This window comes from Nonomuraea sp. NPDC003754 (assembly GCF_053605785.1).
Window position 1 is genome coordinate 284166 of sequence record NZ_JBSGJX010000001.1, and the last position, 113564, is coordinate 397729.

The window sequence follows — 113564 nt, forward strand, 5'->3', positions numbered from 1 at the left end:
CGGGGCATGGCCGAGGACCTCGCCTACGACCTGACGCGCCTGCTGTTCAGCGACAGGGACGCGCTCGAGCGGGCACACCCGGAGGCGCGCAGGCTCAACGTCAGGTCCGCTTTCGCCACCCATCCCGTGCCGCTGCATCAGGGCGCGATCCGCTACTACCGGGAAAGCAGATCCTGACCTCCAGGCCCGTGGGCTCGCGGGCCAGCAGTTCGACGCAGCCACCCGAGGCACCGGCCAGCACGTTGACGATCGACAGGCCGAGGCCCGTGCCGTCCACGTTCTGGTGCCTGGCCGAGCGCCAGAACCGCTCCGTGGCCCGCGCGAGCTCCTCCTCCGGCAGTCCGGGCCCGTCGTCCATCACGCGGATCACGGCCTGTCCCGCCACCCGCTCCAGGTGGACGGTGACCGTGCGGGCGCCGAACTTGAGCGCGTTGTCGATCAACGCGTCGAGGATCTGGTCCAGCGCCTCGGGCAGCGCGAGGACCGGCGCGTCCAGCCCGCCCGTACGGCGCAGCACCGCGCCCTGGCCCTGCCATGCCGCCACACGCCCGTCCACGACCTCCTCCGCGTCGACCTCGACCTGCCCGGGGCCGTCGTGGCGCTCCGCCGTGGCCAGCGCCAGCAGCCCCTCCAGGATGCGGGTGAGGCGGTCGGTCTCCTCCACCGTGAGCGCGTGCTCGCGCAGCCCGCTCTCGTTCAGGTGGTCGGCCAGGTTCTCCACGCGCAGCCGCAGCACGCCCAGCGGGGTGCGCAGCTGGTGGCTGGCGTCCGAGACGAAGGCCTGCTGGCGTTCGAGCAGGTCCGTGACGGTGTCGGCCATGCGGTTGAACGAGCGTGCCAGGCGCCGCAGTTCCGGTGGTCCGTCCATCCTGGCGACCCTGGCGGTCAGCCGTCCGTGGATGATGTCGTGGGTGACGGCGTCGAGCTCGAGCACCGGGCGGAGCGTCCATCGGGCCAGCCGTCTGGCTGCCAGCCAGGTCAGCGCCAGGGCGAGCAGGTAGCCGGCGAACAGGACCACCCAGGTACCGGCGATCCGCGCGCGCAGCGTGCCGGTGGGCGCGATCGTCACCGCGGCGCCGACCACCTCGCCCTCCTGGATCACCGGAACCGCGACGACGAGGTCGGCGGCCTGCCACGGCCAGATCGTCTCGGGGGGCCGCTGATCGGCCGACAGGGCCCGCTCGACGGGCCTGCGCGCCGCGCCGAGCGACAGCGTCGGCGGGGCCACCGCGACGATCTTGCCCTCCGCGTCGAGGACGGCGGCGCCGATGCCGAACAGCTCGTGGTAGCGGATCAGCTCGGCCCGTAGCCCCACGTTCTTGGCCGGGCCGAGCGCCGGGTCGGCCTGCGAGGCGAAGCGCTGGGTGTCGCCCTGCTGCTCGATGAACGACTCGTGCGTCTCGCGCACGGCCAGGTTGACCGCCAGCGGCACCATGAGGACGGCCAGCGACAGCGCCAGCAGCGACATGTAGCTGATCAGCAGGCGGCGGCGCATGTCACAGCGTTCGCATGCGGTAGCCCATGCCGCGAACGGTCTCGATCAGGCCGGGGTCGCCGAGCTTGGCGCGCAGGCTGGCGATGTGGACCTCGAGCGTGCGCGCCCCGCCCTGCCAGGTGGTCTGCCAGACCTCGGCCAGCAGGCCGTCCCTGCCGATCACCGCGCCGTCGGCGCGGACCAGGGCGTTCAGCAGGTCGAACTCCTTGCGGGTGAGGCGGACGTCGACGCCGTTCACCCTGACCGCGCGGCCTACCTCGTCCACGTCGAGCGGGCCGTACGTGCTGGTGCCGCGCGCGGTGGGGCGGTGGCTGCGCACCCTGCGCATGACCGCCTCCATCCGCGCCTCCAGCTCGGCCACGCCGAACGGTTTGACGATGTAGTCGTCGGCCCCGGCGCGCAGGCCGCGCACCCGCTGCGCCTCCTCGCCCCGCGCCGTGACCACGATGATCCCGATCTGCGAGTCGGCGCGCAGGCGGCGCAGGAGGTCCACCCCGTCCAGATCGGGCAGTCCGAGGTCGAGCAGGACGAGCTCCCGCGCCGCGTCCTCCGCCGCGGCCTGCGCCTCGGCGGCCGAACGGGCCCGCTCGACATGGTGTCCGTGCCGCCGTAACGCGGTCGCGAGCGCGTCGGCGAACCTGTCGTCGTCCTCGACGAGCAGGATCCGCATGCTCAACAACTCCTCAAATCTGACACCGAATATTTCACCACCGTTAACTCGAGTTCCTATCCTCCCCCGTAAAACGGATAAGGAGTGTTTGTGGGGCAGGATTCACAAGGGTTCACCTACCTGCCGGATTCGCTCCGCAGGGCCATGCGGGTGTGTGCCGATCAGGTGGACGACGTCGCCGCGATGCGGCACGCCTTCGCACCGGCCGCGCTGACCCGGCAGGACTTCGGGCTCGCCCCGGGCGCCGAGAAGGTCGCCGACGCCTACGTCGGCGACCCGGGACGCTACGAGAGCGTGGACACCTACCTGTCCGACCTCCTTCAGGCGCTGCAGTTCATCGCCGTCGCGCTCGACCGGTCCGAGGACGCCTACGAGAAGGCGGCGCCCCGATGACGCGAGAGCCCAGCGTCAACCCGTTCACCTGGAACTGGAACCCCGCCTCGTGGGGCTGGGACTTCGATCCGGGCACGGTGCTCAATCCCGGGCCGCTGTTCAGCACGCTGGCCGCCATGTGGCACGCGCTGCCCCGGATGTTCGACGACCGCATCGAGGACCGCCTGATGGGGGCCGCCGGCGCCCACCGCCAGCTCGACCGCGACCTCGATCGCCTGCACCAGGCGATCGACCCGGCGGTGGCCAAGATCGTGCAGGAGTGGCAGGGCGGGGCCGCCGACCAGTTCAGAACGGCGTGGGGCAAGGTCGTCGACCCGAAGGCCCGCGCCGCCCTCAAGCAGAGCTGCGTCGGCGTCGCGGAGGTTCTCGAGGCCGTCCTCTCCGCCACCAAGATGACCAAGCAGGCCATCGTCGAGCTGGTCAGGACGGCCGTGCTCTGGGCGGCGCTGTTCTTCGCGCTGCGGCTGGCCGCCTCCCTCTGGGCCGCCTACCTGGCCTACCTCAGGACCACCAGGCTGGTCATGGCCGCGGTCGCGCTGTTGCAACGGCTCTCTGGGTTGCTCAAGGCCGCGGGAATGGTCCTGTCCAGGCTGCCGCTCGCCGGCCGGCTGACCGTCGTGCCGAAGATCGGGAACATGCTCAAGACGGCCGCTCTGCGCCCCTTCGACGTCAAGGTCATGACCAAGCTGGCCTCGGCGAGCTTCAGCTCCTACGCCAAGACCTCCGCCTGGGTCTACGGCGGCGTCATCGGCACCCAGATGGCCGCGCAGGGAATGAAGGGCGAGAGCATCTTCAACCTCTCCCCCCTCACGTTCGCGCAGGCAGGGCGCATCACCACGGCGGCCACCCTCGCGGGCGTCTTCCTGCCCATCGCAGGGCCGTTCAGCAAGGGCCTGTTCCAGGGCGGCTCGGCCGCCTCCTGGGCGGCCACGCTGACCAAGAGCGGTACGGCGGTCGCCGAGTCCGGCATGGCCTTCGGCAGCTTCGTCGCGGCGCGCAACTGGGCCACCTCGAAGCTTCCGTGGCTGGCCAAGCTGGGGCCCGACGCGCAGAAGCAGGCGCTCGGCTTCACGCCGACGGCCGTGTTCCGGGTGTGGCGGCCGCTGCACACGTCGGACGTGCCCGAGCAACTGCCGTCGTGGGAGCGGCCCACCGTCGACCGGTGGTCGGTGAACGAGGGCTCGCTGTGGGAGGTCGCCGACAAGGTGTGGGGCGACGGCTCCCGGTGGCGGGAGATCTACAACGCCAACCGCGACCTGATCGGCCCCGACCCGACGGTCCTGCGGGTGGGGCAGGTCCTCACCATTCCCGGCTGAGGCCCGCCCCGCCGTGCTCAGACCGGGAACGTGTCCGGCAGGCCCGTCGACCCCTGGGGCATCCCCGGCAAGGTCTGGTTGCCGACCGTCTTCGGCATGATGCGGCCCGAGGCCTTGTCGTACTGCAGGCCGAGGGCGTCGAAGGCGGGCATCGCCTTCATGTCCTGGAACTTCGCCGCCTGCTGCTGGCCGAGCTGCATGACGGCCATCACGATGGGGGTGATGGCGAGGCCGACGAGCGTCATCTTCTTGAGCGCCCCGGTGGAGATCCGGCCGATCTGCGGACCCACGGTGCTCGCGGCCGTCTCACCCGCCACCACTCCCGCGGGGCCTGCCGCCCACGTCCCCCGCATGAAGACGGCCAGAGACAGCATGGCCAGAGAGGTGACCTCGGCGAGGTAGGCGCCGGCCTCGATCAGCCCCTTGGGGGAGCCGACCGCCTCGCCCAAGGTGTTGCGATGTTCGCCCTTCTTGTTCCATTCATTCTTGAAGTCGTCGAGGTACGGCTTGAAGGAGGCCCAGGCCGGGCCCTCCCACTCGGCGCGTTCCTGCAGGTCCTTCTCGAACTTGGCCAGCGCGTCGCGCACGGCGGCGATCTCCGTCGTCTCGCCGCCGTTCTCCGTGGACTTGTACGCCCGCCCGCCACCATCGATGGGTTCGGTGTCCGCGGCGCACGCCGCGAACGCCAGGGGAACCGCGCCCGCCCACAGCCGCCTGATCCACAAGGCGGCGCCCGCCATGATGCTGATCGCGGTCACGTAGCGCGTCAAAGTGGGTCCCATGGTCACACCTCGTGAGTCAGCGTCTGGGGCGCGATACCGTCCTGGTCCATCCAGACACCCTCGTCCTCGCGAAGCTCGTAGGTGTCCCTTTCCCTTTCCTTGTTGTCGCCCTGGCCGCCGCCCGCGCCCATCGGCGGCATCATCGGCATCATCGGCGCGCCGCCCGCGCCGTTGAGGCCACGCGCGCCGCCCAGGCCGGCGCCCGCGCCACCGAGGCCGGAGCCGGGCCCCGTGCCGGTACCCGTGCCCGTCCCCATGCCCGTGCCTGTCCTGCCGTACGACGCGGTCGGGTCGCCCGTGTAGGTGGTCGGCGTGACTTCAGGGGTGCGCAGGTTCGGTGTCTGCAGGTTCGGCGGCTGGTAGTCCGCCAGGCCCGTCGACCGCGGGTCGTTCAGGTCCGGGGTCTTGAGGTTCGGGTTGTTCAGGTCCGGGGTCTTGAGGTCCGGCCGGTTGAGGTCGGGACTGTTGAGGTCCGGTGTCCTGAGATCCGGCGTCTTCAGATCCGGGTTGTTCAGGTCCGGAGTCTTGAGATCGGGGGTCTTGAGATCGGGAGTCTTGAGGTCAGGGGTCTTGAGATCGGGGGTCTTGAGGTTCGGGTCGTCGAGCGGCAGCTTGGGCGTGTGGAGGTCCGGCCGGTCGAGACCGGGGGTGTTGATGCCGCCCGGGTTCAGGCCGGCGCCGCCAAGGTTGCCCAGGCCGCCCAGATTCCCGAGACCGCCGAGGTCACCGAGCCCCGCCGGGGTGATGCCAGGCGGCTTGAACTGGCTGTCTTCATCCGACTTGCGGTAGTTGGCGTCGGCCATCGTGAGCGCGGTGCGCCACGTCTTGAGCGCCTCGCCGGCGACCCTGGCCGACTCGGCCTCCTGGTCGCGGGCCTGCTCATGGGCGCTCTTCACGCCCATGAGCGCCATGGGGTAGTAGATGCTGACGCTGCTCGTCCGCGTGGCCAGCGCGTCGGCCGTCTCCGCGTTGTCCTCCAGACCGGCCGACGTCGGCTTCAGCTGATCCTTGACGAAGCGGATGCCGGAGGACGGCGACTGGTTCACCGCGCCCACGGTCGTCATCTCCGGCCACTGGCCGGTGGGGGAAGCCATCAGGCCTCGCCCGTCCTGCCGAGGAGGTCCGTGGTCACGTCATGCGAGGAAGCCCACGGGTTGCGGTCCTCCCGCAGGTTCGTCGTGTGTGTGTTCTCCTCGTTCTCGCCACCGCCGCCGATGGTGCCCCCCAAGCCGCCCATCAGGTGCGGCATGCCCGTGCCGTAGCCGGCGCGGGCGGCCGCCGAGGTCACCGCGTTCTGCCCGCCGAGGGTCCCGCCGCCGATCACCGAGGGAACGCCGGGCGCGCCGTTCGTCGGCCCGACGACGGTGTTCGGCAGCCCCGGCGTGGTGGAGATGGTGGGCGGCGTGGTCGCCGGGATCTGGGTGTACGGCGTCGTCGGCGTGGTCAGCGTCGGTGTGGTCGTCGGCGTGGTCGACGGTGTGGTCGGGGGGGTCTGGAGCGGCCTGTAGGAGGCCGTCTCCGTCTGGCGGGAGCCGTCGTCCTGGCCGATCACCGGTGGCGTGGTGCCGTCGCCCCTGCCCGTGCCACCCGGGCCCGTCCCCGTGCCGGGGTCGCCGTTGCCGCCGGGAACGGTCGGGTCGCCTCCGGGCGGGGTGCCGGTGCCCGGCGGCGTGCCCGGCGGGGTACCCGGGGGCGTGCCCGGCTTCTCGGGGTTCGTCGGCGTGGATCCGTCACCGTCACTGTCACCGTCACCGGAGCCCGTGCCAGGGCCCTGCCCGGGTCCGCCGGTGCCGGGCCGGTCGACACCGCCACCCGTGCCGGGTCGCGTGTCGCCGTCCTCGAAGGCCGGCGCGTCGGGGGTGCCGCCCCTGAAGGCGGGCTGGTACCGGTCCCGGGAGGTGTAGCTGGTGGACTGGTATCCGTCGGTCGCGCTGGGCGGGGCCGGGATCTCCAGGTCGTAGGAGACCTCGTCCGGCACCTGGGCGTAGAGGGAGACGATCTGCTTGTTCAGATCCTCCAGGATCTGCCGCGCCTTCTCGTCCCGCCTGGCCTTGGCCTCCGCCACCGGGTCCGAGCCCGGCGGGAGCGGCGTCGGGCCCGGCGAGGGCTTGGGCGTGGCGGTCGCCGAGGGCTTCGACGTCGGACTGGGCGTGGTGGTGACCGTGGGCGTCGGCGCGGGCTCCGAGCTGCCCGAAGACGTGCCGGGCAGCGGCTCGATGGCGTTCACCTTGGTGACCGCGTCGGGAAGGTGCGTGCCGCCGTAGTCGCTGAGCGCCGTCGAGACCGCCTTCATCTTGGTGGCCAGCTCGTCGCCCGTGGTGTCGAGCTTGTGCAGCCCGGCCTGGAAGAGCGCGGCGGTGGGGCCGCCCCACATCTCGCTGAGCCCCTTGGCCGCGGCCATCAGCGACTCCCTCGCCAGCCCGATCATCGAGGCGGCGCTGGAGTAGGCGTCGGCGGCCCGGACCACGGCAGCGGAATCGGTGTTGTCCAGCCAGACCTTGATCTGGTCCGCGGACGCCGTCACCTGACCGGCTTCGGGAGCCTCGCCGGTCTTGATCGTGTAGGTGTTCGACTCGCTGGCCACCCTGCACCTTCCAATTGGCGGACGTCAGCCGCCGTTGAAGACGTTGCTCTTCTCGTACTCGACCGCGTGGTCCTCGAGCGCCTGCACGACCTTCTCGAACGTCGAGACGAACTTCGCGTAGACCGCTTCGAAGCCGCGCGAATTGCCTTCGAGACTGACCACGCCGCCGGGGTCCGGGTCGGTCGAGCCGACCGCGTGGGCGAACCTGCTCGCCGTGGACCAGCTGCCGATCTCGTTGTGGCTGATCCTGGCGTGCCCCTGAACGCTCTCCAGGGCGCCGGTCATGTACCGGTCGCCGGGGTTGGCCGGGCCGCCCATGCCCCTGCCGTTCATGACCGTGAGGATGCCGCGCATCTCCTTGGCGATCGCGCGCATCCGCTCGACGCTGAACTCGACGGTGTTCTCGTCACCCTTGAGACCCGGCCACCCGCCGTCAGGTCCTGCCATGATGCCCTTCCATCCTCATGACGACGACAAATCCGGCCACCACCCGAAAGCGGTGACCGGTGAGTCGACCGGCCTCAGTACTGCGACCACATGGCCTTGTTGTGGCGCTCGGCGATCTGGTAGTTCTCGCTGGCCTGGTTGACGTGGTTCTTGGCGGCGAGCAGTTCGTTGCGCATCTGCTCGGCCTGCTGGTTCCACTTGACCTTCTTCTCCTCGAAGAAGGTCTTCGCGCCACCGGACCAGGCGTTGACGTCGCCCTTCTCGTCCTGGCCGTCGCCGGTGCCGAGGACCAGCGCGAGATCGCGCAGCAGGTCGGTGGTGATCTGCTCGAACCTGTTCACCATCGCCGTGAGGTCACCGGTGACGACGTCCATCGTCCCGAAGTTGACCTTGACGCGGTCGCTTGCGCCGTGCGCGCCGACATCGTTGTGCTGAGGCATGATGATCTCCTAGCGGTTGATGAGACCCTGGACGAAGTTCGCGCCGTCGGCTTCGTCGTCCGCCTTCTGGTAGGTCTCGGCGTTCGCGCCGAGCCTCTCGGCGACGGTGAAGAGGTCGTCGCGGACGAGAATCATGTTGTCGTCCCAGCCGATCATGGCCTGGCCGAACGTCTGCGCCGCCTTGCCCGCCCAGCCGGTCGCGAGGTTCTCGCCCGTCATGATGACGGCCTGGCGCAGGCCCTCCATCTCCTCGTGCGCGGCGACCACGAGGTCCCTGGCCCGAACGAGCTGGCTTTTGCTCGCCTGATAGAAGTCGATGTCCGCCACTGGTACCTCCTGTGCCGTGTGGCCCTGTGCAAGAGCAGTGCCACCCCCCTTACGGCCTCAGCCGTCAAGAGACGGGGAGCGATCACCGCATCCAACATCAAAGGGCACATAGGACCCCCGTCGCAACATAACTAACAAGCATGCAGATCACAGCTCGATAACGACACGGCGGCTCGGCGGCAAACGCGCAGGTAGGTGGATTGCGGGCCATTGACCCCGGCTGTCGATTCGGAGTCAACGAAAAGGACGATCGGCCCCTCCGCCTGCCCGGAGTGCCCCGACTTGAGCTACTGTTTCGGATCACTGAAAGCCGGGGGACGGAGGCCGGGTGAGCGAACAACGCAGCATGGACAGCCTTCTGAACTGGGGGCTGGCCGCCGAGCCTGATCGCTTACGGGACATCGACGACGCGCGGGGCGCGAGCGGTGCAACCATAGCGTTCGGCGAACCGGCGCCCTCGTCGCCCGTCGACACGAGCGGCGCGCCCGTCACGGGGCCCGCCGCGCCGGCCGACCTGGAAGGGTCGAGCGCGGCCGAGACGGAACTGGCCTCCAGCGATCCCGCCCAGTCCGGCCCGTCCGGTCAGCCCGACGGCTCGGGCGAGGCCACCGACTCCGGCGCCGTCGACCCGGGCGAGCCGGAGGACACCGAGCCGGGGCTCGTCGAGCCCGAGGCGGCCGAGGGAGATCCCGCGTGGGACCCGGCCACCGACGACGCCGGCGCCGACCTGTCCGGGGACGACGGCTACGTCGAGGGCAGCGGCGACGCCGACCCTGCCGATCTCGAGGGCGGCCTGGACGACATCGACGACCCGGACACCGGCTCCGACGGCCAGGGCGACCAGGACGGCAACGACGGCGACGGCAACGGCGACGGCTCAGGACAGAACGACTCCGACCAGGGGAACTCCGGCGGCGACGGCTCGGACCAGCAGCCGGGCGAGACCCCCGGTGACAACGGGACCGGCGACCCGACCAACCCCGGCGGAGACCCCATGAACCCGGGCGGCGACAAGCCCGGCGACAACAAACCAGGCGAAGAGAAGCCGGGCGAAGAGAAGCCGGGCGAGGAAAAGCCGGGCGAGGAAAAGCCCGGTGAAGAGAAGCCCGGTGAAGAGAAGCCGGGCGAAGAGAAGCCGGGCGAAGAGAAGCCGGGCGAAGAGAAGCCCGGCGAAGAGAAGCCCGGCGAAGAGAAGCCCGGTGAGGAAAAGCCGGGCGAAGAGAAGCCCGGCGAGGAAAAGCCCGGGGAAGGCGACGGTACCGGGGACACCCCTGCCCCGGAGACGCCGAACATCCCGGGTGGCGGTGGCGGCGGCCCCAGCGGAGGCGGCGGAGGGCCCAGCGGTGGCGGAGGGCCCAGCGGCAACCCCCCAGGGACGGGAAACCCTGACGGAAAGAAGGACAACCCGAAGAACGGCAACCAGAACAAGGACGACGGCAAGAACAAGGACGACGGCAAGAACAAAGGGGGCTCGGACGGCCAGACCAAGGTCGTCTCCAAGGAGGACTACAACAATGTGGCCAACATCGTGATCAATGAAGCCGCTCCCCATATGAAGAAGGTCCACGACATGCTCAAGGGCAATCATGTCGACCTCATGACCTTCGGCCTCGCGGGCACACCCATGCGGATGCAGCACGACAGCTCGCGCGACGCGGCGGCTAAATACACGAACTCCGGCGTCGAGCTCCTTGGCCGTTGGAACACCGCGTTGAAGAAGTCCGGCCTGGTCTGGGAGGGCGCCGACAACGCCAGCGAGTACAAGAAGGGCTGAGCCAATGGGCTATCTCAGCGTCTATCACACAGCAGCGACACTCGCCACGTTCGCCGCCCTCATCAACATGAAATTCGGGCCGAACCCGAGATCCTCGGCAAACGCGGCGATCAAGATGAATCCGAAGGCCGCTTTCGGCCTTCCTGGCGCCATCGAGACATTGGCCTGCGAACCTGAAAAGCAGAAGGCGCTGACCGAGAAATGGGACGAGACCGTCAAGCTGCTGGACACGGCCACCGCGGCATTGACGAAGGCCCTGAACGCCAAGCCGCCTGCGGACTGGACCAGCGAGGACAAGGAAGAGTTCAAAAAGAACGTCGAGGCGTTTCTCAAGGACGCCGAAAGAGATAAGGCGATCTGCACGAGCAGGTCCGGCACTGTCGGTCAGACCAGCCTCGAGGGCAAGGTCATGGCCTACGCAGCGCTGACCCTCGCAACCACTGCCCTCACCATCGCCATGGTGTTGCTGGCCATCAAGGCGCTGCCCGGGGTCGGGACGGCGGCGGCCGGAATCAAGGGCTGGCTCGCCAACGCGACGCTGGAGCAAATCGCTCTCAACCTACTCAACAAAAGAGTGATTGTGATCTCCGCAGCCGCAGCGATCTTCGCCGCCGGTGAAGCGTGGCACATCGCGAATGCCGCACAGCTCGACACCAAGGTCAACGATCCCCACGGCGGCGGCGAGGCCACGTTCAATCTGCCTGAGGCGAACTGGGAGAAGAAGCTGAACGAGAAGGCACCGGCGCAGGCATAGCACCCCGCCGGCCCTCGGAACGCGGCGAGAAGGGTGTTGAGGTCCGCCTTCGCGAGCTGATCGTCAACACCCTGGTCGTTCCCCCATCCCGCACGGCTCTAGAGGTCGAGGCGGCGGCGGATCTTGTCGAGTTCGCCCATTACGTCTTCGAACGTCCTGTTGTAGGCGGCCTCGGCGTTCTTGACCTGCTCCAGGGCGGCGTCCGGGTTGTTGATGAACTTCATGGGGTTCTCGTCCTCGCCGAAGACCTCCCCCATCGTCTCGTTGACCTGACGCTGCAGGTCGGCCGTCGCGTCCTGGACGACGGCCTTGACCTTCTCCGCCAGTTCGCCCGAGCTCAGCCGCATGGCCTTGGGGTGCAGTTCGAGCCCGGTCAGGCCGGCGCTGGTGTACTCCGCGCTGACCAGGCCGTCCTCGTCCTGCGCCCGGCCCACGAGCTCGCCCATGGTCTTCTGCATCTCCTCGACGCGCGCGAACTGCTCGTCGGCGGTCTTGAGGAGCTTGTCGATGTCGAGGTTCGCGAAGTCCCCGAAGTCCTGCACTGGCTACTCCGTCCTGGAGGGGGAAACGTCCAGCAACGTATCGGTTGCCGGTTTACTCCGCAATCATGGAAACGCTCAGCCCGAGAGGCCGCGCACCCACGTGTAGACGTCGAGGACGCCGAGCGCGAGCGGGAACAGCGCCGCGATCAGCATGAGGTCCACGATGTCGCCCGCGCGGCCCCAGAACGGCGAGGGCTTGCCCGTGGGCAGCCAGGTCCCGAGTCCGGCCGCGACGAGCGCGACCCACAGCAGCCCGACGCCCACGGCGACGGCCGCGATGTCGCCCATGCCGGCGCTCACGGACAACCCCAGTGCCGCGAGCCCGGCCAGTCCTGACACGAGCAGCCAGATCCGCTGGCCCAGCCCGTGGAAGACCCGCGCCCGCATGATCAGGGTCAGCGCGAGCACCACGACCATGACCCTCGCGGCCCACCCGCCCTCCATGACCAGCAGGAACAGCGCGCCCATCGCCACCAGGCACGCCGCGGCGATCAGGCTGGTCACGAAGGACTGCGCCTTGGCGGTGCGCTCCTTGACCTGCGTGGCGTCGAGAAGCTGGTTGTCGTTGCGCAGTTCCTCCGCGGTCGTCGGCATGTTCGGCAGCGGCAGCTTCGCCATCCGGAAGGACAGCGTGGGGATGAGCGGGGTGAAGGCCAGCAGGACGGTCGCCGACACCGCCGCCACGCCCGCGGGCGAGGTGCCCCAGATCATGACGACCGCCGCGCCCGCCGCCCCGGTGACCGAGGCGATGGCCGTACCGAGGAATCCGGACTGGCCGTCGGCGGTCAGCGCGCCGCCGAAGGCGGCCACCAGCGCCGTGCAGGCGAAGGCGGCGAGCAGGTTGGGCGCGGAGAAGCCGGCGCCGCCGGGGGCCAGCAGGCCCGCCAGGAACCCGTACGGCAGCGCCGCCCATCCGATCGGCGCGCCCACCTTCGAGTCGCCGATCGCGCGCGACATGACCGCACCCGTCACCAGGAGCAGCAGCGCCAGCACGCCCGCGACGATCGCCCTGATCGTCCACGGCGGACCGGCCGCGTAGAGGGCGAGCGCCCCCATGACCAGCAGCCCGCACGCGGCGCTGGTGCCCGCCAGGCGGGTGTGGTCGGGCGTCCACTTGCCCGCCCCCTCCTTGACCCCGCCCGCGACCACGTCGGCGACGTCGTCGTAGAGGGCCGGCGGCAGGACGGCGTCGCGCGGCCTGAGGTAGAGCACCTCGCCGTCGAGGACGCCGAGGGCGCCGAGGCTCTGGCCGATGTCGAGCGGCGCGCCGCCGAGGCGCTGCAGCATCCATCCCGCGGCGGACGTGGCCTCGCCGCCCACTTCGTCCATCGCGCGGAGGAGGCCGGGCAGGACGTGCGGCAGCGGGATGTCCGCGGGCAGCGCGAGATCGGCTCTCTTGCGCGGGCCGACGATTGTGACGTGGCACAAGGCCGGCATCGGCGCGGGGATCTGCGCGAGAGCGCCCTGCTGCATCGGGCCTTGCGGGGATGGTCCATGAGCAAGCGACTTCACGGAAGGAAACATATCGGGCAAGCGGAAAGACCCGCATTGATGGTAAGAAATTGCCGTGTGAGCATCGTGATTGTGCGACGGCCCGAACGCCGTGCCAGCCCCAAGCCACCTCGTGGCGAGGTCCTGCTCGAAAGCCCACCCGAGATCCCCGAAGTCCAGGGTCAAGGCTTCATGGGGGTTCTGACCTACCTGCCGATGGTGGCCGGCGGGGCGGCGATGGGGTTGATGTTCACCGCGGGAGGAAATTCCAACCCGCTCATGTACGTGGCCAGCGGCCTGTTCGCCTTTTCCATGATGGGCATGACCATCGGGCAGCTCGGCAGGCAGTCGGGCGAGCGCAAGCACCGGCTCAACGGCCTGCGCCGCGACTACTTCCGTTACCTGTCACAGGTCCGCAGGAAGGCCCGCAGGGCCGCCAGGCAGCAGCGCGAGGCGCTGGAGTGGAGCGGCCCCGCGCCCGACTCGCTCTGGTGGATCGCCATGAGCCCACGCCTGTGGGAGCGCCGGCCGCGCGACCCCGACTTCGGCACCGTACGGCTCGGCACCGGCATGCAGAAGCTGGCCATCCAGCTCATCCCGCCGGACTCCAAGCCGGTCGAGGACCTCGACGCCCTGACGGCCGGCGCGCTGCGGCGGTTCGTCAGGGCGCATGCGACGGTCTCCGAGCTGCCCGTCTCCGTGGCGCTCGGCTCCTTCGCCCGCATCAAGCTGAGCGGTGACCAGCAGGCGATCCGCGGGCTGGTCAGGGCGATGATCGCGCAGATGGTCGTCTTCCACTCCCCCGACGACCTGCGGATCCTGGTCTGCGCGGGCAAGGAGTCGATGGCGCACTGGGACTGGGTCAAGTGGCTCCCGCACGCCCTGCATCCCGACCAGACCGACCTGGCGGGGCAGGTCAGGCTGATGGCCGAGAACCTCAGCGAGCTCGACCGGCTGGTCGGGGGCGAGCTGAAGGAGCGGGCCAGGTTCAAGCCGGGCGCGCCCGCCGACTCCCTGCCGTACCACGTGGTGATCGTGGACGGCGGGTACGTGCCGCACGACTCCCAGCTCGGCATGGACGCCATCCAGGGTGTGACGCTGATCGACCTGTCCGACGCCGCGGGGCTGGTGGAGGAGAAGGCGATGCTGCGGCTGGACATCCAGAGCGACGCCTTCCACATGATCAAGCTGGACCACGCAGGCAAGGCGACCAGCACCCGTCTCGGCGATCCCGACCAGCTCGACTACCTGATGTGCGAGGGGCTGGCCAGGCAGCTGGCACCGCTCAGGCTCTCGTCGGGGTCTGCAGGGGGCGAGTCGCAGGACGTGCTGTCGATCAACACCACGCTCACCGACCTGCTCGGGGTCGGCGATCCGACCAGGCTCGACACCGAGCACACCTGGCGGCCGCGGGCGGGCCGCAACCGGCTGCGCGTGCCGATCGGCCTCGGCGCCGACGGCCGCGTGGTGGAGCTCGACATCAAGGAGTCGGCGCAGGGCGGCATGGGCCCGCACGGCCTGGTCATCGGCGCCACCGGTTCCGGCAAGAGCGAGCTGCTGCGCACGCTGGTGCTCGGCCTGGCCGTCACGCACTCCTCCGAGATCCTCAACTTCGTCCTGGTCGACTTCAAGGGTGGCGCGACCTTCCTCGGCCTCGAGTCGCTCTCGCACGTCTCGGCGGTCATCACCAACCTGGAGGACGAGCTGCCGCTGGTCGACCGCATGCACGACGCGTTGCACGGCGAGATGGTCCGCCGCCAGGAACTGCTGCGCGCGGCCGGCAACTACGCCTCGCTGCGCGACTACGAGCGGGCCAGGGAGCAGGGCGCGGAGCTGGCGCCGATGCCCACGCTGTTCGTCGTGCTCGACGAGTTCAGCGAGCTGCTGTCGGCCAAGCCCGAGTTCATCGACCTGTTCGTGATGATCGGCCGGCTCGGCCGTTCGCTCGGCGTCCACCTGCTGCTCGCCTCCCAGCGGCTGGAGGAGGGCCGGCTGCGCGGCCTGGACACGCATCTGTCCTACCGGATCGGTCTGCGCACCTTCTCCGCCATGGAGAGCCGCGTCGTGCTCGGCGTCGCCGACGCCTACGAGCTGCCGTCCGCGCCCGGCAACGGCTACCTGAAGTTCGACACCACCGGCATGACGCGGTTCAAGGCCGCCTACGTCTCCGGTCCCTACCAGCCGGACCCCTACCAGTCGGCGGCCTCCGCCGCCGGCGGGCCCGTCCGCGAGGTCGTGGAGTACGGCCCGGCCTTCGTGCCTGTCCCCGTGGTGGAGACGCCCCCCAAGGAGCTGGCCGCGGCGGAGGAGAAGACGCCGCAGGTCAGCCTGCTCGACATCATGGTGGGACGGCTGCACGACCGGGGGCCCGCCGCGCACCGCATCTGGCTGCCGCCGCTCGGCCAGGCGCCGACCCTGGCGCAGCTGCTCCCGCCGCTGTCGGTCACGCCCGCCTACGGGCTGTCGACCACCGACTGGTCGGGCCGCGGCAGGCTCCACGCCGTGATCGGCATCATCGACAAGCCGTTCGAGCAGCGGCGCGACCCGTTCTGGCTGGACCTGTCGGGCGCGTCGGGACACGTCGGCGTCGCGGGCGGCACGCAGAGCGGCAAGAGCACGGTGCTGCGCACGCTCATCACCAGCATGGCGCTCACGCACACCCCCCGCGAGGTGCAGTTCTACTGCCTCGACTTCGGTGGCGGCTCGCTCGCGGGCCTCGACGGCCTGCCGCACATCGGCGGCGTGGCCAGCCGCCTGGACGCCGACCGCGTCCGCCGTACGGTCGCCGAGGTCGCCACCGTCCTCCAGCAGCGCGAGCGCATGTTCGCCGACCACGGCATCGACTCGATCGCCACCTATCGCCGGATGGTCGCCGAGGGCTCGTTCGAGGGCGACGGCTGGGGCGACATCTTCCTCGTCGTGGACGGCTGGCTGACCATCAGGCAGGAGTTCGACTCGCTGGAGCCGACGATCACCGACCTGGCGGGGCGCGGCCTCGGCTACGGCATCCACATCGTGGCCGCCACCAACAAGTGGTCGGAGTTCCGGCCGGGTATCCGCGACCTGTTCGGCACCAGGATCGAGCTCAAGCTGGGCGACGCCTACGAGTCGGAGATCAACCGCAAGACGGCGCTCGCCGTACCGGAGGGGACGCCAGGACGCGGGCTCACCAAGGAAGGCATGCACTTCCTGTCCGCGCTGCCGCGGATCGACGGCGTGCAGAGCGCCGAGGACCTGTCGGTGGGCGTGCGCGCGCTGGTGCAGACGGTCAGGGACGCCTGGCAGGGTCCCCCGGCGCCGGGCGTGCGGCTGCTGCCCTCGGTGCTGCCCGCCGAGATGCTGCCCGGGATCGAGGAGACGGGGCGCAAGCTCATCCCGATCGGCATCGACGAGGCCATGCTCGCGCCCGTCCTGCTCGACCTGGAGGCCGATCCGCACTTCATCGTGGTGGGCGACACCGAGAGCGGGAAGTCGAACCTGCTGCGGCTCATCGCCGAGAGCGTGGTGTCCAGGCAGACGCCGCGCGAGGCGATGATGATCGTGATCGACTACCGCAGGTCGCTGCTCGACTCGGCGGCCACCGAGCACCGGATCGGCTACGCCGCGTCGAGCGCCGCCGCCGCCGGCCTGATCAACGACGCCAGGCAGGCGCTGCTGAAGCGTCTGCCGCCCGCCGACCTGACGCCCGAGCAGCTGCGGTCCCGCAGCTGGTGGCAGGGTTCTGACCTGTACATCGTGGTCGACGACTACGACCTGGTCGCCACCTCGAACAACCCGCTGCAGCCGCTGGCCGACCTGCTCCCGCAGGCCCGCGACATCGGCCTGCACCTGATCATGTCGCGGCAGATGGGCGGCGTCGGCAGGGCGATGTTCGACCCGATCATCACCAAGATCAAGGACATGGCGAGCCCCGCGCTGGTCATGTCCGGCAACAAGGACGAGGGCTACGTCTTCGGCAACATCCGCCCGCAGCCGCTGCCGGTCGGCCGTGGCTACTTCGTCGACCGGAAGTCCGGCGCGCGGCTGATCCAGACCGCCTACCTCCCCTGACGCCGCCGCTCCATGAGCTCGCGGATGAACGGGCTGACGGCCGCGCGCAGCTCCCCGTCCTTCCTCGTCAGCGCCTCGACCAGGCGCGCGGGAAGCTCGGGGGGCTGCTCGTCGACCGGCTCCCACTCGGCGTGCGCCAGCGCGGAGGCCAGCGGCAGCACGTGCGTGCCGGGCGGCAGGATCACCGCCGCCTCGCCGAGCGCCACCAGGATCGCCCCGTCGGACCTGCGACCCACCGTTCTGATCATCGCGTACTCCCGGGATAGACGTAGTACCAGTCGATGCCCGCCGCCTCCAGCGCCGCCACCAGGCCGGCGTCGGGCCGGACGGTGAAGACGACATGGCTGATGTCGCTCACCCTCACGCCGCCGTGCATCTGCGCCTCGACGTAGGCGTTGTTCTGCCAGTCCAGACCCGCGTAGTCGCGCCGCACACCGCGTAGCGGTTCCTTCGCGGGGTCGAACCCGCGGAGGGGAGCCGCGGCGTACGACTCGGGGCGTGGGTCGTTGATCCTGCTGGGCACCGCGGTCTCGGTGACCTCGATGGAGTCGCCGACGCAGAAGGTCGACCTGTCCCTGACCTCGGGACGCAGGGTGACCTGGACCTCACCGTACTCGGACACCCGGTTCGTGGTGCCCATCCCGATCAGGGACGGGTCGGAGATCCGCTCGTACAGGTTGACGTAGCCGTAGACCGGCCGCAGTTCGGGGGTCAGGTCGGCGGGATAGCCGAACCAGCTCTCCTCGTAGGCGGAGCGCAGGACGTTGTCGTAGACCCCGCCCGAGCTCGCGACCTCGAACTGCGTCTTGAACCGCCCCTCTGCCAGTACGGCCCGCAGCGTCTCGGGGCTGACCCGCATCGAGATCGGCCGGTCCGCCAGCATGGTGACCAGCTCGTCGCGAAGGTGCGCGCGCAGCCGTTCGACGTCCATGCCCAGCTCGTCGGCCAGCGCCCTGGTCTCGAGGAGGATGGCGGCGTGCTGGTCGATGTAGGCGGCCTCGGCGCGATCCCTCATCCGTTCGGCCAGCCTGGCCTCCAGCCAGTCGCGTTCGGCGACCGCCCTGGCGTACTCGACGGTGTCGGTCCTGCCCTGGAAGTCGAGGTTGTAGGTTGTGCTGCTCAGCTCGCGAAGGCGGGCGAACTCCCTGACCGTCTGGAGGTCGGGTGCCGGCCGCACCGGAGCCGGTCCCTCCGGCCACTCCGCACCCAGCCCGCCGAGGGTGGGCGGGTCTCCCGCCGGGACCGGCTGGTGCGGGTGCGCGGGGGCCGGCTGGTCCGCCTCCGGAAGGAAGATCTTCGCGGCCCCGTCCATCGGCCACCGCCTGGTGGGGTCCTCGAAGGCGATCACGACGCGGCCCGTCAGGTCCGCCAGCTCCTGGATGAGCAGCTTGTCGTGGGCGGCGTGCGGCCCCCGCAGCACGATCGCGGCGCCGGGCTCGGCCACCAGCCGCGGGTCCAGCGCCAGCATGGTGGCCAGGTCCCTGACCGGGACCGGGACGTCGCCCACCCGGAAGGCGTGATAGTCCGACCTGATGCCGACCGTGACCGCGCCCTCGACCGGACGTGCCCCCGTCATCCTGTTGGTCACGGCCGCGTCCTCCAGGTCGCCGAAGACTCTGAAGCCGACGCCCACCGGCGACTCCGTCCGTGTCGCGGCGGTGAAGCGCTGCTGGTCCACGCTGAGCACCCGGTGGCTCAGGTCCGGCACGCGGGCCGGGGCGTTCCCCTCCGTCAGGTAGAGCCTGATCCCCCGCCTGCCGTCCGGCATGGTCGCGTCGCGCTCCACCGCGATCACCCGCAGCGCCGTGCCGGGCGGCAGCGTGTCACCCGAGGCGGTGCGGATGACGCTCTCGACCGGCACGCCCTCCTCCGGCAGCCGGCTGTTCCCGCGGACGAGCTCTCCGGAGACGCCCTCCTCGGCGAACCTGGCCAGGAGGGCGTCGACGTCGCCGGCCGGAAGTTCGTCGTGGCGGTAGAGGGTGCGCGACACGTCCCTGGGCGCGGCCGTGTCCCAGTCGATGGCCCGGTGGATCTCCGCCTGCACGTCCGGCCAGCTCTCGGCGAAGCCGGGATGCAGGTCGAGGGTGGTCAGCTCGTCGAGCCGTACCCACCGGATGCCCTGCGACTCCCACGAGGACGGCCTGATGTCCACCGGTTCGGGCAGGGTGGCGATGACCGTCTCGTAGGACCAGCCGCCGTGGTCGTTGACGTGGCGGCCGTGGATCCGCACCGTGGCGGGGTCCAGCGTGCTCTCCTCGGCGGCCTCCCGCAGCGCGGCGGCCACGGCGCCCTCGTTCAGGTCCCTGGCACCGCCGAGCAGCGACCAGGTGCCGCCGCCGTCGGAGGTGGCGGCGCGGTGCTGCATGAGCACGTACGTCTCGCCGTCGCCGCCCTTGCTGAGCAGCAGCAGCCCGGCGGCGCCGTTGGTGCCCCAGTGGGTGCCCTCCGCGCACGCGCAGGGCACCCAGCCGTCGCCCGACCTGGCCACCTCGCTGACGTAGACGGTGTCACCGTCGACCCGGTCCACGCGGAACTCGGTGTCCGGCCGGAAGATCAGCCTGCCTTCGGCGGGGTCGCCGGCGGCGACGCTGATGTCGTGGGCCGTCCTGGAGGTGATGACGAAGTCCACGCGGCCGGGCACCGCGACGGGCTCGCGCGGCTCGCGGTAGGCGGTGGTGAACCTGGGGTCGGAGACGACCGCCCCCTGCGTGTAGGCCGCTCTGTCGGCCTCGGACAGCACCACGCTGAGGTGGGCCTGCCCGGTGAACGGCGCCTGGTACTCCCCCAGCGTGTCGAGCGCGCCGAGGATGCCGCGCACGTGCTCCTCGTACGGCGGCAGCAGCCTCGGGTCGCCCATCGCCCTGTCGATGGGCGCGTCGAGCCCGTTGGCGTAGGTGTGCAGGGCCACCAGTTCCTCGATCGCCAGCCGCCGGAACGGCGAGCTCTCGGGAAGGTCGCGGACCATGGCCTCCACCCGGGCCGCGAACCTCTCGTAGCCCGCGATGCCGGCCCTGACGCCCTCCAGCGTCCGCGCGTACGGCTCGGCCGAACGCGTCACCGAGTCGTCGACGCCGAAGAACCCGCGCACCGCCGACTTGACCCGCTCCCAGGCGGTGGGCGGCACGACGTCGTCCGGCAGGAAGATCCGCAGGTTCCCGCGACCGCCCAGGGCGCCGTGCTCGGCGTCCATCGCGAACATGTCGCCGTAGGGGCCCACCCTGACCCGCGAGTCGGCCGCCACCACGACATGGCCGGTGAGCCTGGCCACCTCCTGCGCGTAGGTGTGGGCGCCCACGTTGCAGTTGGCGAGGATGACCAGATCGTCGTGTTGGAGAAAGGAATCGTTCAGGATGATCGCCGCCAGATCCTCGGCCCTGACGGTCCTGCCGCCGACCATCAGCCCGTCAGGGCCGCCGTGTCCGTCCACGTAGTAGGCACCGTCGATGGAGCGCACCTCTAGAGCGGACCGCTCGATCCCCATGTCGTGGGAGAAGGCCGGATCGCGCAGCCAGATACCCGCCCCCGTCTCCACCCGGTGGTGGTCGTAATGGTGCCGGGCGGCCGGGCTCAGTTCGGGCGTGGCCCGGTGGACCGGCTCGGCGAAGGCGGCGGTGCCCATCCCGTCGGGCGCCTGGACGAGGAAGTAGTGCCGCTCCCCGTGGGAGAACTCCTGCAACGCGAGCACCTTGAAGGGCGCGTCGACGCGGAACAGCGCGTGGTGGGGCCGGCCGGACAGCGCTTCCGCCGCCACGTAGTCGCCGGCCCGGATGGTCAGGCGCACGGTACGCGGCTCGTCGCCGAGGAAGCGGGGGTCGTCGACGCCCTCCAGGATGCCCTTGAAGGCGAACTCCGCGCCCGGCGCGAGGTTCGCGGGGACCCACTCCTCCGGCACCCTGACCGTTACGGTCCCCTCCTGTCGCGGCAGGAGGGCCAGCTCGGCACTGGCCTGGCGCAGCATCGCGTCGGCCAGCGGATCGCCGCCGTGCGCCAGCTCGTTGACCTGCCGCAGGTTGGTGCCCTCCAGCAGGTGCGGCAGGGCGGGGATCGGCTGGTCCGGCGGGCGCCACGGCGTACCGGAGTAGTCGGGCACCAGGCGGGGGCCGTGGTCCAGGGAACCCAGCGGGACGGGCGCGTCCTGCGCAGGCCGCGCGAGGCCGGCCCAGTTGTCGCTGATCCGCTCGTGCAGGTCGGCCAGGCCGCGCCGGGCGAACTCGGGGCCGAGCTCCTGAAGCTTCGTGGTGACCGCGTCGATGTCGCGCTGGGACCACAGCCCCTTGTCCCCGCTGATCCGCTCAAGCAGCGGATTGTCGGCCACCATCCGCTGGAACAGCTCGGCGGGAATGGGGCCGTCGGCCATCAGCAGCGTGTGGAGGCCGCGTCTGGCCAGCTCCCCCTGGTTCGCGCCCAGCCGGTGCTCGTACATGACGGTCGTGTCCGCCCGGTACACCCCCGACGTGCCGTCCTTCACCGCGCCGAGCTCGAGCGCGGCCAGTTCCGCCCGGTCGGCCGTCTCGATGTCGTCGAACTCGCGGCGGATGGCGAACGTGCCGTCGTTGAACTCGACGACCTCCTCGAGGCCCCGCATGGTGTCGATCACGAGGGAGTTCCGCACGCCCGACTGGACGGCGGCCCTGAGCCGGTCACTGCCGTATGCCTGGTGGACCGTGTCGTCGTCGATCCTGAGGACGGCGGGGCCGTCCAGGCCGAGGGCGTCGCGCAGCAGCGCCTCGGCCTCTGCGCGCCTCGCGGCTTCGTCACGGAGGACCAGCGCCTCCGAACCGTCGCGGTGGACGACCAGCTCCGCGAACCCCTCGTCGCCGTTGACGAACCGGTCCCCCACGCTCCCGCGCCCGGTCCTCGCGGCGAGCTGCTCGCGCGGGTCCACCAGGGGACGGCTCAGGTCCGTCGACAGGTCGGTGACCGCGCGATGGGCGCGCGCCCGCGCGGCGAGATCCTCGTCGGCCGCCCAGAAGAACGGCCTGTCCACCGGGGCCTTGAGCACCGAGTCGGCGCCGCCCGCGTGCTCGGCCACCTTGTCCAGGACGAACTGGACGTTGGCGAACCAGTCGCCCCTGCCCAGACGTTCGAACTCCGGCCGTAACCGTTCGACCGCGGCCTTGAGGGTGGCCATGTCCCGCACCGACATCGGGTTCGGTGCCCAGTCGAACCTGCCCGGTTCCACCTCCCGGAAGAACAGCCTCGTCAGCGGGCTGTTCGGATCGGGCATCATCGGCCGGAAGGTCTTGTCGTGGTCGAAGCCGCGGAGACGGCCGTCGTCGCCGACCCGCATGCCGTCGCCGTGCGCCCGGTCGTAGTTGCCGATGAGCGCGTCGCCCAGGCCCATGAGCACGGCGTCACGGCTGTGCATGACGTGCTCGGGCAGCTCCCAGCGGTCCCCGTGCCAGCGGAGTTCCGGCCGCTCGCCCTCGACCCAGCCGGTGATCAGCGTGTGCTCGTCGACGAGGTGGGTCGGGGGCACGTCCAGACCCAGCGAGCGCAGGAGCATCGAGGACAGGTGCTCGGCGTCGCGCATCTCGGTGGTGGCGGTCTCCTTCCTGGCCGCCGGTCCTCCGTCGGTCAGCGTGACCCGCTCGACCTTGACCGACTCCGTGCCGCTGGACAGCACGACGGGGTCGCCGACGGTGCCCTTGGCGGCCAGCGCGGCGAACTGCTCCTGCGTCATGCCGTGCCACGACGGTGGCGGCTCGGCGCGGGTGGTGCTCCAGTTGATCAGGCCCTCGATCCGGTTGGCCGGCTCGGGCCTGCGCTCCGCCATCGCGGAGGAGGTCTCGCCGGCTCGCGCCACCGGCCCGTCGGCGTGGGCGCCGGTGCTCTCGGCCACCCGGGTGACGGGCCCGTCCGCGCGGGCCCCGCCACCGCTCTCCGGCGTCCGCGGGCCCTCCCCCTCGCCCCGGCTCCCGGTCGACTCGGTACGGCCGGCGGACCCGTCGCCGCGGCTCACCGGCCCCCCGGTACGGTCGGCAGGCCCGTCACCGCGGCTCACCGTCCCCCCGCTACGGTCGGCGGGGGCGTCGCCGTGCGAGGCGGGGGCGTCGCCGTGCGCGGCGGGGCCGTCGCCCCGGTCCGTCGACCTGGCATGCGTGAAGGGCCGTTCGGGGTCGCCGGACGGCCTGCCCGTCCGCTCGGGGCGCGCGTCCGGCCTGCCGCCGGGATCCGGATCGGCGTCCGCGCGTCCGGCCCGTTCGTGGGTCACCTCGCCCCCGGCCCCACGCTCCGGCACGGCCGCCGGTCTCGACACCGTCCCGGCCTCGCCCCGGGCAGGCGTCTCCGCACGAGCCTCCGCACGCGCGGGGGCTTCCGCACGGGCAGCCGTCTCGGCGCGGGCGGGCGGGCGGACCTGGTCGCTCCTGACCGGGGGCACGGGCTGGGTCCCGTCGTCCGCGCGGTGCGGGCTCGTCCTGATCTCGTCGGGTACGGCTCGCGCGACGTCCGCCGCCTGCCCGCCCACGGCCCGCGCCCCGTCGGCCGCCCGGTCGGTCGTGGCACGCGCCAGGGTGGTCATGTCGCCATCGGCCACGCGGTCCGTCTCGTGCGCCGCCGTGCGCATGCCGTCCAGGAAGGGATCGGCGGCCGGCTTCGAGGTGGCCGGGCCGTCCTCGTCGAGGCGCTTGGTCGCCGCGGCGACGCCGTCGAGCGAGCTCGCGGCCGGCCCCGCCGTACCGTCGGGGGGAACGTCGGGGGGAAAGAGGTGGGCGCCGGTCTTGCCGGGGCCGGAGTGCGCGCCGCCGCCCGCGCCGGTGCGGTCGATGCCGCCGACGAAGCCGGAGGTCAGCCCCTCCGCCACCAGCTTCCAGTCCACGGGCCGGCCGCTGCCGACCGCGCTCCACACCTCCGTGACGAGCGCGGTGATGCCGCCGACCACGCCCGACTGGGCCATGAAGATCAGCATCGACCGGGTCGGCAGCAGCCCGGCGCCGAGGCCCATGAGCGCCCCGGACAGCGCCCCGGTGCCCGCGGACGTGAGGACCTGGCCGACGTCGACGTGGTCCCTGCGTGACTGGCTCGCCTGGATGGCGTAGTCCATCACGCCCATGATCGTGCCGAAGAGCCCGCAGCAAAACAGCAGCCGCTTGGCCAGTTGCGCGATCACGGCGCGGCTCAGCAGCGCCCGGAAGCCGATCCACTTGAACGTGGGCCCGGCCAGCGGGGTGCCGAGCAGCAGGATCACCGCGCCGATCTGCACGACCAGCAGCACGACGGTCAACTTGATCATGCGCTTGGTGTACTCGAGCTGGACCCCGAGATCGTTCAGGGCGAGCGCCATGGCGGCCAGGCGGTTGACGGCGTCGGCCTGGTGTCCCCGCGTCGTGGTCAGGACGTGCTTGACGAAGGCCTGCAGCGCGTCGCCGTCCCATTCGTCCGCGTCGGGCGGCCGTCTGCCCAGCAGGCTCCTCGACGGGTCACCGTCCGGGCCGCCGACCACCTCGTAGAGCGCCGCCACGAGCGCGTCGGCGAGCCGGAACAGGGCCTTCTCGTCGCCCTGGGGCCAGTCCATGCCGACCACCCAGCCGATCCACGGCCGCGCGAACCCCGGGATGGGCACACCGTCGAGCCACACCGGCGATCAGGCCTCGGGCCGCTCGGCCGTCTCGTAGGTGTGCGAGGTGCCCTTCAGCCCGTCGCCGGAGCGCTCCACCTCGTCGGCGTAGTTCTTGAGGGCGTCGAGGATGCCGTCGCGCATCGCGGGGTAGGCCTTCTCCACCTCGGCTCCGTACCGGTCGTGACCCATCGGACGGCCGGCCTCGGCGAAGGCGGCCAGCACCTTGTCCCTGACGTCCCTGATGAACGCGGCCTCCTCCCTCGCGTCGGAGCCGCGTCGCCTGACACTGTTCCAACGAACGGTGAAGCCTGTCACACCAGCCCCATCGACCACATAAGACTCATTAGCGGGCAATACTGCCAGACTCTCGACGAAGCCGGTCGAGAATTCCGCACAGGTCCTCGTCCCGCCGCGAGCTCGCCCGGTCAGGTGCGCACGACGATCGGCTCGGGCTCGTCCGCGGGGACGACCTCGGACAACGGCTTCTCTGCGCGAATGTTGACGAAACTCCCTGACCGCTATGCTCGATCTTGTCCAGATACGCATCTCGGGGAGGCGCAGCCGGTGGCGGGTCTCGATGTCTACTTCCAAGCCTTGGACGAATGCGCCGGTGTCGCGGCGAACGCGGCCAAGGTGCTCATTCCCGCCGACATTCTGCCCGACAAGACGCCGCCGCCCAGCAAGGTGACCGACGCCGACATCTTCGGCAAGTACGACAACTCGCAGAACCTGGCGGCGGACATCGACGCCATCTGGCGCGACCACATCACCGGCGAACTCGGCGAGGCGAGGGAGAAGCTGGGGGGCGTCGAGCGCGCCCTCGACAAGGTGCAGGCGAACATCCGCGCGGCCGACCAGCCATGAGCGACGAGAGCGTTCCCGGCCTGGCCAAGCTCGACGCGCTGGTGACCAAGGTCACCTGCGACCCAGGGGCGATCCGCACGATGGCCTCGCAATGGCGGACGATCGCCAGTGAGGCCCTGGACGAGACCGGCAAGCTCGGCAAGGCCGTCGTGGAAGTGGGCCGGGTGTGGCACGGCGATTCGGCGACCTCCTTCCAGTCGTACATGGAGGGCTACGGCAAGGCCGGCGACGGGATGCACGACGCGCTGGCGGGCTGCGCCAACGCCGTGGAGGCGGCGGCCGGTGTGCTCGAGACCGTGGAGGGCAAGGTCAGGTGGATCCGCGAGGACCTCGTCATCCGCGCGGGCGAGTACAGGCGCGACTGGGCCAAGCTGAACCCCGACGACCCGGACGGCGTGACCAAGGGGTTGACGGACATGGGAACCAAGGCGGTGGCCGATGCCGAGAGCGAGGTCACGAAGGCGAACACCGCCGTCAACGACGCCAGGACCGCCATCGGCAACGCCCTGAAGCTGCGCAAGGAGACGTTCAAGAACATCAAGAACCCGCTCGAGCGTGACTTCGTCCCCGGCAACGGGACCAAGACACAGTGGACGCGCACCGACCTGAGCCGGACCACCGACCTCGCGGGCGCCGGCACGACGGGCGGCGGGGGCGCGGGCGGCAGCGGTGGCGGTGGCGGCTACGGCGGAGGTGGCGTCTCCTCGGCGGGTGACGTGCCCGCGCCGCGCGCCCAGGTGGTCGAGTGGATCAAGGAGGCGTTGCGGGTCATCAGATCGGAGGAGATGGCCGGCATCATGCGCAGGCGCGGCATCGACGTGAGCGACCTCGACCCCAACGACCCCAAGGACATCGAGCGGATCTGGACGATCATCCACCACGAGTCCGGCGGCAACCCGAGCGCGATCAACAACTGGGACATCAACGCCCGCAACGGCGTGCCCTCACAGGGGCTCATGCAGACGATCCCGCCCACCTTCGACACCCACAGCCTGCCGGGCCACAAGCGGATCCTGGAGCCGGTCGACAACATCATCGCCGGCGTCCTCTACACCTACCAGCGCTACGGCGACCTGGCCCACCATCCGGGCATCGCGTCCCTGGAGCGGGGCGGCGGCTACCGGCCGTACTAGCGGCCGGGCAGCCAGCCGGGCGGGAAGATCAGCGCGCGCAGCCCGTGTCCCTCGATCTTGCCCGCCCACTCCTCGGGCGTGGTGGCGATCGGGCCGTCCGTGCCGTCGGACAGGTTGTAGGTGGGGGTGTAGCCGAGGCCGGAGCCGGCCAGCCTGGCGTACAACTCGGTGAGACGGCTGGACGGCAGGTTCCGCAGAGGGAACTTGGCGGCGTCGTAACCCAGGACATAACCAGTGTTGCCCGCCCAGATCCGCATGAACTCGGCGCCGTTCTCCTTCGCCGAGCCGACCGGCTGGCCGTGGGCGAGGTTGACCATGGCCTTGATGCCGACGGAACCACCGGCGTAGGCGATGCCGTCCACCGTCGCGTAGACGAGAGTGGTCAGCGCGTACGAGGGGAACCCCGCGCTGAAGATCTTGGCCGCGTTCGCCCCGAAGAGGGCCTTGAGCAGCCGCGCCGTCTTGATCAGCTTGACGATCCTGACGGTGGCCACGGCGTACAGCCACGTGGTCATCGGCTGGAACATGACCATCCACACCATCTGCAGCAGGTCGTTCTCGACCTCGGCGAAGCGGCGGCGCACATCGTCGACGATCTTGGCGTAGGCCGTGCAGACCATCGCCACGACCCGCAGGTCGGCCACGAAAGCGGCGGGCAGCGGCCTGATGTTGGTGTTGTAGACGGTGGAGAAAGAGTCGATCCCGGCGCCCGTGTTGTCCTTGACCACCGAGGCGTAGGCCTGGTCGGCCCGGTAGGCGAGCCCGCTCTTCGGGTCGTCGCCTCCGTCGATCGCGTCGGCGAGCTCGTCGAAGATCTGCGCGGCGCGGCGCAGCTTGTCCGGCGAGGCCTCGGGGGCGACGACTCCCGCCCACACGCGCAGGCCCACCAGCGTGCCTGCGGTGCCTGCCATGAACGTCATCATCAGGCGGTTGACGGGAAAGGCGGCGGCGATCACGGCATCGGGCCCTTCGGCATGAAGCCCTGCAGGTCCGGCAGCTCGTAGACGGGGACGTCCTGGACCGTCATGTCGTCGGCGCTGGCCCAGTCGGCCACCGCCACGTTGTCCCGCATGATGGACAGCTTGTCGCCGACGTCGCCGTAGGCCAGCCCGAACTGGCCGAGCAGCTTCATCATCTCCACGCGCTTGGGCGCGTACCACTCGGCGAACTTCCGATCCGACTCCTCCTCGATCGGCCAGTTGCCGAGCTCCTCCAGTTCCCTGACGGCGTGGTTCACGGCCGCGACGAAGTCGGCGCCGATGTCGCGGAAGGTGGTTGCGGCGACGGTGTGCTGGGATAAGTCCGCGTCCAGCTGTGGCGGCTCGCTCATAGGATCTCCCAGGAAATGAATCGGGCGGATCACGCCTTTCGGCCATGATCCGCCCGGTTCATTTCGCAGAAGTCGAGCTCTGGTTACTTACGTGTATCAGGCGGCTCACCCGCAGTTGGCGAAACCGGAGCTGGTGCTGCCCTGGTCCGTGCTGCCGGAGAACTTCACGCAGCTGCCCTTCCCGTACGCCTTGGCGACCGCGTAGTACTTGTACGAGCCGCTGTCGGTGACGGGAGACTTGCCCTGAACCTCCAGGGTCGCGCTGACGCTGGTCAGCTGACCGATCTTGGCGGTCTTCATGGTGACCACACAGTTGTAGCCGGTGCTGTCGCTGTACAGCTGGTAGGTCGTGCCACCGGCGAAGCTCGCCTGACGCTGGACGTAGAACCCGCCGCCGCCGCAGGCCTGGGCCGGCGTGTACGGGTTGGTCGTCTCGGCGGGTGGCTCCGAAGGCTTGGTCGGCGTCGGCTGGGGCTCGGCGGGCTTGGTCGGCGTCGCCGTGGGCTTGGGCTCCGCCGGCTTGGTCACCGTCACCGTGGGCTGGGGCTCCGCCGGCTTGGTCACGGTCACCGTCGGCCTCGGCTCGGTGGGCCTGGGGTCGGCCGTCCTCGTCTCCGTCGGCTTCGGCTCCGGCGTCCTGCTCGGCGGCTCCTCCGTGCGGGTCGGCGTCGGCGTCGGGTCCTGCTGCGGCGGCCGCCGGTCCTCGGTGGGTGTCGGCGTCGGACGCTCGTCCGCCGGCGGCTCGGGCTCGCCCTCCTTTGTCTTGGTGGGCTTGTGCTCGGGCTTGTCCTCCCGCTTGTCCTCGCGCTTGTCCTCGGCCTTGCGCGTGGGCTCGACCGTCACCGTCACCGCCGGGCTGGGCACGGGAGCGACCGTCTGGGGCGGCACGGCGATGTTCTGGGTCGGCACGGGCGCCGGCGAGCTGACCGAGGTCAGCTCCGGCTCGGGCAGCGGGCTGTTCGGGTCGTCGGTCGGCAGCTCGAACGGCATGACGTCCGTCGAGTCCGGCGCCGGCGTCTTGGCCCACGGCACCGCCACCTTGCCCTGGCCCTGACCCTGGCCCTGGCCCTGCTGCGTGCCCTGCGGCTGGGGCTGCGGCTGCCCGACCCCGTTACCGGAGGTGGTGACCGCGCTCTCGCCGTTCGGGCTCGGTACGGCGTCGGCGGGCTGCCTGCCCTCGGCCGCCACCGCGGTGATGGTCTGCGTGCCCGCGTACCGGTTGGCACCCCACAGCCCGACCGCGGAGATCGTCACGACCGCCGCCATCGCGGCGACCAGACCCACGGGGAACGGCCTGCGGTTCGGCGGCGGCGCCTGCGCCGGCACCGAGACGACAGGGTGCGGGCCCTGCGGCGGCGCGGGCTGCTCCGGCGCCTCGGCCGGCGGCGGGCCCCACGCCTGGGGCGCGGCCGGCACGGGCGGTGCCGCGGCGGGCTCGGGCTCGGGCGTCCGGTACATCGGCAGCCTGAGCGTGCCCTCCAGGGGCGGCGCGGGGTCGGGGACGACCACCGCGGGCAGGGGCGCGCCCGCCACGAGCTTGTCGGCGTTCTTGTCCCCCAGGAGCTGCAGCAGCGCGGTGTAGGTGGTCGGCCGCTTGGCGACCTCCTTCGACAGCGCCGACACCACGACCCTGCGCAGCGGCTGGGGCAGCGGGCCCACGTCGGGCTTCTCGTTCAGCACGGCCTGCGTCTCGTGCTCGAACGGCGCCCGCCCCGTGGCCGCGTACACCACGGTCGCCGCCCACGAGAAGACGTCGGACGGCGGGCCGTACCGCAGCTCCTTCAGCTGCTCGGGCGAGCGGTAACCGAGCTCGCCGGCGGGCTCGCCGATGGCCGCGTCGGTCACGCGCGGGCCGTCCGCGCTGAGGATGACGTTGTGCGGGGTGAGGCCCCTGTGGGTGACCCCCGCCAGATGCGCTGAGGTCAGCGCGGTGAGCACGCCGACGGCGACCCGCTCGAGCGCGTCATCCGTGAGCGGGCCTTCTTCTTCGACGGTCTCCGCCAGCGTGCGGCCCTCGATGTGCTCGCGCACCACGTACGGCGTGCCGTCCTCGACTCCCACGTCGAACACGCGGGCCACGTAGGCGCTGGAGATCCGCTTGACGCTGCGCAACCGGTCGAGGGTCTCGCTGTCTTCCGCGGACTCGCCGGTCAGCGGCTTGATGGCGCGCAGTTCTCCGTCATCGGACTCGCGCCCAAGGTAGACCACGCCGCGCGGGCCCTCGCCCAGCCGTCCGACGATGGCGTAGTCACCGAAGCGCTCCGGGTCTCCCAGCGACAAGGCGTCCATGATCCACCTTTCAACGACAAATCATGATCGGAGCACATTGAACCAAATTTGCCCCACCCGTAACGATAGTTTCGCCGCAGATCCTGACAGTTCACCGTCAAGTCGTAATCAATTCGGCCGGCCGGCTCGCCAGCGCCTGGCTCTGCCCAACGGCATGACCAGCCGCACGGCCATGATCGCGCCCGCGAGTGCCAGCGCCGACGCCGCCACGATCGCGGCCACCGTGATCACCCGTCCGTCGACCGGGGGCACCTTCGCCACGGCGTCCTTCGGCAGCGGCGGCGGCAGCGGAGGGGCCAGCTCCACCTGCTCGGCCGGCAGCACCGCCGTGACGGCCAGCAACGGGTTGACGATGCCCGCTCCCGTGCCGACGCCGAGCGCGCCGTCCGCGGTCACCTCGATGCGCCGCCGTACCTGCTCCTGGGTGAGGCCGGGGTAACGAGAGCGCACCAGCGCGGCCACCCCGGCCACGTACGGCGCGGCGAAACTGGTCCCGTCGAGCCCCTCCATCAGGAGCCCGTCGGGCCACGTACTGGTGACGTCCTGGCCCGGCGCCATGACATCGACCTTGGACTCGGTGTTGGAGAAGTCGGAACGCTGGCCCTGCGCCGACACCGAACCCACCGACAGCACACCCTCGTAGGCGGCGGGGTACTCCTTGCTGTCCTTCTCCTTGGGGTCGGAGTTGCCCGCGGCTGCCACGATCACGACGTCCTTGTCGAGGGCGTAGTAGACCGCCGCCCTCAGGTCCGGCTGGTCGGTGGTCTGAGTGGAGATGTTGATCACTTTGACGCCCATGTCGGCCGCGTCCTTGATGGTCCGGACGAGGACGCCGACGTCGCCGGTCTTCTTGTTGGTCTGCTTGAGCGACACGAGCCTGACGTCGGGGGCCACGCCGTAGAAGGGGAAGTCGCCGCGGTAGCGGCCGGCGATGATGCCCGCCACCGCGGTGCCGTGGCCCACGCAGTCGCCGTTGCCCGTGCCGCTGTAGTCGATCTCCTTGCGGAGCGGGATCAGCGGATGCCGCGCGACGCCGCTGTCGATCACCGCGACCGTGACGTTCGCGCCCCTGGTGAGATGCCAGACCCTTCGCGGGTCGAGGCGGGTCAGCGCCCACGGTGTGCCGATCTCGGTCAGGCCCTCGTCCAGCCTCTCCTCGCATCTGGCAGGGGCGGCCTGGGCGGCGACCGGCACGAGCGTGAACGTCATCGCCACGCTGAGCGCGAAAAGGACCCTTCCGATCACGGAGTCAGAGCCTAGCCTGCCCCTTTTGCCGCGCTGTAGCCGTTTCCGGCAGAACCGGCGAAGACCCTCCAGGAAAAACCGGAAAGACCCCCGCCCGCGCACAGGAACGCCCCTGAAAGCGCCCCTGAAAACGCTCCGCGAGAAGGCCCTGGAGAAGGCCCCGGCCCGGCAGTCACCTGTCCGCCGGGCCGGAGTGTCCGAGAGGGCAGCGGGGTCAGCGGGTGGCCGACTCGATGTTGCCGCGATAGGTGTTGATCATCCGAGCCGCCTCCTGCAGCTCCTCCGACATCCGCTGGAACGCGGCCCGGTAGTTCTGCCACGCCCCGCCGAACCGCTCGGCCCCCGGCCCCGTCCAGGCGGTGCCGACCTTGGCCGCCTCCCGGTCCAGCACCGCCATCGTGCTGCGCACCGCCTCGGCCTGCTGGGTGAACTGGGTGGCCATCTGCTGCATCTCCGCAGGGTTGCCACCGAGCAAGTTGTGCGTCATACGCTCCTCCAGGATCGACCGACGGGCGCCCTCACGATAGGCATCCGGCCCCGCCGTCGCCCTCCGTTATGCCGAGCGGCTATGGTCCTCCAGAGGATTGTTCGGATATAAGGGGGACAACCATGCGCGAGGTCGTGGTCACCGGCGGCGGAACCGGCATCGGCTACGCCATCGCGGCCGCGTTCGCCGCCCAGGGCGACAGGGTCACCATCACCGGTCGCCGTGAGCACGTGCTGAAGGAGGCCGCCGAGAGGCTCGGGGGCGGCGCCTCCTACGTCGCCTTCAACGCCGCCAGCCCCGTCGCCGTGCAGGAGGCGCTGCCGCACCTGCCCAGCACCGTCGACGTGCTGGTCAACAACGCGGGCGGCAACACCAACCTCGACAGGCAGAAGCGCGAGGACGACCTGATGGACCTGGCGGAGGCCTGGTGGGCCAACCTCAACGCCAACCTGCTGTCGGCGGTCCTGGTCACCACCGCCCTCCTGCCCCGCCTGGTCAAGGGCGGCAGGATCATCTCGCTCGGCTCCATCGCGGCGCGCGGCACCGGCTCAGGCTCGTACGGCGCGGCCAAGGCCGCCCTCGAGTCGTGGACCGCCGACCTGGCGGCGGAGCTGGGCTCCAGGGGCACCGCCAACGTCGTGGCCCCTGGGCTGGTCCTCGACACCGAGTTCTTCCGCGGCCGGCTGACCCCCGAGGGCGTCAGGCACCGGGTGGACAGCACCCGCAACGGCCGCGCGGGCACCCCTGACGACATCGCGCAGACGGTGCTCTTCCTCGCCTCCCCCGGCGCGGGCCACTTCACCGGGCAGGTCCTCCATGTGAACGGTGGCGCGTACCTGGGCAGGTGACCGCCCCTAGACTCCTTTGCAGGCCGGTGGAGAAAGGAAAGACGTCGGTGCGGAAAGTTCTGATCGCCAACCGTGGCGAGATCGCCGTCCGGATCGCCAGGGCGTGTGAGGACGCCGGCCTGGCCAGCGTCGCCGTCTACGCCGAGCAGGATCTCGACGCGCTCCACGTCAAGGTCGCCGGAGAGGCCCACGCGCTGGGCGGCCAGTCACCCGCCGAGACCTACCTCGACATCGACAAGCTGCTGCGCGTCGCCGCCGAGACCGGCGCGGACGCCGTCCATCCCGGCTACGGCTTCCTCGCCGAGAACGCCGCCTTCGCCCAGGCCGTCATCGACGCCGGGCTGGTCTGGATCGGCCCGCCGCCGGCCGCCATCGCCGCGCTCGGCGACAAGGTGCAGGCCAGGCACATCGCGCAGAAGGTCGGCGCGCCCCTGGTCGCGGGCACCAAGGACCCGGTCGCGGGCGTCGAGGAGGTCGTCGCGTTCGCCGAGGAGCACGGCCTGCCCATCGCGATCAAGGCCGCGTACGGCGGCGGCGGCCGCGGCCTCAAGGTCGCCAGGACCCTCGAGGAGATCCCCGACCTGTACGACTCGGCGGTCCGCGAGGCCGTCACGGCGTTCGGCCGCGGCGAGTGCTTCGTCGAGCGCTACCTCGACCGCCCGCGCCACGTCGAGACCCAGTGCCTGGCCGACTCCCACGGCAACGTCGTCGTGGTCAGCACCCGCGACTGCTCGCTGCAGCGGCGCCACCAGAAGCTCGTCGAGGAGGCGCCCGCGCCGTTCCTGTCCGAGGAGCAGGCCGAGCTGCTCTACAGCAGCTCCAAGGCGATCCTGCGCGAGGCCGGCTACGTCGGCGCCGGCACCTGCGAGTTCCTCGTCGGCCAGGACGGCACGATCTCCTTCCTCGAGGTCAACACCCGCCTCCAGGTCGAGCACCCGGTCACCGAGGAGGTCGCGGGCGTCGACCTGGTGCGCGAGATGTTCCGCGTCGCCGCCGGCGAGGCGATCGGCTACGACGACCCGGTCCTGCGCGGCCACTCGATCGAGTTCCGGATCAACGCCGAGGATCCGGGCAGGAACTTCCTGCCCGCGCCCGGCACGCTGACCGCCATGCGCGCCCCCGCCGGGCCCGGCGTGCGGCTCGACGCGGGCTACGAGGCCGGGATGACCGTTCCGCAGACGTTCGACTCGCTGATCGCCAAGCTGATCGTCACGGGCCGTACCCGCAAGGAGGCCCTCGAACGCTCGCGCCGCGCCCTCGCCGAGTTCGAGATCGACGGCATGCCGACCGTGCTGCCCTTCCACCGAGCGGTGGTGCACGACCCCGCCTTCACGGCCGAGCCGTTCTCCGTCCACACCCGGTGGATCGAGACCGAGTGGGCGGGCGGCATCCCGCCGTACGAGGGGGCCGCCGAGGTCGCCGAGCCGGCCGCCAGGGAGACGGTGACCGTGGAGGTCGGGGGCAAGCGCCTGGAGGTCGTACTGCCCGCCGGGTTGGCCTCAGGGAGCCGCGCGCCGGCCGCGAACAAGCCGGCGCGGCGTGCCGCCGGCGGCGCCAAGAAGGCGGCGGCGAGCGGCGACGCGCTGGTCAGCCCCATGCAGGGCACGATCGTCAAGATCGTGGCCGCCGACGGCGACAGCGTGGCGGAGGGCGACACGGTGGTGGTGCTCGAGGCGATGAAGATGGAGCAGCCGCTCGCCGCCCACAAGTCCGGCACGATCACCGGCCTGGCCGCCACCGTGGGGCAGACCGTCACCGCGGGCGCCACCATCTGCGAGATCAAGGACGCATAGCGGGTAGTTTCGCAGAAGAGGAACTTTGCCAACCGCTCATTCGTCCTGAAGGACGAAGGAGGCTTGCTGCCCATGACCCATCCGCTGCGCCGGACGACGGCCGCGATCGCGGCTCTGATCGCCGGTCTGTTCGCTGTCTTCGCGTTTTCGCCCGCCGCGCACGCCGCGGCTCCACCCGACGCCGACACGGTGGTTTCCTACTGGAAGAACCAGAAGGACCGGCTGTACGTCGGCTCCGGCGCCACCCTGACGTCGGACCAGCAGGCGGAGATCCGCTCCACGCTGAAGGACGCCGGCACGCCCGTCTACGTGGCCGCCTTCCCCGACGGCACCGTCACCGACCCCGCCGCCTACCTTCCCGCCCTCGGCAACGGGCTGAAGTCCGCGGGCAAGACGGGCAAGTACGCGGTCGCGGTGCTCGACGGCAACTCGCTGCTCGCCGCGGCCAACTTCGGTAAGCGCGGGCTGGCCGGCCAGCTCGCCAACCTCTCGACGAGCAGCAACGACGACGTCGTCACCGGCATGAGCGACTTCGTCAACCGCGTCAACGCGGCCGCTCAGGGCAAGTCCTCCGCTCTCGACTCGGGCAGCTCCGCCGGCTCCGGCGGTTCGGGCACGGGCGCGCTGATCGGCATCGGCGTGCTGGCTCTCGCCGGCGGTGGCGGCTACTTCCTGTACTCCAAGAACCGCAAGAAGAAGCTCGCCGCGCAGCGCGCCGCCGAGCTGGCCGCGGTCAAGACGACCGTCGAGGAGGACGTCACCAAGTTCGGTGAGGAGATCACCGTGCTCGACACCGACGTCAAGCTCGCCGGCCAGGGCGGCCAGAACATCACCGAGTGGCAGACCGCCCTCGACTCCTACGAGAAGGCCAAGACGCAGCTCGCCGCGGTGACGCAGGCCGAGCAGGTCCGCGACGTCACCACGACGCTCGAGGACGGCCGCTACGCGCTGGCCGTGGTGAAGGCCAAGGTCAACAACCAGCCCGTGCCCGAGCGGCGGGCGCCCTGTTTCTTCAACCCGCAGCACGGCCCCTCGGTGCGCGACGTGCGCTGGGCCCCGCCCGGCGGCGCCCCGCGCGACGTGCCCGCCTGCGCGGCCGACGCCATGGCGGTGGAGAGCGGCTACGACCCGCAGACCCGCCAGGTCATGGTCAACGGCCAGTACCGGCCGTACTACGACGCGGGTCCCGCCTACCAGCCCTACGCCTACGGCTACTACGGCGGTTTCGGCGACATCATGACCATGATGTTCGTCGGCACCATGATGGGCAGCCTGCTCGGCGGCGGCTGGGGTTACGGCGGCTACGGCGCCGGCTACGCCGAGGGCTACTCCGACGCGAGCGGCGGCGACTTCGGTGGCGGAGGTGACTTCGGCGGTGGCGGCGACTTCGGCGGTGGCGGCGGCTGGAGTGACTTCGGCGGCGGCGACTTCGGTGGTGGCGACTTCGGCGGCGGCGACTGGTGACAGGCTCCGCCTCCTGATCTGACAGCGAAGGCCCCCGGTGAACGTCACCGGGGGCTTTCGCGTGCACGGCCGGGCTCGCCGCGCGCGGACGGGGGTCCGCTTTGTAAAGTAGGGGCAAAACCACCCGCCTGGCAGACCTCGGGGCCAGTGTCTAGGAGGCCCTGTTGCGCCGTCTGATCGCCCTCGCCTTATGCGCCGCCGTGGCTCCGGTGCCCGTTCTCGCGCTGGCGCCGGCTGCTCCCGCGCTCGCCCAGGCGGGGCCGTGCCGTCCCGGCGACCGGGTGAACCTGCGCGGAGCCGACTTCACCAAGGGCCGCGCGCTGCCCTCGACGCTGCGCTGCGCCGACCTGACGCGCGCCAAGCTCGACGGCGTCGACCTCGCCCAGAAGGACCTGACGGGGGCGATCCTGCGGCGGGCCTCGCTGAAGCAGGCCGACTTCACCCAGGTCACCGCCAAGTACACCGACTTCAGGGAGGCCGACCTGAGCGAGGCCGACCTGGGTCAGATGCACGCCGACTACGCCGACCTGCGGAACGCGATCCTCGTGGACGTGGGCGCCACCCAGGCGCAGTTCCCGCGAGCGAACCTGAGCGGCGCCAGGCTCACCAGGGCCGTGCTCGGCCAGTCGAACCTCACGCTGGCCAAGCTGGTCGGCGCCGACCTCGCCGACGCCAAGCTCGGTCAGGCCAACGCCCGCAAGGCGGACTTCACGAAGGCGAAGCTGCACGAGGCCGAGCTCATCTCGATCGAGGCGCCGAACGCCGTCTTCCGCGACGCCGACCTGCGCGAGGCGCGTTTCAGCTCCGCCGAGATGGACGGGGCCGTCCTGCGCGGCGCCAACGTCCAGGACGCCGACTTCACCTTCGCCGACGACCTCGACCTGACAGGCGCCACCGGCAGGCCGAAGACGCTTCCCGAGGGCGTGAAGGGCTACTCCACGGCGGCGCCGTCGCCGACCCCCGAGGAGCAGAGCGCCATGCGCCTGGACGTCGAATCGCAGCCGCAGGCGGGGCCCAGGATCTCCGTCGGGCTCGTGCTGGTGGTCGTCGGCTCTCTCGGGCTGGCCGTCACCCTCACCCTCTGGGCGAGCGCCGCCCGGCGCCCGCGCGCCTACCGCGCCTGACCACACCCGCTCGCCGGACGCCCGCCGGACGGCCCGGGTGTCAGATGCCGATCGCGGCGGTCGGCTGCATCAGCCTGCGCGCCGCCTCGGTGATCGACCCGGACAGCGACGGGTAGACCGCGAAGGTGTGGGCGAGCTGGTCGACCGTGAGCCGCTGCTGCACCGCGACGGACACCGCGAGGATCAGCTCGGAGGCCCTGGGCGCCACCACGACGCCGCCGAGCACGATCCCGGTGTGCGGGCGGCAGAAGAGCTTGACGAAGCCGTCGTTGAAGCCCTGCATCTTCGCCCGGGCGTTGGTCGACAGCGGCAGCTTGACGACGTTGGCCTCGATCTCCCCCGCCTCGATCTGCTTCTGCGACACGCCGACGGAGGCGATCTCGGGATCGGTGAAGATGTTGGAGGCGACGGTCGCCAGCCGCAGCGGCTGCACCGCCTCGCCGAGCGCGTGCCAGACGGCGATGCGGCCCTGCATGGCCGCGACGGAGGCCAGCATGAGCACGCCCGTGCAGTCGCCCGCGGCGTACACGCCGGGAGCGGAGGTCCGCGACACCTTGTCGACCTGGATGAACCCGCCCCGGTCGAGGGTCACGCCCGCCTCCTCGAGCCCGAGTCCTGAGGTGTTGGGGACCATGCCGACCGTCATCAGAGCGTGGGTGCCCTCGGCGGTGCGCCCGTCCTCCAGCGTGACCACGACGCCGTCGGCGGTGCGCTTGACGGACGCGGCGCGGGAGCGGCCCATGACGTTCATGCCGCGCCGCCGGTAGACCTCTTCGAGGGCCTCGGCCGCGTCGGCGTCCTCGTTGGGCATCATGCGGTCGCGGGAGGAGACCAGCGTGACCTCGGAGCCGAGCGAGCGGTAGGCACCGGCGAACTCGGCCCCCGTGACACCGGAGCCGACCACGATGAGGTGCTCGGGCAGCTCGTCGAGGTCGTAGAGCTGCCGCCAGGTGAGGATGCGCTCGCCGTCGGGCTCGGCGCCCGGCAGGATGCGGGGGGTGGCGCCCGTCGCCACGATCACCACGTCGGCCCTGATCGTCCGGTCACCCGCGCGCACGACCTGCGGGTCGACCAGGCGCCCGCGAGCCTTGACGATCTCGACGCCCTCGGCGGCGACCCGTGTCCCGATGTCGGCCGACTGCGCCTGCGCCAGCTCCTTGACCCGCTTGTTGACCAGCGGCATGTCGACTTCGGCCGCCCCGACGTCACCGTCGGAGCCGCCGCTGTAGTGGACGCCCAGGGACGGCGCGTCGAGCAGCGCCTGCTTGCGGACCGAGGTCGCGATCAGGGTCTTGGACGGCACGCAGTCGGTCAGCACGCACGCGCCGCCGGGGCCGTCCTCTTCGACCATCGTGACTTGTGCGCCGAGTTGCGCGGCCACGAGGGCCGCTTCGTAGCCACCTGGTCCGCCACCGATGATCACGATCCTTGTCACGTGTCCTATTGTCCCGCATCTCGCAACCCGCCGACGAACGGGGCTACCCTTGGTGGCTGTGCCTGTCTACGCCGCCTATGGCTCCAACATGGACCCGAAGCAGATGGCCGTGCGCGCCCCCCACTCACCGATGCGCGGCGTCGGCTGGTTGCAGGGCTGGCGCCTGACGTTCGGCGGGGAGGACATCGGCTGGGAGGGCGCGCTCTCCACGATCGTGGAAGATCCCGAGGAGCACGTCTTCGTCGTCCTCTACGACGTGCCCGAGTGGGACGAGAACTCCCTCGACCAGTGGGAGGGCGCCGCCGGCGGCCTCTACCACAAGGTGCGGCTGCGGGTGCAGACGCTCGACGGTGAGGTCGTCGCCTGGTTCTACGTCCTCGACAGCTACGAGGGCGGCCTGCCCTCCGCCCGCTACCTCGGCATCCTGGCCGACGCGGCGGAGAAGGCAGGCGCCCCCGACGACTACGTGAAGGACCTGCGCGGCAGGCCCTGCACGTCGCTGGGCGGCTAGCTAGGACAGCGGCTGGTCCTTGGTCTCCTTCAGCGCGAAGACGTAGACCAGGGTCGACACCAACGCCAGGGCCGACATGTACCAGGGGAACAGTGCCGAGTTGCCGGCGTCCTTCAGCGCGGTGCCGATCAGCGGCGCCGTACCGCCGAAGATGGCGACGGTCAGCGAGTACGGGAAGCCCGCGCCCGAGGCCCGCACGCGTGTCGGGAAGAGCTCGGAGTTCACCGCGGCCGAGATCGAGGTGAAGCAGCCGAGGAAGACCATGCCGATGAGCTGGATGGTCAGCAGGCTGGCGAAGGAGTTCGACAGCGCGCTGAGCAGCGGCACCGGCAGCAGGGTGAAGGCCAGGCCGAAGGCGATGAGCATCGGCCTGCGGCCGATCCGGTCCGACAGCATGCCGAGCACGGGCTGCAGCACCATGAAGAACAGCAGCGAGATCGTGCCGACCTGCAGGGACATGGCCTTGTCGAAGCCGACGTTCTGCTGGGCGTAGGTGGGCAGGAAGGTGGTCCAGGTGTAGTAGGCGACGGTGCCGGCGACAGTGATGCCGACGATCAGGGCGGCCTTGCTCGGGTAGCGGGTCAGGAACTCGAAGAGCTTGGGCCGTTCGGCCCTGCCCTCCTGGATCTCCTGCGCCACGGCGGAGGTCTCGTCGGCGCCCTTGCGGATCCACAGGCCGACCAGGCTGATGACGGCGCCGATGAGGAACGGGATGCGCCAGCCGTAGGCGTCCATGTCCTCCTTGACCAGCATGGTCGCCAGCAGGGCGGCCAGGCCGGAGGCGAGGAGCTGGCCGATGGTGGTGCTGACGTACTGGAAGCTGGAGAACAGGCCTCTGCGGCCCGGAGGGGCCGACTCGACCAGGAACGTCGTGGCGGCGGCGAACTCGCCGCCGACCGACAGGCCCTGGATGAGCCTGGCGAGGGTCAGGATGATCGGCGCCAGCACGCCCGCGGCCGTGTAGGTCGGGGTGACGGCCAGCAGGAGCGAGCCGCCGCCCATGAGCACGATCGTGAACGTCATCGCGGCCTTGCGGCCGAACCTGTCAGCGAAGGAGCCGACCAGCAGGCCGCCGAGCGGTCGCATGAAGAAGCCCACAGCGAAGATCGCGAACGCGCTCAGCACGGGGACGAGAGGGTTGTCGTTCTTGGGGAAGACCTGCTCGGAGAAGTACACGGCCAGGAAGCTGTAGGCGTACCAGTCGTACCACTCGACCACGTTGCCGACGTTGGCCGCCAGGAGCTGGCGGCCGCGGCTTCGGGGGATGCCGAGTGGCGAATGCTCAAGGGAGGGGGTTGCCACTGGGGCTCCTTTGCTTCGCGTGCGGGGATGGCTTACTGTGCATCCGGACGACCGAAACAGTCAAATATCTCGCCACATATTTACAAACCCGACATGGAGACAGCCCGAGGTGGACGTTCTCGACCGGCGCCTGGTCGCCGCGCTGCAGGTCAGCCCTCGCGCGTCGTGGGGTGAGATCGGCAGGGCGGTGGGCGAACACGAGCGCACGGTCGCCCGGCGGCTCCAACGGCTGATCGCCGAGGGCGCGGTGCAAGTCACCGCGATCTACGACGACCTGCGCTCCGGCCACGGCCGTCCGGTCCACCTGCACGTCCAGGTACGGCCCGGCACCGCGGCCGCGGTCGCCGACGCCCTGGCGAGCAGGCCCGACACGCGTTCGGTCTACTCGGTGACCGGCGCGGCCGACATCGGCGCCGAGCTCGTCGCCCCCAGCAGGACCGCGCTGCACGAGATCCTCAACGTCGAGGTGCACGGCATCGACGGCGTCGCGGGCACCCAGACGCAGGTGGTGCTGCACACCTTCCGCACGGTGGCCGAGTGGCACGCGCCGTACCTCACCGAGCAGGAGGTGGCGCTGCTGCGTCCCCCGTCGCCGCCGGTGGAGCTGCCCGACCACGACGGGCTGTCCCCGCTGGAGAGCGAGGTGGCCGAGCTGCTGGTCAGCGACGGCCGGATCGGGTTCACCGCGATCGCCGACGAGCTGGGCGTCTCGGTGCCGACCGCCCGGCGCCGGGTCGCCTCGCTGCTGGAGCGGCGGCTGCTGATGCTGCGAGCGGAGGTCGAGCCCTCGCTGCTGGGCCTGGACGTCGAGGCGCAGCTGTGGCTGCGGGTCCGCCCGCACGGCCTCGACCAGGTCGGTGAGCGGCTCACCGGCGACCCCGGGGTCCGTTACTGCGCGGCCACCTCGGGCACCTACACCATGCTCGTCCAGGTGGCGGTCGCTCACGAGGCCGACCTCTACCGGTTCCTGACGGAGGTCGTCGGCCCGCTGGACGACGTCACCGACGTCAACGTCACCCTCATCACCCGCGCCTACAAGCGCGGATTCCTGCGCAAGAGCCTGGAGTACTCATGACCCCCGCCGAACTGGAAGTCGCCGAGCTGACCGCCGAGCTGATCCGCGTGGACAGCAGCAACTACGGCGACGGGAGCGGACCCGGCGAGCGCGCCGCCGCCGAGGTCGTCATGGCCCGGCTGGCCGAGGTCGGCGTCGAGGCCCACTACAGCGAGAGCGCTCCCGGCCGGGGCAACGTGGTCACCAGGATCGAGGGCACCGACCCGTCCCTGCCCGCCCTGCTGGTCCACGGGCACCTGGACGTGGTGCCGGCCAACGCCGCCGACTGGAGCGTCGACCCGTTCGCCGGCGAGGTCCGCGACGGCTACATCTGGGGCCGCGGCGCGGTCGACATGAAGGACATGGACGCGATGATGCTGGCCGTCCTGCGCCAGATGGTCCGCGAGGGCCGGCGGCCCAGGCGTGACCTGGTCTTCGCGTGGGTGGCCGACGAGGAGGCGGGCGGTGTCTACGGCGCCAAGTACCTCACCGCCAACCACCGGGACCTGTTCGACGGCGTGACCGAGTCGATCAGCGAGGTGGGCGGCTACTCGCTGGAGGTCGACCCGTCGCTGCGGCTCTACCTCATCGAGACGGCGCAGAAGGGCCTGGCCTGGATGCGGCTGGTCGCCGACGGCACGGCCGGCCACGGCTCCATGCTCAACGCCGACAACGCGGTGACCGAGGTGGCCAAGGCGGTGGCGCGGCTGGGCGGCCACGAGTGGCCGATCACGCTCACTCCGACCGTGCGGCGGTTCCTGACCGAGGTGTCCGAGGCGTTCGGCCTGCCGTTCGACCCCGAGGACCCGGGTCCCGTCCTGGACAGGCTGGGCCCGCTGGTCCGCTTCGTCGGCGCGACACTGCACCACACGACCAACCCGACGATGCTGGGGGCGGGCTACAAGGCCAACGTCATCCCCGGCCAGGCGAGCGCGGTCGTGGACGGTCGCTTCCTGCCCGGCTACGAGGACGACTTCTTCAAGACCGTCGACGAGCTGCTCGGCCCGAACGTGCGCCGCGAGTTCGTGCAGCACGACATCGCGTTGGAGACGACGTTCGACGGCGCGCTGGTCGAGGCGATGATCGCGGCGCTGAAGGCGGAGGACCCGACCGCGCGGGCGGTGCCGTACTGCATGTCGGGCGGCACCGACAACAAGACCTTCTTCGCCGACCTGGGGGTGCGCGGGTTCGGGTTCGTTCCGCTGCGTCTGCCGAAGGACATGGACTTCGCGGCGATGTTCCACGGTGTGGATGAGCGTGTCCCGGTTGAGTCGCTCCAGTTCGGAGTGCGGGTGCTTGACCGGCTCCTCCTAAACTACTGAGATGACCTATGTGCACGCCCAGGAGGCCGCCGCCGCGCTGAGGAAGGCCACCGGGCTCGACGTTTTCGACGTGGCGCTCGTGATGGGATCGGGCTGGGTGCCCGCCGCGGACGCGATCGGCGACACGCTCGTCGAGCTGCCGGTGACCGACCTGCCGGGCTTCGCCCCGCCCGCCGTGGCCGGCCACGCCGGGAAGATCCGCGTCGTGCGCACCCCCTCCGGGCGCCACGCGCTGATCTTCCTCGGCCGCACCCACCTGTACGAGGGCCTCGGCGTCGAGCCGGTCGTCCACGGCGTGCGCACGGCATTGGCGGCCGGGGTGCGCACGGTGGTGCTCACCAACGCGGCCGGCGGGCTGCGGCCCGAGACCCAGAACGTCGGCGACCCGGTTCTGATCAGCGACCACATCAACCTGACCGGTGCCAACCCGCTGACCGGCGCCACCTTCATCGACCTCACCGAGGTCTACTCCGTGCGGCTGCGTACGCTGGCCCGGGAGGTCGACCCGTCGTTGGCGGAGGGCGTCTACGTCGCCTTCCGCGGCCCGACCTACGAGACGCCGGCCGAGATCAGGATGCTGCGCACGCTCGGCGGCGACATGGTCGGCATGTCCACGGTCCTGGAGGCCATCGCGGCGCGCGAGGGCGGCGCGGAGGTGCTGGGCATCTCGCTGGTCACCAACCCCGGCGCCGGCCTGGTCGGCGAGCCGCTCAACCACGAGGAGGTCCTCGAGGTCGGCCGCGCCACGGCGGCGCGGATGGGCGTGCTGCTGGCCAAGGTGGTCGACAAACTGTGAAGCTGAGGGACCAGGCGCTGGCCTGGCTCGCCCAGGATCCTGACCCCGAGACCAGGGCGGAGCTGGAGAGCCTGCTCGACGATCCCGCGGCGCTCACCGACCGTTTCGGCGCCAAGCTCGAGTTCGGTACGGCCGGCCTGCGCGGCGAGCTCGGCGCCGGCCCGAACCGGATGAACCGCGTCACCGTGATGCGCGCCGCGGCCGGCCTGGCCGCCGTGCTCGGCCCCGGCAAGCACGTGGTCATCGGCTACGACGCCCGCCACAAGTCCGACGTCTTCGCCAGGGACACCGCTGCCGTGCTGGCGGGCGCCGGGCTGCGCGCCTCGCTGCTGCCCGAGCCGCTGCCCACGCCCGTGCTCGCCTTCGCCGTACGGCATCTGGGCGCCGACGCGGGTGTGACGGTCACGGCGAGCCACAACCCGCCCCGCGACAACGGCTACAAGGTCTACTGGGGTGACGGGTCGCAGATCGTCCCGCCGGTGGACGGCTGGATCTCGGCCGCGATCGACGCGGCCGCCCCCGTCGGCTCCTTGCCGCTCGGCGAGGGCGAGGTGCTCGACGCGACCGTCGTCGAGGCCTATCTGGCGGCGCTCGCCGAGCTGCCGCTGGGCGAGGCGCGTGACCTGCGCGTCGCGTACACGCCGATGCACGGGGTGGGCCACCGGACGCTTGTCAGCGCCTTCCGCGGGACCGGCTTCGACGAGCCTGCGACGGTCGCCGAGCAGCGCGACCCCGACCCTGACTTCCCCACCGTGGCCTTCCCCAACCCGGAGGAGCCCGGCGCGATGGACCTCGCGCTGGATCTGGCCGCGAAGATCGAGGCCGACCTGGTGCTGGCCAACGACCCCGACGCCGACCGCTGCGCGGTGGGCGTGCCGCTCGCCGGCGGCGGGTTCAGGATGCTGACGGGCGACGAGGTGGGCGCGCTGCTCGGCGAGCACGTGATCACGCACACCCGCGGCGACCGGCTGGTGGCCACCACGATCGTGTCCTCGACGCTGCTCGGCAAGATCGCCGAGGCGCACGGCGTGCGGTACGCCGAGACGCTCACCGGGTTCAAGTGGATCATGCGGGCTGGTGAGGGGCTGGTCTACGGCTACGAGGAGGCGCTCGGCCACAGCGTCGGCGGCGAGCACGGCCTGCCCGTCCACGACAAGGACGGGATCGGCGCCGCGCTCACGGTCGCCGGCATCGCCGCCACGGCCAAGCGCGCCGGGCGCACGCTGCTCGACCTGCTCGACGAGCAGGCCAGACGGTACGGCCTGCACGCCACGTCGCAGCTGTCCTTCCGCGTGGCGGACCTGGCGCTCATCGGCGGCGCCATGGCACGGTTGCGCGCGACACCGCCGGCGACGCTGGGCGGCAGGACCGTGGAGTCGTGGGACGACCTGGCGGCGGGCGAGGGCGGGCTGCCGCCGACCGACGGCCTGCGTTACCACCTGGCGGGGGGCGCCCGGGTGGTCGTGCGGCCCTCGGGCACCGAGCCGAAGCTCAAGTGCTACCTGGAGGTCGTCGTCCCCGTGACGGGCGAGGTCGCCGACGCCCGCGCCGAGGCGGCGGCGGACCTGGAGACGCTCAAGGCGGACCTGCGCTCGGTCCTGGCGCTGTGAGGCGTCAGGTCTTCGCGATCTCCATCTGCAGCTCGTGCACCCACTCGTCCATGTCGGGCGGGCAGTGCAGGGAGACCTCGCGGGCCAGGCCGAGCGCCTGGTAGCCGTTCTCCTCGACCCAGTGGGCGAGCGTCTGGAAGGTCGGGCCGACGTTCTCCATCGGCCCCCGGTGGATGATGGTCGCGACCGTCTCGATGCCGGGCAGGTCCACGACCTCGAAGTCGTGGACCTCGCCCGCGTCGAGGTTGACGGGGAACGTCGCGTGCACCGTCACCGAGCCGTCCTCCTCGGCCAGGTAGTAGGCGATGCCGGGCCCCTGCATCGGCACGCCGGCCGCACCGAGGCGTTCGCGGATCTGCCGGTAGAGCGGCTTGATGACGGGGCCGATGTCCTCGGTGTCGTAACTGGCCGCCCGCGCGCTGAGCTGCGCCACCCTGACCGGCGCCACCTTCTTGACCACGACGTCGTCGGCGCTCATGGCGCCCTCCTTCTCGATGGCGCGGAGCCTCGCCTCCACCCCGCGCAGCCTGGCCAGGTCGGCGCTGATCTGCGCCGCCAGCTGGGCGCGGCGCAGCCGTACCATGCCGTGCAGTTCCTCGGTGCTCACCCTGTCGTCGAGGATCGAGCCCACCTGCTCCAGGGTGAAGCCGAGATCCTTGAGCGCGACGACGCGGTTGAGCCTGGCCAGCTGCCCGGCCTGGTAGGAGCGGTAGCCGGTGACCGGGTCGACGTGCGCGGGGCGTAGCAGGCCGATGGCGTCGTAGTGGCGCAGCATCCGCACCGACACGAGGCCGAGCCTGGCGAAGTCTCCGATGCTGAACATGGCTGCTCCAGGTGTAGGGCCTCACACCGTGTCAGGGTCAACCCGCGACGTCCGGTCAGCCCGCGACGTCAGGTCAACCCGCGGCGGTCAGAGCAGGATGGCGACCACGACCAGGACCAGCGCGGCCGCGCAGGCCGCGAGCGCGTCGGGCGCCCAGACCGCGCGGACCTGGCCGGGCGCCGCGCCGCGCCGCTTGGCGCTCTCGGCGCGCTCGGTGATCTGCTCGGCCACCCAGTCGGCGTGCGTCCGGCCCGCCATGGCCTGCTGGGCGGCCTGCTCCCCCTTGGACAGGACGGGCTCGGTCTGGAAGCGCCCGCGCTGCCGGCGGGGGGCGCCGCGGCGACCGGCCTTGGCCCGCTCCCTCGCCGAGGCCTGCGGTGTCCACGCGCGCAGCACGTCGTCGCCGTGGGTGATGCTGATGGTGTGGGAGACGTGCACGTCGTCGATCGCCGGCCACGGCAGGAACGTGGTGCGCAGCGGGTTGCGCACCCGCAGCCCGTCCTCCACGAGGATCGTGGCGGGACGCAACGCCGTGACGTAGACGACGGCGGTCAGCACGCCCAGCACCGCCGCCGCCACGAGTGACGACTTGCCGCTGTAGCGGACGATCAGGTCGACGGCGTTGAACGCCACGAACGCCAGCCAGATCCAGCTGAGGACGAAGGCGGTCGCCGAGCGGTAGGTCTGTTTCATGCCTGCCACTTGAGCTGCGCGAACCCCGGCTTGATGACGCCGTTGATGAGCGAGAGCCGCTCGTCGAAGGGCAGGAAGGCCGACTTCATCGCGTTGACCGTGAACCACTGCAGGTCGTCCCAGCCGTAGCCGAACGCCTCGACCAGCTTGGCGAACTCCTGGGAGACCGTGGTGGAGCTCATCAGCCGGTTGTCGGTGTTGACCGTCACCCGGAAGTGGAGGCTGCGCAGCAGCCCGATCGGGTGCTCGGCGATCGAGGCGGCGGCCCCCGTCTGCAGGTTGGAGGTCGGGCACATCTCCAGCGGGATGCGCTTGTCGCGGACGTAGGCGGCCAGCCGGCCGAGCTTGGCGGTGCCGTCGCCGGCCACCGAGATGTCGTCGATGATCCGCACGCCGTGGCCGAGCCGGTCAGCGCCGCACCACTGGATGGCCTGCCAGATCGACGGCAGGCCGAACGCCTCGCCGGCGTGAATGGTGAAGTGAGCGTTCTCCCGCTGGAGGTATTCGAACGCGTCGAGGTGCCGGGTGGGCGGGTAGCCGGCCTCGGCGCCGGCGATGTCGAAGCCCACCACGCCGACGTCGCGGTAGCGGACGGCGAGCTCGGCGATCTCCATCGAGCGCGCCTGGTGGCGCATCGCGGTCAGCAGGGTGCCGACCTTGATGCCGGGCACCTGCCGGAAGCCTTCGAGCACCGCCTCCACGACCTGGTCGAGACTGAGCCCCGTGGTGGTGTGCTGCTCGGGCGCGTAGCGCACCTCGGCGTAGACGACGCCGTCGGCCGCCAGGTCCTCGGCGCACTCGGCGGCCACCCTGACCAGCGACTCGCGGGTCTGCATGACCCCGACCGTGTGGTCGAAGGTCTCCAGGTAGCGCACCAGCGAACCGGAGTCGGCGGCCTCCTCGAACCACTGCCTGAGGTTGTCAGGGTCGGTGGTGGGCAGCCGGTCGTAGCCCGACTCGCGGGCCAGATCGACGATGGTCTCCGCCCGCAGGCCACCGTCGAGGTGGTCGTGCAGGAGCACCTTCGGGGCCCGGCGGATCTCGGCAAGGCTGGGTCGCTGGCTCATCTCGTCATCCTATCGCTCCCCATCCGGCATTTGACGGCCACACTTCCACATGTCAGTCTTTTCTTACAGGTGAAAGGAGATGGCGCTGACCAGTGAAGAGCTGCTGGCGGTGCTGGCCGCCGTGGGCCACCCGCTGCGCCTGCGGGTCGTGGCCGAGCTGGCAGAGGGCAGGGTGCATGTCAGCGAGCTGGCCAGGCGCCTGGGCATCTCGCGCCCGCTGCTCTACATGCACCTGGAACGCATGGAGAAGGCCGGGCTGGTCGCAGGGGAACTGGAGCTGTCCCTGGACGGCAAGGCCATGAAGCTTTACCGGCTGCTCCCCTTCGACATCCACCTGACGGCGGGGACGATCCTCGACGTGCTGCAAGCCGATGACCAGGAAGGACCGACCGCTTGAAGGAAATCATCATCCCCGGCATGGTCATGGTGACCCTCGGCGCGGTCGCCCTGGGCAGCCTGGGGTTCTACTTCAGGCTCGTACGGCAGCGCGCCGAGACGGCCGCCGAACAGCGCTACCGGGAGCTGGCCGACCAGACCAACGCCAGACTGGCCGAGCTGACCGACCGGGTGGCCGCCGTGGAACAGCTCCTGCGCAGCGTCGACTGACGCAGGACAAGCCCGGGGCGGCGAGTTGCCGCTCGCCGCCCCGGTTCAGGAAGTCGCGCGACCCACGCCGCTACGGCGTGCCTTCAACGCGCACGAACCTCCAAGGAAAGGAGAGCAGCTCATGCTGCTCGAACGCAAACCGCCGACCGTCAGAGCGGCGATGTGGAGCGCCACGCATCCGTGGCGGGCGATCGGCTGCTGGTTCCTGTTCGTGGCGCTCTGCCTGGCCCTCGGCTCGGCCGTCGGCACGAGGACCGCCACGAGCGCCGACTACCGCGTCGGCGAGGCAGGCCGTGCCGAGTCGATCGCCGAGGCCGCGGGCCTGGAGAACAGACCCGTCGAGCGGGTGCTGATCTCCGGCCCCGCCAAGGAGGCGGACGCGGCCGCCCGCGAGCTCACCGCCAGGATGGCGGCGCTGCCCGAGGTCGAGGACGTCGCCAGGCCGGTCAGGTCGGCGGACGGCGCGGCGCTCCTGGTCTCGGTCGCCATGAAGGGCGCCGAGCTGGACGGCAAGGCCAAGGTCGCCGCCCTCATCGCCCAGACAGAGGCGGTGCGCCAGGCCCATCCGGCGCTGCGCGTCGAGCAGACCGGCACGGCCTCCATCGGCAAGGGCGTGGATCAGCAGCGCGGCGCGGACCTGGCGCTGTCGGAGGCGATCACCTTCCCCGTCACGCTGGTCACGCTGCTGGTGGTGTTCGGCTCGGTGGTCATGGCGGGGGTGCCGCTCCTGCTGGCGCTCTCGTCGATCGCCGCAGCCGTCGGCCTGTCGATGCTGGTCTCGCACCTCTCGCCGGACGCGGGTGTGGGCACCAACGTCATCCTGCTGATCGGCATGGCCGTCGGCGTCGACTACACCCTGTTCTACCTCAAGCGCGAGCGCGAGGAGCGGGCGAAGGCGGGCGGCAGCCTCAGTTCGGAGGCGCTGGTCGAGCTGGCCGCCGCCACCTCGGGCAGGATGATCGTCGTCTCGGGCATCGCGGTGATCGTCTCGAGCGCGACCCTCTACCTCGCCGCCGACGTGGTCTTCTCCTCGCTGGCCACCGGCACGATCGTGGTCGTCCTCGCCGCCGTGGTCAGCTCGCTGACCGCGCTGCCCGCCCTGCTGGTGCTCATCGGGCGGCGGAGCGGGGCGCGGACGAGGAAGGTGCGTGAAGGGCGGTTGTGGAACGCCCTCCTCACACCCGCCGCCAGGCGTCCAGGGATCACGCTGGCCGTATCCACGCTGGTCATGGTGGTGCTGTCCCTGCCGCTGCTCGGCATGGAGCAGCGGGTGCTCAACAAGGACAGCCACTCGCGCGAGATCCCCGCCCTGCAGACCTACGACCGGCTGACGACGGCCTTCCCCGACCTGCGGATCCGCCACCAGGTCGTGGCCAAGGCGGCACCCGACCGGCGGGAGGAGATGGCGGCCGCCCTTCGCGAGCTGGGACGGCGGGCGCAGCACGATCCGCTGTTCACCGGGAAGCCCGTGCTCCGCGCGTCGGAGGACGGCACGGTCGCGGTGCTCGACCTGGCCGCGCCGTACCGGCTCAGTTCGGCCGAGGCGACGCGCTCGCTCGACCGCCTCAGGAGCGTCCACGTGCCCGCGACGCTCGGCGGCGTCCAGGGCGTCGAGGCGCACGTGTCAGGGGACATCGCCCGCGACGTCGACTACCTCGCCCACCAGGACGCCAAGCTGCCGCTGGTCGGCGGGGCGCTGCTGGTGGTGACCTTCGTGATGACGGTGGCGGTGTTCCGCTCGGTGGTCATCGGGGCGATCGGGATCGTGCTGAACGTGCTGTCGGCGTCCGCCTCCATGGGCGTGCTCGCGCTGGTCTTCCACACCGTCGGCTCGCGGGTGCCGCTGTTCCTGCTGGTCATCCTGTTCGGGTTGTCGATGGACTACCAGGTGTTCGTCGTCAGCAGGATCAAGGAGGCGGTCGAGCGGGGCCTGACGACCAGGGAGGCGGTCATCGACGGCGTCGCCCGCTCGGCGAGCGTCGTGACGAGCGCGGCGGTCGTGATGGTGACGGTGTTCGCCAGCTTCGTCTTCCTGCACCTGGCCGAGATGAAACAGATCGGCTTCAGCCTGGCTGTCGCCGTCCTGCTGGACGCGGTCGTGGTGCGCGTGCTGATCCTGCCCGCGGCGCTGCTGCTGCTGGGCAGGAGGAGCTGGTGGCCGGGGCCCTACTCGTCGCGGTTGGCGGTGTCGGGCGAGAACGCCGGCAGGCAGACCGCGACGTACTCGGCGCCGTCGGGCCCCACGCTGTAACGGATCTTCTCCCCCGGCTCGGACACGAACGACTGGCCCGCCGACACCTCCGTGACACCTTCGGCGTGCTCGATCACGACGGTCCCGCGCAGCACGACCGTGTACTCGGTGAACTCGGGCGTCTGCGCGGGCTCCTCCCATCCTGGCGGCGCCGTCATGTGCGCGATGGAGACGGCCTCGTCGCCGCTGTTGACGCGGCCGATGTGCTCGTCGATGACCTTGCCACCGGGAACGGGGATGCGGGTCGCCCCTTCGATCTTTCTCACCACATCTGTCAGTGTGCCACGTCTATCACCAGGCGATCGGGGCCGGTCAGCTTCGCCACCGAGAACGGGGCCCGGTGGTCGAGCACCAGGCCCACGCCGACCACGCCCTCGAAGTCGCCGGTCTTGACGACGTTCTGCACGTTGCCGAGCCCGACCTGGAAGACGGGCCCGCCGGTCCAGGTCGGCGCGCCCTTGTCGGTGTGGGCGCGGGCGGGCTTGAGCGTCACCTGGAGGTAGGCGCCGCCCTTCACGTCGATCGGCTCGCCCGAGCCGTCCTGGACCAGTTCGTCGACCCAGCTGACGCTGTAGTTGGCGACGTCGCCGTCGAGGTCGATGACGACCCTGTCGAGGGATCCGTGGTCGGCGAACCTGACCGCCTTGACCTGGACAGCCTCGCCGGGATCGCCCTCCACCTCGACGTCGGCGGTGCCGGTGGGCACGGGCATGGCCGCGCTCGGAGCCGACGTGGCGGAGGACGTGTCACCGGCGGCGGCGGTGGAGGCCGAAGGGCCGGCGCTGGGCGCCACCGAGGCGGTGGGCGGCGCGCCCGTGCCACATCCGGCCAGAACGGCCAGCCCGACCACGAGGACGCCAACGCGCGAAGACCGCATACCTCCTAGATGCCCTGGCTCACTCCGCGGTAAGCCCGGCCAGATCGGACAGGTACGCGGCGGCCTTGCGCCTCCTGACGAGAGGCGCGGCCTGTCCCGACCACAGGTTGGCGTGCTCGGCGCCGCCCGCCCTGCGGATCGGCAGCATGAGCTGGTTCTGCGCGGGATAGGGCGGCACCACGTCCTCGAAGGCGGCCATCTCCCTGACGAACGTGTTGGGGATGGTGCGTGCCGTACGGCCGGAGAAGAGTCTGGTCAGGACGGTCACCCTGGCCTCGTCGCCGAGCAGCGCCCGCAGGTGCGCCTCCCCCACCGCCGACTCCTCGGTGACGAGGAAGCCGGTGCCGACCTGGACGGCGTCGGCGCCGAGGGCCAGCGCCGCCACGACGCCCCGCCGGTCGGCGATCCCGCCCGCGGCGATGACCGGGACCGAGACCTTGTCGGCCACCTGCGGGATCAGGGAGAAGGTGCCGACCAGCGACTCGCGCACCGGCCGCAGGAACGCTCCCCTGTGGCCGCCCGCGTCGCTGCCGGAGGCGACGATCGCGTCGAGCCCGGCCTCGTGCAGCGCGATCGCCTCGTCGACGGTCGTGGCGGTGCCGATGGTGACGATGCTCCTGCGCCTGGCCTCGGCCAGCACCTCGGCGGGCGGGACGCCCATCACGAAGCTGATCGCGGGTGGGGCGGCGTCCAGCAGGGCGGCGGCCTGCTCGGTGAAGTCGGGGGCGGGCGACGGGGTGGGCGGGGTGAGGCCGAGCGCGTCGTAGTAGGGCCGCAGCCGCTCCACGTCGGCCTCGGTCGCGACCGCGCCCTCCTCCTCGGGGTGCGGGACCCAGAGGTTGACGGCGAAGGACCGGTCCGTCGCCGCCTTCAGTTCGGCGACGAGGGCGGTGAGCCGGTCGGGGGGCAGGATGTGCCCGCCGTACGAGCCGAGGCCTCCGGCGTTGGAGACGGCGGCCGCCAGCGCCACCGACGACAGGCCGCCGCCGAACGGGCCCTGGACGACGGGGTGGTCGAGGCCGAGTAGCTCTTCCAACCGTCCCATGGTCACGCCACCGCCTGAACGCGCCGGCCGTGGGCGAGCTGGAGGGCCGTGGTGGCCACCCTGCGGCCGAGGTGCTCGGCGGTGCGCAGGTCGGACTCCAGCGGGGCCGCGTCGGGGCCGAGGTCGGAGGGGGACTGGGCCATCGCGCCGATGAAGGCGCCGAGGCGGTTGAGGTCCTCGGGGGAACCGGCCGAGCTGTAGAGCCAGCCGGGCGGCAGCCCGAGCGTCACCCAGTGCATGCCGTGCTGGGCGGCCAGGAGCGCCATCGACGTCAGGGTGTGCAGCTTGTCGCCGTTGACGCCGGCGGAGTTGGTGAACGCCGCGCCGACCTTGTCCCGCCAGCCCATCTCGGCCCAGACCTTGGAGCTGGCCTCCGCGAAGGCCTGGAAGGCCGCCGACTGGCTGCCCATGTAGGTGGGCGAGCCGAACACGATGGCGTCGGCCTCGGCCAGTGCCTGCCACAAGGCGTCGTCCATGGCGGCCACCTCCAGGAGGTCGGCCGTGGCGCCGGGAACGGAGCCGACGCCCGCCGCCACTGCGCGGGCCTGGCGGGCGGTGTGGCCGGAGCCACTGTGATACGCGATCGCAACCTTGATCATGCGGTCACAGTAGACGACCGGTCAACTATTTTTCAAGTATGCTCCTCGCATGGGACGACAGAGCAACGCCCGCGAGCGCCTTCTCGACGCCGCCTGCGAGCTGATCCACAGCCGTGGCTACGGCAGCATCGGCGTCGCGGAGATCTGCGCGAAGGCCGACGTCAGGAAGGGCAGCTTCTACCACTTCTTCGAGTCGAAGCAGGCGCTCACGCTCGAGGTGATCGACGAGCACTGGCGCAGGCAGCGGGCCGACTGGGTGGACACGCTCGCCGGCGCGGGGCTGGAACAGCTCTTCCGCGACCAGACCGAGGCCCAGCGACGCTCCAAGGAGACCAGCGGCGTCATCAACGGCTGCCTGCTGGCCAACCTGGCGCTGGAGCTGAGCAACCAGGACGAGGTCGTCAGGGCCAGGCTCGAGCAGATCTTCGACGAGCAGGTCGACCTGGTGCACGGCGCGCTCGGGCCGGGCGCCGAGCGCGCCACGGCCAGGGCGCTGGTCGCCCAGCTGGAGGGCATGGTGCTCTTCGCCAAGATCTCCAACGACCCCGCGGTCCTGGACGACCTGTGGCGGCAGGCGCGCCTGCTCATGACATGACGAGAACGGCCTCCCCGCGCGGCGGGGAGGCCGTTCTCAGCCGGGACGGGCGGACCGTCTCAGACCGTCTCGTAGACCTTGACCTCGTCGGCCTCGACGGCGGGCGCCCGGCGGAAGCTCAGCCCCGTGGCCGAGATCAGCAGGCCCACCACCGCCAGGATCAGCGGCACGATGATCGAGGTCTTGAGCGACTCGATGGTGATGCCGCCGGCTGAGCCGGAGGTCAGCACCGCCGTGACCACGGCCAGCACGACCGCGCCGCCGACCTGGCCCGAGGTGTTGAGCAGGCCGGAGGCAAGGCCCTGCTCGTCGTCGTGCACGCCGTTGGTCGCCTGGATGTTGAGCGACGGGAAGGACAGCGCGAAGGCGATGCCCAGCAGCACCATGCCGGGGATGACCAGGCCGCCCAGGCTCGGGCTCTCGTCGATCCCGAGGAAGACGGCGTAGCCGCCGGCCAGCGCGGCCGAGCCGATGACGATGAGCTTGGCCGTGCCGAACCTGTCGGCGAAGTCACCCATCTTGGTGGAGGTCAGCGCCACGAGCAGACCGGCGGGCAGGAACGCGAGCGCGGTCTGCATCGCCGACCAGTGCAGCAGGTTCTGGAAGTACTGCATGGCCACGAACTGGAAGCCGACGTAGGAGCCGAACAGGATGACCAGGCCCAGGTTGGCCCGCACGATCGGAGCCGAGCGCAGCAGGCCGAGCCGCACCAGCGGGTGCTTGACCCTCAGCTCGGCGAAGACGAACAGGCCGAGCAGGACGAAGGAGGCCAGCAGCGAGCCGATGGTGCGGACCGACAGCCAGCCCGCCTCCGGAGCCTGGACCACCGTGAACACCAGCAGCAGCATCGAGGCCGTGATCAGGACCGCGCCGATCAGGTCGTAGCCGCCCTCGGCCCGCTCCTCGTGGCCCTTGGGCAGCACCTTGAGCGCGGCGACCAGGGCGAGGATCGCGACCGGCACGGGCATCAGGAACGTCGCCCGCCAGTCGAGCTCGGTGAGCAGGCCGGACAGCACCAGGCCGAGGGAGAACCCGCTGGCCCCCGAGGCGGTGAAGACGCTCAGTGCCCTGTTGCGCTCGGGCCCCTCGGGAAAGGACGTCGTGATGATCGACAACGCCGCCGGCGCGGTGAACGCCGCGCTCATGCCCTTGATGAAGCGGGCGACGATCAGCAACGTGCCGTCGTCGACGATGCCACCGAGCAGCGAGGCCACGGCGAAGACGCCCAGCGCGACCAGGAACACCCTGCGCCGCCCGAGCAGGTCGGCGGTCCTGCCCCCGAGAAGCAGAAGACCGCCGTATCCCAGCACGTAGCCGCTGACCACCCATTGCAACGACGAAGGAGAGAGCCCCAGATCCGTCTGGATGGCCGGCAGGGCGACACCGACCATCGACACATCAAGAGCGTCAAGGAAGATCACAGCGCAGAGCACGGCGAGCGCGCCCCACCCAGCAGTACGAGCAGAAGTGGAGGACATGGACACCGAGACTACATGCACCTGCATTAGATGCAACCGAATTTAATGTGGTTGCATAGATATTTACCTGGTGGTATTCTCCGCGTCATGAACGAGGAGGCCGTGGTCAGGGCCTGGCACGATGTGCTGGCCAAGCACGCGAAGGCGCAGTGCGCGCTCGAGCGCGAGCTCGGCGAGAAGCACGATCTCGGCGCCAGCGAGTTCGAGGTGCTCGATCGCATCGTCTCCTCCGACTGCCGGAAGTTCCGCGTGCAGGAGCTCGCCGACGAGGTGCACCTGAGCCAGAGCGCCCTGTCCCGCGTCGTGGCCCGCCTGGAGAAGGCCGGCCTGGTCAGCCGCGGGGTCTGCGACATGGACCGGCGCGGCGTCTTCGTCTGGATCACCGACGAGGGCCTCGGCCGCCACGCCGCCGCCCGCCCGACCCACCGCGCGGTCCTCTGCGACGTCTTCGCGAACGCCTAACGCATCGGCTCCCTATTGCGGAACCTTCCTTTCCGCGATGGTTCCTACTGTTGTTCCTGACACCGCAACCGAAGCGTCAGGGAGCACGCGATGACCATTCTCGTGACCGGAGCCACCGGCACCGTCGGCCGCCACATCGTCAGCCACCTCGTCGAGGCCGGCCATGCCGTACGCGCCCTGACCAGGAACCCGGGCAAGGCCTCCTTCCCCGAGGACGTCGAGGTGGTGGGCGGCGACCTGGCCGCCACCGACACGCTGCAGGCCGCCTTCGAGGGCGTGACGGCCGTCCATCTGATCAACTTCGGCGGTGACGACTACGCGCCGCTGCCGAACGGCAAGGAGATCGTCGACCTGGCCAGCAAGGCCGGCGTGCGCAGGGTGACCGTGCTCGGCGGCTGGGACGAGAGCACGCTGGAGCCCGCCCTCAGGGAGAGCGACCTGGCCTGGACGCACATCCGGCCGACCGAGTTCATGTCGAACCTGCTGAAGTGGACCGACGACGTACGCGCCGAGGGCGTGGTGCGGGAGCCGTTCGGCGAGGCCACCACGGCGCTGGTGCACGAGGCCGACATCGCCGCCGTGGCGGCCACCGCCCTGGTCGAGGACGGCCACGGGGGCAAGGTCTACCCCCTCACCGGGCCCGAGCGGCTGACCACGCGCGACAAGGTCCGCATCATCGGCGCGGCGATCGGCAAGGAGATCGAGTTCGTCGAGCTGACACCGGAGCAGGCCAGGGAGCGGATGGCCGCGCAGGGGACGCCGCAGGAGTTGATCGACTTCATGATCGAGGTCTTCGGCAACGTCCCGGAGGAGGCCAACCGCGTCAACTCCGTGGTGCTCGACGTCACGGGCCGCGCCCCGCGGACGTTCGCGCAGTGGGCCGCGGAGAACGCCGACAACTTCCGCTGAGCCCTGAGGGAAGGGGCGGGGCTCCTCCCGTCATGACTAATGGCACAATACAGGATTGTGGAATTAGGCACGATCGAACGGATGCGCCGCCATCCCGTCAAAGGCCTGCTCGGCGAGGACGTCGCCGAGGCCGCCCTCACCTCGCTCGGGCTCGACGGCGACCGGCGCCTGGCCCTTCTCGACCGTGAGACGGGAAAGGTCGCCAGCCCCAAGAACCCCCGCCTGTGGCGGAGCATGCTCACACTGTCGGCGGTCACGGATGGTGACCGTACCAGGATCACCCTGCCCGACGGCACGATCGTGCACAGCGACGACCCCGACGTCGACGAGGTGCTGTCGCTGGCCGTCGGCAGAAAGGTGACACTCACCGGCACACCGCCCGAGGGCGCCGCCCTGGAACGGGCCGTCCCCGAGGAGGTGCTGGCCGCGGGCGTCACCGCCGAGGTCGCCGTCGAACCGGGCAGGCTCGGCGGCGGGGCGCCCGGCACCTTCTTCGACTACGCGCCCGTCCACCTGCTCGCCACCTCCACCCTCGCGGCCGTCGGCGCCGCAGGACCGACCGGCGCGCCCGCCGACGCCGTCCGCTACCGGCCCAACCTGGTCATCCGTACGGCAGGCGAGGGCGGCGAGGGCTACGTGGAGAACGGCTGGCTCGGCAGGCAGGTGGCCGTCGGCGACGAGGTCGTCCTGCGGGTCACCGTCCCGACGCCACGGTGCGCGGTCCCCACGCTCGAACACGGGCCGCTTCCCCGCGACACCTCCGCGCTCCAGGTGCCCGCCGTCCACAACAGGGTCGAGCCGCTGCCGGGCATGGGGCCGCGGCCGTGCGTGGGCGCGTACGCCGAGGTGCTCCGCCCCGGCCGGGTCCGCGTCGGCGACCGGATCCGGCTGCTCTGACCCCTCCCCGGTGCCGTGCCGGGGAGGGGCAGCGGGATCAGGCGGTGATGCGGTCGATGACCAGGGGCAGCAGCTCCGGGCTGGAGGCCGGGCCGACCTCGTAGGCGCCCTCCAGCGCCTCCAGCGCCCGCGCGAACCTGGCCGTCTCGTCCGTGTGCAGCGTCAGCAGCGGCTGGCCCTCCCTGACCAGGTCGCCCGGCTTGGCGTGCAGCGTGATGCCCGCGCCGAACGAGACCGGGTCCTCCTTGCGGGCCCGGCCCGCCCCCAGGCGCCAGGCGGCGAGCCCGACCCCGTAGGCGTCCAGCCGGGTCAGCACGCCCGAGGCGGGACACTGCACGGTCATCGTCTCGGCCGCCCTGGGCAGCACCCCGTCAGGGTCGCCGCCCTGAGCGGTGATCATGCGGCGCCAGGCGTCCATCGCCGAGCCGTCCTTCAACGCCTCGGCGGGGTCCTTGCCGGACACGCCCGCCGCCTCCAGCATCTCCCTGGCCAGCCGTACCGTCAGCTCCACCACGTCGGCGGGCCCGCCGCCGGCGAGGACCTCGACCGACTCGGCGACCTCCAGGGCGTTGCCGACGGCCAGGCCGAGCGGCCGGTCCATCGCGGTCAGCAGCGCGACGGTGCGCACACCCGCGTCGGCGCCGAGCGACACCATGGTGGCGGCGAGCTCGCGCGCCGAGTCGACGTCCTTCATGAACGCGCCGGAGCCCACCTTGACGTCGAGGACCAACGAGCCGGTCCCCTCGGCGATCTTCTTCGACATGATCGAGGAAGCGATCAGCGGGATCGACTCGACGGTTCCCGTCACGTCGCGCAGGGCGTACAGCTTCTTGTCGGCCGGGGCGAGCCCCGCGCCGGCCGCGCAGATGACCGCGCCCGCCTCGCGCAGGACGGCAAGCATCTCGCCGTTGGACAGCGAGGCCCGCCAGCCGGGGATCGACTCCAGCTTGTCCAGGGTGCCGCCGGTGTGGCCGAGGCCGCGGCCCGACAGCTGCGGGACGTAGGCGCCGCATGCCGCCACGAGCGGCGCGAGCGGCAGAGTGATCTTGTCGCCGACGCCGCCGGTGGAGTGCTTGTCCGCGGTCGGGCGGTCGAGCACCGACCAGTCCATGCGCTCGCCGGTGCGGATCATCGCCTGGGTCCAGTCGGCGATCTCGCGCCGGTCCATGCCGTTGAGCAGGATCGCCATCGCGAGAGCCGACATCTGCTCGTCGGCCACGTCGCCGCGGGTGTAGGCGTCGACGACCCAGTCGATCTGCGCGGTGGTCAGCGCGCCGCGGCCCCGCTTGGTGACGATGACGTCGATGACGTCCATGCTCATGCCCCCCTGGACAGGTCGTCGGGTCCGAAGGCGTAGAGCAGGATGTCGCCCATCCGCCGGGGCCCGTCGGGCGTCTCCACCAGCAGTTCCTCGCCACCGAACTCGTAGAGCAGCTGGCGGCAGCGCCCGCACGGCATGAGCAGCTCGCCGTGGCCGTCGACGCAGGTGAAGGCGACCAGCCTGCCGCCGCCGGTGGCGTGCAGCGCCGAGACGAGGCCGCACTCGGCGCACAGGCCGAGCCCGTAGGAGGCGTTCTCGACGTTGCAGCCGGTGACGACACGCCCGTCGTCGACCACGGCGGCGGCGCCCACCGGGAACTTGGAGTAGGGCGCGTAGGCGTTCTGCATCGCCTGCGTGGCCTCGTCCCTGAGCGCGTCCCAGTCGATGCTCAATGCTGCTCCCCGCGGCGGTAGCGCACGCCGTCCGCCTTGGGCATCCGCAGGCGCTGGGAGGCGACCAGGAGGACCAGCAGCGTCAGGACGTGCGGGGTGATGAAGACGAACTCGTTCGGCAGGCGGTCGACGGTGATCCACAGCCAGATGAGCACGACCGCGCCGCCCGCGGCGAACGCCATGAGGGTGTAGTCCTTGGCCCCCGCGACGGCCGCGGCCGGCGTCTCGCGGCCGGTCAGGAACAGCTGCCTGATCCGGTAGGCGACGTAGATGAACAGCAGGATCGCGCCGAACAGGAAGAACCCGGTCACCGCCGCCGAGCTGCGCAGCTGCAGGCCGTTGGCGTAGCCGAACAGCGAGGCGCCCGCCGCGAGCCCGCCGGGCCGCCAGTTGCCGAAGATCATGGCGGCCAGGCCGATGAAGCCGCGGCCCTGCGTCTGGCCCTCGACGTACTTGGAGGTGAAGAAGACCAGGAACACGCCGCCGAGCCCGGCCATCGCGCCGGAGATGACGGTCGCGACGTACTTGGTGCGGTAGACGTTCACGCCCAGCGACTCGGCCGCCCACGGGTTCTCGCCCGCCGAGCGCAGCCGGAGGCCGAAGGCCGTGTGCCAGAGCACGAGATAGGTCAGCGGGATCAGCGCGACGGCCACGATGACCAGGAGGCCCACGTCGTGGGTGAGCCCGCGCAGGATGCCGGCGATGTCCGAGATGAGAAACCAGTGCGTGTTCTCCAGCGCGCCGAGCCAGTCGGGCCCCGAGGAGAGCAGGGGCAGGCTCACCTCGGGCGGCTCGGAGGACAGCGCGGGCGAGGTGGTGATGCCCGCTCCCGCCGCGGCGGCGGCCGTGCCCTCGGCGTACAGGACCTCGGACAGGAACCGGGTGATGCCCGGGCCCAGCAGGTTGATCGCGACGCCGCTGATGATGTGGTCGACGCCGAAGCCGACCGTGGCGATCGCGTGCAGCAGGCCGCCGACCGCTCCCGCCGCCAGGCCCGCGAGCAGGGCCGCGGGCCAGCCCCACTGGTAGCCGGCCCAGCCGGCGAACCAGGTGCCGAGCACCATCATGCCCTCGAGACCGATGTTGACCACACCGGCCCGCTCCGCCCACAGCCCGCCCAGACCGGCCAGTCCGATGGGTACGGCCAGCACCAGCGCCGCCTGGAAGGTGCCGGACGAGGTGATGTCGACCTTGCCGCTGATGACTCTCACCAGGGACAGCAGCAGGATGAGCACCGCCACGCCGATCAGCGTGAGGTGGTACTTCCTGACCTTGCGTGCCTCGACGGCGCTCATGCGGCCACCTCTACGCGGTTCGTCGTGGCGAGCTGGCGGGCGGCCCGCCGTTCCTCCTGGCGGAGCGCCATCCTGCTGGTGATCTCGTTGGCGATGACCACCAGCAGCACGATGGTGCCCTGCATGATCATGATGACCGACGGCGGCACGTCCGCGAACTGCAGCGGACCCTGCGCCCGGTCGAGGAAGCCGAACAGCAGGGCGGCGAACGCGATGCCGACCGGCCTGTTCCGGCCGAGCAGGGCGACCGCGATGCCGAGGAAGCCGAGACCGGCGGTGAAGCTGGTGCCGTAGTTGTGGGTGCGGCCGAGGATCTCGGGAAGGCCGATGAGCCCCGCGATGGCGCCGGAGAGCACCATCGCCGAGATGACCATCTTCTTCGGCTTGACGCCCGACGCGAGGGCGGCGATCGAGTTCAGGCCGCTGGCCTTGACGTCGAAGCCGAAGCGGGTGCGTTCGAGCACCACCCACAGCACGATGCCGAGCACGACCGCCACGCCGAGGAAGCCCCACAGGCCCGCGCCACGAGGCGCGGGCAGCCCGAACATCGTGAACAGGAAGTTGACGTCCGGGAACCAGCCGGACTGCGGGATGTCGGCCGTCTGCACCGTCAGCTGGCCCTCGGCCCGCGGCCCCTGGAAGGGCCCGCGCACCAGGAAGGCGGCCAGGCTGATCGCGATGTAGTTGAGCATGATGGTCGAGATGACCTCGTTGACGCCCCTGCCGACCTTCATCAGGGCCGGGATCAGCGCGTAGAGGCCGCCGACGGCCGCGGCGACCACCATGATGACCACGATCTGGATCGGCGCGGGCGCGCTGAAGGTCGCACCGACGTAGGCGGCGCAGACGGCCGCGAGGCGGTACTGCCCCTCCACACCGATGTTGAAGAGGTTCATCCGGAAGCCCACGGCGACCGCGAGACCGGCGATGTACAGCGGGACCGCTCGGTTGATCACCGTGGTGATGCCGTTGACCACGCTGTTCTCGGTCTGCCCGAAGTCGACCAGCGCGGCGAACGCGGCCAGCGGGTCGGCCCCCGCCACCAGGACGGCCACGCTCGAGATCAGCATGGCCAGGACGATGGCGGCGACGGCGCCGCCCACCGTCAGCAGCACGCGATAGAGCCCTGCGGGCATCATGCCCCTTCCTCGGTGATGGCGCCTGTCATGTAGCCGCCGAGCTGCTCAGGCGTCACCTGGGTGGGGTCGAGCCTGGCCACCAGCCGGCCCCGGTAGATCACGTACAGCGTGTCGGACAGGCCGATCAGCTCGTCGAGGTCGGCCGAGATCAGCAGGACGGCCAGCCCCGCGGCTCTGGCGTGGCGCAGGTGGTCCCAGATGGAGGCCTGGGCGCCGACGTCCACGCCTCTGGTCGGGTGGGCCGCGATGAGGAACGACGGCTCGCCGCTCATCTCCCTGCCGACGATCAGCTTCTGCTGGTTGCCGCCGGACAGGGCCAGCGCGAGGGTGTCGACGCTGGGGGTGCGCACGTCGTAGTCCTTGACGATGCGCTCGGTGTCGGCCTTGGCGGCCTTCCTGTCGATCCAGATGCCCTTGCGGACGGGCTTGCGCGTCTGGTGGCCGAGCACCCGGTTCTCCCAGAGCGAGGCCTCGAGCAGCAGGCCCTGGCGGTGGCGGTCCTCGGGGATGTAGCCGATGCCCGCCTCGCGGCGCTTGAGCGTGGTCCACTCGCTGATGTCGTCGGCGCCGAGGCTGATCTGGCCGTGCGCCTGGCGCATGCCCATGATCGCCTCGATCAGCTCGGACTGGCCGTTGCCCTCGACGCCGGCGATGCCGACGATCTCACCCTTGCGGATCTCGAAGGACACGTCGTCGAGCAGCAGCCGCCTGCCCCGCGTGAACTCCTGGAGGGACACGCCCTTGGGCAGCGGACGGAAGCCTTCGGCCTCCATGGTCAGGTTGGAGATCGCCAGCTCGACGGTGTCGGTGACGGTGGACTCGCGGGTCTCGGGGGTGGGCAGCTCGCTGCCGACCATCAGCTCGGCGAGCTGGCGGGCGCTGGTGACCTGGCTGCGCGGCATGCTCGCGACGGTGGTGCCGCGACGGATCACGGTGATCTCGTCGGCGATGCTGAGCACCTCGTCGAGCTTGTGCGAGATGAAGATGACCGTGAGGCCGTCGGCCTTGAGCTCGCGCAGGTTGTCGAACAGCTCCTCGACCTCCTGCGGCACGAGGACCGCGGTGGGCTCGTCGAGGATGAGGACGCGGGCGCCCCGGTAGAGGACCTTCAGGATCTCCACCCGCTGGCGGTCGCCGACGCCGAGGTCCTCGACCAGGCGGTCGGGGTCGACCCGCAGGCCGTGGGCCGCGGCCAGTTCCTGGATGCGGTGGCGCGCGCCGGACGCGTCGAGGAAGCCGGCGCTCTTCGGCTCCGCGCCGAGGACGATGTTCTCCAGCACGGTCAGGTTGTCGGCCAGCATGAAGTGCTGGTGGACCATGCCGATGCCGGCCGCGATCGCGTCGCTCGGCGTCCGGAAGCTGACATCCTGGCCGTTCACCCTGATCTGGCCCTCGTCCGGCTTCTGCATGCCGTACAGGATCTTCATCAGAGTGGACTTGCCCGCGCCGTTCTCTCCGCAGATGGCGTGGACGCTGCCCGCCTCGATGGTGATGCGGATGTCATGGTTGGCGACGACGCCGGGAAAACGCTTGGTGATGCCCTCCAGCTCAACGGCGGGTTTCGCCGGGGCGAGGGTGTCCGAGCTCATACGGTCTCCTGGAGAGCCGGGATAGAGCGAAGGCCCGGGACGCGCCCGGGCCTTCCATGGCCTCTTGGGTGTCTACCCAGATTACGGCTTGCTCGGAACGGTGATTTCGCCGTCCACGATCTTCTTCTTGGCGGCGTCGATCTGCTCCTGGATGTCGTCGATCTCGCCACCGGTGGTGGACAGGCCCACGCCGTCGACCTTCAGGTCGTAGACGTCGTTCTTGCCGCCCTTCGCGCCGCCCTGGAACGCCTTGATGAACTCGAACACGCCGACGTCGACGCGCTTGATCATCGAGGTCATGATGACGGGCTGGAGCGCGGCGTCCACGGTCTGCCGCTGGTCGGAGTCGACGCCGATGGCCAGCTTCTTGGCCTCGCCGGCGGCCTGGAAGACGCCGGTGCCGGAGTCGCCGGAGGCGTGGTAGACGATGTCCGCGCCGTCCTGGTACATCTTCTCGGCGGCGATCTTGCCCTTGTCGGGGGCCTTGAAGCCGCTGAAGTCACCGTCGGGCGTCAGGTACTTCACGTCGACCTTGGTGTCGGGCTTGGTGGCCTTGACACCGGCGCTGAAGCCCGCCTCGAACTTCTTGATCAGGTCGTTCTCGACGCCGCCGACGAAGCCGACGTGGTTGGTCTTGCTCTTCAGCGCGGCTGCGACGCCCGCCAGGTAGGAGCCCTGCTCCTCGGCGAACAGCAGACCGGTCACGTTCGGGGCGTTGGAGGCCGAGTCGACGACCGCGAACTGGACGTCGGTGTACTCCTGCGCCGCCTTCTTGATGTCCTCGCCGTAGGCGAAGCCGACACCGATGATCGGGTTGTAGCCGGCCTCGGCCAGCTGGCGCAGCAGCTCGCCACGGTTGGAGCCGTCAGCGGCCGGGCTGAGCTCCTTGATGTCGGCGCCGAGCTCCTTCGCGGCCCGCTCGAGGCCCGCGTAGGCGGCGTCGTTGAACGACTTGTCACCACGGCCGCCGACGTCGAAGGCGAGACCCACCTTCAGACCGCTGGCCTTCGCGGGCTCGCTGGCCGCCCCGCTCGGAGCCGCGGAGCTGGTCGCGCCCGTGCTCCCGCCGCCACCACACGCCGCGGCCGCCATGAGCATGGCACCAGCGACGGTGCCGACCGCAATCCTGCCGAATCGCTTGCTGAGCAAGGCGACTCCTTCCATTTCCCCGCCGTCCAACTTTCATCGCACGCGCGAAGAAACGCACGGCAACCCTGCACGGAAGATAGTTGTTCGGCCATGACAGTCCAAACCAGCACACAGGTCCGCAACCGCTCCGTTATCGACATCAGGCGCGTCTGTGACCTGGATGCCGGCGCTGTGCGCCTGACCTGCAGCTTATGGGCCGGCCACGGCTCCACTACACGCCGTTCACCCAACCTTGCCGGAAGTCAAGATCTTGCTGTCAAGCGGGAGATTCCGTTGGATGGCTAGAAATCTCCTATACCACCTGGAGCACCCCCCATGCGCACCCGGAGGACGATCGCGGTCCCGCTGGCCGCCGTGCTGATCGCGGCGGCGGGCGTGAATCCCGCTTTATCCGACACAGGACCGACGCAGCCCATCTACTCCAGGGCTGACGCCGTCAAGCAGACCGTCTTCGTCGAGGTGGAAGGCGTCGACAGCGACCGCGACGGCCGCAACGACAGGGTGGCGGCCGACTTCCTGCGGCCCAAGGAGACCGAGACCGGGCTCAAGGTTCCGATCATCATGGAGTCCAGCCCGTACTACGCGGGCATCGACGGCACCGTGCCCAACCACAAGGTGGACGTCGACGAGAACGGCAACCCGCTCCCCGGCCTGCGCTCCGCCGACACCAAGGCCGCGGTCGAGACCTTCCCGGGCTACTACGACAACTACTTCGTCCCCCGCGGTTACGCCGTGGCCCGCGTCGAAAGCCTCGGCAGCGGCAGGTCCACCGGCTGCCCCACCACGGGCGACGCGCAGGAGAGCGCCGGCCCCAAGGCCGTCATCGACTGGCTGAACGGCAGGGCCAAGGGCTTCGACGCGGCCGGCAACCCCGTGACCGCCTCCTGGTCCACCGGCAACGTCGGCATGATCGGCGTCTCCTACAACGGCACGCTGCCCAACCAGGTGGCCGCCACCGGCGTCGAGGGGCTCAAGACGATCGTGCCGATCGCCGCCATCTCCTCCTGGTACGACTACTACCGCGCCAACGGCGGCGTCCTCGCGCCGGGCGGCTACCAGGGCGAGGACGCCGACGTCATGGCGAAGGCCGTCCTCACCAGGGCGGGCAAGGAGATCTGCGCCCCGGTGATGGACGAGTTCACCGCCGCCCAGGACCGGATCACCGGCGACTACAGCGACTTCTGGGCCGCCCGCGACTTCCTCGTCGACGTGGACAAGGTCAAGGCCAGCGTCTTCCTCGTCCACGGGCTCAACGACTGGAACGTCAAGACCAAGCAGGCCGCGCAGTGGTGGCAGGCGCTGGCCAAGCGGGACGTGCCCCGCAAGATCTGGCTGCACCAGGGCGCCCACGCCGACCCGTTCAACGTCAGGACCGTCGAGTGGCTGCGGCAGCTCCACCTGTGGTTCGACCACTGGCTGTACGGGATCGACACGGGCATCATGTCCGAGCCGCAGGCCGACGTCGAGATCGCGCCCGGCCAGTGGGGTCAGCACGCCAGGTGGCCGCTGCCCGGCACGCTTCCCGTCCGCCTGTGGCTGGGCTCCTCCGCCACGCTGGGCCCGCTGCCCAGGCCGCTGTCGGCGCGCGAGTCCTACGTCGACCAGAACACCCGCAAGGCCGAACAGCTCGTCGAGACCGCTCCCGCCGCCGACCCCAACAGGCTCGCCTACCTGACCGATCCGCTGCCGACCGACGTCCGGATCTCCGGCACGCCGACGGTCACGGTGCGGGCCTCGCTCAAGGACGGCGCCTCGCCGTACCTGACCGCGTTGCTGGTGGACTACGGCACCGACACCAGGGCCAACGGGCGCCTGGTGAACACCGGCGAGCAGTACTGCTACGGCGAGGCGGTGCCCGGCGAGAGCGGGTGCACGTTCATCTACCGGCACGGGACCGTCTCGGCCCCCTACAAGATCGTCTCTCGCGGGTGGCTCGACGTGCGCAACCGGCACCGCGCCGACCGGACCGAGCCCGTCAGGGCGGGCAAGGCCTACACCTTCCGCTGGGACTTCCAGCCGCAGGACTACCTGTTCAAGAAGGGGCACAAGATCGGGCTCGTGCTGACCTCGACGGACTACGACTTCACGCTGCGGTACCCGGCGGGGACGAAGGTGGAGATCTCCCCCGGACTGTCGTCGCTCGAACTGCCGGTGGTCTTCGGCCGCCTGTCCTGAGGCCCTCCCGTACGGCGGGCGGTCCGCCGCCGCCCGCCGTGCCGGACACCGCCGCGCGTCGCGGAGCCCATGTCCACCGACCCTCCGGTCCGCGCCGCCGTCCGGGCGAGGTCAGATGTACTCGGCCACCGTCTGCTCGCTCACCTGTCCGGGACGGTGACCGTCCCAGAGGGCGGTCAGCGCGGTGGCCGCCATGAAGCGCACGCCGCTGCCGATGGCGCTCTCGTCGACGTCGAAGGTGCCCTGGTGGATGTCGTAGTCGAGCCCACCCGGCGAGCGCGTGCCGAGCCGGGCGAACGCCCCGGGGATCGACTCGAGGTACCAGGCGAAGTCCTCGCCGCCCAGCGACTGCTGGGTGGGGACGACCGAGCCGTGCCCGAGCACGCGCTCGGCGGCCTCGGCGAGCATCTGGACGCTCTCCTCGTCGTTGACGACGGGCGGGACGCCGCGGGAGTAGTCCATGGTGGCCTCGACGCCGTACGCGCCGGCGACCGACTCCAGCAGTGCCTTGATGAGGTCGGGGGCGGCGTGCCACGCGGACTCGTCCAGGCAGCGGACGGTGCCCTCGGCGATGCCGTCGTCGGGGATGGCGTTGGCGGCCGAGCCCGACTCGACGCGGCCCCACACCAGCGACAGCGACGAGCGGGGGTCGACCCGGCGGGAGAGCGCGGCGGGCAGCTCGGTGAGGATCTTGGCGAGGGCGAAGACGAGGTCGGCGGTCAGGTGGGGCCTGGCGGTGTGGCCGCCGGGTCCGCTGACCCGGATGGCGAGCTTGTCGCAGGCGGAGGTGATGGGACCGGCCTTGAGGCCGACCTGTCCGACGTCGACGCGGGGGTCGCAGTGGAGGCCGAAGATGCGCTCGACGCCGCTGATGCCGCCGTGCGCCATGACCTCGAGCGCGCCGCCGGGCAGCTCCTCGGCGGGCTGGAACAGCAGGCGGACCCGGCCTGGCAGCAGGCCGTCGGCGGCCTGGCGGGCGAGGAACAGGCCGGTGCCGAGCAGGATCGTGGTGTGCACGTCGTGGCCGCAGGCGTGGCAGATGCCCTGGACGGTCGACCGGTACGGCACGTCCTTCTCGTCGGGCAGGGCGAGCGCGTCGATGTCGGCGCGGAGCGCGATGGTGGGCCCGTCGCCGCTGCCGACCTCGCAGATCAGGCCGGTGCCTCGGGGGAGCACGGACGGGTTGAGGCCCGCGGCGTCGAGCCGGTCGGCGATCTTCTGGGTCGTGCGGTACTCGGCGAAGGCGAGCTCCGGGTGCATGTGCAGGTCGCGGCGGAAGGCCACCAGATCCTGCTCGTTCTCCACCAGGAACGCGTCGAGTTCCCCCCGCAGCTCACGTCCCTGCATCAGTCACCGTCCCGTCACGTGCGACAGCGCCGTCGCACGGCTCATTGCGCCGTATTCTCGTGCGATCACACGATTCAGCCGTCCGGTCGGGGCAGCTGCCCGGTGAAGCGAATGCCACACACCCGAACGATGAGCGGGGTTAGGCGGTCAGCCTGATGGCGATGCCATCGACTTTATCCCCCCTGCCGCCCCTCCCGCGGACAACTACACCAAAAGTTGGGCCGGGGCATGTCCGTAACCGCAGGTCGTCACGTTGCGTGAGCCTTTATCTGGTCCGGAAATAGTCACATCGGATCATTAGTTTGTCACCCGTTGTGCCCGCGGCCAAACGTTGACCATGTCCCAAATCCTGTCACCTTCTGTCCTGGTGATCATACTGCGACGATGCATGTAAATGAGAAGAATGCGTGTTTCACTCGCAATATGATCACTAAAATCCCGTTCGGGGAGAAGCATGCACGGTTGAGCATCTTCGAGCCGAGCGAGGGGACCCTGGTGGTCGTACCCTCGCTCTCCCTGCCGCAGGATGAGCTCCGCCGCATCAAGGCAGCAAGGTGTTACGAGGAGCGTCTGCTCTTCCTCCTGCTGACCCTGCGCGAGCCGGGGATCTCGGTGGTCTACCTCTCCTCGATGCCGATCCATCAGGAGATCGTCGACTACTACTTCGGCTTCCTTCCCGATCCGGACGACGCGGCCAGGCGGCTGCATCTGATCACGGTGAACGACCCGGCCAGCCAGCCGCTGACCAGGACGGTGCTCGACCGACCCGAGGTGATCGACCGGGTACGGAGCGTCATCGGGGACGACGCGTGGCTGGTGCCGTTCGTCATGAGCGACCTGGAGGAGCAGCTCGCCGCGTCACTCAACGTCCCCATCTACGGACCGGCCATGTCGCTGGCCTACTACGGCTCCAAGAGCGGGGCCCGCGAGATCGGCACCGCGGCGGGTGTGCCGATGGCGCGCGGCTTCGGCGACCTGTACACGATGCCGCAGATCGAGCAGGCCGTGCTGTCACTGCCGGGCGAGCGCGTCATGGTGAAGCTGAACGACGGCTACTCGGGTCTCGGCAACGCGATCGTGCCCAAGGACGACTGGAACGCCACGGAGTTCTCCGCCGGCGCGGACGAGACCTGGGCCGGGTTCGCGGCCAAGCTGTCCGAACGGGGCGGGGTGGTCGAGGAGTTCATCGAGCACCGGCCGCTCTACTACCCCAGCGCGCTGGCCAGGATCACCCCCGGCGGCCACTACGACGTCGTCGCCACCCACGACCAGGTGCTCGACGGCCCCGTCTACCAGGGCTGCACCTTCCCCGCTCGGTCGGAGTACCGGCAGGAGGTCAGCGCCTCGGCCGCGAAGATCGCCAAGCTGCTGGCGGAGCGCGGCGTGGTCGGCCTGTTCGGCATGGACTTCTTCGCGATGAAGACCGACGCCGGCTACGCGGCGCTGCTGTGCGAGGTGAACCTGCGCATCGGCGGCACCACCCACCCGTTCGGCGCCGCGCTGCTGACCACGGACGCCGGCTACGACCCGGCCACCGGGCTGCTGATGAGCGAGGGCCGGCCGAAGTACTACACCGCGACCGACAACTGCTCGGCGGGCTGCCTGCGCGGCCACACGCCCGGCCAGGTGGTACGGATGATCGAGCGGCTCGGGCTCGGCTTCGACCGGCGGCGCCGTACGGGGAACGTGCTGCACCTGCTGGGCGCCATCCCCGAGCACGGCAAGCTGGGCTTCACGAGCATCGGGGACTCGCGGGAGGAGGCCGATGAACTGCACAGGATCACCCACCTGGCGCTCTGCGAGGGCTGACCGGGCCGCCGGTCAGTGATCAACCCTTCTGCCGCGGGGCGCGCATGTAGCCGCGCCATCCGATCAGGGCCAGCACGACGCCCAGCACCACGTTGACGGCGATGAGTATGCCGTGGACCACGTAGAAGCTGGTCGGGTGCCCGTCGGCGAGGTTGAATCCAAGGTTGATCCATTCGAAGACCATGAACGCGCCAATGATGATCAGGAATCCGGCGATCTTTCGTGACATGCCCATCTCTCTGCTGCTTCGCGGGTAGTGACGCCTCATGCGCTATGTGACGAAGCTACGCTGAGGACGCTATGGGGACGAAACTGGTGCCGGTCGCGGCACTTCTCGCCGCGGTCGCTCTGGCAGGTCCTGCCCTGGCCGACCCGCCTGCCGCCGAAGGTCCGCTCGGCGGCGACCAGCTGGCGGGCAAGGGCCTGGTCGTGCCCGCAGGAGTGAAGGCGCCGCCGAAGACGAAGGCCACCTCCTTCGTGATCGCCGACGCAGAGACAGGGCAGGTGCTGGCCGCCAAGAACCCCCATGGCCGCTTGCTGCCGGCCAGCACGCTCAAGACCCTCACCGCCGTGGCGCTCATTCCCAAGCTCGACCGGAACCTCAAGGTCAAGCCCAGCAGGAACGCCGTCAACCAGGAGGGCAGCGCGGTCGGCCTGTCCACCAAGCCCATCTACAAGGTTGACGACCTGTTCAAGGCGCTCATGCTCAGCTCGGGCAACGACGCGGCGATGGCGCTCGCCGAGGCGAACGGGGGTCTCGCCGCCACTCTCGCCGACATGAACGCCGAGGCCAAGCGCCTTCAGGCCAACGACACGGTCGCCAAGACGCCCAGCGGCCTGGACAAGCCGGGGCAGAGCAGCTCGGCCTACGACCTGGCGCTGATCGCCCGCGCGGGCCTGGCCAACGCCGAGTTCCGCAGGTACGTGAGCCTCAAGTCCTCGCGCTTCCCCGCGCCCAAGGGCTACTACGAGATCGGCAACCACAACAAGCTGCTGTGGCGCTACAAGGGCATGGTCGGCATCAAGAACGGCTGGACCTCCAAGGCGCTGGGCAGCTTCGTCGGCGCCGCCACCCGCAACGGCCACACGATCATCGTGACGATCATGCGTCATGAGGGCTACTTCTGGGACGAGGTCGAGAAGCTGCTCGACTGGGGCTTCGCCGCCCGCGGCAAGGTCGTTCCGGTGGGCGTGCTGGTGGATCCGCTACCCGCCCAGCCGGCGGTGGACCAGGTGACGGTGCGCGCCAAGCCGTCCGCTCCGGCCGTCGCGCCGTCGCCGGCCCCGCGACCCGGCGCGAGCGGCCCCGTCAGCGCCCTGATCATCGGCGCGGGCGTGCTCGGTGGCGCGGGCTGGCTGCTCTACGGCATCCGCAGGCGCCGGACGGCGCGCTAGCCGGCCCGAGTGTGGCGCGGCCGTCCATGTGGCGGCAGGGCGGCGGCGCCGGTACGGGTCCGGTCGTTCAGCAGTCCGTCGTGTAGCCGCTGGACGGCAGCGGCGTGGGGTCGGGCGGCGGGTACAGGCCCGCCGTGACGGTCCACGCGGCCACGTACATCGTCAGCCGCGCCGAGAAGTTGATCCACAGGAGCAAGCCGACCGTCACGGCGAACGTCCCGTACACGGGATTGCTCAGCGTGCCCGCCAGCAGCAGCGTCGCCACCTGCTTCAGCACGCCGAACCCGATCGCCCCCAGCAGCGCCCCCTGGGCCAGCACCTTGAACGGCTGGCCCGGCCGGCCCACCCAGCCCAGGACGATGAGGAACAGCACCCAGTCGGCGCCCACGCTGGCCGCGAGCCCGACCCCGGTCAGCGCGGCCCCGGCGAGCGCCGAGGTCTCCACGCCGAGGAAGGTCGCCACGGTCGTCGTCGCCTGCGTGGCGAAGCCGCCGAGCAGGGTGGAGACGATGAGCGCGACACCGATCATGATCAGGGTGACCAGGTCGCGGGCCTTGCCGACGACGAAGTTCAGCGGCGGGCTGGCCGTCATCGAGATCTCGTGCAGGGCCCCGCGCAGGGCGTTGATGGACCCGAGCCCCGCATACAGCAGACCGAGCAGGCCGATCACCCCGGCGCTCACGCGTGCCTGGGCGATGCCCTGGAGGTCGATGAGGCCGGCCAGGCCCGGCAGCTGCTCCTCGATGGCCTTCTGCAGCGCTTCGCGGATCTGGGTCCGCTCCTCGAGGACGAAGCCGAACACCGCGAACGCCAGCGCGGTGATCGGGAAGAGCGACAGGAACACGAAGTAGGTGATGGCGCCGGCCAGCCGGTCACCGTTCTGCAGCTGGTAGCGCTGCACGGTCCTGAGGAGATGGTCGACGGGATGCCAGCGCACCCGTGTCCGTTCGGTCGTCCGGCGCCCCCACTCCTTGACCGCGAGGATCCGGTCGGCCCAGGTGCTCATGAGGCGCTTCTACCCGATCCGGCACGGATCCTGCCAGCACCCGGGCGGATCCCGGCGCGGCGGCGGGCCTCATCCCGTGACCGGCCGTCCCGCCCGCTTCACCGCCCGTCCGGCCACCAGCACCGTGTCGACGGCGGCGGTGTCCGCGTTGAGCACCACCGCGCCGATCGGGTCGCGCATGCCCGACATGGACGGCGTGCCGGTCCGCAGGAGCTGCAGGTCGGCCTGCTTGCCCACCTTCAGGGACCCGGTGACGTCGGCCGGCCCCACCACCTCGGCCCCCTCGATCGTCGCCATGCGCGGCGCGTCGCGGGTGGTGAAGCCCAGCCCCGCCCCGTCCGGCCGGCCGCGCTCCATGGCGTGGCCCGCCCGCATCATCGCTCCGGCAGGCGGCCGCCGCCCTGCGCGAGCTCACCCTCGCGCTGGGCCGCCGCGCCCGCTGAGCCGTACTAGAACGCGCGAGGCAGGAACCCCACGCGGTCGCGCACCCGCGCCATGGTCTCCCGCGCCACCGCGCCCGCGCGCTCGGCCCCGATGGCCAGCAGCCGGTCGAGCTCGGCCTCGTCGGCCAGCAGCTTCTCCGTACGCTCGCGGATCGGCGCGAACGTCTCGACCACGACCTCGGCGACGTCCTTCTTGAACGTGCCGTAGCCCTGGCCCTCGTAGCGCTTCACCAGCTCGGGGATCGGCGTGCCCGACAGCGCGGACTGGATGCGCAGCAGGTTGGAGATGCCCGGCTTGTTCTCCTCGTCGAAGAGCACCTCGGAGCCGGTGTCGGTGACCGCGCGCATGACCTTCTTGCGCAGCGGCCCTGGCTGCTCCAGCACGTCGAGGATGCCCGCGGGAGACGAGGAGGACTTCGACATCTTGGCGGACGGGTCCTGGAGGTCGGTGATCTTCTCGACCTCCTTGAGGATGTGCGGCTCGGGCAGGGTGAAGGTGTCGCCGAAGCGGTGGTTGAAGCGCTGCGCGAGGTCGCGGGTCAGCTCCAGGTGCTGCTTCTGGTCGGCGCCCACCGGCACGCTGTTGGCCTGGTAGAGCAGGATGTCGGCGGCCTGCAGGATCGGGTAGGTGAACAGCCCGACGCTGGCGGCGCTCTCGCCGAACTTGGCCGCCTTGTCCTTGAACTGCGTCATGCGCGCCGCCTCGCCCATACCGGTGAGGCAGATCAGCACCCAGGCGAGCTCGCTGTGCTCGCGCACGTGGGACTGGACGAAGACGGTGGAACGCTCGGGGTCGAGGCCGGCGGCGAACAGCTGCGCGGCGGCCACGCGGGAGCGGCGGCGCAGGTCGGCCGGGTCGGTGGGCACGGTGATCGCGTGCAGGTCGACCACGCAGTAGAACGCGTCGTGCGTCTCCTGCAGCGTGACCCACTGGCGAACCGCACCGAGGTAGTTGCCCAGGTGGAAGGAGTCCGCGGTGGGCTGGATGCCGGAGAGTACGCGAGGTCTGGCCATAGCCCGCAATTGTGTCAGGAATCCGGCTCGGGCGGCGACTCGACCAGCGCGCGGCGCTTCACCCTGATGCGAGCGATCCGCCGGCCGTCCAGCTCGGTGACCGTGAACTCGAAGCCCGGGATCTCCACCTGTTCGCCCGTCGTGGCCAGGTGGCCGAGGCGGGCCAGCATGAAGCCGCCGAGCGTCTCGTACGGGCCGTCCGGGAGCCTGATGCCGGTCTGGGCGGCGAAGTCGTTGAGGTTGGTCAGCCCGTCGACCTCGATCTCGCCCGCGGGCAGCAGGACGGTCTCCTCCTCGAGGTCGTACTCGTCCCTGATGTCGCCGATGAGCTCCTCGACCAGGTCCTCCATGGTGACGATGCCGGCCGTCCCGCCGTACTCGTCGACCACGATGGCGAGGTGATGTCCTTCGTCGCGCATCTCCGACAGAGTGGTGAGCACCCGCTTGGAGGCGGGCACGTGCTTGATGGGCCGGATCGGCACCAGTTGGCTGATCGGCTCGATACGGCCGGTCAGCACCGGGTCGAGCAGGTCCCTGACGTGCACGAACCCGAGGATCTCGTCGTAGGAGGAGCGGTAGACGGGAAAGCGGGAGTGCGGCATCGCGGCGGCCAGCACCGCGGCCTCGGCCAGCGGCGTGTCGGCCTCCATGAACTCCACCTCGGTGCGCGGCAGCATCACCTCGCGCAGTTGCCGCTTGCCCGCCGAGAACACCTCGCCGATCAGGTGCCGCTCGTCGGCGGTCAGGTCGGTGTGGCCGACCACCATGTCGCGCAGTTCTTCGGTGGTCATCTCCTCGCGGTCGGCCTCGGGGTTGCCGCCGAGCAGCCTGACCACGCCGTCGGTGGACTTCGACAGCGCCCAGATGACCGGCCGGGACAGACTGGCCAGCCGGTCGAGGAAGGGGGCGACGACGAGCGACAGTCCCTCGGCGCGCTGCCTGGCCAGGCGCTTGGGGGCGAGCTCGCCCAGCACGAGGGAGACGTAGGAGATCGCGAGCGTGACCAGGACCAGCGCGGCAGGCTCGGCGACGCCCGGCAGCAGGCCCCAGGCCTCCAGGGCGGGTTCGAGCTCGACGGCCAGGCGGTCGGCGCCGAAGGCGGCCGAGAGCATGGTGGCGACCGTGACACCGATCTGGACGGCCGACAGGAACCGGTTCGGGTCCTGGGCCAGCTTCGCGACTCTCGCGCCTCTGCGTCCCCGCTGCTCGAGCTTGCGGATCTGGCTCTCCCGCAGCGAGACCATGGCCATCTCCGCTGCCGCGAAGAAGCCGCCGATCAGGATGAAGAGCAGGACGATGGCGATATTGGCCGCAACGCTGTTCAACGCAGGTGCTTTCGACGTAGTGGTTTGCCAGCGTACCCGGCGAGGTCCAGGGGGCCGAGTATGCTGGGGCCGTACAAAATTCAACACGAATCAACAGAGGTGCACATGAAGGTGCTCGTCACGGGCGGTGCCGGATACATCGGCAGCGTCGTCGCCGCCCAGCTCGTCGAGGCGGGCCACGAGGTGACGGTGCTCGACGACCTGTCGACCGGCCACGCCGACGCCGTCCCCGAGGGCGCGAGGTTCGTCCACCGGCCCGTCACCGAGCCCGGCGACGCGCTCGACGGGGTCGACGGCGTGCTCCACTTCGCGGCGAGGTCGCTGGTCGGCGAGTCGGTGGAGAAGCCGGGAGAGTACTGGGCCGCCAACCTCGGCGGCACCCTCGCGCTGCTGGAGGCCATGCGCGTCGCCGGCGTGCGCAGGATCGTCTTCTCCTCCACCGCCGCCACGTACGGCGAGCCCGAGCGCTCCCCCATCACCGAGACCGACCCGACCCGCCCGACCAACCCCTACGGCGCCTCCAAGCTGGCCGTCGACACGACGCTCACCGCCTTCGCGGGCCTGCACGGCCTCGGCGCGGTCAGCCTGCGCTACTTCAACGTGGCGGGCGCCTACACCGCCCCCGACGGCCGCGTCTACCGCGAGCGCCACACCGTCGAGACGCACCTCATCCCCAACGTCCTCAAGGTCGCCACCGGCGAGCGCGAGTCGGTCAGCGTGTTCGGCACCGACTACCCCACGCCCGACGGCACCTGCGTGCGCGACTACATCCACGTCGCCGACCTGGCCCGCGCCCACCTGCTCGCCCTCGACGCGACCACGCCGGGCCGCCACACGATCTACAACCTGGGCAACGGCGCGGGCTTCTCGGTCCAGGAGGTGATCGAGGTCTGCCGCGAGGTGACCGGCCACCCGATCCCCGCCGTCGTCGGGCCGCGCCGGGCCGGCGACCCCGCCGTCCTCGTCGCCTCATCCGACAAGATCCGACACGAACTGGGCTGGAAGGCCGAGCGCGCCGCGATCCGCGACATCGTGGCGGATGCCTGGAATGCCATCACTCGGTAAAGAAAAATATGCTGAGATAGCGAAATGTGAGGACCTTTTCACAGAAGGTGCTGTTCGCGCTCGCGATCGTGCTCGGCAGCACCGTGACCGCCGCCGGGGTGGTGTTCGCCACGACGGAGCCCACCTCGGCGACACAGCAGCCGCACAGCTGCATGCCCTGAGAAGCCGGAAAGGGCCGACCGACAACCGGTCGGCCGTGCTCGTCCCCGCCCGCGGTCCCGCCCTCGCCTTCTCCGTCCTGCTACGCGCCACGGGCCGCGGCCTGTCCATCACCGTCTTATGCCTCAGCTCGGTGGGCCTGCGTGCTGATCGCCCACGCGGCCGTGGCGCCCGCCCGCGCAGGGCGACCTCACTGTCGCCAGGACCAGGTCAGCGTACGGAGACGCACAGGGCGGCCTCGCTGTCGCCAGGACCAGGTCAGCGTGAGGCGACGCGCAGGGCGGCCTCGTTGTCGTCAGGGCGGCGGTCACCGAGGCGTGACGAGCGGACCTCCCCCCTGACGCGCACCGGCCCGCGCGAGGCCAGATACGGCAGCTCGAAGCGCACCGTGCCGCCCGAGGGCACCGTGACGGGCTCGCACACCGTCTCACCCGCCCTACGCCGGCACGACTGGCCCGCGGCGGGTCCGGCCGGGCGCGCGCCCTCGGCCCGTACCGCGACACGCGCGTCAAGCACCGCGCGCGGCCCCCTGTTGTGCACGGTGGCGACGACGGTGAAGGCGCCATCGCGCTCCTGTCTCGCCTTCAGCCGCACCCCGAGGTCCGCGCCCTGATCGACGCCGGTGACGAGCGTCGCGCCGTTGCCGGCGTCGGCGTCGGTGCCTTGGGCCGCCATGCGCGCCACCAGCCGGAGCGGCCCGACGGCGTCGCGCCGTACGGTGCCGGTGATCGTGACCCCGCCCGTGCCGCCCGCGGCGACGTTCTCCGGCGAAGGGCAGACCACTTCGCCGAGCGTACGGCCGGGCCGGCAGCTGACCACGTCCACGCTGCTGATGTCGACCGCGTCGGGGACGACCACGGTCAGGACCGGCCGGACGGCCTCGCCGGGGCCGGCGTTGCGGACGTCGACCCGGTAGGTGATCGGCCGGCCAGGCTGGGCGGTCGAAGGGCTGGCCGACACGCGTACCGACAGGTTCGCCGGCTCCGGCGCCGCCGCCCGCGCGGGTATCGAACCGCTCACCACTGCCGCAGCCACCGCACCGGCGACCATCTTCACCGCAACGCGCACTCCGCCCCCTTCACCGGCCCCCCATTCTGCCCTGATGACCTGCGAGAACCCCCCGACCGACACGCGCACCTCGCCCGCGTGCAGGACCCGGGACACCGCACCACGACAGCCGCTGCCACACATGGGTCGCGGTGCGGCACCCAAGCCGTGCCGTGCCCACGGGTCCGAGGGGTGACGGGAACCCAAGGGATCGAGGGGCCGAGGGAGCTGAGGAAGCCAGGGGGGCCGAGGGATCGAGGGGAAGGCCGACCGGACCGCTGCGGGGAGGGTCGGGTGGGGCCGATCGGGTGGGAGGAAGACGAACGGCCACCGGGATGTCCCGGTGGCCGTGATCGTGGCGTGTCGCGGTGGGTCAGATGAGACCCAGCTCGCGCACCGCGTCGCGCTCCTCGACGAGCTCGGCGACGGAGGCGTCGATGCGCTCGCGGGAGAACGCGTCGATGTCCAGCCCCTGGATGATCTCCCAGCGACCGCCCACCGAGCGGACGGGGAACGACGAGATGAGCCCCTCCGGCACCCCGTACGAGCCGTCCGACGGGATCGCGGCGGAGGTCCACTCGGTGCCGTTGACCCAGTCGTAGACGTGGTCGATGGCGGCGTTGGCCGCGGAGGCGGCGGAGGAGGCGCCGCGGGCGTCGATGATGGCCGCGCCGCGCTTGGCGACGGTCGGGATGAAGGTCTCGCGCAGCCACTCGGAGTCGACCTGCTCGGCGGCGATCTTCCCGCCGACCTCGGCGTGGAACAGGTCGGGGTACTGCGTCGCGGAGTGGTTGCCCCAGATGGTCATCTTCTGGATGTCGGTGACCGGCACCTGCAGCTTGGCGGCCAGCTGCGACAGCGCGCGGTTGTGGTCGAGGCGGGTCATCGCGGTGAAGCGCTCGGCGGGCACGTCGGGCGCGTTCTGCTGGGCGATGAGCGCGTTGGTGTTGGCCGGGTTGCCGACCACCAGGACCCTGATGTCGTCGGCGGCGTGGTCGTTGATCGCCTTGCCCTGCGGGCCGAAGATGCCGCCGTTGGCGCCGAGCAGGTCGCCGCGCTCCATGCCGGCCTTGCGCGGCATGGCGCCGACCAGCAGGGCGACGTTGGCGCCGTTGAAGGCGACGTTGGGGTCGTCGGTGATCTCGATGCCGGACAGCAGCGGGAAGGCGCAGTCGTCGAGCTCCATGGCGGTGCCCTCGGCCGCCTTCACCGCCTGGGGGATCTCCAGCAGGCTCAGCTTGACCGGGACGTCGGCGCCCAGCAGCTGACCCGAGGCGATGCGGAACAGCAGGGCATAACCGATCTGTCCGGCGGCTCCGGTGACGGTTACCTTGACGGGCGCGGCCATGGCCTTCCCCTAACTCAGAAGAATCTAATCGTGACTTCTGGATGCTACTCGCTCGTCATCCGCAGGACTCCATCACGGGTACCTTCAGATCGGCCTTGAACTCCACGTGGGGGAAATGGGTGGCCACGAGCTGCCCGATGGTGTTCCGCGCGATCATGTCGGAGATGGCGCCCTTGATCGCCTCACAGGTGCGCGCGTCGCCCTTCTTGATGCCCACGGCGTAGCGCTCGTCGCTCAGCGTCGCGCCGAGGATCCGGTAGCGGGCGTTCTCCCGGTTGGCGAACCCGGCGAGGATGAGGTCGTCACCGGCCACCGCGTCGACCTGGCCCGCGGCCAGCATCCTGATGCAGTCGGCGTAGTTGCCGGCGCTGACGGTCACCATGTCGACCATCTTCTGCACCTTGCGCACGGCCGTGCTGCGCTGGTCGCACAGCTTCTTGCCCTTGAGGTCGGCCGGCTTGGCGATCTCCCTGTCCCCGTCGCGCACCAGCAGTGCCTGGTGGGCCATGATGTACGGCCCGGCGAACTCCACGTCGCTGTCGTCGATCGAGTAGGTGGCCACGACGATGTCGACGTCGCCGTCGGCCAGGGCCTCGGCCCGCCTCGGCGCGGGAACGGCGACGAAGGTGATGCCGCTCTCCGCGACGCGCAGCTCCTTGGCGATGTGCTTGGCGACGTCGACGTCGAAGCCGGAGAACCCGCCGTCGCGGTCGCGGTAGCCGACGCCGGGCACGTCGGCCCTGACCCCGATGGTGAGCTTTCCCGTGGCCGCCGCCCGGTCGACGACCGAGTCGCCCCCCGGTGTGGGCTGCGGGGACCGGTCGCTGACCAGCGCCAGCGGCCAGCCGTACTGGAGCGCGGCGAAGGCGAGCGCGGCGACCAGCAGCACGGCCGCCAGCAGCGCCACCCATGGAGTCAGGGACCTGCGCCGCTTCGCCGGCGGCACCGGGGCGGGCCCGCCGTACGGGGCGGGCTGGTCGGTCGGCGGGGTCGGCCCGTGCCCGGGCGGCTGGGTCGGCGGCCGGCCGCCGGGAAGCGCGGGGAAGGCGGTGACGGGCAGGCTCGCGGACACCGTCGAAGGGCCGGACGCCGAAGCGCCGTGGGCGGTCACGGGACCGGGGGAACTCCCGGAGCCCTGGGAACTCACCGAGCCGTGGGAAGCCGAAGAGCCAGGGGAAGCGGCAGAACCCTGGGAGGCCCCGGAACCGTGGGAGGTCGGGGAGCCGTGGGAGGCCGCCGAACCATGGGAGGGCACGGGGCCGTGGGGAGCCGCGGAACCCCGGGAACCCACGGAACTGTGGGAAGCGGCGGAGCCGTGGGAAGCCGCGGCGCCTCCGGAGGCGGTGGTGCCGGCGGGGGTGGCGTGCGTGGCCGGGGAGAGCCGCGCCATCGGCGTCGTGTCGTCGCTGGCGATCTTGACGCCCTGGCTGAGCACCGCCGTGGACGCGCCCGCCGTACGCGGGGGATGCCCGAGCAGGCGCAGCAGGATCTCGTCGGCGGAGGGCCGCTCCCGCGGGTCCTTGGTCAGCGCCGCGGCGGCCACCCCGCGCAACGGCTCGGGCAGCATGGAGACGTCGACGACGTGGTTGAGGATGCGGTTGAGCACGACCGCGATGGAGTTGCCCTCGAAGACGGTCACGCCGGTCGCCGCGTAGGCGATGGTGGCGCCCCAGGCGAACACGTCGGTGTAGGGCCCGATGTCGTCGCCGGCGATCTGCTCGGGCGCCATGTACGCGGGGGTGCCGATCGCCCGGCTGGTGATCGTTCCGGTCGAGTCGATGATGCGCGCGATGCCGAAGTCGACCACTCTCGGCCCGTCGGCCGCGATGAGCACGTTGTCGGGCTTGAAGTCGCGGTGGATGATCGACGCCTGGTGTATGGCGGTCAGCGCGGTCGCGGTGCCGATCGCCAGCCGTTCCAGCGCCTGACCGGTCAGCGGCCCGTCGTCCTCCACGATGTCCCTGAGGGAGCGCCCGTCGATGTACTCGCTGGCGATGTAGGGCGTGTTGCCCTCGAGGTCGGCCTCGATCACCCGCGCCGTGCAGAAGGAGGCCACGCGCTGGGCGGCCTTGAGCTCCCTGGCGAAGCGCGACCTGGCGATCGTGTCGCCGCTGAACTTCACGTGCAGCAGCTTGATCGCCGCGCGCTCGCCATGGTTGTCGGCCCCCAGGTAGACGATCCCCTGACCGCCTTCCCCGATCCGCCCGGACAGCGTGAACGAGCCCAGGTGGCTGGGGTCGCCCGCCATCAACGGCGCGATCTGCGGCATTCGTCTTCCCCACGTTGGCTTCGGCCTGACGACGCAAACTTTACGACGCCAAGGAACCTCCCAGGGAACCGTTAACCGTTCGTGACGTCACAGTTGGTGCCCGGGGGACGGTCTCGCGACACCGCCTGACCCGCGCGGTCAGCGGAGGTGTCAGCGGTCGCAGGACCGTTCCTGAGTCTCTCGTCACCACGTCCACAGAATGACATTCTGGCTCTCATGTACGACATCGTGCTGCTCGGCGCGACCGGATTCACCGGCGCCCTCACGGCGGACCACCTCTCCAGGGCCGTCCCTCCGGGATGCCGGTGGGCGCTGGCCGGGCGCGACCGGGCGAAGCTGGAGGCGCTGGGCCTGGACGTCCCCCTCCTGCACGCCGACGTCACCGACACCGCCTCCCTGGACGCGCTCGCCGCCGGGGCTCGCGTGGTCGCCACCACCGTCGGCCCCTATCTGCGGTACGGCGAGCCGCTGGTCGCCGCGTGCGCGCGGGCGGGCACCCATTACGTCGACCTCACCGGAGAGCCGGAGTTCGTCGACAGGATGTACGTCCGCCACGACGGCCCGGCCCGCGAGACGGGAGCGAAGATCGTGCACGCGTGCGGCTTCGACTCCATCCCCTACGACCTCGGCGTCCTCTTCACGGTGGGCCTGCTGCCGCCGGACGTGCCGATCAGGGTCAGCGGGTTCCTGCGGGGCGACGGCAGGCCCTCGGGCGGCACCCTGCACTCGGCGGTGACCGCGATGTCGAGGCCACGGCGGATGGCCGAGGCCGCGGCGCGGCGCCGTGCCGTCGAGCCGCGGCCGAAGGGCCGCAGGGTGAGCGCGCTGCCGGGCGGCGTGCGCTACGTCGGCGGCTGGGCGCTGCCCATGCCCACGATCGACCACCAGATCGTCGGCCGCTCCGCCCGCGCCCTCGACCGCTACGGTCCCGACTTCGCCTACCGCCAGTACTTCGCCGTCCGGCACCTGCCCTCGGCGCTGGCGGTGGCGGCGGGGGCCGGGGCGATGGCGGCACTCGCGCAGCTCCCGGCGGGCCGCGACTGGCTGCTCAGGAAGATCGCCGCTGGTGACGGGCCTTCGGCGGAGCGGCGGGCGCGCAGCTGGTTCAGGCTCACCCTGCTCGGCGAGGGCGGGGGCGAGCGCGTCGTCACCGAGGTCTCGGGCGGCGACCCCGGCTACGCGGAGACCGCGAAGATGCTGGCCGAGTCGGCGCTGTGCCTGGCCTTCGACGACGTGCCCGAGGTGGCGGGCCAGCTCACCACCGCCGTCGCCATGGGGCGGCCGCTCATCGACCGTCTGCGCGCCGCGGGGATCGGCTTCACGATCCTGGAGGGTTGAACCCAGGACCGCGTCGCGCACGTCCTATGCATGTGCTGAACGTACGAATGTGGCTCACCGCGGGTGTCCTGGCGACGACGGCGGCGTGCGGCGCCCCTGAGGCCGCGCCCGGCGGCCTGGAGTGGAAGCACGGGGCGGTGCCCGTGGCGGTTCGCTACGCCGTACCGGACGAGTGTCCCGAGACCGACGGCCCGCCCGAGTGCAGGTCGTGGTGGATCCACGCGTTCAGCGGCAGGAAGGAGACGCTCGTCACCGACTACGACGAGACGCGCGACGCCGACGGCGGCTACGCCTACCGGATCAGGGTGACCGACGCGGCGGTGTGGGTGCCGACCAAGGGCGGCGCGTCGGTCATGCCGGGGTTCCGGCTGAGCGCGGACGGGCACCGGCTCGCCTACTTCAGCGTGGCGCGGCAGCGGTTCGTGGCGCACGACCTGCCCAGCGGCGCGGTGCGCGAACTGTCGCCGGAGATCGACACGGCCAACCTGCGCTCCGACGCCATCGCGGTCTCGGCCGACGGCACGGCGTTCGCGGTGAGCGACGGCGAGCAGGTGCTCGTCACGGAGTTCGACAGCGGCAAGGTCACGACCCTGCCGCTGGTCGACGGCGTGATCGGGATCACTCCTGACACCGTCTTCGCCAGCAAGGACGACACCGTGGTCGGTGTCGTCCGCTCCAGCGGGGCGCGGACGAGCACCGTCGAGGTCCCCTCGACGGCACGGCTGTCTCCCGACGGGCGCTGGCTCGCGCTGGTCGGCGACGAGCCCGCCGACACGATCGAGCTGGTCGTCCCTGCGACGGGCAGGCGGCGGGAGCCGTTGCGGCCGAACCCGCTGCGCGAGCCGACCGTCTCGTCCGCCGAGACCTGGCTGAGCCGCGACAAGCTGCTGATCAGGACGTTCACGGCCGACACCCAGGAGTTCGTCGGCTTCTTCTCCCTCGACCTCACCACCGGACGGACCGCGAGGGTCAAGCGGCTGCCGCTCGCCCCCGAGGCCGTCGCGTTCGGCGCCGTCTCCTAGAACGGCGCCCTTCCAGTGCCGTCTCCTGGAACGACGGCCCTCTAGTACGGCAGCGCGCGCTGCGCGAAGGCCTTGCGCAGGAACGGCGCCTTGAACTTCGGGAAGGCCACCGTCTGCGGGTCGCCGTCCGAGGTGTAGCGCTGGTCGGGGTTGGACTTCAGCCAGTCGAGCCACGCGGTGGAGCAGAACTGCGAGCAGTCGCCCTTCTTGTCCATGGCCCTGATGCGCGGGATGCCGAGCGGGTCGAAGTTCTTGTTGAACGGCGCCGCCGCCGGCGTGTACCCGGCCAGGAACACGCCCGCGTGCTTGTAGGAGGTCGGCCCGCTCTTGCCCGTCGCCGCCCACTCCTTCTTGCGCGGCTGGTTCCCGTACGGCAGCGCCAGCGTGATCGGCGCCGCCCCCTCCAGGTCGGTGACCAGGCGCTGGCCGGCGGCGATCTCGCCCATGACCTGCTTCTGCGACTTGCCCAGGAGGTTGAGGTGGTCGCGGGTGTGGTTGCCGATGTCGAAGCCGTTCTGCTTCAGCCACAGCAGCATCTGCGACTTCTCCTCCGGCGTGGTCTTGCCGAACATGTCGCGCGTCACGAAGAAGGTGGCGACGGGGCGGAAGCCGGGGTTGTTCCTGGCGACGTCCTGCAGGATGGCGACGGCGGTGTCCGGCTTCACCTGGCCGAGCTCGTCCATGGCGAGCTGCGAGGGCGAGGAGTCGTCGAAGGTGAGGACGACGGGGTGCCGGCCCGCCGGGATGTCGATCCTGCCGGTGACGAGTTCGGCGGCGGTGATCGGCACGTAGCCGTCCTTGGCCAGACGCTCGAGGTCGGCGCGGAACTGCTGGGGGGTGCGGTCGTCGTGGGTGGCCGGCTTCTCGATGACCCGATGGAACATGATCACTGGGATCTGCCCCAGCTCGTTGGCCCTGACCTTGGCGGCGGCCGCCGCCTTGGCGGCCTTGGCGGCCTGCGCCTGCCGCTGCAGGGCGGCCTGGTCGAGCTGCGGCTTGGCGAGGTTAGCCCCTGTGTTCGCACCGCCGCAGCCCGCGGTCAACACGCCTATCACTATCAGCCCTGCACCCAGCATCCGCATGGGAACCCCCCGGTAGATCGACTACAGGGTGCTCTTACCCACTCACGGTATGTGAATGGACCGGGTGTAGGTATGGAATCGGCCAGGAGAGCCTTCGCATGCGGCCACGTGTCGCCCTCCCGCCATGTCCGTGTGGGAGGAACGCGAAAGGGCCGCCCACCGGGCGGCCCTCAGGCAGGGTGAGGCGGAGGAAGAAGGTCAGGCCATCTTCTTCTTGAGGTTCTCGTCCAGCGCCGCCAGGAAGTCCTGGGTGGTCAGCCACTTGGCGTCGCCGCCGACCAGCAGCGCGAGGTCCTTGGTCATCTGGCCGCTCTCGACGGTCTCGATGCAGACCTGCTCGAGCTTCTCGGCGAAGCCGATCACCTCGGGGGTGTTGTCGAGCTTGCCGCGGTGCTGCAGGCCACGCGTCCACGCGAAGATCGAGGCGATCGGGTTCGTGGAGGTCGGGTTGCCCTTCTGGTGCTCGCGGTAGTGACGGGTCACCGTGCCGTGCGCCGCCTCGGCCTCGACGGTCCGGCCGTCGGGGGTCATGAGGACGGAGGTCATCAGGCCGAGCGAGCCGAAGCCCTGCGCGACGGTGTCGGACTGGACGTCGCCGTCGTAGTTCTTGGCCGCCCAGACGTAGCCGCCCTCCCACTTCAGGGCCGCGGCCACCATGTCGTCGATGAGGCGGTGCTCGTAGGTGAGCCCGGCCTTCTCGAAGTCGGCCTTGAACTCGGCCTCGTACACCTCGGCGAAGATGTCCTTGAAGCGGCCGTCGTAGGCCTTCAGGATCGTGTTCTTCGTGGAGAGGTAGACCGGGTAGTTGCGGGCCAGGCCGTAGCGCATGGAGGCGCGGGCGAAGTCGCGGATCGACTCGTCCAGGTTGTACATGGCCAGCGCCACGCCGCTGCCGGGGAAGTCGTACACGTCGAGCTCGATCGGCTCGGTGCCGTCCTTCGGGGTGAAGGTCAGGGTCAGCGTGCCCTCGCCGGGAATCTTCAGGTCCGTGGCGCGGTACTGGTCGCCGAAGGCGTGACGGCCGACCACGATCGGCTTGGTCCAGCCCGGCACCAGGCGCGGCACGTTGGACATGATGATCGGCTCGCGGAAGATGACGCCGCCGAGGATGTTACGGATGGTCCCGTTCGGGGACTTCCACATCTTCTTGAGGCCGAACTCCTCGACCCGGGCCTCGTCGGGGGTGATGGTGGCGCACTTGACGCCCACGCCGTACTTGTTGATGGCGTTGGCGGCGTCGATGGTGACCTGGTCGTCGGTGGCGTCGCGGTGCTCGATGCCGAGGTCGTAGTACTTCAGGTCGACGTCGAGGTAGGGAAGGATCAGCTGGTCCTTGATGAACTGCCAGATGATCCGGGTCATCTCGTCGCCGTCAAGCTCGACGACGGGGCCCTCTACCTTGATCTTGGGCATGCGTATGGTTCCCCTTCGTGACAAATGATGATTGAGGTTATCGGAGGCGGCGTCACCGGCCGAAAAGGGCCAGAAGCTGCGCCTTCAGGTCGGGGTACTCCAGGAACAGCGCGGTGACCACCAGCGCGGCTCCGAGCACCACCATGGTGGAGACATCGGCGTTCTTCGCTCGTACGGCAAGCGCCCCGCCGTACCCGGCGAAACGGACGGCGGCGGCGACCAGGATCACGGCGCCGAGCGCGAAGCCGCCCCATTCGGCGTCCACCAGGAAGATCGCGAGCACGCCGAGAGCCGCACCCGCCAGAATCGGCGGGTACGGTCCCCATCTCTCGTCGCTCGGGCGCCCGTCGAGGCGGGCGCCCTCGCTCTCTTCTGCCTGGCTCATCGCTCGTGCCTATGGTCGCATCCGCGGAGGGCCGTGCCGACCCCGACGCCCGGATTCGGGCCCAAGACCCGGCTCATCGCTCGTGTCCATGGTCGCATTCGCGCGGGCCTGCGTTGGCATCGACGGCCTCGCTCTCTCCGGCCCGGCTCATCGCTCGTCGATGGGCTTCCACTTCTGGTCACGCTCACCGATGTACTCACTGTCGGGCCTGATCAGCCGGTTGTCGGCGTGCTGCTCGATGACGTGCGCCGTCCAGCCGGACATGCGGCTGACCGAGAAGACCGGGGTGAACAGATCGGTGGGGATGCCCAGGTAGTGGTAGACCGTGGCGGCGTAGAAGTCGACGTTGGGATACAGGCCCTTGGACTCGAAGACGACCTCCTCCATCTCCTTCGACATCCGGTAGTAGGTGTCGTCGCCCGACGCGGTGGCCAGTTCCTCCGACATCCTGCGCAGGTGCGTCGCGCGCGGGTCCTCGGTCTTGTAGACGCGGTGCCCGAAGCCCATGATCTTCTCGTGCGCGGCCAGCTTGTCGCGTACCGACTGCGCCACCTGCGACGGGTCCAGCGACTCCAGCGTCTTCATGACCTGCTCGTTCGCGCCGCCGTGCAGCGGGCCCTTCAGCGTGCCGATGGCGGCGACGATGGCCGAGTGCATGTCGGACAGCGTCGCGGCGCACACGCGGGCGGCGAACGTGGAGGCGTTCATCGTGTGGTCGGCGTGCAGGACCAGGCAGGTGTCGAAGATCTCGACCTCGCGCGGGCTCGGCGTGCGGCCGGTGACCTGGAGGAGGAAGTTGCCCGCGATGCTGAGGGAGTCGTCGGGTTCGGGCAGGTCCTTGCCGGTGCGGGCGGCGTGGTAGTACGCGACGAGCACCGGCTGCTGGGCCGTCAGACGGGCGGCCTTGCGCAGGTTGGCGTCGGCGGCGATGGAGTCCTTGTCGGGATCGTCGGCGCCGGACAGGGAGACCAGCGAGCGCAGCGCCTCCATCGGCTTCTGCTTCTCCGCGATCTCGGCGATGTTGGCCGACACCAGCGCGCCCAGCTCGCGTCCCCTGACGAGCTCGTCGCCGTACGCGCCCAGTTCCTGACGTGTGGGCAGCTTGCCGCGCTGCAGCAGGTGGGCGGTTTCTTCGAACGTCGCGTGGCCGGCCAGGTCATGGATGTCGTATCCACGGTAGAAGAGGCGACCGGCCTTCCCGTCGATGTCACTCAGCGCTGTGGACGCGGCGACGACATCGGCCAGGCCTTTTGTGGGCTTGTCCGCCATGTGTGTTTCCTCCGCTTGTCTCCGCCGAAAGTCTACCCGTGAGCAGGCAAAACCGGCCGCAGAGGTCCAGACCAATTTCACGCCGGATTCTCCTTATGGCAAAGGCGATTCCCCATCCCTTCGTTTGGGTAAGCCGGAGCTGTAGTAACAGTAACGGCGGGCTACCTGGGGAGGAACTGCCGTGGAGGGGCCCTTCATACGCATCGAGGACACCGGCGAGGTCGTCCCGTTGCGTCCCGAGATCACGACAGTGGGAAGGGGCCGGGGCGTCGACATCCGGCTGACCGACCCGAGCGTGTCTCGGCTCCACGCTGAGTTCGTTCGGCGCGGACCCTACCTGTATGTCGTTGACCTGGGCCTGTCCCGCAACGGCACGCGGGTGAACGGGAGGCCGATCGCCCGGAGGGTCCTTGACGACGGCGACGTCGTCTCCTTCGGCGCGGCGCGCGGACGCATCGGTGGCGTGCCGCGCGAGGACTTCACGCCCGAGGTCGAGCTCCGCAGGGCCGCCGCGCCCGAGCTCACCAGGCGCGAGGTCGACGTGCTCACATCGCTGTGCAGGCCCGCCCTGTCGGACGAGGCGTTCGTCGCCCCGGCCACGGCGCGCGAGATCGCCGACGATCTCGTGGTGACCGAGGCGGCGGTCAAGCAGCACCTGCTCAGGCTCTACCAGAAGTTCCGGATCCCCGAGGGCACCAACAGGCGCACCAGGCTGGCCAACGAGGTGGTGGCGCTCGGCCTGGTCAGGCCGACGCCGGTGGTGCCGCCACAGCGCACCGGAACGTCCCAGGAGAGCCAGCCGGCCGGCCGCCGCGCCAGTTAACCGACCCGCAGGGCGACCGGTGCTTCGGCGAGGGGTTCCGGCAGCCTGAGAGGTCCGGATCCCGGGGTGATCGTGCCGAGTATGCGCGGGCCTGCCGCGCCCGTGCATGCCGGCACGGTGGCGGGCAGGCCGTGCGCGGTCAGCCAGCCGAACAGCGAGAAGGCGATCGCCTCTTTCGCGTCGGAAGGGATGCCGAGCTCGTCGCTCGGGACGAGCCGGGCAGGCGTGAGCGCGGCGAGCATCCCCATGAGCGTCGGGTTGCGCGTGCCGCCGCCGGAGACGATCACGGTGTCGAGCCGGTGCCTGCCGATCTCGTCGGCGACCGTCCTGGCCGTCAGCGCGGTCAGCGTCGCCACGAGGTCGGCCTGCGGCAGGTCCGAGGTGACGTAGCCGGGCGTGAACAGCTCCTTGCCGGTCGTCTTGGGCGGGTCCAGCCGGTAGTACGGCTCGTCCAGCAGGTCGGCCAGCAGCTTCTCGTCGACCGTGCCCGCCGCCCCGAGCGCCCCGTCCCTGTCGTACGGCGGCGCGGCCGCGTCGATGAGCGCGCAGGCGGGTCCGGTGTCGTAGGCGTACTCGGCGGTCGTGAGGTTGGCGATGCCGCCCAGGTTGAGCGCCCCCGCCCGGCCGGGCAGCCCGCTGATGAGCAGCCGGTCGAGGTAGGAGACCAGGGGCGCGCCCTGCCCTCCGGCCGCCACGTCGCGCACGCGCAGGTCGGAGACGACGGGCAGGCCGGTGCGTTCGGCGATCCACGCCGGCTGGCCGAGCTGGAGCGTGCCGTGCACCCGGCCGTCGGACACCCAGTGGTAGAGCGTCTGGCCGTGGGAGCAGACCAGGTCGGCCTCGCCCGCGGCGAGCGCGGCGTCGGCGAAGGCCTGTCCGATGAGCGTGTCGAGCGCGCACACCTCGGCCATCGTGACGGGAGAGGGCGGCAGGGCGGCCAGGAGGCGGGCTCTCAGCTCGGCAGGATAGGGACGTTCGCCGGTGTGGGTGATCACACCGGTGAGGACGTCGCCCTCCATCGACCAGTCGACGATCGCGCTGTCGATCCCGTCGTGGGAGGTGCCGGACATCAAGCCGAGAACCCGCATGTCTCCTACCAGACTTTTCGGCCGCGGCTGGGCCGGCTGGTCCTGCTGACCCGGTCGACGGCCATGACGTAGTAGTGGTCGCCGTTCTTGCCCTCGGCGTCCACCCAGCGTACGAGCCGGTCGCCGGGGACGACCGCCACCAGGTTGCGGGCGTCGTCGAAGGTGTCGATCTCCTCGGCCGCCCGGAAGATCGCGAACTGGAACGGCTCCTGACCGCCGGTCGCGACGATGTTCAGCTCGACGCCGCCGGACACCTTGCGCACGTGGGCGAGGACGGGACGCTTCGGCTTCTCGCCGTCGGCGAGCCTGGGCAGCAGCGGCGGCAGCGCGGGCCGCTGGTAGTGGTCGCGGACCGCCGTGGTGACCGAGCCGATCCGGTCGACGCGCAGGTCGTTGGCGTTGTACCAGATGTCGCCGCCGACCTGCGGGTGCGCCCGGTTGAGCGTCAGGTGCTTCGACAGCTCGGCGGGGTCCTGCCACTGCGGAACCTGGGCGGGGTCGCCGGCCTTGTAGGCGGCCTGGCCGATCCACAGCATGGTGCCCGTGCCGTTCGCCACGTCGGACCACCACGGCACCAGCTTGCTGTAGTCGGCGGGCGGCTGGCCGATGTACCAGTAGAGCTGGGGCGCGATGTAGTCGAGCCATCCCTTCTTGACCCAGCCACGGGTGTCGGCGTGCAGGTTGTCGTAGGACTGGCCGCCGTTGGTGTCGGAGCCGAGGGGGTCGGTGCCCTTGTTGCGCCAGATGCCCGACGGGCTGATGCCCCAGGCCACCTCCGGCTTGGCCTCCCGGACCCGCTGCTGCATCTCCGAGACCATCAGGTCCACGTTGTGGCGCCGCCACGAGGCCAGGTCGGGGAAGCCCGCGCCGTGCGTGGCGAAGGTGTCGGCGTCGTTGAAGGCCGTGGTGTTGGTCGGGTAGAAGTAGTCGTCGAAGTGCAGGCCGTCGATGTCGTAGCGGACCAGCGCGTCGAGCATCGCGTCCTGGCAGAACTTCCGCACTTCCGGGATGCCCGGGTTGTAGTAGAGCTTGCCGCCGAAGGGCAGGATCCACTCGGGGTGGACCCGTCCGGGGTGCGAGGGGTGCAGCTTGGTCGGGTCGGCCTGCATCGAGACGCGGTAGGGGTTGAACCACGCGTGGAAGGTCAGGCCGCGCTTGTGGGTCTCCTCGACGGCGAAGCCCAGCGGGTCGTAGCCGGGGTCCTGTCCCTGCACGCCGGTCAGCCAGTGCGACCACGGCTCGAACTGCGACGGCCAGAAGGCGTCGGCGGTCGGCCTGATCTGCACGAAGACCGAGTTGAGCCGGCGCTCGACCGCCAGGTCGAGCCAGGCGATGAACTCGGCCTTCTGCTCGTCCGCGGTCAGCCCCTGCTTCGACGGCCAGTTGATGTTGACGACGGAAGCGATCCACATGCCGCGCATCTGGCGCAGCGGAGGCACGTAGTCGGGCTCGGCGAAGGCGGGGAGCGGCACGACGGAAGCGGCTGCCGCGAGGGCCAGACCCTTCAGAACGGTCCTTCTAGTGGGCATGGGGGGTGCCTCTCGGGGGAGGTGGTTGTGTTCCAGGGCGACGATGGCAGAAAATTACCTTCAGATCAACAATTGTGAAAGAAAATGCCGCGCGGGCCGGTCACCCGGTCACGACGCGAACCGAGGAGGTTCTGTGCCCGCTGACCTGCACCGACTCGCCCTGGCGGTCCTCCAGCCCGGGTTCGAGGGCGTCACCGCCCCCGACTGGCTGCGGAAGGCGCTGGGCGAGGGGCTCGGCGGCGCCGTGCTCTTCGCGCGCAACGTCTCGCCCGCCACGGCGGACCTGGTCGCCGCCCTCCGCGCGGAGAACCCCGGCGTGGTCGTCGCCATCGACGAGGAGGGCGGCGTCGTCACCCGCCTCGAGACCGGCGAGGGCAGCTCCTTCCCCGGCAACCGGGCGCTCGGCGTGGTCGACGACGAGGAGCTGACCGAGCGGGTGGGCCGCCAGATCGGGCGGATGCTCGCCGAACTGGACATCACCCTCAACTACGCCCCCTCCGTCGACGTCAACGCCAACCCGGCCAACCCGGTGATCGGGGTCCGCTCGTTCGGGCCGACCGCCGACCTGGTCGCGCGCCACTCCGCCGCCTACGTCAGGGGCGTGCAGGGGGCGGGTGTGGCCGCCTGCGCCAAGCACTTCCCGGGCCACGGCGACACCGTCACCGACTCCCACCTGGCGCTGCCGACCGTCCACGCCTCCCTCGCCGAGCTGCGCGACCGCGACCTGCCGCCGTTCAGGGCGGCCATCGAGGCGGGCGTGCGGTCCATCATGTGCGGGCACCTGCTGGTCCCCGCACTCGATCCCGCGATGCCCGCCACGCTGAGCCGTACGATCCTGACCGGGTTGCTCAGGGAGGAGCTCGGCTTCGACGGGATGCTGGTCACCGACGCGATCGAGATGAAGGCGGTCGCGGCGATGTACTCGCCGGGCGAGATCGCGGTCCGGGCGCTCAGGGCGGGCGCGGACGCGATCTGCGCGGGCCTGGTCACCGCCGAGGGTCTGGCCGAGATCCGCGACGCCATCGTGGCCGCCGTGCGCGACGGGTCGCTCCCCGAGGAGCGCCTGGCCGAGGCGGCGGGGCGGGTGCGGGCCCTGTCCGACTGGTACGGCAGGCAGCCGCGCGACGCCGCGCCCGACGCCGAGGCCGGCATGGAGGCGGCGGTCAGGGCGCTCACCGTCACGGGCTCGGCCCGGCTGACCACCGCTCCGCTGGTCGTCGAGGTCAACACCCGCCACAACCAGGCCGTCGACCCGAACACCCCGACAGGCCTGGCCGCGGCGCTCGGCGAGGTGCTGCCGGGGACCGAACGGACCTCCTCCCCCGAGCTCTCCTCGGTGCCCGGCGAGCGGCCGGTGGTGCTGGTCGTCCACGACGCGGCCCGGCACGCGTGGGTGCGGGACACGGTGGCGCAGGCCGTACGGCAGCGCCCCGATGTGATCGTCGTCGAGACGGGCATCCCCGCCGAGCCCGCGGGTGCGGCCCACATCGCCACGCACGGCATCTCCAAGGTCTCGGCGAAGGCGGTGGCACGATGGCTGACCAGATGAACGAGCCGGTCAACCCGGTCTCGGCGGTGCGGGCGGTGCTGCCGTCGCTCACGCCCGCGGCGCAGGCCATCGCCAGGATCATCCTGGACGATCCGGGCCTGGTGGTGCGCAGCACGATCACCGAGTTCAGCGCGGTGTCGGGCACCAGCGAGGCGACCATCGTGCGGACGGCGCGCGCCCTCGGCTACTCCGGCTACTCCCAGCTCCGCTTCGCGCTGGCGGGCGCCGTCGCGCGGGACACCCCCGAGCGGCTGGTGCCGGGCGACCTCGGACCCGACGACCCGCTCACCGACGTGATCGCCAAGGTGACCAGGGCGGAGGTGGACGCGCTGTCGGACACCGCGGAACAGCTCGTGCCCGACCAGCTCGGCGACGTCGTCGCGGCCATCGCCGCCGCCCGCAGGATCAACGTCTACGGTGTGGGCGCCTCCGGCCTGGTGGCGGCCGACCTCGCGCACAAGCTGATGCGCATCGGCCTGTCGAGCCATCCGTTCAACGACGCCCACCTCGCCCTGACCAGCGCCGCGCTGTTGCACGAGGGCGACGTCGTGGTGGCGGTGAGCTGCTCGGGCGAGACGACGGACGTGATCGCGCCGACCAGGACGGCGAAGGAGGCGGGCGCGCTCGCCATCGCCATCACCAACAACCCGCGCTCCTCGCTGGCCCAGACCGCCGACCACGTGCTGGTCTCCGCGGGGCGGGAGACGGCCTTCCGGCCCGGGGCGCTGGCCAGCAGGATCAGCCAGCTCCTGATCGTCGACTGCATCTTCGTCGGGCTGGCGCAGCGCACGTTCGACAGCTCCGAGACGGCGCTGCGCGCCACCAGGGAGGCGTTGGAGATCTTCAGAACGCGATGAGGGGTGCCGATGAAGGAAATTTTCACATATAGTCGTGGATAGCTAGCTTTTCTCCATCCTGCGGGGGGACCATGACGCGCGGCATCTCCGATCTCGTCACCGAGCAGCGGCTGCCCGGACTCGACGACCTCGATGTGCTGCCCACGATCGAGCTGGTCAGGCGCATGAACGAGCAGGACTCCCTGGTCCCCGCCGCCGTCGCGGGCCAGTCCGAGCAGATCGCCGCCGCCGTCGACGCCGTCTCCGCGCGCCTGCGCGACGGCGGCAGGCTCATCTACCTCGGAGCCGGTACGGCCGGGCGCATCGGCATGCTCGACGCCAGCGAGTGCGGCCCCACCTTCGGCACCAGCCCGTCGGAGGTGTTCGCGCTCATCGCGGGCGGGCCCTCGGCCTTCACGGTCGCCGTCGAAGGCGCGGAGGACTCGGCCGCGCTGGCCGTCGCCGACCTCACAGAGGTGGAGGTGTCCGCCGCCGACGCGGTGGTGGGCATCTCGGCCAGCGGGCGCACGCCGTACGCGGTGGGAGGTGTACGGCACGCCCGCGCCGTCGGCGCGCTGACCGTCGGGGTCGCGTGCAACGCGGGCTCGGCGCTCGGCGCGGCGGCGGAGATCGCCATCGAGGTGGTGGTGGGCCCCGAGTTCCTGACGGGGTCCACCAGGCTCAAGGCCGGAACGGCGCAGAAGCTGGTCTGCAACACCATCACGACGCTGTCCATGGTGCGGCTCGGGCGCACGCACGGGAACCTGATGACGCACCTGGTGGCCTCGAACGAGAAGCTGTGGGTCCGCGCGCGCGACATGGTCTCGACCATCACCGGCCTGCCGGACGCCGAGGTCGCGCCGGCTCTCCGCGCGGCGGACGGCTCGGTCCCCGCCGCGGTCATCATGCTCCTCACGGGCGCCGACCCGGCCGAGGCCCGCGCCGCCCTCGACCGCACCTCCGGCAACCTCCGCGAAGCCCTCCGTTCCTTCGCCTGACCGACCCCGGGCGAGGACACCGCGTGACCGGACGAGCGACCCTCGTCCGGTCGGCGGACCGCATGGAGAGGGACCGTGTGACGGGAAGAGCGATCCTCCTCCCCGTCACACCCACTCCGTCAGGCGAGCGAGCGCTCCGCCGCCTCGACCACGTTGGCCAGCAGCAGCGCCCGCGTCATCGGCCCCACGCCACCGGGGTTGGGGGTGAGGAAGCCGGCCACCTCCGCCACGTCAGGAGCCACGTCACCGGCGATCTTGCCGTCGACCCGCGACACGCCCACGTCGAGCACCGCCGCGCCCGGCTTGACCATGTCGGCCGTGACGAGCCCGGGCACGCCCGCCGCCGCCACGACGATGTCGGCGCGCCGTACGTGTGCGGCCAGGTCGGTCGTGCCGGTGTGGCAGAGGGTCACGGTCGCGTTCTCGGTGCGCCTGGTCAGGAGCAGGCCGAGCGAGCGGCCCACGGTGATCCCGCGGCCGACCACCACGACGTCGGCGCCCTTCAGCGGCACGCCGTACTCCTGCAGCAGCAGCACGATGCCGTGCGGCGTGCAGGGAAGGGGGGCCTCGACCATGTGCACGAGGCGGCCGAGGTTGACCGGGTGGAGGCCGTCGGCGTCCTTGGCCGGGTCCATGCGCTCCAGGAGCGCCATGGTGTCGAGGTGCTTGGGCAGGGGGAGCTGGACGATGTAGCCGGTGCAGGAGGGCGAGGCGTTGAGTTCGTCGATGGCGGCCTCGACGTCGGCCTGGGTGGCCGTCGCCGGCAGGTCGACGCGGATGGAGGCGATGCCGACCTCCGCGCAGTCGCGGTGCTTGCCCGCGACGTAGATCTGGCTGCCGGGGTCGTCGCCGACCAGCACGGTGCCGAGCCCGGGCACGACGCCCCGCTCCTTGAGCGCGGTCACCCGCGCGGTGAGGTCCGCCTTGATCTTGGCCGCGGTCGCCTTGCCGTCGAGTTTCACAGCGCTCATGTCCACATCCTTGCAGAGCCTCCCGCGCCGTCCGCAAGCCCCGTCCCGTCAGGTGAGCGCGGGGCCTCGCTACCCTGACCATGCAGAATGGACGGACGAAAGGGGCGAAGGTGGATCTGGCCGCGCGGGGAGCGGGGTTCGCCGAGTTCTGGCGGGAGCGGCACCTGTGCACGCTGACCACCGTCAGGCCGGACGGCACGCCGCACGTGGTGCCCGTGGGCGCGACGCTCGACCTGGAGACGGGGATCGCGAGGGTCATCACCTCCGGCACCTCACGCAAGGCCCGCCTGCTCGCCGGCGACGACGGCGCCCGGGTGGCGCTGTGCCAGGTCGACGGCCGCCGCTGGTCCACGCTGGAGGGCACGGCGACGGTGCGGACCGAGCCCGAGCGGGTCGCCGACGCCGAGGCCCGCTACACCGTCCGCTACAAGCCGCCCCGGCCCAACCCGGCCCGGGTGGTCATCGAGATCGAGGTCACCCGCGCCATGGGCAGCGTGTGATCACCGTCGTCGGTGTCGGCGCCGACGGCTGGGACGGCCTGTCGCCCCAGGCCCGCCAGGCCGTGGCGGAGGCGGGCGTGCTCTTGGGCTCGGCGCGCCAGCTCGGTCTGGTGCCCGACGGCCGGGCGCGGAAGGTGAGCTGGCCCTCGCCGCTGCTGCCCGCGCTGCCGGGGCTGCTGGCCGAGTTCGGCGACGCGGCGCCGTGCGTGCTGGCCAGCGGGGACCCGATGTTCTTCGGGATCGGCTCGACGCTGGCCAGGCTGGCGGGCCCGGAGAACCTGCGCGTGCTGCCGCACCCGTCCAGCCTGTCGCTGGCGTGCGCGCGCCTCGGCTGGCCGGTCGAGGAGACGGCGGTGGTCAGCCTGGTCGGCAGGCCGCTGGACGCGCTGCGGCGCGCCGTCCTGCCAGGGCGCAGGCTGCTGGTGCTGGCGGCGGACGCGCGAGGGCCCGCCCTCGTGGCCGGACTGCTGCGGGAGCACGGGTACGGCGCGAGCACCCTCCACGCGCTGTCGGACCTGGGCTCGGCGGACGAGACGCGCCACACCGGCCAGGCCGCCACGTGGGAGCGGGACGGCACCGCCCTGACCGTGGTGGCGGTGGAGTGCACGGCCGACGAGGGGACGGTGCCACGCCCGCTGGTGCCCGGCCTGCCCGACGACGCCTTCGAGCACGACGGGCAGCTCACCAAGCGCGAGGTGCGCGCGGTCAGCCTCGCCCACCTGGCCCCGCTGCCGGGCCGGCTGCTGTGGGACGTCGGCGCCGGCGCGGGCAGCATCGCGATCGAGTGGATGCGGGCCGACGCCGGCTGCCGCGCGATCGCCGTCGAGAGCCACCCGGAACGGGCGGCCAGGATCGGGCGGAACGCGGCGGCGCTCGGCGTGCCCGCGCTGCGCGTCGTCACGGGGCGGGCCCCCGCCGCCCTGGAGGGGCTCCCCGCGCCCGACGCGGTCTTCGTCGGCGGCGGGGCCACCGTGCCCGGCCTGCTCGAGGCGTGCTGGCAGGCCCTGCCGCCCGGCGGCAGGCTGGTCGCCAACGCCGTCACCCTGGAGTCGGAGTCCGTCCTGACCTCCTGGTACGGCAGGCACGGCGGCGACCTGGTACGTCTGTCGGTCAGCAGGGCCGCCCCGATCGGCGGCTTCACCGGCTGGCGGACGATGATGCCGGTGACCATCTGGACAGCGACCAAGGAGAGCGGCACGTGACCGTCCACTTCATCGGCGCGGGACCCGGCGCGGCCGACCTCGTCACGCTGCGCGGGCTGCGCCTGATCGAGCGCGCGCCGGTGTGCCTGTACGCCGGCTCGCTCGTGCCTGAGGAACTGCTGGAGTCGTGCCCGCGGGACGCCCGCCTGATCGACACCGCGAACCTGACGCTCGACGAGATCGTGGCCGAGCTGGCCGACGCCCACGCCAAGGGCCTGGACGTGGCCAGGCTCCACTCCGGCGACCCGTCGGTCTTCAGCGCGATGGCCGAGCAGATGCGGCGGCTCGACGCGATCGGGGTGCCGTACGAGGTGGTGCCGGGGGTTCCCGCGTTCGCGGCGGCGGCCGCGTCACTCGGCAGGGAGCTCACCGTGCCCGGCGTCGGCCAGACGATCATCCTCACCAGGACCTCGGCGCGGGCGACGCCCATGCCGGAGGGCGAGGATCTGGCCACGCTGTCGGCGAGCAGGGCCACCATGGTGCTGCACCTGGCCGTGCAGCGGATCGCGCAGGTCGCGGCGGAGCTGACGCCCGCCTACGGCGCCGACTGCCCCGTGGCGGTCGTCGCCCGGGCGAGCCGCGACGACGAGCTGATCCTCAAGGGCACCCTCGCCGACATCGCCGACCAGGTGCGGGCCGCGGGCGTGGTCAGGACCGCGGTGATCGTCGTGGGCAGGGTGCTGGCGGCCACCCAGTTCCCCGACAGCCACCTGTACTCGGCCGCGCGCTGCCGTCAGCCGTGACGGCCCACGATCACGCCCGCCCGGTCGATCACCACGACGTCCACCTCGACGGGCGCGCCGCGCAGCACCCCGGCCGCGGTGGCGTGCGCCCGCTCGGCCACCAGGTCGCCGAGCGGCACCCCCTCCTCCTGGGCCATGCGGAGGGCGTGCAGCGCGGTGTTGGCGCCGCGGATCCGCTCCGCCAGCCCGGTGCCCTCCCCCGCCAGCCTCGCCAGCAGGTCGAGGTTGACCTGGGAGCGGCCCGAGTGCAGGTCCAGGTGGCCGTCGGCGAGCTTGGACAGCTTGCCGACACCGCCCGCGATCGTCAGCCGCGGCACCGGGTGCCGGCGCAGGTACTTCAGGACGGCCCCGGCGAAGTCGCCCATGTCGAGCAGGGCGTCCTCGGGCAGGCCGTACAGTTCGGCGGCCACGCGCTCGGAGGTGCTGCCCGTGCACCCGGCCACGTGCGTACGGCCCGCCGCGATGGCCACGTCCACGCCCCTGCGGATGCTGTCGATCCACGCCGAGCACGAGTAGGGCACGACGACGCCGGTCGTGCCGAGGATCGACAGGCCGCCGAGGATGCCGAGCCGGGGATTCCAGGTCCGCCGGGCCAGTTCCTCCCCGTGCTCGACGGAGATCTCCACGATGACGTCGCCGCTGCCGCCGACGGCCGCGATGTGCTCGGTCATCATCCGGCGCGGGACCGGGTTGATGGCCGGCTCGCCCACCTCGAGCGGCAGGCCGGGCTTGGTGACCGTGCCGACGCCCGGGCCCGCCCTGAAGGTGACGCCGGTGCCGGGGGCGGCGTGCCGTACCGTCGAGGTGATCAGCGCGCCGTGCGTCACGTCGGGATCGTCGCCGGCGTCCTTGACCACGGAGGCGGCGGCGAAGCCGGCGCCCAGCGACTCCCTGGCCAGGGCGAACGCGGGCCGCTGGCCCTTGGGCAGGGTGATGGTGACCGGGTCGGGGAAGTCGCCGGTCAGCAGCGCGGTGTAGGCGGCCGCGGTGGCCGCGGTCGCGCACGCGCCGGTGGTCCAGCCGTGGCGCAGCCCTGTGCTCGGGGACGCGGTGCTCATGTGTCGAAGACGCTCATGTCGAGGATGCTCATGTCGAGGACGCTCATGTCGAGGACGCTCACGTCGAGGACGCTCATGTCGAGGATGGAGGGGACGTGCGGCGGATCCTGATCCTGGGTGGCACGGCCGAGGCGCGCGCCCTGGCGGCCGCCCTCGACGGCGCCGTCCACGTCGTGTCGTCGCTGGCCGGGCGGGTGCGCGACCCCAGGCTGCCGGTGGGCGAGGTGCATGTCGGCGGGTTCGGCGGCGCGGCGGGGCTGGCCGCCTGGGTCGCCGCCAACCGGATCGACGCCGTGGTGGACGCCACGCACCCGTTCGCGCGGCGGATGACCGCCGGGGCCGTCGAGGCGTGCCGTACCGCGGGAGTGCCGCTGCTGGTGCTGCGGCGCCCCGGCTGGCCGCCCCGGCCCGGCTGGGTGCTCGTCGACTCGCTGGAGGAGGCCGCGCGGACGCTGCCCTCGCTGGGCCGCCGCGTGTTCCTGACGACCGGGCGCAGGAGCCTGCCGGTGTTCGCCGGTCTGTCCGGTATGTGGTTCCTGGCCAGATCGGTCGACCCGCCCGAGCCGCCGGTCCCCGCCAACGTCCACGTGGTGCTGGCGCGCGGCCCCTACACCGTCGAAGGGGAGCGGGCGCTCATCCGCGAGCACCGGCTCGACGTGCTGGTCACCAAGGACAGCGGCGGCGAGATGACCACCGCCAAGCTGACGGCCGCCGCCGAGCTCGGACTGCCCGTGGTGGTCGTGCGACGGCCGCCGCTGCCCGAGGACGCGGTGCTCGTGGAGACCGTGGCGGCGGCCGTGGCGTGGGTTCATGCCGGGTATCGCCTCGGGGTGTAGACGACGCCGTCGCCGGTGACGCGGGTGGTCGAGGAGCCGACGATCAGCAGGCAGCGCATGTCGACCTGCGCCGGGTCGAGCCCGGCCAGCGTGGTCACGATGATCGTCTCCTGCGGCCCCCCGACGTCGCGGCCGATCACCACGGGCGTGGCCGGGTCGCGATGCTCCATGATCAGGTCGCGGGCGGCGTCCACCTGCCAGGTACGGCTGCGCGAGGCCGGGTTGTAGATCGCCAGCACCAGGTCGGCCGCGGCGGCGGCACGCAGCCGCCCGGCCACGATGTCCCACGGCTTGAGCAGGTCCGACAGGGAGATCACGCAATAGTCGTGCCCCAGCGGCGCCCCCGCCCTGGCGGCCACGGCGTGCGCGGCCGTCAGGCCCGGCACGATCCGCACCGGCACGTCGGGGAAGCCCTCGGCCGCCTCCAGCACCGCGCTGGCCATCGCGAACACGCCGGGATCGCCGGACGAGACGACCGCCACCCTGCGGCCCTGGCGGGCCAGCTCCAGCGCGTGCGCGGCCCGCTCGGCCTCCACCCTGTTGTCGGTGCGGTGCCTGACCTGGCCCGCCCGCTGCGGCACCCGGTCCACGTACGGGCCGTACCCCACCAGGTCGGTCGCCTCCGCCAGCACCTGCCGCGCCTCCGGCGTGAGCCACTGCGCTCCCGCGGGCCCGAGCCCCACCACCGCGACGCCCGGCCTCAGCTCCTCGTCGGCCCGCCCGCCGCCGCTGGGCAGCATCGCCAGCGAGAAGTACGGCACGCTCGCCGGGTCCACGTCCTTGAGCGGCTCGATCCGCTGGCTCGCCGTCGTCGCCCGCTCGACGTACCACGCCTCGTCCAGCCGGCCCGCCTCCGCCAGCGCGTCACGGACCTTCTCGAAGGTCCTGCCGAGCTTGAGCACGGCCACCGAGTCGGCGCTCTTCAGCTTCTCGGTGATGACGTCGGCCGGGAGCGTGCCGGGCAGCACGGTCAGCGTCTCCTCGTGCTCCACCAGCGGGCGTCCCAGCACCGCCGCCGCCCCCGCCACCGAGGTGACGCCCGGCACGACCTCGGTCTCGTAGCGGTGGGCGAGCCGCTTGTGCATGTGCATGTAGGAGCCGTAGAAGAGCGGGTCGCCCTCGCACAGCACCACGACGACCCTGCCCGCGTCCAGATGGGCGGCCAGCCGCTGCGCGCACTCGGCGTAGAAGTCCTCCAGCGCGCCCTGGTAGCCGCCGGGGTGGTCGGTGGTCTCCGTGGTCAGCGGGTACTTCAGCAGCTCTTCGACCTGCCCCTCCCGCATGTACGGCAGCGCGATCGACCGCGCGATGCTCCTGCCGTGCCTGGCGCTGTGGTAGGCGATCACGTCCGCCTCGCCGATCAGCCTGGCCGCCTTGACCGTCACCAGCTCGGGATCCCCGGGCCCCAGCCCCACCCCGAACAGCCGTCCCGCCACGTCGCTCACTCCTGTTCGGAGGCGATCGCGTTGACCGCCGCTGCCGCCATCGCACTGCCGCCCCTGCGGCCGTGCACCACCAGGTACTCCAGGTCGCCGCTCGCCAGCGCCTGCTTCGACTCGGCCGCCCCGATGAAGCCCACGGGGATGCCGAGCACCGCCGCGGGGCGTCCCGCGCCCTCCTCGACCAGCTCCAGGAGCCTGAACAGGGCGGTGGGCGCGTTGCCCACGGCGACGACCGCGCCGTCCAGCCGGTCGCGCCACAGCTCCAGGGCGGCGGCGCTGCGGGTCGTGCCCATCCGCTCGGCCAGCCCCGGCACGCCCGGGTCGCCGAGGGTGCAGATCACCTCGTTGTCCCTGGGCAGGCGCGCCCTGGTCACCCCGGAGGCGACCATCATGGCGTCGCACAGGATCGGCGCGCCCCCGCGCAGGGCCGCCCGCGCCGCGGCGACCACGCCCGGCGAGTAGGCGAGATCGGCGACCAGGTCGGTCATGCCGCAGGCGTGGATCATGCGGACGGCCACCTGGGCCACGTCCTGCGGCAACCCGGCCAGGTCGCTCTCCGCGCGGATGGTGGCGAACGAGCGCCGGTAGATCTCCGCGCCGTCGCGGATGTAGTCGGTCATATCTCCTCTTCTTCGGTACGGCCCGCGACACGGTAGCCGGTCGGGGTGGCGACGACGTCGACCACCTCCCCCGCCGGACGGCCGCACCGCCGTTCGCACCCGGCCCAGTGGACCGGGCGGGCCGGTGGTTCGTGACCGGGCCGTTCCGCCCAGCGTCTGGCGTCGAGCTGGACGTCGGCCAGGGATTTCGCACACCCCGGGCGGCCCGTGCAGGCCGACAGGCCCGCCCACGGCGTCCCTGGGACGGCGACCAGCCCGGCGGCGGTGAGCCGGTCCGCGATCGGCTGGACGGCGTCGGCGGGCAGGTCGGGCAGGACGACGGTGCGCCACGGCGTGACGCGGATCTCGGCGGCGCAGGCGGCGAGCGCCGCGGCCTGACCGGCGGACAGGCGGCCGAGCGGGACCACCACCTCGAGCGCGACCCTGCCGTCACGCTGCGGGCGGGTCCCCGCGTCGCGCACCCCGGCACCGCGCGCGGCCGTCTCGACATCCGGGGCCACCATCTCCAGGCCGTCCCCCTGCCGGGCCTGGGCAGGAGCCTGGTCGTCCCCCTGCCGGGCCTGCGCGGGGGTCTGGTCGCACTGTGGGGCCGGGCCGGGGAACCGGGCGTCCTGCCGCGGAGTCGCCGGGCCGGGGTCCTGGGTGGTCGGTGGGTTCAGGCGGGCGGCGAGCCGGGCCGGGCCGTCCGGGAGGTCGGTGACGCGCCAGGCGGTGCCGTCGCTCAGTTCCATGAAGGCCGAGGCCGCCGCGAGCATCAGCGGAACCGCGCCGGAAACGGTCACGGGTACGGCCTGCCGTTCCCCACCGAGCAACAGCACCCCGCCGGCGGGCGAGGTGGCCAGGAAGGTCACGTCGGCGCCGCAGGACAGCACGTCACCGGTGCCGTCGTCCAGGGCGAACAGGAAGCGGCCGGAGAGCGCGGCCAGCTCGGGGGCGGCGCACAGCCGGCGGTCCAGGTCGGCGACCAGCGGCCGGACGTCCACCAGGGACGAGGGGGCGCGTCCCGCCAGCGGTGAGGCGAGGATGTTGCGGACCCGCTCGTGGGTGGCCGACGGCAGCAGCCCCGCCGCCGCCATCCGCGCCGCGAAGACCGGCACGCTCGCCGCGGCCGCGCCCGGTCCGGGACCCGCCCGAAGCCCGTCCGGCGCCACGCCCGCGGAAACCCCCGCCTGCGCCGCGCCGGCAAGCGGCGCGCCCAGCACCGCCCCTGAGGAGACCCCGTCCGACGCCACGCCCGCGGAAACCCCCGCCTGCGCCGCGCCGGCGAGCGGTGCGCCCGGCACCGCCCCTGAGGGGCCTTCGTCCGGCGCCACGCCCGCTGCCGCGACGCCGGTCGGGGCCGGGCGAGCGGGGGTCCCGGCCGGTGGAGCGGCGGGCGTGACAGGGGTGACGCGCAGGCCGCGGACCTGGAGGTTCGCCCGGGAGGTCAGCTCGATCTCGCCCGATCCCAGCTCGGCCGCGCACGCCGCCACCTCGCTCAGCTGGGCCGCCGTGAGGACGCCACCGGGGATGCGGACCCGGGCGAGGGCGCCGTCCGCGGCGGTGTGGACCTGAAGGGCCCCGGGACACGCATCAGGGCGCAGGTGTCCTGAAACGTCGGTTATGTCCACGGGGAGGATGGTAACCCGTTCAAAACCCTCTAGTCTGATCACAGACGAGGGCGACGGAGGAAGCCGGTGCGAAGCCGGCGCGGTCCCGCCACTGTGACCGGGGAGCGAACCCCACCGCAGGCCACTGTCCGGCGACGGACGGGAAGGCCGGGGTGAGCGTCGATCCGGGAGCCAGGAGACTCCCGCTCTCGTGACACCCGCGACCGGGGCGAGGACCCCGAGGGAGGAGTTCCTGTGCCCGAGAGCACGGCCGTCCTGCTGCTGTCCACCTCCGACACCGACCTGCTGAGCGCGAGGGCGAGCGGCGCGCCGTACCGCCTTGGAAACCCCGCCCGGCTGACGGTCGACGACCTGCCCGCGCTGGTCGAGGGCACGGACCTGGTCGTGGTGCGGCTCCTCGGCGGGCGCAGGGCCTGGGAGGAGGGGCTCGACCGGCTGCTCGCGGGACCGCGGCCCGTGGTGGTGCTGGGCGGCGAGCAGGCGCCCGACGCCGAGCTCATGGAGCTGTCGACGGTCAGCGGCGGCGTCTGCGCCGAGGCGCACGCCTACCTCGCCCACGGCGGCCCGGCCAACCTCGCCGAGCTGCACGCCTTCCTGTCCGACACGGTGCTGCTGACCGGCAACGGGTTCGCGGCGCCCGAACCGGCCCCGGCCTGGGGGCTGCTCGAGAGGGAGCGTTCCGCCGCCGAGGGTCCCGTCGTGGGCGTGCTCTACTACCGCGCGCACCACATGGCGGGCAACACGGCCTTCGTGCGGACGCTCTGCGACGCGATCGAGGCCGCGGGCGGCCGCGCACTGCCGGTCTTCTGCTCCTCGCTCCGCACGGCGGAGCCCGGCCTGCTCGACACGCTGCGGACCGCCGACGCGCTCGTGGTGACCGTCCTGGCCGCCGGAGGCACGCGGCCCGCGACGGCCGGAGCCGGCGGCGACGACGCGGCGTGGGACGTGGGCGCGCTCGCCGAGCTGGACGTGCCGATCCTGCAAGGGCTGTGCCTGACCACGAGCAGGCAGGCGTGGGAGGAGAACGACGACGGCCTGTCACCGCTGGACGCGGCGTCGCAGGTGGCGATCCCCGAGTTCGACGGCCGGATCATCACGGTGCCGTTCTCGTTCAAGGAGGTGGACGCGGACGGGCTGACCGTCTACGCGGCCGATCCCGAGCGCGCGGCCCGCGTCGCCGGCATCGCCGTACGGCACGCCCGGCTCAGGCACGTCCCGAACGCCGAGAAGAAGCTCGTGGTGATGCTGTCGGCCTACCCGACCAAGCACGCGCGCGTCGGCAACGCGGTCGGCCTCGACACCCCCGCGAGCACCGTGAAACTGCTGGCCAGGCTGGCCGGCGAGGGCTACGACCTGGGCGAGGGTCTGCCCGGCGTCGCCGAGGGCGACGGCGACGCGCTGATCCACGCGCTCATCGCGGCCGGCGGCCAGGACCAGGAGTGGCTGACGGAGGAGCAGCTCGCGGCCAACCCGGTGCGCGTGCCCGCCGCCACCTACACCTCCTGGTACGGCACGCTCCCCGCCGAGCTGCGCGAGGCGATGGAGCGGCACTGGGGGCCGCCGCCCGGCGAGCTGTTCGTGCACGAGGGCGACATCGTGTTCGCCGCGCTGCGGGCGGGCAACGTCGTGGTCATGGTGCAGCCGCCGCGCGGCTTCGGCGAGAACCCGATCGCGATCTACCACGATCCGGACCTGCCGCCCAGCCACCACTACCTGGCGGCCTACCGGTGGCTGTCGGCGGAGTTCGGCGCGCACGCGGTCGTGCACGTCGGCAAGCACGGCAACCTGGAGTGGCTGCCCGGCAAGTCGGCGGGCTTGTCGGCCGCGTGCGGGCCCGACGCGGCGCTGGGCGACCTGCCGCTGGTCTACCCGTTCCTGGTCAACGACCCGGGCGAGGGGACGCAGGCCAAGCGGCGGGCGCACGCCGTCCTGGTGGACCACATGGTGCCGCCGATGGCCCGCGCCGACACCTACGGCGACATCGCCCGCCTGGAGCAGCTGCTGGACGAGCACGCCTCGATCGCCGCGATGGACCCGGCCAAGCTGCCCGCGATCAGGGCGCAGATCTGGACGCTCATCCAGGCGGCACGGCTCGACCACGACCTGGGGCTGGCCGACCGGCCGCACGACACGGAGTTCGACGACTTCCTGCTGCACGTGGACGGCTGGCTGTGCGAGGTCAAGGACGTGCAGATCCGCGACGGGCTGCACGTGCTGGGGGCGGCGCCCGAGGGGTCGGTGCGGGTCGACCTGGTGCTGGCGATGCTGCGGGCCCGGCAGATGTGGGCGGGCGCCGAGACGCTGCCGGGCCTGCGGGAGGCGCTGGGGCTGGCCGAGGACGGTACGGCGGGCCTGGCGAGCGTGGACGCGGCCGAGTCGACGGCCAGGGCGCTGGTGGAGGGCATGGAGGCGCGCGGCTGGGAGGTGGCGGCGGCCCGCGAGGTGACCGACGCGGTCCTCGCCCCGTCCGGCGCGCGGCGGGACCTGGTCGTCCGGATCCTGGAGTTCGCCGCCGCCGAGGTCGTGCCCAGGCTGGCCAGGACCGGTGACGAGCTCGACCACCTCCTGCACGCGCTCGACGGCGGCTACGTCCCCGCGGGCCCCAGCGGCTCCCCGCTGCGCGGCCTGATCAACGTGCTGCCCACCGGCAGGAACTTCTACTCGGTCGACCCGCGCGCCGTCCCCAGCAAGCTGGCGTGGGAGACCGGCCAGGCGATGGCCGACTCGCTCCTGGCCCGCTACCGCGCCGACACCGGCGAGTGGCCGCGTTCGGTGGGTCTGTCGGTGTGGGGGACCAGCGCCATGCGGACGGCGGGCGACGACGTCGCCGAGGTCCTCGCGCTGCTGGGCGCCCGCCCGGTGTGGGACGACGCCTCCCGGCGGGTCACCCGCCTGGAGCCGGTCCCGCTCGACGAGCTCGGCAGGCCGCGCATCGACGTCACGGTTCGCATCAGCGGCTTCTTCCGCGACGCCTTCCCGCATGTCGTGGCCATGCTGGACGACGCCGTGCGCATGATCGCCGCCCTGGACGAGCCCGGCGAGGACAACTACGTCCGCGCCCACGTCGCCGCCGACTTCGAGACGCACGGCGACGAGCGCAGGGCCACGATGCGGGTCTTCGGCTCCCGTCCGGGCGCGTACGGCGCGGGCCTGCTGCCGCTGATCGACAGCCGCAACTGGCGGGACGACGCCGACCTGGCCGAGGTCTACGCGGTGTGGGGCGGTTTCGCCTACGGCCGCGACCTGGACGGCGTGCCGGCCCGCCAGGACATGGAGAGCGCCTACCGGCGGATCGCGGTCGCGGCGAAGAACATCGACACCCGCGAGCACGACATCGCCGACTCCGACGACTACTTCCAGTACCACGGCGGCATGGTGGCCACCGTACGAGCGCTCACGGGCCGCGCGCCCGCCGCGTACGTGGGCGACAGCACCCGCCCGGACGCCGTGCGCACGCGCACGCTGTCGGAGGAGACCTCGCGGATCTTCCGGGCGCGCGTGGTGAACCCCAACTGGCTGGCCGCGATGCGGCGGCACGGCTACAAGGGCGCCTTCGAGCTGGCCGCGACCGTGGACTACCTGTTCGGCTACGACGCCACGACCGGTGTGATGGCCGACTGGATGTACGACAAGCTCACGCAGACCTACGTGCTCGATCCCGTGAACAGGGAGTTCATGGAGAAGTCGAACCCGTGGGCGCTGCACGGCATCGCCGAGCGGCTGCTGGAGGCGGCCGAGCGGGGGATGTGGGAGCACCCGGATCCCGACGTGCTGCGGGAGCTGCGGGAGGCCTATCTCAAGGCGGAGGGCGATCTGGAGGACGACACCAGGCGCTGAGCCGACAGCGGCCGGCCCGCCCAGTGCAGGTGCAGGTAGGAGGCGGTCACCAGGGCATCCCCGTGACCGTCTCCGCCGCCTTCCCACCGGAACAGGGGCTCTCCGGCGGCGGTCACGGCCGTCCGGTGGAACTCGTGGCCCCGGTAGCGTTCGCCCGCGCGGGTGAGCAGGGAGTCGCGGGTGGCGGTGGCGTCGCGGTAGCCGAGCGTCAGCCGAGGCGTCATTTCCGCCTTCGCCGCGATTTTTCCGCACATGGGGTGGTTGTCGAGGCTCTCGCACAGGTACAGCAGGCCCGCGCACTCGGCCGCGATCGGGCCCCGGAACGCGGCGATCTCCCGCTTCAGCGGCTCGTTGGCGGCCAGGTCGGCCGCGTACATCTCAGGGAAGCCGCCGCCGATCACGACGGCCGCGGTGCCCTCGGGGAGCGCCCGGTCGCGCAGCGGGTCGAAGGTGACCACGTCGGCTCCGGCCGCCCGCAGCAGTTCGGCGTGCTCGGCGTACCCGAAGGTGAACGCCGCTCCCCCGGCCGTCGCCACCACCGGCCGGCGCCCACCCCCTGAGCTCACCGCCGGCCCCTCGGGCCGGGTCTCCTCGGTGGCCGCCTCCCGGAGGGCCGCGGCCGGGCTCCACGGCCGCGCGCGCAGCGCGGGAGCCGTGCGCGCCAGCCGTACCAGCGCCTCCAGGTCGCACGAGCGGGCCACCAGCGCGCCCAGCCGCTCCACGGCGGCCACCGCCTCGCTCTCCCGCTCGGCGGCCGGGATCAGGCCCAGGTGGCGCGAGGGCGTCGAGACCGCGTCGTCCCGCCTGATCGCGCCGAGCACCGGCACCCCCGCCGCCGCCAGCGCCGACCTGCACAGCTCCTCGTGGCGGTCGGAGCCCACCCGGTTGAGGACCACCCCGCCCACCCGCACCCGCGGGTCGAACGTGGCGAACCCGTGCACCACCGCGGCGACCGACCTGCTCTGCCGCGCCGCGTCCACGACGAGCACGACGGGGGCCTCCAGCAGCCTGGCGACGTGCGCGGTCGAGGCGACGTCGGTGTCCGCCCTGCCGTCGAACAGGCCCATGACGCCCTCGACCACGGCGACGTCCGCGCCGGACGCGCCGTGCAGGAACAGCGGCGCCACCAGGTCCTCGCTGGTCAGCCACGGGTCCAGGTTGCGTCCGGGCCGTCCCGTCGCCAGCGCGTGGTAGCCGGGGTCGATGTAGTCGGGGCCGACCTTGTGCGGCGAGACGCGCAGCCCGCGCGCCCGCAGCGCCGCCATGAGTCCCGTCGCCACGGTCGTCTTGCCGCTCCCCGAGGCGGGCGCGGCGATCACCAGGCGCGGGACTACCACTCGATGCCCTTCTGGCCCTTCTGGCCGGCGTCCATGGGGTGCTTGACCTTGCCCATCTCCGTCACCAGATCGGCGGCGGCCAGCAGCTTCTCCGGCGCGTCCCTGCCGGTGATCACGACATGCTGGCTCCCCGTACGGCCGGCGAGCGTCTCCACCACGTCGTCCAGGTCGAGCCAGCCCCACTTGAGCGGGTAGGTGAACTCGTCGAGCACGTAGAACCGGTAGGTCTCCGCCGCCAGGTCGCGCTTGATCTGCTCCCAGCCCTCGCGGGCGTCGGCGGCGTGGTCCTCCTCCGTGCCGGGGCGCTGGATCCACGACCAGCCCTCACCCATCTTGTGCCAGCTCACCGGCCCGCCCTCGGCCGAGTCGCCCAGGACGCGCAGCGCCCGCTCCTCGCCGATACGCCACTTGGCCGACTTCACGAACTGGAACACGCCGATCGGCCAGCCCTGGTTCCACGCCCGCAACGCCATCCCGAACGCGGCCGTCGACTTGCCCTTGCCGGGGCCGGTGTGCACGATCAGCAGCGGCCGGTTCCTGCGCTGCCTGGTGGTGAGGCCGTCGTCGGGGACGACCTCGGGCTTGCCCTGCGGCATCTCAGCCCGCCTTTCTGTAGTCGCGGATGAGGTCGTCCATCCCGTCGAGCGGGATGAGGCGGGCGCGCAGCCTGGTCGCCAGGCGTCCGGCCAGGCCGAGCCGTACGGGGCCGGACTCGCAGTCGACGACCACGCTCGCCGTACCGTTGAGCAGGGCGGCCGCGCGGTCCACGTCGCCGCCGGCGGTGGCGCGGCCGTCGGTCACCACCACCAGCAGCGGCCTGCGGTCCGGGTCGCGCATGCGCTCCACGCGCAGCACGTCGGCGGCGCGGGCCAGGCCCGCCGCCAGCGGGGTGCGCCCGCCGGTCGGCAGCGCGCGCAGCCGTGCCGCGCCCGCCTCCACCGACGAGGTCGGCGGCAACGCCACCTCGGCGGCGTTCCCCCTGAACGTCACCATGCCGACCTTGTCGCGCCGCTGGTAGGCGTCGAGCAGGAGGCTGAGCACGGCCGTCTTCACGGCGGTCATCCGCTTGCGCGCGGCCATCGAACCGCTGGCGTCGACGACGAACAGCACCAGGTTGCCCTCCCTGCCCTCCTTCACCGCCTCGCGCAGGTCCCCTGCACGGATGAGCAGGCCGGGCGCGGTGCGCCCGCGCTCCTTCTGGTACGGCGCGGCGGCGACGAGTGTCGCGGTGAGGTGCACCGAGCGCAGGTGCCCCTCGGGGACCCGGGAGCCGGTGGTACGGCCGTGCGGGGTGCGGGCCCGCGACCGCCTGCCGGACGCGCCGTCGCCGAGGCCCTCCACCGTCAGCCACGGCACCCGGTACGGCGCCGCCACCCCGGCCACCTGGACCAGGCCCTCCCCGTCCACGGACGCGTCCTGGCCGGTGGGGGCGCTGTCGCGGTCGTGCTGCGGGGTCCGGGCGGCGCCGTTTCCGCTCGCCGCGTCGCCAGCCTCTCGCCCGTCCTTGCCGTGTCCGTCCTGGTTCTGCCGGTTCTCGGCGCGGGCGGCCGGGGCGTCGGACGGCGGTCGACCGCCGTCCTCCGTGCCGCCCCCGCCCGAGGGGCCGTCGGGGCCGTAGGACCCGTCGGGGCCTTCGGGGGCGGTGTCGGGGTCTGAGCCGGTGTCAGGGTCGGGGTCGGGGTCGTCGTCGGGGCGCTCGTCCTGCGAGGTCCTGGCCAGCAGCTCCTCCAGGAGCCGCTCGTCCAGCCCCGGCGCGTCGAACGGGTCGCGGCGCCGCCGGTGCGGCAGCGACAGCCGGGCCGCCACCCGCACGTCCTCGGTCGTCACCACCCGCGAGCCCCGCCAGGCGGCATGCGCGACTGCGGCGTTCGCCGTGACGAGGTCGGCGCGCAGGCCGTCCACCTCGAAGGCCGCGCACACCTCCGCGATCTGCCGCAACCGCGCGTCCGGCAGCTCCACCGCCGCCAGACGTTCCCTGGCCGCCGCGATGCCGGCCGCCAGCTCCGCCTCCTGGGCCGTCCAGCGTGCCGCGAAGCCCTGCGGATCCGCGTCGTGCGCCATGCGCCGCCGTACGACCTCGGCCCGTTCCGACGGGTCCCGCGACGCCCGCACCTCCACCGTCAGCCCGAACCGGTCCAGCAGCTGGGGCCGCAGCTCGCCCTCCTCCGGGTTCATGGTGCCGACCAGCAGGAACCTGGCCGCGTGCCGTACCGAGACGGCCTCGCGCTCGACGTAGCAGGTGCCGAGCGCGGCCGCGTCCAGCAGCAGGTCCACGAGGTGGTCGTGGAGCAGGTTGACCTCGTCCACGTACAGCACGCCCCTGTGCGCGGCGGCCAGCAGCCCGGGCTCGAACGCCTTCACGCCCTCCGTCAGCGCCCGCTCCAGGTCGAGCGACCCCACCAGACGGTCCTCCGAGGCGCCCACCGGCAGCTCCACCAGCGCGGCCGCCCTGGTGACCACCTGCTCGCCCGGCTCGTGCGGCCCGTCGGGACACGTGGGGTCGGGCGCGACGGGGTCGCACGCGAACCTGCAGGCGGCCAGCACGTCCACCGGCGGCAACTGCGCGGCCAGCGCCCTGACGATCGTGGACTTCGCGGTGCCCTTCTCCCCCCTGACGAGCACGCCGCCGACGCGGGGGGAGACGGCGTTGAGCACCAGCGCCAGCTTGAGATCGTCCAGACCGACGACGGCGCTGAAGGGATAGGTGGCGGTCACGGTGTGGCCTTCCGGTTGACGTACCCGATCCGCCAGCCCTCGCGGGAGGCGGACACCTGCGTGAGAGAAAGAGGGGCGATGTCGAATCGCGCGGCGACGAGAGGGCCGACGCCGAGCGCATGTCCCAGCACCGCCCGCACCACCGCCACGTCGCACACGACCACCCACCCCCGCCCGCCCGAACCCGGGCCCGACCGCCCCGAGGTGCCGGGTTCCGGTGAGGGGGCGTCGGGGCGGGCGAGCTCGCCTGGTGGGGTCTCGCGAAGGGACTCCACCCAGCGGACCACCCTGTCCGCCGCTTCGACGTGCGACTCCCCACCGCGCGGCGCGGCGCCGGGGTCGGCGAGCCACCGGGCGAAGGACTCCGGGTCGGCCTTCACGACCTCCTCGTACGGCAGGCCGCGCCAGCTCCCGTAATCCGGTTCGGCCAGCTCGGGCACGACCACGGGCGCCAACCCGAGCGCCACGGCCGTCTCCCGAGCCGCCCGCCCCGGAGCGACGAACGCCGTTCCACCCTCCCCGAACACCCCGGAACCCGGTGTTCCAGGAGATGACGGTGCCGGAGATGACGGTGTTCCGGGGTGAAGGACGGAGGCCAGGGTTCGGCTCAGGCGCTGGGCCGTTTCGAGGCTCGCCGCGTCGGCGCGTTCCTCCCCCGTAGGGAAGCGCGCGCCACGCATGCCCGGTGTCGAGGCATGCCGTACGAACAGCACCCTGGTCAGCTGACCCGCGCCTTCGCCCGTTCGCCCGCCACCGCGAACAACACCCCGAAGGCCACCCAGAACACCACCTGGGTGCCGAGGGAGGCCAGCCGGAAGTCCCACAGCAGCGAGGCGGGGAAGCCGGGCGGCACCTCGTCGACGCGCGGCAGGAGCACCCACGCGGCGATCACGGGAATCAGGAAGGTCACCCCGCCCACCAGGCCCTTCGCCCAGACGCCGGGCACGGTGACCCTGCGGGTGGCGGCGACGGCGATCGCGATGGAGGCGAGGCCGACGAGGACCGTCACGACGTAGAGCAGCGTTCTGGCGTTGATGGTTTCGGGGTCGCCGACAGCGGGTGGGTTGGCGGGATATTTCAGGAAGGGGACCAGGGTGATGGCACCGAACGCGCACGCTGCCGTCACGATCGCCAGGCCAGGCTCCGACCTGGGGCCGACCCTGCCGCGCAGTGCGGCGAAGACGAGGGCGAAGATGCCGCCGACGGCCAGGCCGTACAGGCCGGTGGCCAGGAAGAGGCCGACCTTCTGTACCGGCCTGCTGACCACGGCCTCCTCGCCGTGGCTGTGGCCGGCCGAAGCGCCGTCGTCGTGACTGTGCGCCTCCTCGCCGCCGCCTGCCGGGGCCGACGGCCGAGCCGCGTCCCCCGGGGCCGACGGCTGAGCCGCACCATCCGTCGAGGCTGACGGCTGAGCCGCATTAGCCGGAGCGGACGGCTGAGCCGCGCTGTCCGCCGGGGCGGACGGCTGAGCGGCGCCGTCGGAATAGTGGGAGGACGGGGTGTCGCCGCCGTCAACCGATACGGCGGCTGCCGCCTCCTCCAGGGCGATCGCGGCGTCGACGCGCGGCTCCCCCACGAAGAAGGCGAACACGCCCGCGACGAGTCCGGCCAGGAGCCCGACGAGCAGGCCCCTGACCACCAGGGACTTGACCATGACGCTGCCTCAGTGGCAGGGCACGCCGAGCAGGTGACGCCCGTCGTGCATGAGCTCGTGCAGGAGCGTGCCGGTCTGCGAGATCGCGCCGTTGTCCATGAGGACGAGGTACGCGAGCAGCATCAGAACGGGCACGGCCAGCAGCCAGCGCGTGAGACGGTGAAGCGGAATTGCGGTTACGGACGTGGACAGACCACTCATGTGAAGCCTCCTCAGGGATGACGCGTCCCGCTGGTTGAGGTCGCGACGGTCAGGTGACCTGGCTCCCGGGGCTGTGGGCCCCGGATACAGTGGCGCGTCCGCACCGGCATCTCACCGGATTTCCCCTGATTCGCCGCGAAATCTACCGGAACGTATCCCTTTCTCCGGGTCTCGTCAACATCACCCGATCCTGTTCGGGCCCTTTCTGAGATGTAGATGCCCACGTCCGGGGTTTCCGGCGCGCCACGAAGGACTGTCCCGGCGCAGGCGGGGCACGGACTGTCCGCTTCCAGGAAACGCCGGGATCAGCGTTCCCGGGGAGAGCGGGCGCGGGCTATGACAACGTTGCCATTGATCTTGATAGGACCTAGTGTGACGGCGACCGCCCCCTAGAACGCCGAGGGAGACCCCGTGCCCGTTCGCCTGTTGACCGCCGAGTCGACCGACCTCTTCGTCGGGAGGGAGGCGCAGCCGTACCAGGTCCTCCGGGTCACCGCCGAGCAGGGTGAGCACGACGCCGACTTGGAGGTGCGCGGCGACGGCGTGGCGGGACGCGCGGTCGTGCCCGCCGGCGAGGGGACCGTCGTGGTGGAGGTCCCGCTGGAGGTGAACGCCGAGCCGGGGACCGTCCTGCCGTGTGTGGTCACCTCGGCCGGCGACGAGCTCGCCGCCCAGGTGACCGTG

101 protein-coding genes and 2 riboswitches (2 of these 103 cut by a window edge) are annotated in these 113564 nt (G+C 71.4%); of the genes, 41 read left to right on the top strand and 60 right to left on the bottom strand.

Annotation, left to right across the window (positions count from 1 at the left end):
• A protein-coding gene (locus tag ACWEVS_RS01295) for a TAXI family TRAP transporter solute-binding subunit (RefSeq protein ID WP_452549389.1) crosses the window boundary here: on the top strand, positions 1–177 show its 3' portion. It extends 771 nt beyond the left edge of the window; the window shows 177 of its 948 coding nt (coding positions 772–948); its start codon lies off the left edge, out of view; the stop codon is at positions 175–177.
• Here the strand turns inward: ACWEVS_RS01295 and ACWEVS_RS01300 are convergent.
• Positions 101–1495, bottom strand: a complete 1395-nt coding sequence (locus ACWEVS_RS01300; protein WP_452549391.1) for a sensor histidine kinase — start codon at positions 1493–1495, stop codon at positions 101–103. The genes ACWEVS_RS01295 and ACWEVS_RS01300 overlap by 77 nt on opposite strands.
• 1 nt (position 1496) lies before the next feature.
• Complete coding sequence (locus ACWEVS_RS01305; RefSeq protein WP_449920199.1) at positions 1497–2165, bottom strand: response regulator transcription factor; 669 nt, start codon at positions 2163–2165, stop codon at positions 1497–1499.
• Between the two features lie 90 nt (positions 2166–2255).
• On the opposite strand from ACWEVS_RS01305, the gene ACWEVS_RS01310 reads away from it, so the two are divergent.
• Positions 2256–2558 (top strand): hypothetical protein, encoded by a 303-nt coding sequence (locus ACWEVS_RS01310; protein WP_452417174.1) that lies wholly within the window; start codon positions 2256–2258, stop codon positions 2556–2558.
• Positions 2555–3874, top strand: a complete 1320-nt coding sequence (locus ACWEVS_RS01315) for a LysM peptidoglycan-binding domain-containing protein (protein WP_449920195.1) — start codon at positions 2555–2557, stop codon at positions 3872–3874. Before ACWEVS_RS01310 ends, ACWEVS_RS01315 begins: the two co-directional genes overlap by 4 nt.
• A gap of 17 nt (positions 3875–3891) precedes the next feature.
• Here the strand turns inward: ACWEVS_RS01315 and ACWEVS_RS01320 are convergent, their stop codons facing one another.
• The 6 genes from ACWEVS_RS01320 to ACWEVS_RS01345 form a co-directional block, all read right to left on the bottom strand.
• Positions 3892–4656 (bottom strand): hypothetical protein, encoded by a 765-nt coding sequence (locus tag ACWEVS_RS01320; RefSeq protein WP_449920193.1) that lies wholly within the window; start codon positions 4654–4656, stop codon positions 3892–3894.
• Between the two features lie 2 nt (positions 4657–4658).
• Positions 4659–5750, bottom strand: a complete 1092-nt coding sequence (locus ACWEVS_RS01325) for a hypothetical protein (RefSeq protein ID WP_452549393.1) — start codon at positions 5748–5750, stop codon at positions 4659–4661.
• Positions 5750–7240 carry a hypothetical protein gene (locus ACWEVS_RS01330; RefSeq protein ID WP_452549395.1) on the bottom strand — a complete coding sequence of 497 codons (1491 nt, stop codon included), beginning with the start codon at positions 7238–7240 and terminating at the stop codon, positions 5750–5752. The genes ACWEVS_RS01325 and ACWEVS_RS01330 overlap by 1 nt, the downstream gene beginning before the upstream one ends.
• Positions 7241–7264: 24 nt before the next feature.
• Positions 7265–7687 (bottom strand): hypothetical protein, encoded by a 423-nt coding sequence (locus tag ACWEVS_RS01335; RefSeq protein ID WP_449920185.1) that lies wholly within the window; start codon positions 7685–7687, stop codon positions 7265–7267.
• 74 nt (positions 7688–7761) lie between these two features.
• On the bottom strand, positions 7762–8127 hold the full coding sequence (locus ACWEVS_RS01340; RefSeq protein WP_452417178.1) for a WXG100 family type VII secretion target: 366 nt from the start codon (positions 8125–8127) through the stop codon (positions 7762–7764).
• Positions 8128–8136: 9 nt separating this feature from the next.
• Positions 8137–8454 (bottom strand): WXG100 family type VII secretion target, encoded by a 318-nt coding sequence (locus ACWEVS_RS01345; RefSeq protein ID WP_449920180.1) that lies wholly within the window; start codon positions 8452–8454, stop codon positions 8137–8139.
• Positions 8455–8782: 328 nt separating this feature from the next.
• Between ACWEVS_RS01345 and ACWEVS_RS01350 the strand changes: the two genes are divergently transcribed.
• Together ACWEVS_RS01350 and ACWEVS_RS01355 are read left to right on the top strand one after the other, a co-directional pair.
• Complete coding sequence (locus ACWEVS_RS01350; protein WP_452549397.1) at positions 8783–10228, top strand: hypothetical protein; 1446 nt, start codon at positions 8783–8785, stop codon at positions 10226–10228.
• A gap of 4 nt (positions 10229–10232) precedes the next feature.
• On the top strand, positions 10233–10982 hold the full coding sequence (locus tag ACWEVS_RS01355; RefSeq protein WP_449920177.1) for a hypothetical protein: 750 nt from the start codon (positions 10233–10235) through the stop codon (positions 10980–10982).
• Between the two features lie 98 nt (positions 10983–11080).
• Here the strand turns inward: ACWEVS_RS01355 and ACWEVS_RS01360 are convergent, their stop codons facing one another.
• Positions 11081–11524 (bottom strand): YbaB/EbfC family nucleoid-associated protein, encoded by a 444-nt coding sequence (locus ACWEVS_RS01360; RefSeq protein WP_354906168.1) that lies wholly within the window; start codon positions 11522–11524, stop codon positions 11081–11083.
• A gap of 75 nt (positions 11525–11599) precedes the next feature.
• Positions 11600–13036: a type VII secretion integral membrane protein EccD gene (eccD, locus tag ACWEVS_RS01365; RefSeq protein WP_449920175.1), complete on the bottom strand. Its 1437-nt coding sequence runs from the start codon at positions 13034–13036 to the stop codon at positions 11600–11602.
• A gap of 39 nt (positions 13037–13075) precedes the next feature.
• On the opposite strand from eccD, the gene eccCa reads away from it, so the two are divergent.
• Positions 13076–17065, top strand: a complete 3990-nt coding sequence (eccCa, locus tag ACWEVS_RS01370) for a type VII secretion protein EccCa (protein WP_452417341.1) — start codon at positions 13076–13078, stop codon at positions 17063–17065.
• Here the strand turns inward: eccCa and ACWEVS_RS01375 are convergent.
• Genes ACWEVS_RS01375 through ACWEVS_RS01385 form a run of 3 tightly spaced genes read right to left on the bottom strand, consistent with a single transcriptional unit; the run spans position 17053 to position 24941 of the window.
• Positions 17053–17313, bottom strand: a complete 261-nt coding sequence (locus ACWEVS_RS01375; protein ID WP_452549399.1) for a hypothetical protein — start codon at positions 17311–17313, stop codon at positions 17053–17055. The two genes, eccCa and ACWEVS_RS01375, sit on opposite strands and share 13 nt — an antisense overlap.
• Positions 17310–24644, bottom strand: a complete 7335-nt coding sequence (locus ACWEVS_RS01380) for a DUF3626 domain-containing protein (protein ID WP_452549401.1) — start codon at positions 24642–24644, stop codon at positions 17310–17312. Before ACWEVS_RS01380 ends, ACWEVS_RS01375 begins: the two co-directional genes overlap by 4 nt.
• A 6-nt stretch (positions 24645–24650) precedes the next feature.
• Complete coding sequence (locus tag ACWEVS_RS01385) at positions 24651–24941, bottom strand: hypothetical protein (protein ID WP_354906174.1); 291 nt, start codon at positions 24939–24941, stop codon at positions 24651–24653.
• A gap of 114 nt (positions 24942–25055) precedes the next feature.
• Here ACWEVS_RS01385 and ACWEVS_RS01390 point away from each other — a divergent pair, with 114 nt between their 5' ends.
• Both ACWEVS_RS01390 and ACWEVS_RS01395 read left to right on the top strand, forming a co-directional pair.
• The gene (locus ACWEVS_RS01390; RefSeq protein WP_449920167.1) at positions 25056–25490 is read left to right on the top strand and encodes a hypothetical protein; all 435 of its coding nucleotides are present in this window, start codon (positions 25056–25058) and stop codon (positions 25488–25490) included.
• Positions 25487–26623 carry a WXG100 family type VII secretion target gene (locus tag ACWEVS_RS01395; protein ID WP_452549402.1) on the top strand — a complete coding sequence of 379 codons (1137 nt, stop codon included), beginning with the start codon at positions 25487–25489 and terminating at the stop codon, positions 26621–26623. The genes ACWEVS_RS01390 and ACWEVS_RS01395 overlap by 4 nt, the downstream gene beginning before the upstream one ends.
• On the opposite strand, the gene ACWEVS_RS01400 is transcribed toward ACWEVS_RS01395, so the two are convergent.
• The 5 genes from ACWEVS_RS01400 to ACWEVS_RS01420 form a co-directional block, all read right to left on the bottom strand.
• A complete protein-coding gene (locus tag ACWEVS_RS01400) occupies positions 26620–27534 on the bottom strand; it encodes a hypothetical protein (protein WP_449920163.1) in 915 nt (304 codons plus the stop codon). The two genes, ACWEVS_RS01395 and ACWEVS_RS01400, sit on opposite strands and share 4 nt — an antisense overlap.
• 41 nt (positions 27535–27575) lie before the next feature.
• Positions 27576–27953: a hypothetical protein gene (locus ACWEVS_RS01405; protein ID WP_449920162.1), complete on the bottom strand. Its 378-nt coding sequence runs from the start codon at positions 27951–27953 to the stop codon at positions 27576–27578.
• A gap of 105 nt (positions 27954–28058) precedes the next feature.
• Entirely contained in the window at positions 28059–30242 is a 2184-nt protein-coding gene (locus ACWEVS_RS01410) for a protein kinase domain-containing protein (protein ID WP_452549404.1), read from the bottom strand.
• Between the two features lie 108 nt (positions 30243–30350).
• Positions 30351–31487 (bottom strand): type VII secretion-associated serine protease mycosin, encoded by a 1137-nt coding sequence (mycP, locus tag ACWEVS_RS01415; protein ID WP_452549406.1) that lies wholly within the window; start codon positions 31485–31487, stop codon positions 30351–30353.
• Positions 31488–31701: 214 nt separating this feature from the next.
• Positions 31702–31974, bottom strand: a complete 273-nt coding sequence (locus ACWEVS_RS01420) for a WXG100 family type VII secretion target (RefSeq protein ID WP_452549408.1) — start codon at positions 31972–31974, stop codon at positions 31702–31704.
• Between the two features lie 122 nt (positions 31975–32096).
• Here ACWEVS_RS01420 and ACWEVS_RS01425 point away from each other — a divergent pair, with 122 nt between their 5' ends.
• The 4 genes from ACWEVS_RS01425 (at position 32097) to ACWEVS_RS01440 (ending at position 37203) form a co-directional block, all read left to right on the top strand.
• Entirely contained in the window at positions 32097–32822 is a 726-nt protein-coding gene (locus ACWEVS_RS01425; protein ID WP_354906182.1) for an SDR family oxidoreductase, read from the top strand.
• 47 nt (positions 32823–32869) lie between these two features.
• Entirely contained in the window at positions 32870–34615 is a 1746-nt protein-coding gene (locus tag ACWEVS_RS01430; RefSeq protein ID WP_452549410.1) for an acetyl/propionyl/methylcrotonyl-CoA carboxylase subunit alpha, read from the top strand.
• Positions 34616–34687: 72 nt separating this feature from the next.
• Positions 34688–36079: a hypothetical protein gene (locus tag ACWEVS_RS01435; RefSeq protein ID WP_449920152.1), complete on the top strand. Its 1392-nt coding sequence runs from the start codon at positions 34688–34690 to the stop codon at positions 36077–36079.
• Positions 36080–36243: 164 nt separating this feature from the next.
• Positions 36244–37203, top strand: a complete 960-nt coding sequence (locus ACWEVS_RS01440; RefSeq protein ID WP_452549412.1) for a pentapeptide repeat-containing protein — start codon at positions 36244–36246, stop codon at positions 37201–37203.
• Between the two features lie 40 nt (positions 37204–37243).
• Here the strand turns inward: ACWEVS_RS01440 and ACWEVS_RS01445 are convergent, their stop codons facing one another.
• Positions 37244–38638, bottom strand: coding sequence for an NAD(P)H-quinone dehydrogenase (locus ACWEVS_RS01445; RefSeq protein ID WP_449920148.1), 1395 nt, complete (start codon positions 38636–38638; stop codon positions 37244–37246).
• 58 nt (positions 38639–38696) lie between these two features.
• On the opposite strand from ACWEVS_RS01445, the gene ACWEVS_RS01450 reads away from it, so the two are divergent.
• Positions 38697–39149, top strand: a complete 453-nt coding sequence (locus tag ACWEVS_RS01450) for a gamma-glutamylcyclotransferase (RefSeq protein ID WP_354906187.1) — start codon at positions 38697–38699, stop codon at positions 39147–39149.
• Here ACWEVS_RS01450 and ACWEVS_RS01455 read toward each other — a convergent pair whose 3' ends face one another.
• A complete protein-coding gene (locus ACWEVS_RS01455; protein ID WP_452549414.1) occupies positions 39150–40451 on the bottom strand; it encodes an MFS transporter in 1302 nt (433 codons plus the stop codon).
• A gap of 109 nt (positions 40452–40560) precedes the next feature.
• On the opposite strand from ACWEVS_RS01455, the gene ACWEVS_RS01460 reads away from it, so the two are divergent.
• From ACWEVS_RS01460 to ACWEVS_RS01475, 4 genes are read left to right on the top strand one after another with little or no spacing between them, the layout of a single operon-like run.
• Complete coding sequence (locus ACWEVS_RS01460; protein WP_354906190.1) at positions 40561–41526, top strand: Lrp/AsnC family transcriptional regulator; 966 nt, start codon at positions 40561–40563, stop codon at positions 41524–41526.
• The gene (locus ACWEVS_RS01465) at positions 41523–42827 is read left to right on the top strand and encodes a M20/M25/M40 family metallo-hydrolase (RefSeq protein WP_449920143.1); all 1305 of its coding nucleotides are present in this window, start codon (positions 41523–41525) and stop codon (positions 42825–42827) included. The genes ACWEVS_RS01460 and ACWEVS_RS01465 overlap by 4 nt, the downstream gene beginning before the upstream one ends.
• Before the next feature lies 1 nt (position 42828).
• Complete coding sequence (locus tag ACWEVS_RS01470) at positions 42829–43623, top strand: purine-nucleoside phosphorylase (protein ID WP_354906193.1); 795 nt, start codon at positions 42829–42831, stop codon at positions 43621–43623.
• Entirely contained in the window at positions 43620–45233 is a 1614-nt protein-coding gene (locus ACWEVS_RS01475; RefSeq protein ID WP_449920140.1) for a phospho-sugar mutase, read from the top strand. Before ACWEVS_RS01470 ends, ACWEVS_RS01475 begins: the two co-directional genes overlap by 4 nt.
• A gap of 4 nt (positions 45234–45237) precedes the next feature.
• On the opposite strand, the gene ACWEVS_RS01480 is transcribed toward ACWEVS_RS01475, so the two are convergent.
• The 3 genes from ACWEVS_RS01480 to ACWEVS_RS01490 form a co-directional block, all read right to left on the bottom strand.
• Positions 45238–46056 (bottom strand): MerR family transcriptional regulator, encoded by an 819-nt coding sequence (locus tag ACWEVS_RS01480; protein WP_452549416.1) that lies wholly within the window; start codon positions 46054–46056, stop codon positions 45238–45240.
• Between the two features lie 87 nt (positions 46057–46143).
• The gene (locus tag ACWEVS_RS01485; protein ID WP_452549418.1) at positions 46144–46749 is read right to left on the bottom strand and encodes a PH domain-containing protein; all 606 of its coding nucleotides are present in this window, start codon (positions 46747–46749) and stop codon (positions 46144–46146) included.
• Complete coding sequence (locus ACWEVS_RS01490; protein WP_354906200.1) at positions 46746–47816, bottom strand: adenosine deaminase; 1071 nt, start codon at positions 47814–47816, stop codon at positions 46746–46748. Before ACWEVS_RS01490 ends, ACWEVS_RS01485 begins: the two co-directional genes overlap by 4 nt.
• A gap of 79 nt (positions 47817–47895) precedes the next feature.
• On the opposite strand from ACWEVS_RS01490, the gene ACWEVS_RS01495 reads away from it, so the two are divergent.
• From ACWEVS_RS01495 to ACWEVS_RS01505, 3 genes are all read left to right on the top strand, one after another.
• Positions 47896–48213 (top strand): ArsR/SmtB family transcription factor, encoded by a 318-nt coding sequence (locus ACWEVS_RS01495; protein ID WP_449920134.1) that lies wholly within the window; start codon positions 47896–47898, stop codon positions 48211–48213.
• Positions 48210–48422 (top strand): hypothetical protein, encoded by a 213-nt coding sequence (locus tag ACWEVS_RS01500; RefSeq protein ID WP_449920131.1) that lies wholly within the window; start codon positions 48210–48212, stop codon positions 48420–48422. The genes ACWEVS_RS01495 and ACWEVS_RS01500 overlap by 4 nt, the downstream gene beginning before the upstream one ends.
• 121 nt (positions 48423–48543) lie before the next feature.
• Positions 48544–50673 carry an MMPL family transporter gene (locus ACWEVS_RS01505; RefSeq protein ID WP_452549419.1) on the top strand — a complete coding sequence of 710 codons (2130 nt, stop codon included), beginning with the start codon at positions 48544–48546 and terminating at the stop codon, positions 50671–50673.
• On the opposite strand, the gene ACWEVS_RS01510 is transcribed toward ACWEVS_RS01505, so the two are convergent.
• Genes ACWEVS_RS01510 through ACWEVS_RS01525 form a run of 4 tightly spaced genes read right to left on the bottom strand, consistent with a single transcriptional unit; the run spans position 50589 to position 53194 of the window.
• The gene (locus tag ACWEVS_RS01510) at positions 50589–50942 is read right to left on the bottom strand and encodes a cupin domain-containing protein (protein WP_379570950.1); all 354 of its coding nucleotides are present in this window, start codon (positions 50940–50942) and stop codon (positions 50589–50591) included. The genes ACWEVS_RS01505 and ACWEVS_RS01510 overlap by 85 nt on opposite strands.
• A gap of 5 nt (positions 50943–50947) precedes the next feature.
• Complete coding sequence (locus tag ACWEVS_RS01515; RefSeq protein ID WP_452549421.1) at positions 50948–51550, bottom strand: AMIN-like domain-containing (lipo)protein; 603 nt, start codon at positions 51548–51550, stop codon at positions 50948–50950.
• A 19-nt stretch (positions 51551–51569) separates the two neighbouring features.
• The gene (locus ACWEVS_RS01520) at positions 51570–52595 is read right to left on the bottom strand and encodes an NAD(P)H-dependent flavin oxidoreductase (RefSeq protein WP_452549422.1); all 1026 of its coding nucleotides are present in this window, start codon (positions 52593–52595) and stop codon (positions 51570–51572) included.
• 2 nt (positions 52596–52597) lie between these two features.
• Positions 52598–53194, bottom strand: a complete 597-nt coding sequence (locus ACWEVS_RS01525) for a flavodoxin family protein (RefSeq protein ID WP_452549424.1) — start codon at positions 53192–53194, stop codon at positions 52598–52600.
• A 49-nt stretch (positions 53195–53243) separates the two neighbouring features.
• Here ACWEVS_RS01525 and ACWEVS_RS01530 point away from each other — a divergent pair, with 49 nt between their 5' ends.
• Entirely contained in the window at positions 53244–53789 is a 546-nt protein-coding gene (locus ACWEVS_RS01530; protein WP_449920117.1) for a TetR/AcrR family transcriptional regulator, read from the top strand.
• A 59-nt stretch (positions 53790–53848) separates the two neighbouring features.
• Here the strand turns inward: ACWEVS_RS01530 and ACWEVS_RS01535 are convergent, their stop codons facing one another.
• A complete protein-coding gene (locus tag ACWEVS_RS01535; protein WP_452549426.1) occupies positions 53849–55294 on the bottom strand; it encodes an MFS transporter in 1446 nt (481 codons plus the stop codon).
• Between the two features lie 60 nt (positions 55295–55354).
• Between ACWEVS_RS01535 and ACWEVS_RS01540 the strand changes: the two genes are divergently transcribed.
• From ACWEVS_RS01540 to ACWEVS_RS01550, 3 genes are all read left to right on the top strand, one after another.
• A complete protein-coding gene (locus ACWEVS_RS01540) occupies positions 55355–55729 on the top strand; it encodes a MarR family winged helix-turn-helix transcriptional regulator (RefSeq protein ID WP_449920112.1) in 375 nt (124 codons plus the stop codon).
• Positions 55730–55819: 90 nt separating this feature from the next.
• Positions 55820–56638 (top strand): NmrA family NAD(P)-binding protein, encoded by an 819-nt coding sequence (locus tag ACWEVS_RS01545; protein WP_452549428.1) that lies wholly within the window; start codon positions 55820–55822, stop codon positions 56636–56638.
• A 57-nt stretch (positions 56639–56695) separates the two neighbouring features.
• The gene (locus ACWEVS_RS01550) at positions 56696–57535 is read left to right on the top strand and encodes an MOSC domain-containing protein (RefSeq protein WP_449920106.1); all 840 of its coding nucleotides are present in this window, start codon (positions 56696–56698) and stop codon (positions 57533–57535) included.
• A gap of 37 nt (positions 57536–57572) precedes the next feature.
• On the opposite strand, the gene ACWEVS_RS01555 is transcribed toward ACWEVS_RS01550, so the two are convergent.
• From ACWEVS_RS01555 to ACWEVS_RS01580, 6 genes are all read right to left on the bottom strand, one after another.
• Positions 57573–58850: a thymidine phosphorylase gene (locus tag ACWEVS_RS01555; RefSeq protein ID WP_452549579.1), complete on the bottom strand. Its 1278-nt coding sequence runs from the start codon at positions 58848–58850 to the stop codon at positions 57573–57575.
• A gap of 2 nt (positions 58851–58852) precedes the next feature.
• Complete coding sequence (locus ACWEVS_RS01560) at positions 58853–59248, bottom strand: cytidine deaminase (protein ID WP_452549430.1); 396 nt, start codon at positions 59246–59248, stop codon at positions 58853–58855.
• Positions 59245–60543 (bottom strand): ABC transporter permease, encoded by a 1299-nt coding sequence (locus ACWEVS_RS01565; RefSeq protein WP_354906217.1) that lies wholly within the window; start codon positions 60541–60543, stop codon positions 59245–59247. The genes ACWEVS_RS01560 and ACWEVS_RS01565 overlap by 4 nt, the downstream gene beginning before the upstream one ends.
• A complete protein-coding gene (locus ACWEVS_RS01570; RefSeq protein WP_449920099.1) occupies positions 60540–61682 on the bottom strand; it encodes an ABC transporter permease in 1143 nt (380 codons plus the stop codon). The genes ACWEVS_RS01565 and ACWEVS_RS01570 overlap by 4 nt, the downstream gene beginning before the upstream one ends.
• Complete coding sequence (locus tag ACWEVS_RS01575; RefSeq protein WP_452549432.1) at positions 61679–63271, bottom strand: ABC transporter ATP-binding protein; 1593 nt, start codon at positions 63269–63271, stop codon at positions 61679–61681. Before ACWEVS_RS01575 ends, ACWEVS_RS01570 begins: the two co-directional genes overlap by 4 nt.
• A gap of 81 nt (positions 63272–63352) precedes the next feature.
• The gene (locus ACWEVS_RS01580; RefSeq protein ID WP_354906220.1) at positions 63353–64420 is read right to left on the bottom strand and encodes a BMP family lipoprotein; all 1068 of its coding nucleotides are present in this window, start codon (positions 64418–64420) and stop codon (positions 63353–63355) included.
• 315 nt (positions 64421–64735) lie between these two features.
• Between ACWEVS_RS01580 and ACWEVS_RS01585 the strand changes: the two genes are divergently transcribed.
• On the top strand, positions 64736–66595 hold the full coding sequence (locus ACWEVS_RS01585) for a Xaa-Pro dipeptidyl-peptidase (RefSeq protein WP_449920095.1): 1860 nt from the start codon (positions 64736–64738) through the stop codon (positions 66593–66595).
• A 111-nt stretch (positions 66596–66706) separates the two neighbouring features.
• Here ACWEVS_RS01585 and ACWEVS_RS01590 read toward each other — a convergent pair whose 3' ends face one another.
• Positions 66707–67942 (bottom strand): M20 family metallopeptidase, encoded by a 1236-nt coding sequence (locus ACWEVS_RS01590; RefSeq protein ID WP_449920092.1) that lies wholly within the window; start codon positions 67940–67942, stop codon positions 66707–66709.
• Between the two features lie 423 nt (positions 67943–68365).
• On the opposite strand from ACWEVS_RS01590, the gene ACWEVS_RS01595 reads away from it, so the two are divergent.
• Complete coding sequence (locus ACWEVS_RS01595; RefSeq protein ID WP_452549434.1) at positions 68366–69751, top strand: peptide ligase PGM1-related protein; 1386 nt, start codon at positions 68366–68368, stop codon at positions 69749–69751.
• Between the two features lie 19 nt (positions 69752–69770).
• Here the strand turns inward: ACWEVS_RS01595 and ACWEVS_RS01600 are convergent, their stop codons facing one another.
• On the bottom strand, positions 69771–69980 hold the full coding sequence (locus ACWEVS_RS01600) for an SCO4848 family membrane protein (RefSeq protein ID WP_354906225.1): 210 nt from the start codon (positions 69978–69980) through the stop codon (positions 69771–69773).
• 71 nt (positions 69981–70051) lie between these two features.
• Here ACWEVS_RS01600 and ACWEVS_RS01605 point away from each other — a divergent pair, with 71 nt between their 5' ends.
• The gene (locus ACWEVS_RS01605) at positions 70052–71146 is read left to right on the top strand and encodes a D-alanyl-D-alanine carboxypeptidase family protein (RefSeq protein WP_449920086.1); all 1095 of its coding nucleotides are present in this window, start codon (positions 70052–70054) and stop codon (positions 71144–71146) included.
• 67 nt (positions 71147–71213) lie between these two features.
• On the opposite strand, the gene ACWEVS_RS01610 is transcribed toward ACWEVS_RS01605, so the two are convergent.
• The 4 genes from ACWEVS_RS01610 to ACWEVS_RS01625 form a co-directional block, all read right to left on the bottom strand.
• Positions 71214–72152 (bottom strand): YihY/virulence factor BrkB family protein, encoded by a 939-nt coding sequence (locus ACWEVS_RS01610; RefSeq protein ID WP_449920085.1) that lies wholly within the window; start codon positions 72150–72152, stop codon positions 71214–71216.
• Between the two features lie 69 nt (positions 72153–72221).
• Entirely contained in the window at positions 72222–72530 is a 309-nt protein-coding gene (locus tag ACWEVS_RS01615) for an amidohydrolase family protein (protein WP_452417311.1), read from the bottom strand.
• 71 nt (positions 72531–72601) lie between these two features.
• On the bottom strand, positions 72602–73609 hold the full coding sequence (gene trpS / locus ACWEVS_RS01620) for a tryptophan--tRNA ligase (RefSeq protein WP_354906233.1): 1008 nt from the start codon (positions 73607–73609) through the stop codon (positions 72602–72604).
• A 14-nt stretch (positions 73610–73623) separates the two neighbouring features.
• Positions 73624–74934, bottom strand: coding sequence for a hemolysin family protein (locus ACWEVS_RS01625; protein WP_354906234.1), 1311 nt, complete (start codon positions 74932–74934; stop codon positions 73624–73626).
• Positions 74935–75039: 105 nt separating this feature from the next.
• Here ACWEVS_RS01625 and galE point away from each other — a divergent pair, with 105 nt between their 5' ends.
• Both galE and ACWEVS_RS01635 read left to right on the top strand, forming a co-directional pair.
• The gene (gene galE, locus ACWEVS_RS01630; RefSeq protein ID WP_354906236.1) at positions 75040–75999 is read left to right on the top strand and encodes a UDP-glucose 4-epimerase GalE; all 960 of its coding nucleotides are present in this window, start codon (positions 75040–75042) and stop codon (positions 75997–75999) included.
• A 26-nt stretch (positions 76000–76025) separates the two neighbouring features.
• Entirely contained in the window at positions 76026–76160 is a 135-nt protein-coding gene (locus ACWEVS_RS01635; protein WP_449920078.1) for a hypothetical protein, read from the top strand.
• Between the two features lie 256 nt (positions 76161–76416).
• Here ACWEVS_RS01635 and ACWEVS_RS01640 read toward each other — a convergent pair whose 3' ends face one another.
• From ACWEVS_RS01640 to ACWEVS_RS01650, 3 genes are all read right to left on the bottom strand, one after another.
• Positions 76417–77226, bottom strand: coding sequence for a hypothetical protein (locus ACWEVS_RS01640; RefSeq protein ID WP_452549436.1), 810 nt, complete (start codon positions 77224–77226; stop codon positions 76417–76419).
• Between the two features lie 352 nt (positions 77227–77578).
• Positions 77579–78553, bottom strand: a complete 975-nt coding sequence (locus tag ACWEVS_RS01645; RefSeq protein WP_354906240.1) for a malate dehydrogenase — start codon at positions 78551–78553, stop codon at positions 77579–77581.
• A 55-nt stretch (positions 78554–78608) separates the two neighbouring features.
• Complete coding sequence (locus ACWEVS_RS01650; RefSeq protein WP_452549437.1) at positions 78609–80822, bottom strand: protein kinase domain-containing protein; 2214 nt, start codon at positions 80820–80822, stop codon at positions 78609–78611.
• A gap of 216 nt (positions 80823–81038) precedes the next feature.
• Here ACWEVS_RS01650 and ACWEVS_RS01655 point away from each other — a divergent pair, with 216 nt between their 5' ends.
• Both ACWEVS_RS01655 and ACWEVS_RS01660 read left to right on the top strand, forming a co-directional pair.
• Positions 81039–82160 carry a saccharopine dehydrogenase family protein gene (locus ACWEVS_RS01655; RefSeq protein WP_452549438.1) on the top strand — a complete coding sequence of 374 codons (1122 nt, stop codon included), beginning with the start codon at positions 81039–81041 and terminating at the stop codon, positions 82158–82160.
• Between the two features lie 32 nt (positions 82161–82192).
• Positions 82193–83182 (top strand): hypothetical protein, encoded by a 990-nt coding sequence (locus ACWEVS_RS01660; protein ID WP_452549440.1) that lies wholly within the window; start codon positions 82193–82195, stop codon positions 83180–83182.
• A 41-nt stretch (positions 83183–83223) separates the two neighbouring features.
• On the opposite strand, the gene ACWEVS_RS01665 is transcribed toward ACWEVS_RS01660, so the two are convergent.
• The 4 genes from ACWEVS_RS01665 to ACWEVS_RS01680 form a co-directional block, all read right to left on the bottom strand.
• Positions 83224–84228: a polysaccharide deacetylase family protein gene (locus ACWEVS_RS01665; RefSeq protein WP_449920066.1), complete on the bottom strand. Its 1005-nt coding sequence runs from the start codon at positions 84226–84228 to the stop codon at positions 83224–83226.
• Between the two features lie 234 nt (positions 84229–84462).
• Positions 84463–85677, bottom strand: a complete 1215-nt coding sequence (locus ACWEVS_RS01670; protein ID WP_449920064.1) for an NADP-dependent isocitrate dehydrogenase — start codon at positions 85675–85677, stop codon at positions 84463–84465.
• Between the two features lie 52 nt (positions 85678–85729).
• Positions 85730–86062, bottom strand: a complete 333-nt coding sequence (locus ACWEVS_RS01675; protein ID WP_354906246.1) for a DUF3017 domain-containing protein — start codon at positions 86060–86062, stop codon at positions 85730–85732.
• 147 nt (positions 86063–86209) lie between these two features.
• Positions 86210–87331 carry a citrate/2-methylcitrate synthase gene (locus ACWEVS_RS01680; protein WP_449920061.1) on the bottom strand — a complete coding sequence of 374 codons (1122 nt, stop codon included), beginning with the start codon at positions 87329–87331 and terminating at the stop codon, positions 86210–86212.
• Between the two features lie 181 nt (positions 87332–87512).
• On the opposite strand from ACWEVS_RS01680, the gene ACWEVS_RS01685 reads away from it, so the two are divergent.
• Positions 87513–88154 carry an FHA domain-containing protein gene (locus ACWEVS_RS01685; protein ID WP_354906250.1) on the top strand — a complete coding sequence of 214 codons (642 nt, stop codon included), beginning with the start codon at positions 87513–87515 and terminating at the stop codon, positions 88152–88154.
• Here the strand turns inward: ACWEVS_RS01685 and ACWEVS_RS01690 are convergent.
• Positions 88151–89242 (bottom strand): anhydro-N-acetylmuramic acid kinase, encoded by a 1092-nt coding sequence (locus tag ACWEVS_RS01690; RefSeq protein ID WP_452549441.1) that lies wholly within the window; start codon positions 89240–89242, stop codon positions 88151–88153. The genes ACWEVS_RS01685 and ACWEVS_RS01690 overlap by 4 nt on opposite strands.
• Positions 89243–89247: 5 nt before the next feature.
• The gene (locus ACWEVS_RS01695) at positions 89248–90771 is read right to left on the bottom strand and encodes a glycoside hydrolase family 10 protein (protein ID WP_449920058.1); all 1524 of its coding nucleotides are present in this window, start codon (positions 90769–90771) and stop codon (positions 89248–89250) included.
• Between the two features lie 133 nt (positions 90772–90904).
• On the opposite strand from ACWEVS_RS01695, the gene ACWEVS_RS01700 reads away from it, so the two are divergent.
• The 3 genes from ACWEVS_RS01700 (at position 90905) to murQ (ending at position 94154) form a co-directional block, all read left to right on the top strand.
• Positions 90905–92320 carry a glycoside hydrolase family 3 protein gene (locus ACWEVS_RS01700; RefSeq protein ID WP_452417305.1) on the top strand — a complete coding sequence of 472 codons (1416 nt, stop codon included), beginning with the start codon at positions 90905–90907 and terminating at the stop codon, positions 92318–92320.
• Positions 92305–93177 carry a MurR/RpiR family transcriptional regulator gene (locus ACWEVS_RS01705; RefSeq protein WP_452549442.1) on the top strand — a complete coding sequence of 291 codons (873 nt, stop codon included), beginning with the start codon at positions 92305–92307 and terminating at the stop codon, positions 93175–93177. The genes ACWEVS_RS01700 and ACWEVS_RS01705 overlap by 16 nt, the downstream gene beginning before the upstream one ends.
• Positions 93178–93248: 71 nt before the next feature.
• On the top strand, positions 93249–94154 hold the full coding sequence (gene murQ, locus ACWEVS_RS01710) for an N-acetylmuramic acid 6-phosphate etherase (protein WP_354906259.1): 906 nt from the start codon (positions 93249–93251) through the stop codon (positions 94152–94154).
• A 119-nt stretch (positions 94155–94273) separates the two neighbouring features.
• Here the strand turns inward: murQ and ACWEVS_RS01715 are convergent, their stop codons facing one another.
• On the bottom strand, positions 94274–95125 hold the full coding sequence (locus ACWEVS_RS01715; protein ID WP_354906261.1) for a bifunctional methylenetetrahydrofolate dehydrogenase/methenyltetrahydrofolate cyclohydrolase: 852 nt from the start codon (positions 95123–95125) through the stop codon (positions 94274–94276).
• A 110-nt stretch (positions 95126–95235) separates the two neighbouring features.
• Between ACWEVS_RS01715 and ACWEVS_RS01720 the strand changes: the two genes are divergently transcribed.
• The 3 genes from ACWEVS_RS01720 to cobM are packed head-to-tail and all read left to right on the top strand — an operon-like array spanning position 95236 to position 97570.
• The gene (locus tag ACWEVS_RS01720; RefSeq protein ID WP_452549444.1) at positions 95236–95625 is read left to right on the top strand and encodes a pyridoxamine 5'-phosphate oxidase family protein; all 390 of its coding nucleotides are present in this window, start codon (positions 95236–95238) and stop codon (positions 95623–95625) included.
• The gene (gene cbiE, locus ACWEVS_RS01725) at positions 95622–96827 is read left to right on the top strand and encodes a precorrin-6y C5,15-methyltransferase (decarboxylating) subunit CbiE (RefSeq protein WP_452549446.1); all 1206 of its coding nucleotides are present in this window, start codon (positions 95622–95624) and stop codon (positions 96825–96827) included. Before ACWEVS_RS01720 ends, cbiE begins: the two co-directional genes overlap by 4 nt.
• Positions 96824–97570 (top strand): precorrin-4 C(11)-methyltransferase, encoded by a 747-nt coding sequence (gene cobM, locus ACWEVS_RS01730; RefSeq protein WP_452549448.1) that lies wholly within the window; start codon positions 96824–96826, stop codon positions 97568–97570. The genes cbiE and cobM overlap by 4 nt, the downstream gene beginning before the upstream one ends.
• Here the strand turns inward: cobM and ACWEVS_RS01735 are convergent.
• Entirely contained in the window at positions 97561–98628 is a 1068-nt protein-coding gene (locus tag ACWEVS_RS01735) for a cobalt-precorrin-5B (C(1))-methyltransferase (protein ID WP_452549450.1), read from the bottom strand. The two genes, cobM and ACWEVS_RS01735, sit on opposite strands and share 10 nt — an antisense overlap.
• A gap of 95 nt (positions 98629–98723) precedes the next feature.
• Here ACWEVS_RS01735 and ACWEVS_RS01740 point away from each other — a divergent pair, with 95 nt between their 5' ends.
• A complete protein-coding gene (locus ACWEVS_RS01740) occupies positions 98724–99464 on the top strand; it encodes a cobalt-precorrin-6A reductase (protein ID WP_452549451.1) in 741 nt (246 codons plus the stop codon).
• Here the strand turns inward: ACWEVS_RS01740 and ACWEVS_RS01745 are convergent.
• The 3 genes from ACWEVS_RS01745 to ACWEVS_RS01755 are packed head-to-tail and all read right to left on the bottom strand — an operon-like array spanning position 99437 to position 103136.
• On the bottom strand, positions 99437–100900 hold the full coding sequence (locus tag ACWEVS_RS01745; RefSeq protein WP_452549453.1) for a precorrin-2 C(20)-methyltransferase: 1464 nt from the start codon (positions 100898–100900) through the stop codon (positions 99437–99439). The genes ACWEVS_RS01740 and ACWEVS_RS01745 overlap by 28 nt on opposite strands.
• Positions 100901–100905: 5 nt before the next feature.
• A complete protein-coding gene (locus tag ACWEVS_RS01750; protein WP_452549455.1) occupies positions 100906–101526 on the bottom strand; it encodes a precorrin-8X methylmutase in 621 nt (206 codons plus the stop codon).
• A complete protein-coding gene (locus tag ACWEVS_RS01755; protein ID WP_452549456.1) occupies positions 101523–103136 on the bottom strand; it encodes a precorrin-3B synthase in 1614 nt (537 codons plus the stop codon). Before ACWEVS_RS01755 ends, ACWEVS_RS01750 begins: the two co-directional genes overlap by 4 nt.
• An 11-nt stretch (positions 103137–103147) precedes the next feature.
• Positions 103148–103335: riboswitch (cobalamin riboswitch) on the top strand.
• Between the two features lie 35 nt (positions 103336–103370).
• Between ACWEVS_RS01755 and cobN the strand changes: the two genes are divergently transcribed.
• Positions 103371–106973, top strand: coding sequence for a cobaltochelatase subunit CobN (cobN, locus tag ACWEVS_RS01760; RefSeq protein ID WP_452549458.1), 3603 nt, complete (start codon positions 103371–103373; stop codon positions 106971–106973).
• Here the strand turns inward: cobN and ACWEVS_RS01765 are convergent.
• The 6 genes from ACWEVS_RS01765 to ACWEVS_RS01790 are packed head-to-tail and all read right to left on the bottom strand — an operon-like array spanning position 106928 to position 112814.
• Positions 106928–108295: a cobyrinate a,c-diamide synthase gene (locus ACWEVS_RS01765; RefSeq protein ID WP_452549580.1), complete on the bottom strand. Its 1368-nt coding sequence runs from the start codon at positions 108293–108295 to the stop codon at positions 106928–106930. The two genes, cobN and ACWEVS_RS01765, sit on opposite strands and share 46 nt — an antisense overlap.
• Positions 108296–108303: 8 nt before the next feature.
• Positions 108304–108906 (bottom strand): cob(I)yrinic acid a,c-diamide adenosyltransferase, encoded by a 603-nt coding sequence (gene cobO, locus ACWEVS_RS01770; protein ID WP_354906275.1) that lies wholly within the window; start codon positions 108904–108906, stop codon positions 108304–108306.
• A 1-nt stretch (position 108907) separates the two neighbouring features.
• Positions 108908–111025, bottom strand: a complete 2118-nt coding sequence (locus tag ACWEVS_RS01775) for a VWA domain-containing protein (protein ID WP_452549460.1) — start codon at positions 111023–111025, stop codon at positions 108908–108910.
• Complete coding sequence (locus tag ACWEVS_RS01780; protein WP_452549582.1) at positions 111022–111705, bottom strand: histidine phosphatase family protein; 684 nt, start codon at positions 111703–111705, stop codon at positions 111022–111024. Before ACWEVS_RS01780 ends, ACWEVS_RS01775 begins: the two co-directional genes overlap by 4 nt.
• A 38-nt stretch (positions 111706–111743) precedes the next feature.
• Positions 111744–112679, bottom strand: a complete 936-nt coding sequence (locus tag ACWEVS_RS01785) for a CbtA family protein (RefSeq protein ID WP_452549462.1) — start codon at positions 112677–112679, stop codon at positions 111744–111746.
• A gap of 9 nt (positions 112680–112688) precedes the next feature.
• Positions 112689–112814, bottom strand: coding sequence for a CbtB domain-containing protein (locus ACWEVS_RS01790; RefSeq protein WP_354906281.1), 126 nt, complete (start codon positions 112812–112814; stop codon positions 112689–112691).
• Between the two features lie 97 nt (positions 112815–112911).
• A riboswitch (cobalamin riboswitch) is annotated at positions 112912–113041 on the bottom strand.
• A gap of 250 nt (positions 113042–113291) precedes the next feature.
• Here ACWEVS_RS01790 and ACWEVS_RS01795 point away from each other — a divergent pair.
• On the top strand, positions 113292–113564 hold the 5' portion of the coding sequence (locus ACWEVS_RS01795; protein ID WP_452549463.1) for a glycoside hydrolase family 38 N-terminal domain-containing protein. The gene runs 3945 nt beyond the window's last position; the window shows 273 of its 4218 coding nt (coding positions 1–273); the start codon lies at positions 113292–113294; its stop codon lies beyond the right edge, outside the window.

Excerpts from the sequence above, each read along its gene's own strand:
- ACWEVS_RS01400 (WP_449920163.1), bottom strand. The coding sequence starts at position 27,534 with ATGGCAGGCACCGCAGGCACGCTGGTGGGCCTGCGCGTGTGGGCGGGA.
- galE (WP_354906236.1), top strand. The coding sequence starts at position 75,040 with ATGAAGGTGCTCGTCACGGGCGGTGCCGGATACATCGGCAGCGTCGTC.
- ACWEVS_RS01655 (WP_452549438.1), top strand. The coding sequence starts at position 81,039 with ATGTACGACATCGTGCTGCTCGGCGCGACCGGATTCACCGGCGCCCTC.
- ACWEVS_RS01750 (WP_452549455.1), bottom strand. The coding sequence starts at position 101,526 with ATGACCGACTACATCCGCGACGGCGCGGAGATCTACCGGCGCTCGTTC.
- ACWEVS_RS01555 (WP_452549579.1), bottom strand. The coding sequence starts at position 58,850 with ATGGACGTCATCGACGTCATCGTCACCAAGCGGGGCCGCGGCGCGCTG.
- ACWEVS_RS01495 (WP_449920134.1), top strand. The coding sequence starts at position 47,896 with ATGGCGCTGACCAGTGAAGAGCTGCTGGCGGTGCTGGCCGCCGTGGGC.
- ACWEVS_RS01585 (WP_449920095.1), top strand. The coding sequence starts at position 64,736 with ATGCGCACCCGGAGGACGATCGCGGTCCCGCTGGCCGCCGTGCTGATC.
- ACWEVS_RS01305 (WP_449920199.1), bottom strand. The coding sequence starts at position 2,165 with ATGCGGATCCTGCTCGTCGAGGACGACGACAGGTTCGCCGACGCGCTC.
- ACWEVS_RS01530 (WP_449920117.1), top strand. The coding sequence starts at position 53,244 with ATGGGACGACAGAGCAACGCCCGCGAGCGCCTTCTCGACGCCGCCTGC.
- ACWEVS_RS01670 (WP_449920064.1), bottom strand. The coding sequence starts at position 85,677 with ATGCCCAAGATCAAGGTAGAGGGCCCCGTCGTCGAGCTTGACGGCGAC.
- ACWEVS_RS01525 (WP_452549424.1), bottom strand. The coding sequence starts at position 53,194 with ATGATCAAGGTTGCGATCGCGTATCACAGTGGCTCCGGCCACACCGCC.
- ACWEVS_RS01335 (WP_449920185.1), bottom strand. The coding sequence starts at position 7,687 with ATGGCAGGACCTGACGGCGGGTGGCCGGGTCTCAAGGGTGACGAGAAC.
- ACWEVS_RS01735 (WP_452549450.1), bottom strand. The coding sequence starts at position 98,628 with ATGAGCACCGCGTCCCCGAGCACAGGGCTGCGCCACGGCTGGACCACC.
- ACWEVS_RS01480 (WP_452549416.1), bottom strand. The coding sequence starts at position 46,056 with ATGTTCAGCATCGGAGACTTCGCCAGGCTCGGCCTCGTGTCGGTGCGG.
- ACWEVS_RS01680 (WP_449920061.1), bottom strand. The coding sequence starts at position 87,331 with ATGGCGGACAAGCCCACAAAAGGCCTGGCCGATGTCGTCGCCGCGTCC.
- trpS (WP_354906233.1), bottom strand. The coding sequence starts at position 73,609 with ATGGCCAGACCTCGCGTACTCTCCGGCATCCAGCCCACCGCGGACTCC.
- ACWEVS_RS01600 (WP_354906225.1), bottom strand. The coding sequence starts at position 69,980 with ATGTCACGAAAGATCGCCGGATTCCTGATCATCATTGGCGCGTTCATG.
- ACWEVS_RS01325 (WP_452549393.1), bottom strand. The coding sequence starts at position 5,750 with ATGGCTTCCCCCACCGGCCAGTGGCCGGAGATGACGACCGTGGGCGCG.
- ACWEVS_RS01375 (WP_452549399.1), bottom strand. The coding sequence starts at position 17,313 with ATGATCAGAACGGTGGGTCGCAGGTCCGACGGGGCGATCCTGGTGGCG.
- ACWEVS_RS01355 (WP_449920177.1), top strand. The coding sequence starts at position 10,233 with ATGGGCTATCTCAGCGTCTATCACACAGCAGCGACACTCGCCACGTTC.
- ACWEVS_RS01675 (WP_354906246.1), bottom strand. The coding sequence starts at position 86,062 with ATGAGCCAGGCAGAAGAGAGCGAGGGCGCCCGCCTCGACGGGCGCCCG.
- ACWEVS_RS01465 (WP_449920143.1), top strand. The coding sequence starts at position 41,523 with ATGACCCCCGCCGAACTGGAAGTCGCCGAGCTGACCGCCGAGCTGATC.
- ACWEVS_RS01570 (WP_449920099.1), bottom strand. The coding sequence starts at position 61,682 with ATGATGCCCGCAGGGCTCTATCGCGTGCTGCTGACGGTGGGCGGCGCC.
- ACWEVS_RS01435 (WP_449920152.1), top strand. The coding sequence starts at position 34,688 with ATGACCCATCCGCTGCGCCGGACGACGGCCGCGATCGCGGCTCTGATC.
- ACWEVS_RS01610 (WP_449920085.1), bottom strand. The coding sequence starts at position 72,152 with ATGAGCACCTGGGCCGACCGGATCCTCGCGGTCAAGGAGTGGGGGCGC.
- cobO (WP_354906275.1), bottom strand. The coding sequence starts at position 108,906 with ATGCCGCAGGGCAAGCCCGAGGTCGTCCCCGACGACGGCCTCACCACC.
- ACWEVS_RS01315 (WP_449920195.1), top strand. The coding sequence starts at position 2,555 with ATGACGCGAGAGCCCAGCGTCAACCCGTTCACCTGGAACTGGAACCCC.
- ACWEVS_RS01615 (WP_452417311.1), bottom strand. The coding sequence starts at position 72,530 with ATGATGCGGGCGGGCCACGCCATGGAGCGCGGCCGGCCGGACGGGGCG.
- ACWEVS_RS01395 (WP_452549402.1), top strand. The coding sequence starts at position 25,487 with ATGAGCGACGAGAGCGTTCCCGGCCTGGCCAAGCTCGACGCGCTGGTG.
- ACWEVS_RS01565 (WP_354906217.1), bottom strand. The coding sequence starts at position 60,543 with ATGAGCGCCGTCGAGGCACGCAAGGTCAGGAAGTACCACCTCACGCTG.
- ACWEVS_RS01470 (WP_354906193.1), top strand. The coding sequence starts at position 42,829 with ATGACCTATGTGCACGCCCAGGAGGCCGCCGCCGCGCTGAGGAAGGCC.
- ACWEVS_RS01780 (WP_452549582.1), bottom strand. The coding sequence starts at position 111,705 with ATGCGTGGCGCGCGCTTCCCTACGGGGGAGGAACGCGCCGACGCGGCG.
- ACWEVS_RS01595 (WP_452549434.1), top strand. The coding sequence starts at position 68,366 with ATGATCACTAAAATCCCGTTCGGGGAGAAGCATGCACGGTTGAGCATC.
- ACWEVS_RS01505 (WP_452549419.1), top strand. The coding sequence starts at position 48,544 with ATGCTGCTCGAACGCAAACCGCCGACCGTCAGAGCGGCGATGTGGAGC.
- ACWEVS_RS01425 (WP_354906182.1), top strand. The coding sequence starts at position 32,097 with ATGCGCGAGGTCGTGGTCACCGGCGGCGGAACCGGCATCGGCTACGCC.
- ACWEVS_RS01785 (WP_452549462.1), bottom strand. The coding sequence starts at position 112,679 with ATGGTCAAGTCCCTGGTGGTCAGGGGCCTGCTCGTCGGGCTCCTGGCC.
- ACWEVS_RS01490 (WP_354906200.1), bottom strand. The coding sequence starts at position 47,816 with ATGAGCCAGCGACCCAGCCTTGCCGAGATCCGCCGGGCCCCGAAGGTG.
- ACWEVS_RS01715 (WP_354906261.1), bottom strand. The coding sequence starts at position 95,125 with ATGAGCGCTGTGAAACTCGACGGCAAGGCGACCGCGGCCAAGATCAAG.
- ACWEVS_RS01690 (WP_452549441.1), bottom strand. The coding sequence starts at position 89,242 with ATGCGGGTTCTCGGCTTGATGTCCGGCACCTCCCACGACGGGATCGAC.
- ACWEVS_RS01605 (WP_449920086.1), top strand. The coding sequence starts at position 70,052 with ATGGGGACGAAACTGGTGCCGGTCGCGGCACTTCTCGCCGCGGTCGCT.
- ACWEVS_RS01520 (WP_452549422.1), bottom strand. The coding sequence starts at position 52,595 with ATGGGACGGTTGGAAGAGCTACTCGGCCTCGACCACCCCGTCGTCCAG.
- ACWEVS_RS01300 (WP_452549391.1), bottom strand. The coding sequence starts at position 1,495 with ATGCGCCGCCGCCTGCTGATCAGCTACATGTCGCTGCTGGCGCTGTCG.
- ACWEVS_RS01575 (WP_452549432.1), bottom strand. The coding sequence starts at position 63,271 with ATGAGCTCGGACACCCTCGCCCCGGCGAAACCCGCCGTTGAGCTGGAG.
- ACWEVS_RS01545 (WP_452549428.1), top strand. The coding sequence starts at position 55,820 with ATGACCATTCTCGTGACCGGAGCCACCGGCACCGTCGGCCGCCACATC.
- murQ (WP_354906259.1), top strand. The coding sequence starts at position 93,249 with ATGACGCGCGGCATCTCCGATCTCGTCACCGAGCAGCGGCTGCCCGGA.
- ACWEVS_RS01535 (WP_452549426.1), bottom strand. The coding sequence starts at position 55,294 with ATGCAGGTGCATGTAGTCTCGGTGTCCATGTCCTCCACTTCTGCTCGT.
- ACWEVS_RS01410 (WP_452549404.1), bottom strand. The coding sequence starts at position 30,242 with ATGGACGCCTTGTCGCTGGGAGACCCGGAGCGCTTCGGTGACTACGCC.
- ACWEVS_RS01590 (WP_449920092.1), bottom strand. The coding sequence starts at position 67,942 with ATGCAGGGACGTGAGCTGCGGGGGGAACTCGACGCGTTCCTGGTGGAG.
- eccCa (WP_452417341.1), top strand. The coding sequence starts at position 13,076 with ATGGTAAGAAATTGCCGTGTGAGCATCGTGATTGTGCGACGGCCCGAA.
- ACWEVS_RS01485 (WP_452549418.1), bottom strand. The coding sequence starts at position 46,749 with ATGAAACAGACCTACCGCTCGGCGACCGCCTTCGTCCTCAGCTGGATC.
- ACWEVS_RS01515 (WP_452549421.1), bottom strand. The coding sequence starts at position 51,550 with ATGCGGTCTTCGCGCGTTGGCGTCCTCGTGGTCGGGCTGGCCGTTCTG.
- ACWEVS_RS01540 (WP_449920112.1), top strand. The coding sequence starts at position 55,355 with ATGAACGAGGAGGCCGTGGTCAGGGCCTGGCACGATGTGCTGGCCAAG.
- ACWEVS_RS01650 (WP_452549437.1), bottom strand. The coding sequence starts at position 80,822 with ATGCCGCAGATCGCGCCGTTGATGGCGGGCGACCCCAGCCACCTGGGC.
- ACWEVS_RS01705 (WP_452549442.1), top strand. The coding sequence starts at position 92,305 with ATGGCTGACCAGATGAACGAGCCGGTCAACCCGGTCTCGGCGGTGCGG.
- ACWEVS_RS01320 (WP_449920193.1), bottom strand. The coding sequence starts at position 4,656 with ATGGGACCCACTTTGACGCGCTACGTGACCGCGATCAGCATCATGGCG.
- ACWEVS_RS01420 (WP_452549408.1), bottom strand. The coding sequence starts at position 31,974 with ATGACGCACAACTTGCTCGGTGGCAACCCTGCGGAGATGCAGCAGATG.
- ACWEVS_RS01645 (WP_354906240.1), bottom strand. The coding sequence starts at position 78,553 with ATGGCCGCGCCCGTCAAGGTAACCGTCACCGGAGCCGCCGGACAGATC.
- ACWEVS_RS01340 (WP_452417178.1), bottom strand. The coding sequence starts at position 8,127 with ATGCCTCAGCACAACGATGTCGGCGCGCACGGCGCAAGCGACCGCGTC.
- ACWEVS_RS01405 (WP_449920162.1), bottom strand. The coding sequence starts at position 27,953 with ATGAGCGAGCCGCCACAGCTGGACGCGGACTTATCCCAGCACACCGTC.
- ACWEVS_RS01695 (WP_449920058.1), bottom strand. The coding sequence starts at position 90,771 with ATGCCCACTAGAAGGACCGTTCTGAAGGGTCTGGCCCTCGCGGCAGCC.